A 112,244-nucleotide genomic window follows, 5' to 3' on the forward strand; every position below is an offset into this window, starting at 1 on the left:
CAGGCCGCGGTCGCGCAGCAGCTCGGTGAAGAACCGCACGTGCTCGATCCGCAGGTTCACCCGGTCCACATAGGACTCCGTGAGCCCGGTCAGCGACGCCAGCGTGGCTACGGCTTCGGCCCGGTCTTGCGTGGACAGCCGGGCGCCACGGGAGAGGGCCCACGGCAGGTCCTTCGCCGCGAAGTCCTCGGCGTCGGCGAGGACGTCGTCGAGCGGGCGCTCGCCGTGCAGGCCGTGGTAGTGCGCGATCGCCGCGTACGTCGGCACGTACAGCGAGTACGGCAGGTCGTTGCCCTCGGTGAACCGCAGCGTGCCGAGGTCGAGCACCGACGAGATCAGCAGCAGCCCGTTGAGGTAGAGCCCGTGCCGCTCCTGCAGGTGCGCGGCCAGCCCGGCGGCGCGCAGCGTGCCGTACGACTCGCCGGCGAGGAACTTCGGCGACAGCCAGCGCTGGTGCCGCGAAACCCACAGCCGGATGATCTCGCCGACCGACTCGATGTCGCCCTTGAAGCCGTGGAAGTCCTTGGTCTCGCCGCCTTCGGACGCGCGCGAGTAGCCGGTCGACACCGGGTCGATGAACACGAGGTCGCTGTGCGCCAGCAGTGTCTCGGGGTTGTCGGCCAGCCCGTACGGCGGCGGCACGAGGTCGTCGACGTCGCCCGAGAGCACCCGGCGCGGGCCCAGCAGGCCCATGTGCAGCCAGATGCTCGACGAGCCGGGGCCGCCGTTGAAGGCGAACGTCACCGGCCGCGAGCCCGGGTCGGCGTCGTCGAGGGTGTAGGAGGTGAGGAACACCTCCGCCTTGGCCTTGTGCCCCTCCGACTTGCCGTCCTTGACGATCTCCCTGCGGAGGACGATCCGGCCCGTCTTGGCCGTGTAGGAAAGCTTCTTCCGCTTCACGGTGATCGTGTGCCGAGTCGTGACGATGTCGTCGGTCGGCTCGGCCGGGATCTCCGTCGTCTCCGGAGCCTTCTTTTCGGGAGCCTCTTCGGGGGTCGTGTCCGCCATGGACCCAACCTAGTTGTGGCAGGGTGACTTGGTGCACACCGGGGACTGGCCGAAGACGGCGGAGGACGCGCTCGCCGTGCAGGAACGGCTGCGCGGCCTGGTCGACCTCACCGACGACCTCCCGGAGCGGCCGCCGACGGTGACCGGCCTCGACGTCGCCTACGACGGCGCCGACGGGATCGCCGCGGCCGTCGTCACCCTCGAGACCACCGGGCTCACCGTGGTCGAGCGGCGGACGCACCGCGCGCGGGCCGTCTTCCCCTACGAGCCGGGCCTGTTCGCCTTCCGCGAGCTGCCGCCGCTGCTGGCCGCGCTCGAGCGGCTGGACCACGAGCCGGACGTCCTGGTCTGCGACGGCCACGGCCTCGCCCACCCGCGGCGCTTCGGCCTCGCCTGCCACCTCGGCGTGCTGACCGGCCGGCCCGCGTTCGGCGTCGGCAAGACGCGGTTCGTCGGCACGCACGACGCTCCCGCGGCGTCCCGGGGCGCTTCGGTGCCGCTGGTCGACGCCGGGGAAGAGGTCGGCGCGGTGCTGCGGACCCAGGACGGCGTCAAGCCGGTCTACGTCTCGGCCGGGCACCGGATCGACCTGGCGCACGCCTGCCGGCTCACGCTGGCGCTGACCCCGCGCTACCGCCTCCCCGAGACGACGCGCCAGGCCGACCGGCTGTCCCGGGCGGCGCTGAAATGAGGTCGCTCGCGGAACTGGACGCCGCTGTCGCCGGGTGCCGCGCCTGCCCGCGGCTGGTGACCTGGCGCGAAGGCGTCGTGGGCACGAAGGCGGCGTTCCGCGGCGAGGAGTACTGGTCGCGGCCCGTGCCGGGCTTCGGGCCGCCGGACGCGTCGATCGCGGTCGTCGGGCTGGCGCCCTCGGCGCACGGCGCGAACCGCACCGGCCGGATGTTCACCGGCGACCCGTCGGGTGACTTCCTCTTCCGGGTGCTGCACGAGGTCGGGCTCGCGTCGCAGCCGACGTCGGAGCGGCTCGGCGACGGCCTCGAGCTCTACCGCACCCGGCTCGTCTCGCCCGTGCGCTGCGCCCCGCCGGACAACAAGCCGACGCCGGCCGAGCGCGACACCTGCCGTCCGTGGCTCGCGGAGGAGCTCACGCTGTTACGTCCGACACTGCGCGCGATCGTCGTGCTCGGCGCGTTCGGCTGGCAGGCGTTACTGCCCGTGCTCGCCGCGGCCGGCTGGCCGGTGCCCCGACCGCGTCCGGCGTTCGCGCACGGCGCCGTCGTCGAACTGGACGACCTGCGACTTTTCGGCTGTTACCACGTGTCGCCGCGGAATGTCCAGACTCGGCTCGTGACCCACGCCATGGTGGCCGACGTGTTCCGGGCCGCGACCTCGGTGACACGTCCGAACTGAATCGTTACGGAAACCGCAGCGACGCTGGTCACAGCGAGATGGGGTCCCCGAGCGAGGCGCTCCGGAAGGTGTCACCATGAGGACATGGCTGCTGCGAAGTCGAAGTCGGAACCGACTCGGATCCTCGTCCTCGGTGGTGGGTACGTCGGGCTCTACACGGCGTACGGCCTCCAGAAGATGCTCCGGGCCAACGAGGCCTCCGTGACCGTCGTTGACCCGCAGCCCCACATGACCTACGCGCCGTTCCTCCCGGAGGCCGCGGCCGGCGCGATCGAGCCCCGGCACGTGGTCGTGCCGCTGCGCCGCGTGCTCAAGCGCTGCCACGTGCTGACCGCGCGCGTCACCAAGATCGAGAACGACAAGAAGTCCGTCACGGTCGAGGCGGCCGACGGCCACATCGAGCAGCTGGGCTACGACATCCTGGTCGTCGCGCTCGGCGCCGTCGCCCGCATCCTGCCGATCCCGGGCCTGGTCGAGCAGGGCATCGCCTTCAAGACCATCGGCGAGGCGATCTACCTCCGCAACCACATCATGACCAAGCTCGACGAGGCCGCCAGCACGCTCGACCCCGAGCTGCGCAAGCGCCTGCTGACGTTCACCGTCGTCGGCGGCGGGTTCGCCGGCATCGAGGCGCTGGCCGAGCTCGAGGACATGACCCGGTTCGCGGTCGAGAACTACTACCCGAACATCCAGCCGGCCGACGTCCGCTGGGTGCTCGTCGAGGCCGCCGGGCGCATCCTGCCCGAGGTCCGCGAGACCCTCGGCGTGTATACGGTCGAGCAGCTGGAGAAGCGCGGCATCGAGGTCTACCTGTCTACGGCGGCGAAGTCGTTCGAAAACGGCCACGTCGTGCTCTCGGACGGCACCGAGTTCGACACCGACACGCTCATCTGGACCGCCGGCGTGAAGGCCAACCCGGTGCTGGCCAACTCGGACCTGCCGCTCGACAAGCGCGGCCGCCTCGAGGCGACGGCCGCCATGCAGGTCGTCGGTCACCCGGAGGTGTGGACCGCGGGCGACAACGCGGCGATCCCGGACCTCTCGCGCACCGAAGAGGACCCGACGGCGACGTGCCCGCCGAACGCGCAGCACGCGGTCCGCCAGGCGACGCTGCTGGCGAAGAACATCATCAAGGTGATCCGCGGCGGCAAGCCGAAGGACTACTACCACAAGAACCTCGGCGCGGTCGCGAGCCTGGGCCTGCACAAGGGCGTCGCCGACGCGCTGAACCTGAAGATCAAGGGCTTCCCGGCCTGGCTCTTCCACCGCGCGTACCACCTCAAGGCGATGCCGACGTGGAACCGCAAGATCCGGATCCTCTTCGACTGGATCCTCGGCGGGCTGTTCCGGCGTGAGGTGATCTCGCTCGGGCAGATCAACAACCCGAAGGACGAGTTCGCGCGCGTCTCGAAGTCCTGAGTCCGGCTCGGTGGCGCCGGTAATGTCCGTCCGGTGAAGCCACCGATCCAGTCCGACCCGCCGAAGCCGGGGCTCGATCCGCTGGAGCTCGCGCAGGACGTCCTGGCCCGGATCGAACGCGCCAACGAGTACGCCCGCAGCCGGAAGTCCCGCTTCCGGCGGCGGGCGGTGTCGATCCGGTTGGTGGCGCTGGCGCTCTCGGCGACGTCGACGATCATCCTCGGGCTGCAGAACCTCGACGGCTGGACCGGGACGGCGTTCGCGCTCGTCGCGGTCGTCACCGTGGTGAGCGCGCTCGAGCCGTTCTTCGCGTGGCGGTCGCTCTGGGTGCTGATGGAAGAGGTCCAGTCGCGCTTCTACCGGCTGCGCGACGACCTCGGGTTCTACGTCGCGTCGACGCCGCCGGAGGAGCTCGACGTCGAGGTGATCCGCGCGAAGTTCGACGACTACCAGCGCGTCTGGGACCTGGTCGGGCAGCGCTGGCTGGCGTACCGCCGCGCCGACGAGACGTCCGGCAAAAGCGGCGGTTAAGGGCTTTTTGGGGCTATTGCGGGGAAAAATCCGGCTGTGTGCCGGTGAGCGACATGGTCTGGACAACTGGGCCGATGAGCGGGTAAACCCTTTCTTCACAACGCGGAATAAGTCCGCTCCGGCTCCTCTCCCCACGGTCCCCCTTGGAGCTTTGCCATGCCCTTTTCCCGTACCAAAGCGGCACTCGTGGCGGCGCTGCCCGTCGTCGCCGCGCTCGCACTGACACCGTCCGCCGCCGCCGCGGCCACGCCCGCCTTCCCCGCCCACTACGCGGCGCCGTACCTGCAGATCAGCGACGGTGACGCCGGCCAGATGGCCGCGGACATGAACGCGACCGGCACGAAGTTCTTCACGCTGGCGTTCCTGACCCCGCAGTCCGGCTGCACGCCGGTCTGGGAGGCGAACGGCACCGGCGTCGGCTCGTTCAAGTCGCAGATCACCGCCCTGCAGTCGGCGGGCGGCAACGTCATCCCGTCGTTCGGCGGCGCGGAAGGCGGCGAGCTGGCCCAGACGTGCACGACCACGTCGAGCCTGACCGCGGCGTACGCCAACGTCGTCAACACCTACGGCACGCCGCGCCTCGACTTCGACATCGAGGGCGGCGTCCTGAACGACACGGCGTCCAACCAGCGCCGCAACTCGGCACTGGCGGCACTGCAGCAGCAGAACCCGGCGGTCCAGGTCGACTACACGCTGGCGGTCGACCCGACGGGCCTGCCGTCGAAGGAGCTCGACCTCCTGCGAGATGCGAAGAGCAAGGGCGTCAAGGTCAGCGTGGTCAACCTGATGGTGATGGACTTCTACGACGGCCAGCCGGTCCTGGGCGACGCCCTCTCGGCCGCGCGGGCATCGGCGTCCCAGCTGGCAAGCCTGTACGGGATTTCGACGTCGGCGGCGTACGCGATGATGGGCCTGACGCCGATCGCCGGCCGCAACGACGACGGAGCGCAGTTCAGCCAGTCGGACGCGCAGCAGCTGGAGACGTTCGCGGCGTCCAACGGAGTGGCAGAGCTGTCGTTCTGGGAGTTGCAGGACTACGACCGGGCAACGGGCTACGCGTACTCGCGCATCTTCAACGCGATCACGGGCGGCGGCACGACGACCCCGCCCCCGGCCGGCGGCGGAACGATCACAGGCTACGGCGGCAAGTGCGTCGACGTGGCGGGTGCTTCTTCCGCGAACGGCACTGTGGTGGATTTGTACACGTGCAACGGAACGGGCGCACAGCAGTGGACGGCGACGTCGGGCACGTTGCGGGCGTTGGGCAAGTGCCTGGACGTGAACGCGGCAGGCACGGCGAACGGGTCGCGCGTGCAGCTGTACGACTGCAATGGGACTGGTGCGCAGCAGTGGACGGCGTCGGGCAGCCAGCTGGTGAACCCGGCCTCGGGCAAGTGCCTGGACGCGACGGGCCCGAGTTCAGCGGACGGGACACCGCTGCAGATCTGGACGTGCACAGGAGCGGCGAACCAGTCGTGGACGCTCCACTGACGGCCATCACCTAGAGTGTGCGGTGCCCCCGTAGCCCAACCGGCAGAGGCAGTCGACTTAAAATCGACAAAGTGCGGGTTCGAACCCCGTCGGGGGCACCATTCACGCTTGGGGTGCCAAGAGTCGCAGGTGGAGCGCAGTCTTACTTGGCCGTAATCGTTTGCTGGCAGATCAGGGTACGAAGTTCGGCCGGCGTGAGCCACTGGCTTCCGCGGTGAATCATGCGGTGGCAGTTGGCGCAGAGCACCGCCAGATCCTTGAGCCGGGTTTCGGTCTGGCCGGTGACGTGGAGCGGGACCACGTGATGGATCTCTGCGTACCGCGCGCCTCGTTGTCCGTATGTCCGCTCGAAGTCGAACGTGCAGACCTCGCACTCGAGGTGGCCGTGTGCGGCGACGACAGTGTCGATCTTCTTTGCGCGCAGCTTCGGGTTCCGCTCCCGGCGCAAATGGAGAAGCGTGAGGACGCGTCCCTCGGCGATCGCTTCTTCTTCGTCGATGTCGACAGCGGTCGGCAACGAGGTCAGTGTTCCCGACACGATGCCGGCGCGGATTGCCTCCGCCTGTTCGTGCATCTCGTCGGGGCGGCTCAGGAATGCGTCCAAGACGAGTTTGTCCAGCTTGCCGCCCCTGGTCGGCTTGCCGGTGTAGGCGGGGTGCTGGGTGGCGATGTCCGAGGTCTTGCGCTGCACGCTGTTGGGGTTGCGGAAAGTCGGTCCCCTGGTTTCCGGCGGGTGCAGCGGAAGCGCTTGCAGGAGCCGGGAAAGCTCGGTCGCGCGCGGGTCCTGGGCGCGGACGAGGTGCCAGTCGTTCTGCATGACCGAGTCGCAGGCAAGGACCAGCTCGGCTTCGAGCCAGGCGGGGCTGCGCGAGGCGCGAACCTCGAACTCCAAGCGCTGGAGCACCTTGACGACGGTTTCCAGCCCGCCCGAGAAATCGGCGGCCGCGAGGGGCTGCTTGCCGTCCAGGTACCCGTGTGCGACGCCGACGATTGCTTTCGAGTCGTATTCCCGGCCTTCATGGATCAGCAGGTATGCGCGCGCCGGCCCGAACCCGTGTTCGGCCAAGAAGGCCTCGGGTCCGAGCCGGTCGTGCTCAGCGAGGGCCGCAAGGATGGCTTCGCGGGTGACCTCGTGGATGCTCACGACGAAAAGTTAGCTGTCGGAAAGCAACCTCAGGGCGGCCAAATGGACCCCTGTTGATTGATCCAAATGGTCTACGTTAGGCGTGGATCGTCACCGGGAACTTCGACGGGCCGCGCAAGTTGATCCGGCCGTTCCACTCCAGCTCGCCCGCGAAACCCAGCTGCGGGAACCGCTGCGCCAGCCGACCCACCGCGACTTGACCCTCCAAACGAGCCAACGCCGCACCCAAGCAGTGATGCGGACCCGCGCCGAACGACACCTGGTGGCGGGCCTCCGGGCGGTCCAGGCGCAGCTGGGCCGCGTCCGGGCCGAAGAACCTCTCGTCGCGGTTTGCCGAACCCAGACACGCCAGTACGAACGTTCCCGCGGGGATCTCGCGGCCCGCCACCTCGTACGGGGATGTCGTCACACGACGCGTCTGCTGGACCGGTGAGTCGAACCGCAGGAACTCCTCCACCGCGTTCGACGCCAGGTCCGGCTGGGACCGCAGCAACTCCAGCTGCGCAGGATTCCGCAGCAACGCGTTCACGCCGTTCGCGATCAGGTTGACCGTTGTCTCGTGGCCGGCCACGTACAACAACACCACCTGGGCCACCAGCTCGTCGCCGTCCAGGACCTGGCCGTCGTGCTCTGCCTGGATCAACGCCGTCAGCAAATCCTCCGCCGGGTGGTCGCGTTTCCAGGCGATCACTTCGCGGGTGATCGCGCTCAGCTCCGCGTCCGCCGCCATGATCGCGCGGGCCGTTTCCTCGTCGGCCACGATCTCCAGTGAGCGGACCAGGGTTCCGCTCAGCTCGCGGATGCGGGAATGGTCCGTCGGGGGCATGCCGAGCATCTCGGAGATCACCGCGAACGGGAGCGGGAACGCCAGCTCCTCGACCAGGTCCGAGTCGCCCTTCTCGGCCATGCGGTCCAGTGCCGCGTCCACGAGCCCCACGATCTTCGGCTCCAGGGCCGCCACCGCGCGGCGGGTGAACACCTTCGTCACCAGCGAACGCAAGCGCGTGTGGTCGGGCGGGTCGCGGTCGAGCATCGAAAGGTTCAGCGCGCCCGGGTCGGCGTCCGGGGTGAGCGCGGTGGCCTGGTCGAGCAGCGGCCCGGGGGCCAGGTTGCCGACCTCCACCGAGAGCCCGGCGCGAAGCAGCGCCGAGACGTCTTCGTAGCGCGAGACGAACCAGAAGCCCAGCGGGTGCTCCTGCACCGGGTCCTCGTCGCGCAGCTTCTTGTACTGCGCGTACGGATCTTCGAAGAAGCCGGGCGCGAACGGGTTGAACAGCAGATCGTCGACGTCGGTCATGACTACCCCCACATGCACTGTGTCGGTGACATGCACAGTGTATGTCCTATGCTTTGCGCATGTCGACCGTGAAGAGCCGGCGGGAGCAGTACTCCGAGGCCACCCGGGCCGCCCTGCTGGCGGCGGCCACCCGCCGGTTCGCCGAGCACGGCTTCTCCGGGACGGCGCTCGAGGACATCGCCGGCGACATCCAGGCCACGCGCGGCGCGATCTACCACCACTTCGCCAGCAAGACGGCGTTGTTCGAGGCGGTCTTCGCGCACCTCGAGACCGAGGCGATGGAGCTGTCCGCGGCCGCGGCGGCGCGGGGAGCGGACCCCTGGTCGGCGGCCTTCGCGGCCCTCGACGTCTTCCTCGACCGCTGCTGCGACCCCGTCTACGGCAAGCTCGTCTGGCAGGAAGCGCCGCTGGCACTCGGCTGGCTGCGCTGGCAGGCGGCCGAGGAGCAGTACGCCTACGGGCTCGTCGAGCAGCTGATCAAAGCCCTGATCGACGACGGCGAAATCGACGACCAGCCGCTGGAGACCACGACGCGGCTGGTGTTCGGCATGCTCGGCACGGCCGGGATGGCGCTGGCCGAGGCGTCCGAAGTGGACAAGCCCCGGCTCAAGGCGGAGTACGTCGCGGTCATCGGGAAGATGGCGTCGGGGTTGCGTCCTGCAAACGGCGAAGTGAGCGTTGTTTAAATCGTGACCTTGCCGTTTTCAGGCGACCGATTTATACGATTTTTCAAGCCTTTCGAGTTAATGGGGACACCCCGCGTAGCGCTTGTTGGGTCCGTGTAAGCTCCGGTCTCGCTTGACTGGGTGATCGCTCACCCGAATCGGTAGCCGCTTGCGGGGTGTGCGGTTGCCCCCGTCGTGGTTCGGGCTCGGATAGGAGATTTATGCAGGTCAGGTCCACTCTCGTGCGTGGCGGGATCGCGGCTCTCGCCGCGGCCGCCGCGGTCATGATCGGCTCTCCGGCCGCTCTCGCCGACGACGGTGCCGCGCGCGGCCGCGTCGACGAGCACGCCGGCACGGTCGGCTACCGGCTCAACCTCGGCAAGGGCGGCGACTACATCGCCGAGCTGTTCGAGATGAAGCTCTCCAACGGCAGCACGCTGAAGCTCTACTGCGTGCAGATCACCGTCGGGCTGCGCACCGACGTCGACATGGTCGAGCGTCCCTGGAACAAGTACCCGGCCGAGGGTCCGTTCAAGACGAACAGCGCGAAGATCAACTGGGTGCTGCACAACGGCTACCCGGGCACCGGCCTCGACGCGCTGGGCAAGGCGCTGAAGAAGCAGGGTGTCGAGGTCCACGGTGGCGTCTCCGAGCGTGAGGCCATCGCCGCGACCCAGGCCGCCGTGTGGCACTTCAGCGACGGCGTGAACCTGGACGCCACCAAGCCGCTGGCCGAGGAGAACTCGGCCGACGCCAACGCCGACGTCGCCGCGCTCTACGCGTACTTCACCGGTGACCAGAACAAGGGCATCGGCGAGCAGCCGAAGCCGACGCTGAACATCGCCGCGGACAAGACCGAGGGCACGGCCGGTGGCAAGATCGGCCCGTACAGCGTCGCCACCAGCGGGGACATCACCTCGCTGACCAGCCAGCTGCCCGAGGGCGTCAAGATCACCGACGCCGACGGCAAGGAGCTGAAGGGCACCGACGTCAAGGACGGCAGCAAGCTGTTCGTCGACGTCCCCGCGGGCACCAAGCCGGGCAAGGGCGCCTTCACCCTCAAGGCCACCGGCGAGCTGGACACCGGCCGCCTGTTCGTCGCGGACAACTACGCGAAGAAGCCGGCGCAGTCGCTGATCGTCGCCGACTCGGAGAAGACCGAGGTGACCGCGAACGCGGCCGCCAGCTGGACCGAGGCCGGCGTCCCGACCACCGCGCCGAGCACCACCCCGGCCGGCTCGAACGGCGGGGGCGGCGACCTGGCCAACACCGGCGTCGACGCCGCGGTTCCGTTCACCGTCGGCGGCCTGCTGCTCGGCGGCGGCGCGCTGATGCTGCTGCTGAACCGTCGTCGCAGCCGCGCGTAAGCACCAGTCAGTACCCGGGAACGGGGCCGGTCCACAGTGGACCGGCCCCGTTTTCGTGTGCTCGGGGACCCGACCATCGGATTGCGATCATCGGGGCAAAAGCGGCGAACCGCACGCGCATTGGTCTAGACTTTTCGCCCGGACGGCGAAGGGACGACGTCATGCGCGGTACGACCGTTCCGCCCGGGACGCCCTGCCAGCCAACGCGGGCGGGGGAGCTGCCGATGCACCGGCTGGAGGTGCCGGCGCCGCCCGCGCCGCCGTTCGCCGTCGGCACGTTCGACGAGGTCGGGCCGCTCTCGCGGGCGGACTTCCCGCACCGGCACACCTTCCACGAGCTGGTCCACGTCACCGGCGGCACCGGCGCGCACGTCGTCGACCTGACGCGCCGGCCGCTGCGGCCGCCGCACCTCGGCGTCATCGCGCCGGGACAGGTGCACCAGTGGGCCGATGTGCGCGGCCTGACCGGCCACGTCGTCCTGTTCACCGACGAGTTCCTCCTCGACCACCCGGCCGACCGCGAACTGTTGCGACGGCTGAGCGAACAGCCGCTGCTGGAGCTGGACCCGGAGGCCGACGCCGGCGTCACGCGGCTGGTCGCGGACCTCGTGGAGGAGCACCGCCACGGCGACGAGTCGGTCCTGCGGGCGCTGCTCCACGTCCTGGTCGCGCGGGCCGGGCGCCTGCTGGGGACGCCGCCGCCCGCGCCCGCCGGAGCGGTGGCGGCCGAGTTCGCCCGGCTCGCCGGCCGTCCCGACCTCGGGCTGTGGTCGGTGTCCGCGCACGCCGACCGCATCGGCGTCACCCCGGGGCACCTCACCGAGGCCGTGAAGGCCGCGACCGGCCGCACCGCCGCGCAGCTGCTGCGCGAGGCGCGGACGCGGGAGGCCCAGCGGTTCCTGCTCCGGACGGACCTCACCGTGCGCCAGGTCGCGACCCGCGTCGGGTTCGCCGACCCGGCCTACTTCTGCCGGTTCTTCCGCCGCGAGACCGGGCTGAGCCCCGGCGACTTCCGCCGCGGCGGGGAGAAGCACCACGACTGACCGGGCCAGTCCATCGCCGCCCAACCGGTCCGCTGCCTACGTTCGAGGGGATTCCCGACGCCCCCACGAGGAGCAGGCATGGACGAGGACACCAAGCTCAGCCGCAAGACGGTGCTGCGCGCCGCGCTGGCCGCGGGCGTCGCCGCGCCGGTCGCCCTGATCGGCGGGCCGGCGCTCGCCCGCACGACCGTCGCCACCGGTGCCGCCCCGGAACTGACCCCGGCGTGCCACGACGGCGACGAGCCGACGATCGAGCAGACCGAAGGCCCCTACTTCAAGCCGAACTCGCCGGAGCGGACCGACCTGGTCACGCCCGGCACCCAGGGCACGCGCCTGACGGTGTCCGGCTACGTGTTCGGGCGGGCCTGCCTGCCGGTGGGCCGCGTGCTGCTGGACTTCTGGCAGGCGGACGTCAACGGCGCGTACGACAACACCGGCTACACCTTCCGCGGCCACCAGTACACCGACGCCCAGGGCGCGTTCCGGCTCTCGACGATCGTGCCCGGCCTCTACCCCGGCCGCACCCGGCACATCCACGTCAAGGTCCAGGCACCCGGCCGGCCGATCCTGACCACCCAGCTCTACTTCCCGAACGAGCCGCGCAACAACACCGACACGATCTTCGACGCGCGGCTGCTGATGACCGTGCGGGACAACGGCTCGGCGAAGGAAGCCGCGTTCGACTTCGTGCTGAACGTCCCGCAGAACCCGACGTCGACCCCGCCGACGTCCACGCCGCCGACGTCGACGCCGCCCGGGGGCACCACCTGGGCGGCGGGGACGAGCTACGCGGCGGGCACCCGGGTCACCTACGGCGGCCGGGGCTACGTCTGCCTGCAGGGACACACCGCCCAGCCGGGCTGGGAACCACCGGCCGTCCCCGCGCTGTGGCGGGCGGAGTGACCCACTGAGGAGGGAGGGAACGGGCGGGTCCCCGGGCGCCGGGACCCGCCCGGCTTCCGCACGATTGGCGTCGACCCCGGCCGCGCCGGCCTGGGAAATTGGCAGGCATGACGACTTCCGCAGCGTGGTTCCGGCGCTTCCATCCGGCCACGCCCGACGCGCCGCGGCTCGTGTGCTTCCCGCACGCGGGTGGGGCGGCGAGTTCCTTCCACCCGCTCTCGGCCGCACTGGCGCCCGCGGTCGACGTGCTGGCCGTGCAGTACCCGGGCCGGCAGGACCGGCACGGCGAACCCCTGGTGGACGACCTGTTCGTGCTCGCCGACCGGCTGGCGGACGCGCTCGCCGCCGAGGTCAACGGGCCGATGGCGCTCTTCGGGCACAGCATGGGCGCCAGCCTGGCGTTCGAGGTCGCGCGGCGGCTCGAATCCTGGCCGCTCGCGTTGTTCGTGTCCGGGCGGCGGGCTCCGTCGGCGGCCGTGCCGATCCGGGACCGCAGTGACGACGAGCTGCTCGCCGACGTCCTGCGGCTGGGCGGCACCGACGACCGCGTGCTGGCGCACCCCGAGCTGGTCCGCATGGTGCTGCCGATGCTGCGCAACGACTACAAGGCCGCGGAGAGCTACCACTACCGGCCGGGGCCCGACGTGAGCTGCCCGATCTTCGCGCTCCTCGGTGATCGTGACCCGAGGGTGACGGAGGTCGAGGCGCGCCAGTGGGCGGCGTACACATCCGGTGAGTTCGGGCTGTCGACGTTCCCTGGCGCGCACTTCTACCTGAACGACCAGGTCGAGGCGGTGAGCCGCCTGCTCGGCGAGCGGCTCACCCGGTGGCCGGGTGAGCCGCTCGCGTCAGGTCAGCAGTAGAGGTTGGCGCCGGGGTCGACGCCGAGGATGGACGTGATCTGGCGGTACTTGTCGACGCGGCTCTGCACCTGGGCGGGGTTGCCGCCGTTGCACTCGATCGAGCCATTGATGCTGCGGATGGTCTCGCCGAAGCCGCGGCCGTTGACGATCGCGTTGTGCGGCGTCATCGTGCCGGGGCCGCTCTGGGTGTTCCAGTACCAGAGGCCGGTCTTCCAGGCGACGGCCGCGTTCTGCTCGACCTGCCAGGGGTTGCCGAGCAGGTCGATGCCGAGGGCGTCACCGGCGGCCTTGTAGTTGAAGTTCCAGCTCAGCTGGATCGGGCCGCGGCCGTAGTACGCGGCTTGACCCGCCGGGCAGCCGTAGGGCTGGCCGTAGTCGCAGTAGTGCGGGTAGTTGGCCGTGTTCTGCTCGACGATGTAGACCAGCCCGCCGGTCTCGTGGTTGACGTTCGCGAGGAACGCCGCGGCTTCCTGCTTCTTGACCGTGTCGCTGCCGGTGTTGGCGAAGCCGGGGTAGGCCGACAGGGCCGCGGTCAGGCCGCTGTAGGTGTAGAAGCCGTTGCGGCCGGGGAAGATCTGGTTGAACTGCGCTTCGCTGACGACGAACGAGCCCGGGTTGCCCGGGGGGTTGCCGGGGTCGGTGCCGCCGCCGCAGGAGTAGGGCTCCCAGTACCAGGTGCTGATGATCGGGTCGTAGCCCGGGTTCGCGTTTTTGGCCCGGTAGTAGCCGCCGTTAGTGTACTTCACGATCGCACCGACGTCGTACCACTGGCCCGCGACCCAGTTCGGCGCGTTGCAGGTGGTTCCGCCGCCTCCGCCGTCGCAGCTGTAGGGCTCCCAGTACCAGGTGCTGATGATCGGGTCGTAGCCCGGGTTGGCGTTCTTGGCGCGGTAATAGCTGCCGTTGGTGTACTTGACGACCGCGCCCACGTCGTACCACTGGCCCGCGACCCAGTTGGGCCCGCTGCAGGCGGCGGCGGCCGCCTGCGGGACCTGACCGGTGGCGGCGGGCACGCCGAGCACGAGTGCGGCGGCGGCGGCGAATGCTGACAGGACCGCGACAAGACGTCTTCTCAAGACTGGCTCACTCCTTCGGCCACGACGGAGTCCGGACGCGGGGGCGCCCGGTGTCGGAGGGGGGTGTGCTCGACCGGCCGGAACGAGGGTGACACCGATCACTAGAACAGATTGGTCTAGTCCAGTCAAGGATTCGGGCGGGCGGGGCAAGGGGTCTGCGCGAACGACTCCCGAGTTGAACCGTGCGGGGGCGGGGTTCCGGCGCCCCGGGCGCGCGGAATTCGGCCGCCGCCGCCGAATGCGGTGCTCCGGGTGCCGGACCCGCGTGAACCTTCGGCGCCCGGTCGCCCGCGGAAATTCGGCCATCGCCGCCGAAAGCGGCCCCTTGGGCGCCGAACTCGCGTGAACCTTCGGCGGCCGGTCGCGCGGAATTCGGCCGCCGTCGTCGCCGAATGCGGTGCTCCGGGTGCCGGACCCGCGTGAACCTTCGGCGGGGGCGTGGAATTCGGCCGCCGTCGCCGCCGAATGCGGCACCTTGGGCGCCGAACTCGCGCGAACCATCGGTGCCGGCGCTACTCCGCCGCGGGCTCTCCGGCGGGTTTCCGCGCCAGCACCCGCCCGTGCGGCACCTGTGCAGCCGGGTCGCGCAGTACCTGGGTCAGTACCTCGAAGCCGGCGCCCGTCACCAGCTCGCCCACCCGCTCCACCGGCTGGCGGTAGGCGTCCAGCGAGAGCCCGTCGTGGCCCTGCCAGTCGGTCAGGTGCTGCCGCAGGTCGCCGACCTGGAACGCCAGCTGCAGGTGGCCGCCCGGGCGCAGCACCCGGAACAGCTCCGCGCACACCTCCGGCAGCCGGGCCGGCGGCGTGTGGATGATCGAGTACCAGGCCACCGCGCCCGCGAGGCCGCCGTCCGGCAGGTCCAGCCCCAGCAGCGACCCCTCGGAAAACCGCAGTTCGGGGTGGTCGCGGCGGGCCACGGCGAGCATCTCCGGCGACAGGTCGATGCCCGCCACCTCGAGCCCCGCCGAGGCCAGGTACGCCGTCACGCGGCCGGTTCCGCAGCCGAGGTCGGCGACCGGGCCGCCGCCGTCTTCGCGGACGAGGTCGGCGAACGCCGTCAGCAGCGCGCGGTCTTGGACGTCTTCGGCGATCGGGGACGTGAGCCGGGCGTAGCTCTCGGCGACGATCGAGTAGGCGTGGCGGGTCGTGGCCAGGAAGTCGGTCATGGCGCGGGACGGTACCGGCGGGCACCGACAGTTTCCGCGATCAGTCCTATGTGGACTCGGCTCGGCCGAGGTGGTCCAGCATCGAGCGGACGGCTTCGAACTCCCGGACCTCCTGGCGGCAGTCCGAGCACGCCGAAAGGTGCCGCTCCACCCGTGCCGTGTCGGCGGCGTCGAGCAGCCCCAGGCTGTACGCCCCGAGGTCGGTCCGGTCGTACCGGCCCATGGATCGCGTCTCCGTTTCCGCGTCCCGCAAGGGAACGCCCGCACTACCGGACGTCTCCAGAGTCCCGACGCGTACGCCGCACCGGCACGGTTCTCGCGTTTTCCACCCGATCGGCCGACAACTTGAGGCGGCGAACAGCCCATGTGAGTGACGGCGGGCCGTCACGGTACTCACCGGTCCGGACACGGAAAGCTTTTCTGCCCCCAATGTCGGCGATTCCGCGTCATGGCTCACGGGCGGGCTCGTCAGACCTGCGTCGGACCGGAGTTTTCCGGCCTCGACCAGGGCGAAGGCGATCCGGACCGAGGAGAGCGAGAGAACGATGACCGTACGAAGCCAGCGGGCGGACCACGTCGTCGAAGAAGTCGGGGTCTGGCTGACCGGGGAGTTCGTGGGGCGGCTCCCCGCCGCGGAGATCGACCGCGTCGTCAAGGTGACGCGGCTCGACCTCGAAAGCAGTATCGCGCCGGAGGAGCTCGGCGAAATGCTCCACCGGCTGGGCCGGGCCCGGCTGCAGCGCATCGCGCAGCTGGCCCCGGGCGCACGGGTGCGGATCCCGACGGCGAGGTGAGCCCGCGTCAGCGGGACGCGGCCGCCTTGATCGTCCGGAGCACCGGCGCCGTCTCCAGGGTGCGGATGGCGTCGAGCGCCCCCAACCGCCTGGTCAGGTAGTGGTGCAGCGCCGCCGCGTCCGGGCAGAGCGCGTGCGCGACCAGGTTGGCCGGCCCGGTCGTCGCCGCGACGAGCGCCAGCTCCGGGTGGGTGGCCAGCTCCCGGCCCACGTCGTCGAGGTGGGCGGGGGCGACCGACATCCACAGCAGCGCGTGCGTCGTCGCGCCGAGCGGGGCCGGGTCGACCTCGAGGTCGAAGAACACCGTGCCGCCGGCCTGGAGGTCGGCCAGCCGGCGCGCGACGGTCGCCGCGGACCAGCCGGTGGCCGTCGCCAGCTCGGCCAGGCTCGCCCGGCCGTCGCGTTGCAACGCGGCCATCAGCGCGGCGTCGTCCCCGGTCAGCGGCTTGCCTTCGCCGGAGAAGACCGGCGTCAGCGCGGCGACCTGCGAAGCGTCGAGGGCGTTCGCGCGCCCGAGCCACGCCGTCGGGCCGCCGAAGTAGCGGTGCAGCAGCTGGTGCGCGGACACCGCCGTGACGCTCACCGTGCGCGGGATGTCCCGCAGCAGCAGGGAATGGTCGCTCGCGGCCGGCGTGTAGACGTTCACGCAGATCTCCGTGCCGCCGGACATGAGCTTGATCCACGCGGTGTCGGCGCGCCGCGCCAGTGCGAGCGCGAGGTCCTGCGCGGTGTACGGCGTCGCGGTCAGCCGGACCATCCACTCGGCCTGTCCGGCGCGCTGCGGGTCCGGGATGCCGACGACGCGAAGCGACGCTTCGGCGCGTAGCCGGCGATAGCGGCGCGCGACCGTCTGCGTCGAGACGCCGAGAACGTCTCCGATCTTCGTGAACGGCGCCCGGCCGTCGAGGTGCAGCGCGTGGATCAACGCGCGATCGACGTCGTCGAGTGCGGTCATATCCCTCACCAAAGCGCATCGCGTGGAAGAAATCCACCAAGAAACCGCTGTGAGTGGAATCGGAGAGGAGTCCCGGGTCAAGGTCGGTGCCGAGACCGAAAGGGGGCACCTCTTGCCGACCACGACCCGCCACCGGCACCGCTGGGCCGCACTCGCCGTGCTGCTCACCGCCGAAGCGATGAACCTGCTCGACGCCACGATCGTCCAGGTCGCGGGCCCGGTGATCCACGACGGCCTGCCCGGACCGGCCGCCGGCATCCCGTGGTTCAGCGCGGCCTACACCCTGCCGTTCGCGGCCTTCCTGATCACCGGCGGTCGGCTCGGGGACGTCTTCGGCCGGGCGAGGGCGTTCAAGATCGGTGTCACGGTCTTCGTGCTCGCGTCGCTGGCCTGCGCGGCCGCGCCGGACGCGGGCCTGCTGATCGGCGCCCGCGCGGTGCAGGGCGCGGCCGCGGCGCTGATCATCCCGCAGACGATCGGGCTCATCCGCGCGCTCTTCGACGGCGACGAACTCGCGAAGGCGCTCGGCAGCATCGGCCCGGTGATGGGCCTGTCCGCGGTGACCGGGCCGCTGCTCGGCGGGCTGCTGACGCAGGCGCTGTCGTGGCGGGCGGTGTTCCTGGTGAACGTCCCGTTCGGCCTCGCGGTCCTGCTCGCCGCGCGGTTCCTGCGTGAAGACAAGGCGGCCACGCGCCCGAAGCTCGACGTCATCGGCACCGTGCTCGTCGTCGCCGGGGCCGGCCTGCTCGTCTACCCGCTGATCAGCCCGGGCGGGACGGCGTGGCCGCTGCTCGCGGCCGGTGCCGCGCTGCTCGTCGTGTTCGGGTGCCAGCAGCGCCGAACGGCCGCGCCGCTGGTCGAGCCGAGCCTGTTCGCCCACCGCGGGTTCCCGGCCGCGCTCGCCGGGTCGCTGCTGTACTTCGCGGTGATGACCGGGTTGATGCTCCTCGTCCCGCTGCGGCTGCAGCTCGGCGAGGGCGTCGACGTCCGCACCACGAGCCTGACGCTGCTGCCGCTATCGGCCGGGCTCGCGGTGTCGTCGTGGGTCGCCGGTTCCTGGCTGGTGCCGAAGTTCGGCTCCCGCGTGATGTTCGCCGGACTGGGCCTGCTGCTGGCCGGGATCCTCGCGGTCGCCGGCGGGGTGACCCCGGCGCTGGCGTTGTGCGGACTCGGGATGGGGACGTTCACGGTGCCGTTCTTCGCCGCCGCCCTGCACCGCGTCCGCCCGCACGAGACGGGCTCGGCCGCCGGGCTGCTCAACGCGGTGCAGCAGCTCGGCGGCACCCTCGGCGTCGCTCTGCTCGGCGGTCTCTACCTGCGCAGCGGGACGGCGACCCCGGCCTTCGGCGTCGCCGCCGGGCTGACCGTGGCCGCCGCCATCGCCGTGCTGCCGCTCAGTAGTCGTCGCGGCCGGTGAACTGCTGTTCCAGCAGCTCGGCCGCGCCCGCCACCAGCTCGAGGGGGTCGATGAACTCGTTGATGTCCAGGTGGATCAGCGGCAGCGAGTGGCGCAGCACGAGGTGGTCGCCCATCACCGCGAGCCCGCCCACGACCGTCGAGTTGCCGACCTCGGTCAGCACGTCGAGGAGGTCGACCTCGTCGTGGCGGGCGAACGGCGTCGCGATCTGGACCCAGTCCTCCTGCTGGTCGAGGATCTCGTGGGCGATCACCATGATCTGGGCGCGCTGCTCGGTGTCGGGGTCGTCGCCGAAGATCAGCCGGATGCGGATCTCGTCCGGGTCGTCGCGCACGACCCGGTACTCCTGCCTGATGTAAGCGACCAGATCGCCCCAGTTCGCCATCAGGAGGCCCCGATCCGGTCGAGGTCGGCCAGGACGTCGGCCGGCAGTTCGAGCGAAGCCGCGGCGAGGTTTTCGCGCAGGTGCCCGAGCGACGACGTCCCGGGGATGAGCAGCATCGACGACGACCGGTGCAGCAGCCACGCGAGCGCGACCTGCATCGGCGTCGCGTCGAGCTTGGTGGCGCAGTCGTCCAGGATGCCCGATTGCAACGGGCTGAAGCCGCCGAGCGGGAAGTACGGCACGAAGGCGATTCCCTCGGCGGCGCACTTGTCGACGAGGTCGTCGTTCTCGCGGTGCGCCAGGTTGTACTGGTTCTGCACGCAGACGACGGGCGCGATCGCCTTGGCCTCGTCGAGCTGCTCGGTGGTGACGTGGCTGACGCCGAGGTGCTTGATCAGGCCCTGCTGCCGCAGCTCGGCGAGCACGCCGAAGGGCTCGGCGAGCGACATCGGCACCGGGTAGTCGCCGGCGGCGTTGCTCAGGCGGAGGTTCACCACGTCGATCGCGTCGACGCCGAGGTTCCGGAGGTTGTCGTGCACGGCCTGGGTGAGCTCGTCGGCGGACAACGCGGGCGGCCACGCCTTGTCGGGCGTCCGCCGGGCGCCGACCTTCGTCACGATCGTCAGCGACTCCGGGTACGGGTGGAGGGCCTCCTTGATCACCGCGTTCACGGTGTGCGGCCCGTAGTAGTCGCTGGTGTCGATGTGGGTGACGCCGCTTTCGACGGCTTCGCGCAGCACTGCGACCGCGGTGTCGTGGTCGCGCGGCGGTCCCCAGACACCGGGGCCGGCCAGCTGCATGGCCCCGTACCCCATCCGGGTCACGGGGACTTCCCCGCCGAGGCTGAAAGTGCCGCCCAGGTTTGCCATTCCGCTCCTCAGGTAGGTGGCGTTCCGCCGAGGAGTCTAGGGACGATCAGCCGCACGTGCCCTTGCTACGCAGCACGCGCGTCACCGATTCCTGCACGCGGGTCTTGGGCAGCTCACCGGACTTCACGGCCTGCTCCAACCGGTTCAGCACCTCGTCCACGCGGCCGCCGGACGACCACAGCGCTTCGTCCGCCCCGGCCTGCAACGCCTTCAGCACGGCGTCCGGCAGCGAGTACTGGGCCGTGATGGCCTTCATCGCGCCGAGGTCGTCGGTGAGGACCAGGCCGGTGAACCCGAACTCGGTCCGCAGCAGCTGGTAGGCGGCCGGGGAGATCGACGCCGGGACGCCGCCGGTCAGGTCGGGCACGTCGAGGTGGCCGACCATCACCGAGACCGGCCCGTAGTCCGCGAGGTTCCGGTACGGCACGAGGTCCAGCGTCCGCAGCTGCGCGAGCGGCGGGGTGACGACCGTGCCCTTGTGCGAGTCGCCCGAGCCGTGGCCGTGGCCGGGGAAGTGCTTCAGCACCGGCTGGACACCGCCGTCGCGCAGGCCCGCCGCGAACGCCGCCGCGTACGTCTTCACGCGGTTCGGGTCGGGGCTGAAGGACCGGTCGCCGATGACGTCGTCGTCCGGGGCGTCGGTGACGTCGGTGTCCGGCGCGAAGTCGACCGTCACCCCGCGGGCGCGCAGCTGGCGGCCGCGGTCGGCGGCCAGCGCGCGGACCTGGGCGGGGGACTTCGTCGCGGCCATCTCGCGGGCCGACGGGATCTCGCCGTCGAGGTCGTCGATGCGCTGGACGCGGCCGCCCTCTTCGTCGACCGACACGGCCACCGGCAGCTTGGCCGCGCCCTGGACGGCGTCCAGGGAACGATCTTTCAACAACGCTGTTGCGTTACCGCCGATGAAGATCCCGCCGACCTGGTTGGCGCGCACCATGGACACCGTGGACCCCGGGTTGTCGCCGGGCACCCCCACGATGACCAGCTGCGCGACCTGGCTGCGCACGTCGAGGCCGTTGACCAGCGACGCGCAGTCGCCGGGCCGGGTCAGGCTGGACGTCGGTGCCGGGGAAGAAGGTGCGGCCGTCCGGGAAGGTGAAGACGGGGGAGGAACCGGTGACCGGGGGATCGCCAGCCCGGCCACGGTGTCCGATTGGCAGCCCGTGACCAGGGAACTCACGACAGCGATGCAGAGCGCCACCCCCAAGGCGGCCGGACGTCGGTGGTTCATCGGTCCCTTCACTCGTCGGCGTGCCCCACGACGGTAGTCGACGACCCGGCTTCACGATGTGAAGAAGGGCTGCACCGCGGTTAGAGAATTCGTGAAGGCGACCTCAGCAGACTGGCACGACAAGGACACGGACAGTGGGGAGGGGCCTCGATGGACCAGGTGCGAGTGGCAGCGTGGGCTTCGGACCCGATCGCGCTCACCGGGCTGATCAACCACCTGAAGTCCCGGCCGGAGCTGCTGGTCGTGCCCCGCGCCCGGCGGGGCGAGGCGGCGGTGCTGGTGTTCGCCGTCGGGCAGGTCGACCGCGAGGCGATCGCCGCGCTGCGGGCCGCCGCCGCCGAGTCGCCCGCCGCGATCGTGCTGGTCGCCGGGCACGTCGACCCCGGGCACCTCGGCCTGCTCGCCGACTGCCACGTCTCGGCCGTGCTGCCGCGGACCGCGCTCGACCGGCTCACCGACAGCGTGCTGGCCGCCGCACGGGGGCGCACGGCGCCGCTGCGCGACCAGGTCGACGCACTGGCGCACGAGGGCTCGTCGGCGGCGCTGACGCCGCGCGAGGTGGATGTGCTTCGCCTGATGGCCGAAGGCTGGGACACTGCGGAGATCGCGGGCAAGCTCTGCTACTCGGAGCGGACCGTGAAGAACGTCATCTACGCCATGACCAACCGGCTCAACCTGCGCAACCGGCCGCACGCGGTCGCCTACGCCGTGCGGGCCGGTGTGATCTGAGGAAGCCCGTTGCGCACGATCGTCCGCCGGACCGCCGTCGCGGTCGCCGCGTTGATCCCGCTCGCCGCCTGCAGTCCCGCTGACTCCGGCGGCCCGACGAAGCTCACCATCGCCACCTTCGGCGAGTTCGGCTACGCGCCCCTGATCGCCGAGTACCAGAAGCTGCACCCGGAGATCACGGTGCAGAACCGCGTCACCGACTTCGACACCCACCACAAGGGCCTCGCGACGCAGCTCGCGACCGGCCACGGTGCCGCCGACGTCGTCGCGATCGAAGAGCAGTACATCCCGCAGTACCGGAAGGCGAAGGACAAGTTCGTCGACCTCGCCTCCTTCGGTGCGGGAGACCTCGAAAAGCAGTGGGCGCCCTGGAAGTGGGCGCAGGGCACAGACGGCGCGTTCGTCCTCGGGCTCGGCACCGATATGGGCAGCCTCGCCCTCTGCTACCGGCGCGACCTCTTCCAGGCCGCGGGCCTGCCGACCGACCGTGACGAGGTCGCGAAGCTGATGCCCGACTGGGACGCCTACGCCGCCACCGCCGAGCGGTTCACGGAGAAGACGCCGGACGTGAAGTTCGCGGACTCGGCCGGGACCGTCTACACGGCGATGCTCAACCAGTCGCCGGAGAACTACTTCTCGGCCAAGGACGACTCGTTCATCGGCGACCGCAACCCCAGCGTCCGCGCCGCGTTCTACCTCTCCGGCGGCATCGCCGCGAAGGGGGAGACGGCGGCCGCGACGACGTTCACGCAGGCCTGGAACGTCGCGATCAAGCAGGGTTCCTTCGCGACCGTGGCCTGCCCGGCCTGGATGCTCAGCCAGATCAAGGAAGCCGGCGGCGACGCGGGCAAGGGCAAGTGGGACGTCACGACCGTGCCCGGCAAGAGCGGCAACCAGGGCGGCTCGTTCCTGACCGTGCCGAAGCAGAGCGCGCACCCGAAGGAGGCCTACGAGCTCGCGCGCTGGCTGACCGCGCCGGAACAGCAGAAGAAGCTCTTCCTCTCCGACGGGATCCTGCCCAGCGAGCCGTCGGTCTACACGGACCCGCAGGTCGTCGCGCACACCGACCCGTACTTCGGGGACGCGCCGACGGGCCGGATCTTCGCCGCGTCCGCGGATCAGCTGCGCCCCAACTACCGCGGCCTGCGCGACGCCGACGTCCGGCCGGAGTTCGGCCGCGCCCTCGGGCGGATCGAGGACAAGACCGACGGCGTCGACCAAGCCTGGGCGGAAGCCGTCCAGCAGGCGCAAGCCGCCCTGAAGTAGCGCGCGTGCAGCACCGGCTCGCCCGTTTCGACCGCAAGGCCACGCCGCTGCTGTTCGTCGCGCCCTTCTTCGGCCTCTTCGTCGTCTTCGGGGCCTTCCCGCTGCTCTACACGGCGTGGGTGTCGCTGCACGACTGGAACCTGCTGGAGGGCGACCAGGGCTACCTCGGCCTGGCGAACTACGGCGAGCTGCTCGCGGACCCGAACTTCTGGAACGCGCTCGCCAACACCGTCGGCATCTTCGTGCTGGCCGCCGTCCCGGAGTTCCTGCTGGCGCTGGGCATCGCGGCGCTGCTCGACCGCCCGCTGCGCGGCGCGACCTGGTGGCGCACCGGGATCCTGCTGCCGAACGTCGTGTCCGTCGTCGCGATCGGGCTGGTGTTCGGGCAGCTGTTCGGCAAGGACTACGGCGTCGTCAACGAAGTGCTGGGCTGGTTCGGCGTCGCGCCGGTCAACTGGCAGGCGACGAGCTGGACGTCGCACCTCGCGGTCGCGTCGATGGTGCTCTGGCGCTGGACCGGCTACAACGCGCTGATCTACCTGGCCGCGATGCAGGCCGTCCCCGGCGAACTCTACGAAGCCGCCGCGCTGGACGGCGCCTCGCGCTGGCGGACGTTCTGGTCGGTCACCGTGCCGGGCATCCGGCCCGCGCTGGCGTTCACCGCGATCGCCGGCACGGTCAACGGCCTGCAGCTGTTCGCCGAGCCGCAGCTGTTCGACGCCGGCGGGTCGGGCGGGACCGGCGGCAACGACCGCCAGTTCCAGACGCTGGTGATGTACCTGTACGAGAAGGGCTTCACGCACTTCGACGCCGGTTACGCGGCCGCGCTGACCTGGGTGATGTTCGTGATCTGCGCGCTGTTCGCGCTGGTGAACTACCGGCTGGTGCGCCGGTTCGTGAGGTCGTCGTGAGGCGCCCCGGCGGCTGGGTCTACGTCGTGCTGACCGGGGTGCTCGGCGCGTCGATCTTCCCGCTGTACTGGTCGTTCGTCGTGTCCACAAGGGACAATTCGGCGATCGGGGAGACGTCACCGCTGCTGCTGCCGGGCGGGCACCTCGTCGAGAACGTGCGGCGCGTCTTCGACACCGTCGACTTCTGGCTGGCGCTGGGCAACTCGCTGATCGTCGCGGGCACCGTCATGGTGTCCAACGTCGTGCTCGCGAGCCTGGCCGGGTTCGCCTTCGCGCGGCTGCGGTTCCGCGGCCGCAACACGCTGTTCCTGCTGGTCGTCGGCTCGGCGATGGTGCCGGCGCAGCTCGGCGTCATCCCGCTCTACCTGGTGGTGGGCGAGCTCGGCTGGTACGGGCGGCTCGAGGCGGTGATCGTGCCGGGGCTGCTCAGCGCGTTCAGCGTGTTCTGGATGCGCCAGGCGTGCGAGAACGCGATCAGCGCCGAGCTCGTCGACGCGGCGACCGTCGACGGCTGCTCGACCCTGCGCACCTACTGGCACGTGGCGGTGCCCGCGCTGCGCCCGGCGGCCGCGGTGCTGGCGATGCTGACGTTCATGGCCGCGTGGAACGACTACTTCTGGCCGCTGGTGGTACTCGACCCCGGCGAGACGCCGACCGTGCAGGTCGCGCTGTCGCAGCTGGCCAGCGGCTACTACACCGACTACGCGCTCATGCTCACCGGCGCGACCGTGGGCGTCCTGCCCGTGATCGCGCTGTTCCTGCTGCTGGGCCGCCACATCGTCCGGGGGATCCTGAAAGGGGCGCCAGTATGACCTTCCCGGTGGGTTTCCTGTGGGGCGCGGCCACCGCGTCCTACCAAGTCGAGGGTGGGATCGCCGAAGGCGGCCGCGGACCGTCCATCTGGGACACGTTCGCGGCTCGCCCCGGCGCTGTCCTGGGCGGAGCGTCCGGCGAGGTCGCCTGCGACCACTACCACCGCTTTCCCGAGGACATCGGGCTGCTCGCGGATCTGGGGCTGGGCGCGTACCGGTTCTCGGTGGCGTGGCCGCGGGTGATGCCGGACGGCCGGACGCCGTCGCCCGCCGGGCTCGCGTTCTACGACCGGCTGGTGGACGAGCTGCTGCGCCGCGACGTCGTGCCGGTGCTGACGCTGTACCACTGGGATCTGCCGCAGGCCCTGGAGGACGAGGGCGGCTGGCCGTCGCGGGACACGGCCTACCGGTTCGCGGACTACGCGTCCGTGGTCCACGACGCCCTGGGTGACCGCGTCAACCAGTGGACGACGATCAACGAGCCGTTCTGCGCGGCGTTCCTCGGGTACGGCAGCGGCGTGCACGCGCCCGGCGTCCAGGACCACGACACGGCGCTGGTCGCGGCACACCACCTGCTGCTGGGGCACGGGCTGGCGACGCGGGCGCTGACTTCGGCGGCGCGTCCGGGCCAGGAGTTCTCGCTGGCGTTGAACTTCGCGCCCGCTTTGCCCGACGGCTCGTCGCCGGCGCATCTCGAGGCGGCGCGGAAGTTCGACGGGATCCACAACCGGTTCTTCCTGGACCCGGTGCTGGGACGCGGTTACCCGGAGGACGTCGTCGCCGATGTGGAGCACCACGGCGGCCGGTTCGCGGCTTCTGTGCTGGATGGTGACACGGACACCATCGCGGCGGCGATCGACTGGCTGGGCGTGAACTACTACGCGCCCGCGCGGGTGACGCCCCTCGAGGACCTTTCGGTGCACGGCAACTGCCCGCTGCCGGGGTTGCGGGGCCTGGACGTGCTGCCGGCCGTCGGCCCGCTGACGGCGTTCGGGTGGGAGCAGGCGCCCGCGGTGTTCACGGACCTGCTGGGCTGGATCTCCGCGCGGTCCGGCGGGTTGCCGATGGTGGTGGCCGAGAACGGCGCGTCCTTTGTGGACAAGGTGACATCCGGCCGGGTGCACGACGCGGCCCGGGTGAACTACTTCCTCGAGCACGTCCGCGCGGTGCACGACGCGATCCGCCGGGGTGCCGACGTGCGCGGCTACTTCGCCTGGTCGCTGCTCGACAACTTCGAGTGGGCGATGGGGTATTCGCAACGCTTCGGCCTGGTGCACGTCGACTTCGACACGCAGGTCCGGACGGTCAAGGACTCCGGCCGGTTCCTGGGCCGGGTCGCGAAGGCCAACGCGCTGACGGACTAGCCGTGTCGTCCATCCGAGTACGCGTGTCGTCCGCCGGGATACGCGTGTCGTCCGTTCGCGTGCGTGGCTTGCGTGCCGGGATGGACGACACGCGTACCTGAGCGGACGACATGCGTACCTGGATGGACGACACGGCGTCAGGGGCGGTGGCGGAAGGCGTCGGCGACGCCCGAGCGTGACGGCGTCTCCAGCTTGCCCAACAGCCGGGTGACGTGGGCCTGGACCGTCCGCCGCGGCAGCGACAGTTCCGCCGCGATGTCCGGGTTCGACCGGCCCTGGGCCACCAGGCCGGCGATCCGGACCTCGATCGGGGTCAGCGACTCCCAGCCGTGGCCCGGCCGGACCTGGGAGAACAACGCGCCGCGCCGGACGCCCAGCCGCCGCAGCCGCGTCTCCGCCCGGCGCAGGTCCCAGCGGGCCCCCAGCGCCGTGTAGAGCTCCGCCGCCTCCTCGAACGCCGCGTGCGCCGCGTCGAGGCGGCCCGCGCGGGCCAGCAGCTCGGCCGCGTCTTCGAGCACCGATGCCAGCTCCGGGCGGCGGCCGACCGCGCGGAAGTGCTCCGCCGTCGCGAGCACCGCCGCCGGGTCCTCCTCGATCAGGCCCCGGCACCACGACACCGCCGCGTGCGCCCGCGCCGGACGTCGCTCCTTCGCCGCCTCCTCCTCGCAGACCTCCAGCGCCCGGCGGGCGCGGACGACGTCGTCCTGCTCCATCGCCAGCCGCACGAACGTCGGGAGCCACTGGTGGCGCAGCATCATCTGCGCGTACGTCGGGTTCAGGATCGGCTCGAGAACGGCCATCGCGCGGGCCCGGTCGCCGCGCTGCTCGGCCGCGAGGGCGTCCGCGACCAGCAGGAAGTCGAAGCTCTCGCGCTCGGCGCCGGTCGCCGGGGCGTACTCCTCGGCCGCGTCGAGGTGGGCCGCCGCCTGCGCGCGGTCGTCGCGGCGGCCCGCGATCAGCGCCGCGACGCCGTGCAGCAGCAGGGCCGCCGGGCCGGGCTCGCGCAGGCCGTAGAACGTGATCGCCGGGCCGTCCTCGGTGACCGTGTCCAGCTCGACCAGCGCCTCGTCCCAGCGGCCTTCCCAGTACCGGTGCACCGCGACCGACACCTGCAGTCCCACCGGCATCGCGTGCCGGGCCGCGATGTCGCCCGCCGCCCGCAACGCCGCGTCCGCCTCGGCGAGCCGATCGAGGTTCTGGAGGGTGAAGACGCGGTTGTCGAGCAGGTCGAGGTGCAGGTCGGCCAGCTCGTGCTCGTCGCCGACGGCCTCGATCGCCGCGTCGATGTGCGTGAGCGCGGAGTCGTGCTCGCGACGCACGGAATCCACCAGCCACAACGACTGCAGCGCGTGCGCCGTCAGGTACCGGTCGCCGCCGGCGAACGACTTGGTCTCGTACGCCGCCTTCTCCGCGGTGTCCAAATCGGACAGATCGCCGCGGCGGAAGTTCGCCAGCAGCTGCCGGTGCTTGACCCGCCAGAGCTCCGGCACGGCCGGGTCCTCGGCCGACGACGCGAGGATCGCGACCGCTCCTTCGGTGTCGCCCCGGCGGTGGTGCAGCGCCGCGAGGACGTGCCGCATCTCCTCCGCGGCTTCCGGATCGGTGGTCACGTCGAGGGCTTGCTGCGCCAGCGATTCCGGGTTGCGTTCCAGCCGGAACAGCACCTTGACCAGCGCCACGAGCAGCACTTCGCGCCGGTCGCCGGCACCCGCGGCCAGCGCCCGTTCCAGCAGTTCGACCGCGATCAGCGGCGCCCGGTTGGACACGGCCGCGTGGTGCGCGGCGAGCCAGTCAAGCACCCATTCGTCCACAGTGGCCGGTGCCGCCACCAGCTGCTCGGCGACGCGTTTGACCGGGGCACCGATCCCGGCGAGCGCTTCCGCGGCCTGCCGGTGCAGCGCCGCCCGCGTCCCGGCCAGCAGCCGGTCGTAAAGGGCTTGGCGCAGCAGGGGATGCCGGAACGCGAGCTGCGTCCCGGTGTCGATGAGGACGTTCGCGGCGACGGCTTCTTCCAGTGGTTCCAGCAGGTCCGACGGCCGCGTGCCGAGCACCGCGGCGATGTCCCCGACGGCGAACTCCATGCCCAGCAGCGCGCCCCAGCGCAGCACCTCCTGCGTGCGCGCGGGGAGGAAGTCGAGGCGCCGGTCGACCGCGGCGACCAGCGAGCGCGGCGCTTCGAACTCCGCCGGGTCGTCGACGTCGGCCTCGCCGCCGGACACCTCGACCGCACCGGCGCGCAGCAAGACGTCGACCATTTCCTTGACGTACAACGGGTTCCCGGCGCCACGAGCGGCCAGCTCGCGCAGCCCGGGCCCCGGGGCGGCGCCGATCTGGTCCTCGATCAGCCGTCCGACGTCTTCACCGGTCAACGGCGCGAGGTCGAGCACCACGCCGTCGCGCGCCTGGACGCCGCGGCGCAGCTGGGCGAGCTCGGCGCGGTCCGGCGCCGGGCGGGTCGCGGCCACCAGCAGCAGCGGCAGCTGACGGGTCGCCGCGCAGAGGCGGTGCCAGACCAGCACGGACGCCTCGTCCGCCCACTGCAGGTCGTCGACCACCAGCACCTGCGGCGAACGCGCGCACAGCTCGTCGACCAGGGCCAGGAGCCGGTCGACGGCGCCGAGCACCGGGTCGGCCGGGCCGAGGCCGCGCCGCACCGGACCCTCACCGGCGAGTTCCTTGGCCACCTTCGCGCGTTGCGGGTCGGCCGAATGCGCGTCGATCTTCAGGCACTCCAGCATCACCTGCAGCGGGAAGCGCGTGCTGAGCTCGTCGGCGGCGGCCCAGAGCCGCTGGAACCCGGGGCCGTCCGGCAGGGTGCTGGTGAGCAGCTCGGACTTGCCGATGCCGGCTTCGCCTTCGATCCACACGGCCCGCCCGCGCCCGGCTCGGACGTCGGCGACGAGCTCGGCGAGCCGGGTCGTCTCCGCCTCCCGCCCGAAGAGCCGGTGCCCGGTGACCTCGACCGGCGCCGCGGGCGCGTCGAGGCCCGGGTCCTGGGCGAGGATCTGCTGGTGGAGGCGCTGCAGCGCCGGTCCAGGCTCGACGCCGAGCTCGCCGACGAGGGTGGCGCGGGCGTCGCGGAAGACGTCGAGGGCGTCGGCGTGCCGGCCGCTGCGGTAGAGGGCGAGCATGAGTGACTCGCGCAGCGACTCCCGCAGGGGGTGCTCGCCGGCCAGCACCGCCAGCTCCGGCGCGAGGTCGAGGTGCCCGCCGAGGACCAGCAAGGCCTGGGCCCGCCGGTCGAGGGTGTTCAGCCGCAGCTCGGCGAGGTATTCGCGGTGCCGCTCGGCGAACCCGCCGGGCACGCCGGAGAGCGCTTCCCCCTGCCAGAGCGCGAGGGCGGCGTCGAGCTCGGTGACGGCCGCCCGGGGATCGCCCTGGTCGAGGTGCTGCTGCGCGCGTTCGCGGTGGCGTTCGAAGACGGCGGCGTCGAGCGCGTCGTCGTCGAGCAGCAGCGAGTACCCGGCGGGATCCGACACGAGGACACTGGCGGCCGACCAGCGCGACCGGTCGGGTTCGAGCGCCCGCCGCAGCCCGGAAACGTAGGTGTGGACGCTGCCTTCGACGCTGGCGGGCGCGGAGTCGCCCCAGACGCCGGCGATCAGCTCGGCCCGCGGGACCGCCCGCCCGGCGTTGACCGCGAGCACGGCGAAGATCGCGCGCTGACGGGCGGGGCCCAGGCCGATTTCGGCCTCCCCGCGCCAGGCCCGCAGGGGGCCGAGCAAGCCCACTCGCAGACCGGTGTCCGCTTCCCCTCGCATGTCCCTGCCGTTCTTCAGGGGACGAACCCGCCGGGGGCGGGCCCCCAGGACCCCGGCGGAGATTTTCGTGCCGACTACTTCGGCGAGCTTACTGACGTGGCAAGCCCGGTCCGGGTTGCCCGATCCTGCGCGGGTTACGACTTCGGTAGGGCAGCACCGGAATACGGGACGTTCCGGCCCCGGATGTCACTCGCCGGCGACCGCCCGGGACCGGGCCGAGCCCGCGCGCCGGATCCCGAACGGCTGCATCCGGCTCTCCGCGCGGCGCACGTCCCAGACCGCGCCCATCCCCGTGTACGCCGTCAGTGCCACCCGGAACGCCGTCCGCGCGTCGTCGAGGCGGCCCGTCTCCGCCAGCAGGATCGCCGCGTCCTCGGTCGCCTTCGCCCGCTTCAGCAACCGGCCCGCCATCCGGTAGTGCGTGACCGCCGTCAGCACCGGTTCCGGATCCCCGGTGACCAGCCCGCGGCAGTGCGCGGCCGCCGCCGCGTGCGCGGGCGGGACGTCGCCCTCGGGGGTCAGCAGGCGCACTGCCTGGTGGGCGAGGTCGGACTCGCCGAGCGACAGGCTGAGCCGGACCAGGTCGGGCAGCCACTGGTGGCGGGCCGCGGGCGGGTAGTGCTCCTCCAGCAGCGGCAGCAACGCGGCCAGCGCCGCCTCGGGCCGGCCGTCCTGCTCGGCCAGGAGGGCGCGGGCCCCGAGCAGGAAGTCGCCGCCGTCGGGCTCGAGCCCCGGGGGCCACTGCTGCCGGCCCGCGGCGTCGAGGTGCGTCCCGGCCACGACCGGCTGGCCGCGGTGCCCGGCGATCAGCGCGCCGACGCCGTGCACCAGCAACGCCGAACCCGGGCTGCGCAGGACGTACGACGCCGTTTCCGCGCCGTCGCGGATCACCGCGTCCAGCTCGGCCAGCGCCTGGGACCACCGGCCCAGCCAGTAGTAGTGCACCGCGCCGGCCAGGTGCATCTCGCCCGGCACCGCGCGCGTCGCGGCGATCCGCCGGGCGGCTTCCAGCGGCTCGGCGGCGTTCTCGAGGCTGTCGAGGGTCGGCACGGACAGCGCCGCGTCGTCCAGCGGGTGCAGCCCGGCCGGCGCCAGTGCCGTCTCGTCGCCGAGCCGCTCCAGCGTGGCCAGCAGGGACTCGTGGCGCCCGCGCCACATCTCCGGGACGTCGGCGTCGTCGAGCGTCCGCTTCAGCTCGGCCGTCGCCTCGGCGAAGTCGCCGCGGCGGTAGTAGACGTACGCGAGGATCCAGCGCATCTCGGCGGCGCGCCTGCTGTCGGACGTCCGCGCGACGACCGAGCGGGCCTCCGCCTCGGGCTCGCGGCCGAGCCAGAACAGCAGCCGGGCGAGCGTCGCGGTCAGCGTCTCCCGCGCGTCCGGCGGCAGCGTGCCCTGCGTGACGGCGTGGCGCAGCAGGTCGACGGCGACGCGCGGGGTTTCGGTGGCGACCGCGCCGATGTTGTCCAGCAGCCACGTCGTCACCCACGGGTCGACCTGCGCGGGTGCGGCCGCGAGCTGCTGGGCGACGCGGTCGGCGGGGGCGCGCGCGGCGGCGAACGCCTCGGCCAGCTGCCGGTGCAGCGCCACCCGCATCGCCGCGGGCGTCTTTTCGTAGAGCACGCGGCGCAGCAGCGAGTGCCGGAACGCCAGCCGGTCACCCGATTCGACGAGCACGCCGCCGGTGATCGCCTCGTCGACCGCGCCGACCAGCGCCGTCGGCGGCCGCTCGGTCGCGACGGCGATGTCCGACAGCGAGAAGTCGCTGCCCAGCAGGGCGGCCCAGCGCAACGTGTCGCGGGTGCCGCTGGACAGGAAGCTCAGGTACAGCGTGATCCGCGACGCCAGCGGCGCCGGGATGGTCTGGAACGAGTTGCCGTCCAGGTGCGCGTGGACGCCGTCGAGCACGATCATCGACTGCGCCAGCAGCGTCTCGACGATTTCCCTGACGTAGCGCGGGTTTCCGGACCCGTAGGACACCAGCGCCCGCAGCCCCGGGCCGGGTGGCGCGCCCACCAGCTCGTGGGCCAGCTCGTGCGTCTCAGCTTCGGTCAGCGGCGGCAGCGTGACGACGGATGTGACATCGTTGTCGAGTTCGGCACGCAGCTCGTCGAGCGCGGCCGGTCGTGGCACCGGCCGGCTCGCGCCCACCAGCAGCAACGGCAGCTCCCGCGTCTCCCGGCTCAGGTACCGCCAGACGCGCAACGTGGTGTCGTCGGCCCAGTGCAGGTCGTCGACCACGAGCACCAGCGGCGCCTCCGCGCACAGCTCGCGGACCAGCCCCAGCAGGGCGTCCACCGGGTCTTCGCCCGACCGCTCGGCGAGCCGGGCGGCCAGGTTCGCGCGGCGCTCGTCGGTGGCCCGCGGGTGCACGCCCAGCGCGTCGAGCAGCGGCCGCAGGGCGAACCGCTGGTCCAGCGCGTCCGCCGCGGCGAAGGCGGGCCGGAAGTCCTGGGCCATGGCGAGCAGCTCGGCCAGCAGCGCCGTCCGGCCGCTGCCCGGTTCGCCTTCCAGCCAGAGCGAATGCCCGGTGCCCGAGCCGAGTTCGCCGACGGCTTCGCACAGCCGGGCCAGCTCGGCTTCCCGGCCGACGAAGACGTCGGCGCGGTCCGGCATCGACGTGACGGGCGAGCGCGGCACCCGCACGGTCGGCGGCGGTTTCGGCGCCGGCTTGTCCCGCAGCTCGTCGTGCAGCCGCCGCAGCGCGGGGCCCGGCTCGGTGCCCGACGACTCGACGAGCCTGTCCCGGACGTCGGCGTAGACCGCGATCGCCTCGGTCCGTCGGTCGGAGCGGGCCAGCGCGCGCATCAGGAGGCCGCGCAGCGTCTCGCGGAAGGGGTGTTCGCGGGTGAGCGCGGTCAGCTCGGCGATGAGCTCGGCGTGCCCGCCCGACTCCAGCACGATCTCGGCCCGGCGCTCGATCGTCGCCAGCCGCACCTCGGCCAGCCGCGCGCGCTGGGCGGCGGCGAACGGCCCGGGCAGGCCCGAGAGCGGGACGCCGTGCCAGAGGTCGAGTGCTTCGTCGAGGACTTCGCGCGCACCGCGCGGGTCACCGGCCGACTGCTTGCGCTGGGCCAGTTCCCGCAGCGTTTCGAACCGGTGGACGTCGATCGCGCCCGCGTCGAGGCGGAGTGAGTAGCCGGACCCGATCGACGCGAGCAGCTGCGGGCCCTCGCCCTTGGCGCGGCCGGGTTCGAGCGCGCGCCGCAGGCCGGAGACGTAGGTGTAGATGGAGCCCTGCGCGCTTTGCGGCGGCGCTTCGCCCCAGACGGCGTCGATCAGCTCCTCGCGCGAAACCGTGCGGTTCGGGTTCATCGCCAGCGCGGCGAGAACCGTCCGACGGTGTGCGGAACCGAGGTCGAGCTCCGTTTCGCCGTGCCACGCTTTGACCGGGCCCAGCAGCTGGAGTCTCGGTGCGGAGCCGTCCGCAGCCGACATCGGTCTCCCTTCGTGCGCTGACGAACCGTCACACGCCGGATGCCTGACGTGAGCATACGCGGCCACCGTGAACCGGCAGGCAAGGATGGCGGACATTCGGGCAACGGCGGACGGCCGGGGTTCCGCCGGGCCGTGGCGTGCGCGACGCTCGGTTCGCCGAGACCTCGAGGGAGCCCGAAAATGGCCACAGCCGAGCCGACGGAGGACATGAAGCGGGCCGCTGTCCGCTTCGCGTACGCCATCGAGGCGGCCGGCGCCCACCTGCGCGACGTCACCAGCGAGATGGCGCTGGCGCAGGCGTCGTGGCGCGGTGAGGCGTCGGTGCGGTTCGGCCAGGCGATGAGCGACTGGGAGCAGGAGTTCGACGTGATCCACTCGCGGCTGGTCCGGCTGTTCGAGCTGACCGGCGGCGGCGTCCCGCGGCAGCGGCGGTCATGACGCGCCGCGAGCTCGACTTCGGCTTCGCCGATCTGGTGCTGGACCGGATGGGGGAGATCACCGGCGAGCTGGGCGACCTGCTCGCCGAGCTGGAGTCCACTGTGGAGCCGGAGCTGTCCGGCTGGACCGCCGAGGCGCGGGAGGACTACCTGCGCGCGAAGCGCGACTGGGGCCGGGCGGCCGAGCGGATGCCGGCGTGCCTGGAGCGCGCGCGGGAGGCCGTCGGGGAGCTGGCCCGCGGCGGCCGGTGACGTCTTCACGCGCGTGAAGACGGAATAGGGAAGGCGTGAAGACCGGCCGGTCACACTGCTGCCATGAAGCCCGTCGAAGTGACCGTCCTCGCCTCGGACCCGATCACGCACGCCGGCGCGGTGACCCTGCTGGAGTCCCATCCTGACGTCCGGATCACCGACCTCGTGCCCGACGTGCTGCTGGTGATGGAGGAGCACGTCACGGAGGCGGTGCTGGGCGAGGTCCGCGCGGCGAAGGCGTCGCACGTCGTGCTGGTGGTCGAGCACTTCCGCGAGAGCGACCTGATGTCGGTGCTGGAGAGCGGCGTCGTGGCGATCCTGCCCCGCCGCGAGACGGGTGGCGCCGAGCTGGTGACGGCGGTGCTCGCCGCGGGCGACGGCACGGCGAACCTGCCGCCGCGGCTGCAGGGGGCGCTGCTTTCGCAGGTCCAGCGGATGCGCAAGGACGTCCTGGAGCCGAACGGGCTGACGCTGTCGGGGCTCGCCGCCCGCGAGTGCGACGTGCTGAGGCTGGTCGCCGAGGGCTTCGGGACCGAGGAGATCGCCGCGAAGCTGTGTTACTCGGAGCGGACGGTGAAGAACGTCCTCTACGGCCTGATGACGCGCTGCGGCCTCAACAACCGCGCCCACGCCGTCGCCTACGCCCTGCGCGCGGGCGCGATCTGAGCCGGTTCTTCCGGCGTTTCGTGGGCTAGGGTCGCGATCATGGTGTCGACGGCAGCAGAGATCGCGGCTTCGGTGCGAGCCGGGAACCTCGATCCGGTGCAGGTGACGAAGGAAGCGCTCGACCGGATCGCCGCGGCGGACGGCGTCGTCGGCGCGTTCCGCCGGGTGCGGGCGGAGGAGGCTCTCGCGGAGGCCGCTTCGGTTGCCGCGCGGCCCGATCTCGCGTCGTTGCCGCTGGCCGGGGTGCCCGTCGCGGTCAAGGACGTCACGGAGATCGAGGGCGAGTACGCGTCGCACGGTTCGCTGGCCGGGCCGTCGTCGCCCGCCGCGGAGGACGGCGTGATCGCGGCCCGGCTGCGGGCGGCCGGCGCGGTGCTCGTCGGGCTGACGCGGGTGCCGGAGCTGTGCGTCTGGCCGATGAGCGACACCCCGGACGGCATCGCCCGCAACCCCTGGGACCCGACGTACGCCTCGGGCGGCTCGTCCGGCGGCAGCGCGGCGGCGGTGGCGGCCGGGCTGGTCCCGCTGGCCCACGGCACGGACGGCATGGGCTCGGTCCGGCTGCCGGCGGCGATGTGCGGGCTGGTCGGGCTGAAGCCGGGCGCGGGCGTGCTGTCGGAGGGCGGCTGGTTCGGCATGTCGGTGCACGGCCCGCTGGCCACGACGGTCGCCGACGCGGCCCTGCTGGTGTCGGTGCTGGCGTCGGAGCCTTCGCTGGCTGAGGTGCCGACGCCGCCGGTTTCCCGGATCGGGACGTCGACGACGGTGCCGCTGCTGCGCACGCCGGTGCCCCGCGAGCTGGTCGCGGCGGTCTCACAGGCGGCGGAATTGCTGAGGTCGGCGGGGCATGCGGTGTCGCCGTCGGCACCGCGGTACCCGGCGACGATGGTCCTGGGCATGACGGCCCGCTGGTGCGCGGGCCCGGCCGAGCAGGCCACCGGGTTCGACTTCAGCCGTTTCCAGCGCCGGACACGCACGCACGTCCGGGTGGGCCGCGCGCTGTCCCGGGCGGGCCTGATCCGCTCGCGAACGCGTGACCGGTGGGTCTCGCGGGCCGCGGAGTACTTCGAGTCCCACGACGTGTTGATGACGCCGACGCTGTCGCACTGGCCGGTGAAGGCGGGGCGGTGGCACGAGCGGAGGTGGCTGGCGAACGTGCTGCCGTCGACGCGCCTGGCCGGGTTCACGGGCCAGTGGAACCTGGCGGGCTACCCGGCGATCACGGTCCCGGTGGGCCGGTCGGCGAGATCGGGACTGCCGACGTCGGTCCAGCTGGTGGCGAAGCCGGGCGGGGAGTCACTGCTGCTGGGCCTGGCGGCCCAGCTGGAGGCGGCGAACCCCTGGCCCAGGACGGCCCGCGGCTGACGTTGTCCACAACGACCGCACCCTGGGGACAACTCGGCTCCCGGACCCCGCGGACCGCCGGAACCGTCGGCGCCCGCCGGTAGCGTGGAAAACGGGGGCTGCTCAGCCCCGGAACGCGCTGAAGGCCGCCCCGAAGCACTCGAGGCGGCCTTCAGCGCAAAAGACTCAGGAACCCGGCTTGCTCGCCGTCGGCGACAGCGGCTTCACGCCGTTTCCGTTCCCGTTCGCCGGCTTGGTCGCCGGGCCGTTCTGCCTCGGGGCGTTGGCCGGCTTCGCCGCCTGAGCGGGCTTCGGCGCCGCGGCCTTCACCGCCGGCTTGGCCGAAGCCGGGATCGACGGCTGGACCACCGGCACCACCGGAGCCGACGGCGTGGTCGCGGACTCCGGAGAATCGCCGCCCACCAGCTTGGACGCCTGGGGGATCACCGCTTCCTCCGGCAGCGTCGCCAGCTGCGTCTCGCTGCGGTTGAGGATGTCCTCCGCCGCCGCCAGGCTCTTGCGGGCCTGCTCGCGGATCTCCGCCAGCCGCTCGACCTTGCGGTTCGCCGCCGTCGTGCGCTGGGCCGCCTGCGTGGTCGCCTCGTCGAGCCGGCGACGGGCCTCCGCCGTGGCCTCGTCGAGCCGCCGCTTCGCCTCGGCCGTCGCCTCCGCGAGCCGGCGCTCGGCCTGGTTCTTGCTCGCCGTGCGCTGGTCGGCGACGTGCTTCTCCAGCGCCGCCTTCTGGGCCGCCTGGGACGACTCGAACTCGCGCTCGAGCTTCCGCCGCTTCCGCTCCGCCTCGTTGTCCAGCAGCTCGCGCCGCTGGGCCGCCTCGACGGTCAGCCGCTGCACCTCCGCGCGCGTCTCGGAAAGCGCGTTCTCGTGCTCCGAGTGCAGCAGGTCGGCCTGCTTGTCCAGCTCCGTGACGAGCCGCGAGTACCGCTCACGCAGCTTCGTCGACGCCTCGGTCGAGCCCGCCCACGTCTTCTCCGCGGCGGCCTCGGCGCGCTTGATGATCTCGTCCGCGCGGGCCTGCGCGAGCGTGACCGTCCGCTGCATCCGCTCGTCGAGGTCCTCGAGCCGCTCCGGCGGCTTCTTCAGCTCCTCGATGCGCGCCTCCAGCGCCGCCATCTGCGATCGGGCCGACTCGGCCTCGCGGGTCGCGGCGGCGGCCTGCGAAGCCGCGGCGTCGCGCTCGCTCAGCACGCGGCGCAGCTGGGCCTCGACGTGGTCGAGGTACTGGCGCACTTCGTTGCGGTCGAAGCCGTGCCAGGCCTGCGTGTATTCACGACGAAGGGGGAGAAGGCCGTTGAGGGCGGTTGCGGCGGGGTCGCGCTCAGGAACCATGCGCCCGACCGTACCCGGGCACCGTCCGCTTACGCCCTTCGGCTTAACAAATCACCAACACGTGTCGCGCTCCCGGCGGTGCGTCGCCGGAATGGCCGCACCCCGGAAACGCTGCGTCACCAGTGGAATCCGCGGGACAGCCGGGCGAGAGCCATCGCCGCACGCGAGAGGTGTTTCTCGCCACGCCCGATCTTGAGCTCGCCCGAACCGCCCGCCGCGGTCGAATCCGGGAAGATCCGGAAACCCTGGTACGCGACGGCGTCGGTGAGGCCCGGCGTGAGCGTGTACGCCAGCCCGATCGCCTGCCCGGCGGGCGTGCCGATGTGCTTCGGACGCTCGAGGAGCGCCGTCATCACCATGTCCGCGGCCTGCTCCGGCGACTTCGTCGGGAACGCGTCGTAGATCTTCGTCGGGCGGATCATCGGCGTGCGCACGAGCGGCATGTGGATGGTGGTGAACGTGATCCCGTCGCCGTGCGTCTCGGTCGCCGCGATGCGCGAGAAGTAGTCCAGCGCCGCCTTCGACGCCGCGTACGCCGAGAAGCGCGGCGCGATGCCCTGGACGCCGATCGACGACACGTTGACGATGTGCCCGAACTTCCGCTCCGACATGTGCGGCAGCACCGCGAGGATCAGCCGGACCGCGCCGAAGTAGTTGATGGCCATCGCGCGCTCGTAGTCGTGCATCCGGTCGTACGAAAGCTTGATCGACCGGCGGATCGACCGGCCGGCGTTGTTGACCAGCATGTCGATCCGGCCGTGTTCGGCCAGCATCGCGTCGACGGCCTTGTGCACCGAGTCCTCGTCGGTGAGGTCGGCCGGGTACACCGACGCCGTGCCACCGGCGGCGACGATCTCGTCGCGGACCTCTTCCAGCTCGTGCTGGCGGCGTGCGACGAGCAGCGGGACGCCTCCTGCGGCGGCGACCTTGAGGGCCGTCGCCCGGCCGATGCCCGACGACGCGCCGGTGATGATCACGCGACGGCCGTCCAGCTCGCCGCGCGGCCCGTGCTTGCGCGCGCGGAACGGGTCGAGGTGCTCGCGCCAGTAGCGCCACAGCGTCGGCGCGTACTCCTCCAGCCGGGGGACCTCGACGTTGCCGGCCAGCGCCTTGCGCGTCTCGGCCGAGGAGAACACCGACGGGAACGCCATGGTCTCCAGCAGCACCGGCGGGATGCCGAAGCGCTCCATCACGGCGTCGCGCGCGATGGTGACGCCGGGGATGTGCTCGGTCAGCTTGACCAGCCCGACGATCCGCTTCGAGAGCCCCTCGCCGAGCTGCACGGTGATCGTCGGCGCGCCCGCGGCCTTCGCGAAGGCGTTGTAGACCGAGACGACCGGCTGCGGCTCGGGGTTGACGAGGTGGAAGGCGTGGCCGTCGAGCCCGGGCTTGACGACCAGCTCCAGCAGCGCCTTGGCGACGTAGTCGACCGGCACGATGTTGGTGTCTCCGAGGTCCGGGCCGACGAGCGGCAGGACGTCCGGCAGCCCGGCGAGCCGGTTGATCGCGGGGAAGAGGTAGTACGGGCCGTCGATCTTGTCCATCTCGCCGGTCTCGGAGTGCCCGACGACGACCGCGGGCCGGTACACCCGCCAGGGCACCTCGTCCTGCTCGCGGACGATCTTCTCGGCCTCGAACTTGGTCCGGTGGTACGGCGTGACCAGCCGCTGGCCCGCGTCGAACATCTCCTCGGTGAAGACGCCTTCGTGGTCGCCCGCGACGGCCACCGAGGACACGTGGTGCAGGCATCCGGCGCGCAGGTCCGCGGCGAGGGCGACGACGGCGCGCGTGCCGTCCACGTTGGCCTTGATGCTTTCGTCGTCGTCGGCGGTGAGGTCGTAGAGCGCGGCCAGGTGCACGACGTGGTCGACGCTGCCGCGCAGCTCGTCACGGTCCGCTTCGGACACACCGAGCAGCGGCTCGCCGAGGTCGCCGGTGACCAGCGTGACGCGGTCGGAGTGCGGCCACTGGTCGACGAGCGCGGCCAGCTTCGCCTTGCTCGACGCGCGGACCAGCAGCGCGACGCGGTCGTCGTCGGGGCGGGAGAGCAGGAGCCGGGTGAACTGGCGCCCGATCAGTCCGGTCGCCCCGGTCACCAAGAACGTCGCCATCGTCTTCACACCTCTCGCCCGCATCCCTGACCCTGGGCATTCTGCTGCATGCGGCCGTCAGTGACCACCTTGCCGGAACGTGAAGTTACTCACGAGTAACTTATTCGGGGTCCGCGATGACGACGCGGTTCTCCTCGTAGCCGTCCGAGCCGCCGACCCAGCGGCCCCCGCAGGTCACCAGCACGACGCGGTGCGGGCCGGACTGGCCGAACAGGTCGTCGGCGCGGGCGGGCAGGTCGTTCTTGTGCACCGTGACCAGCTGGGAGACCCGGTAGCGCCAGGTCTTGCCCACACTGTCCACAATGGTCACTTCCCCGCCGATCCGCGCGCTCCACAGCTCGGCGAAGGGACCGGTGGCGCCCCGCCAGTTCACGTGCCCGGCGAAGACGCTCGCCCCACCGGCGGCCTCGAGCCCGGCGCCCCACCAGGTGGCCTGGCCGAGGTCGTTCGGGACGGGCAGTTCACCCCCGGGGCCGAGGTCCTTGCGCACCAATGCGGCGGTACCGCCGGCCGGGAGTCGGACGGTGCCGGGCTGCTGAGGCGGCGGTGCCGGGGGAGGGACGGCCGCGGTCGGCGTCGGCGTCGGCGTTTGCGCGGCCGGAGCGGCGGACGGGGTGGTCGTCGGTGAGGGGGAGGTCGGAGCGGCCGCGGGCGCGGCGGCACCGGCGGCGGGGAGTGCCGTCCCGGCCACGACGGCCACCGGCGGCGAGGTGACGACGGTGGAGCCGAACTGCACCGCGAGAACCGTCGCGGCGCCGAGGGCGAAGCCGGCGATCAAGCGGCCGCGCTTGGGTTTTGGGCGGGCCCATTGGTCGGTGGGGTCGGTTGCGGCCCAGGCTGGGTTGGCCCAGCCGGGTGCCGGTCCGGCCGGGTTGCCCGCGGGGTCGCTTGCCGCCCAGGCGGGTTCGGCCCAGCCGGCCGCCGCTCCGCTCGGGTGGCCGCTTGCCGCCCAGTCCGAGCCTGCTCCTGCCCGGCCGGGCCCCGCTCCGCCCGTGCGGTCGCCCGGCGAGCCGGCGTCGGCCCACCCGCCACCCACCTGCCCGCCGGCCGGCTCATCTCCGCGGTGCCAGTCGTCGATGAACCAGCTTTCTTCCTGCCAGTCCCTGTTCGCCATTCCGGTTACCTGCGCGAAGCCCGCCGCGCGGCGAAGCCGACCAGGCCCGTGCCCAGCAGCACCAGCAGTCCCAGCCCGGCCAAGCCCGGCGCCGAATAGCTCGTCTCGACCACGCCCCTGGCCTGCGCGACCGGTGCGTCGCCGGCCGGGATCGCTCGGGGCACCTCGTTCGGCTTGTTCGCCACCGTCAACGCCAGCGTCTCGCCCGGCTGCACCGTGCCGCACGCCGATGGCGGGTTCGCCGGGTCGTACGCGTTCGTGTAGCCCGGGGGCGGGCCGGCCTCCACCACGCAGATCTCCTGCGGTGTGCGGAGGTTCTCGACCGTCACGCCGCCGGTCGTGCCGTCCGTGGTGACCACCGCGGGCTTGCCGTCGGCGCCCGTGAGCGGCTTTCCGTCCTGGCCGACCGCCGCCGACTTCTTGTCCGCACCCGTGACGCGCAGGACCGCGCCGCCGACGCCCTTGCCCGTGTTCGCGTCCGTCTTCGTCACCTTCACCTGGCCCGGCTTGGCGACCGCGACGACGCCCTGGGCCGTCAGCTCCTTCTCGCCGCCGGTAGAGACGACGCGCTGCTTCGTCGTGTCGACCGGCAGCCGGACGTAGGGCCGGTCGGCCGGCGCGGACAGCGAAGCCACCAGCTTCGGCTGGTCGCCGGTCGGGGTCACCCGCACCTTCACGGTTCCGTCGGCGTCCGTCTTCAGCGTGACGTCCTTCGCGGCGGCCTGCGGGCTCGCGTTCCCCGTGTCGGCCGCGCTCGTGCCGTCGCCGAGGGTCGCGTCGGTCGCCGTCAGCTTCACCTCGACGTCCGGAATGCCCTTGCCCTCGGCGTTCTTCAGGGAGGCGGTCCACTCGGCGGCTTCGCCGAGGTGCTGGTCGCCCTTCGGCGTGGTCACGGAAGCGGTCCACGGGCCGCGGTTCGCCTCGGCTTCGGCCTTCAGCCGCTCGACGGCGTCGGCCGCGGCCGGGTGATCGGCACGCATGACCTTCAGGTGCCCGGGCGCGTCGTAGGCGATCTTGTCCGCGGGCAGGTTCTTGTCGAGGTCGGCCGGGGTGCGGGGCGCCGCGGTCCACGAGTGCAGCAGGTGCGCGAGCGCGGTCGCTTCGTCCGGGTCCTTCGTGTCGCCGTAGCGCAGCAGCAGGTACGAAATGTTCGCCGCCTCGTCGGCCGGCAGCTTCGTGCCCCACTTCGTGAGCAGCTCGTCGCCGGGCTTGTACACCTCGTCGGTGTCCGGCGCCTTGAGCTTGAAGCTCACGCAGAACACCTGCTGCCCGCCGACGACGTACGACCCCAGCCAGACGGCGGCGGCGGGGTCGTCCTGCTGCCCGCCGATCCGGTAGCCGATGCCTTCTCGGCTCGCGGCGGCCGCGGTGGGCGCCCCGGCCACGGAGAGCAGGCCGAGCAGGATCACGGCGACCAGGCCGGTGAGCGCGCGAAGGCTCGCGCGCGGGCGTGTTGACCACCTCATGGTGTGTAGGCTCCTTCGTCGGACACGCGGCGACGACAACGGCGTCGCCGCAGGTCACACGATTGATCAACTCCCCGACGCGCGTACGGTGAAGATCCGGGCACGCCTGGTGAGCGTCGCTCGAACCGGGTTCGGCTGTCTACCGCCCTTCGGGTGGCGGTGCCCGAACGGTCGTGATCTCGATCGCATACCGTGTCTGCCGTGGCCACGGGCTTGCCGTCGAGTAAAGTCGCCTTTACTCGACGGGAACCGCACGTACCCGGCGGTCGTTGAACCCCATGCAGCGTCGATCCACGAAGCAGCAGATCCAGGAGGATCAGGTGCGTTCCAGTAGCAACCCGGCGTTCCGCAACCTGCCCCGCGGCGGAACCCAGACTCACGGGCAGTACGGGCCCCCGGTGGGCTTCAACCAGACCCAGGGCGGCGTGCCCGGGTACGGCCCCGGCCAGGTCACCTCCGGCGACGACGACCGGCCGATGACCGTCGACGACGTCGTCGTCAAGACCGGCATGAGCCTCGGCGTCGCGCTGCTCGTCGGGATCGTGACCGCCATCTGGGCCCAGAACCAGCTGGCCGAGACCGGCCGGCTCTCCGGCGCCCTGATCGGTGCGATGATCGGCGGGCTGATCGTCGGGCTCGTCATCTCGCTGGTGATCATCTTCAAGCAGAAGCCGAGCGGCCCGCTGACGCTGGTCTACTCGGCCGCCGAAGGGCTCTTCCTCGGCGCGCTGAGCGGCGTGTTCGAAGCGGTCTACCCGGGCATCGCGCTGCAGGCGATCATCGGCACCGTCGGTGTCTTCATCGGCATGCTGGTCGTCTACAAGACCGGCGCGGTCAAGGTGACGCCGAAGCTGACCAAGTGGATCGTCGGGGCCGTCGTCGGCGTCGCGATCCTGATGCTGTTCAACCTGATCAGCTCGTTCGCCTTCGGGTTCAACCCGCTGCGCGACGGCAGCCCGCTCGCGATCGCCTTCAGCATCCTCTGCATCGGCATCGCGGCGTTCAGCTTCCTGCTCGACTTCGACCAGGCCGACCGGATGATCCGCGAGGGCATGCCGTCGAAGTGGGCCTGGTACACCGCGTTCGGCCTGATGACGACGCTCGTCTGGCTGTACCTGGAGATCCTGCGGCTGCTGTCCTACCTCCGCGATTGACCCTGGCTCACCGTTCCGATAGGCGACGCAGTGAAGGCGCTCCGTAACCAACGGGGCGCCTTTTCTGTGGGTAATTCGTGCATATAGGGACCCCGATTGTGGCTGTGCTCACCCTGCGTGTTTGATGTCCGGGTCGGTTCTTCATTTCACATGTGTGAGGTTCACAGTGAGCGTTCCCCCTCCGGCCCCCGGGGGCCAGCAGCCGGTGGGTCAGCCCGATCCCTACGGGCCGCCTCCCGGCGGTCAGCCGCAGCAGTTCGGCCAGCAGGGCCAGTACGGCCAGCCCGGCACTCCGCCGCAGGGCCAGCCCGGCCAGTACGGCCCGCCGCCGGGCCAGTACCCGCCGCCCGGCTTCCCGCCCGGTCCGCCGGCCGTGCCGAAGAAGTCGAAGACCGGCACCATCGTCAAGTTCGCCGTCATCGGCGTTGTCGTGGTCGTCGCGATCGTCGTGGGGATCGTGTCGTTCAACAGCTCGCCGGCCAGCTCCAACGCCGGCGACTGCCTGTCGATCACCGAGTTCACCCGGGGCGGGGACGACCCGGCGAAGGCCGACTGCAACGACCCGAAGGCCAACGTCAAGATCGGCGTCAAGCTCGAAAGCGCCAGTGACGAGTGCCCGGGCGGCGCCGACGCAGGCTACGACACCTACTCGGTCAGCGGCCGCAGCTCGTACAAGCTGTGCCTGATGATCAACGCGAAGCAGGGCGACTGCCTGACGAACTTCTCGTCGCAGACCAAGGGCTACCAGAAGGTTCCCTGCACCGACCCGACGAAGGACGCCGAGCTCGTGAAGGTCGTCGCGGGCCAGGCGAGCGACAGCGTGTGCGAGGGCACGGACGCCACGCGCGTGGCGATCTACCCGCAGCCGGCGACGACGATGTGCGTCAAGACCAACTAGCACCACGCTGTCCGTCGAAGGCCTCCTCGCACGATCCGCGAGGAGGCCTTCGCCGCGTCTCCGGCGGGATCTGGGGCGTCACGAGCGCGTTCTCGTTGTGGGGCGCCAAGATCCTGCAGGTGTTCGGGCTGCACCCGGAGTCTTGGGAGTTCTGGCGGCAGAAGTCGAACGCGACGTCGCTTGCCGGCCCGATCTGGAAGGACAAGAACAGCCTCACCGACATCGGGATCATGATCGGCGCGGCGGTGGCCGCCGCGGCCGCGGGCGCGTGGAAGATCCACAGCTCGATCCCGTGGCGCACCGCGGTCGCCGCGGTCCTCGGGGGGATCATGATGGGCGTCGGCGCGCGCATGGCGGGCGGCTGCAACATCGGCGCGTACCTCGGCGGCATCTCGACCGGCAGCCTGCACGGCTGGCTGTGGGGCGTGTTCGCGCTCGGCGGCACGTGGGTCGGGCTGAAGCTGCGGCCGCTGTTCGGGCTGGCCAACCCGGTGCCCACCGACAGCATCTGCTGACGTTTTTGTCGGGGTCCCCCGGTACTCTCGCGGACGAATCCACGAACCTGGGGGACCTCTTCCTTATGACTACGCAAAGAACCGGCTCGGCGCCGAACGGTGACGCGCTCGACGCCGGTGTCCTGAAGGTGGCCTCCGTGGTCGTCCTGGGCGCCATCATGGCGATCCTCGACACCACGGTCGTCAACGTCGCGCTGCAGAAGCTGACGATCGAGTTCTCGACGTCGTTCGACGTCATCCAGTGGGTCGCCACGGGCTACCTGCTGGCGCTCGCCACCGTGATCCCGGTCACCGGCTGGGCGTCCGACCGCTTCGGCACCAAGCGGCTCTACATGATCGCGATCGTGCTGTTCCTGGCGGGCTCGATGCTCGCGGGGGCGGCCTGGAACATCGAAACACTGATCATCTTCCGCGTCCTGCAGGGCTTCGGCGGCGGCATGCTGATGCCGTGCGGCATGACGATCCTGACCCGCGCGGCCGGCCCGCAGCGGATCGGGCGCGTGATGGCGGTGCTGGGCGTGCCGATGCTGCTCGGCCCGATCGGCGGCCCGATCCTCGGCGGCTGGCTGGTCGACGCGGTGAGCTGGCGCTGGATCTTCTTCATCAACGTGCCGATCGGCGTCGTCACGCTGCTGCTGTCGTGGCGGCTGCTGCCGAAGGACGAGCCGGAAACGGCTTCCCGCTTCGACTTCGCGGGCATGCTGATGGTGTCGCCGGGGCTGGCGGCACTGATCTTCGGCGTCTCGAAGATCCCGTCCGCTGGCGGGTTCGGCGCCGTCGAGGTGTGGCTGCCGGTGCTGGCCGGGGTGGTCCTGCTGGTCGCGTTCGTGGTGCGGGCGCTGCGCGTGCCGAACCCGCTGGTGGACCTGCGGCTGTTCAAGAACCGGTCGTTCACGGTGGCGATGGTGACGATGTCGCTGTTCTTCGTCGCGTTCCTCGGCGGGATGATGCTGCTGCCGACGTACTTCCTGCTGGTGCGCGGCGAAACGACGCTGCACGCCGGGCTGCTGCTGGCCCCGCAGGGCTTCGGCGCGATGATCATGATGCCGATCACCGGCCGCCTGGCCGACAAGGTGGGCGCGCGCAAGATCGTGCTGCCGGGCATGGTGCTGCTCGTCGGCTCGATGGCGATGCTGACCCAGGTCACCGCGACCACGCCGTACTGGGTGCTGCTGTCGGCGCTGTTCGTGATGGGCCTCGGCATGGGCTGCACGATGATGCCGATCACGACGTCGGCGCTGCAGACGCTGCAGCCGAAGGACATGGCCCGAGCATCGACGGCGACGAACATCGTCCAGCAGACGGCGGGCGCGATCGGGTCGGCGGTGATGGCGACGATCCTGGCGGCCCTGCTGGCGGGCAAGTTCGGCGTCCCGACGGCCCAGGGCCAGCTGGCGGCGACGGCGGCGATCCTGAACCCCTCGACGCACACCGCGGCAACGGGCTTGGCGGCGGACGCGTTCTCGACGACGTTCGTCTGGTCGCTGGTCCTGGTGGTGCTGTGCGTGATCCCGGCGCTGTTCCTCCCGAAGTCCCGCCCGGCAGCCCCGGCGGTCTCGGAAGACGGCGACGAGATCACCCCGCCGGTGATGGTCCACTGAACGAGCTCACCCCGGGACGCTTCGACGTCCCGGGGTGAGCCGGATCAGCGGTTCTGCCGCTCAGTCGGTTTCGGTGCGTCATCGTCGTCGGAGTCATCGCCTCCTCGGGTCCGCCGCAGGACGACGCCCGCGACGATGATCAGGATGATCATCATCGCGATGAGGGCGGCGATCGCGTAGACGAAAGCGGCGGAGACTCCGGTGACCACACAGGCGAGGACCACGATCAGGGCCAGCGCGATGACACCGGTCGGGCCGTGGGCCACGACGGCCTCGAAGAGCGCGGGCCATCTCCGGTCGGGGGGTTTATCCTTCACGTTGTTCGATCCTTTCGTGGTTGAACGCTGGGTGCGCCGCCGTTCTGCTTTCGCCGGCCGGCGGCGGCGCACTCGAGATCTCGGTGGTGTGGGATCGGTTCGTGGGGCTACCTCCTCGTGCTGGTGGCTGCTAGCGGTGGCGGGGCCCTCGGATGGCGCGACCCAGATCTTCGAGCACCCGCAGGATGTCCGGGATTTCGTCGACGCCGCTGTTCAGGCCGAGGAGGATCGTGACCTGGAGCTGACGAGCCAGGTCCGTCAACGGGTGGTCTTCGTTCAGGTTGGTTCTGGCGTCGGCGAGGGCTCGCTCGGCCTCCGCTCGGCCCAGCTCGAGAGCACCCCGCTCGGCGTGGAGGCACGCCAGCATCAGACGGACGCCGATCGCCGGGGCGCCCGTCCGGCGGCTCGAGAACTTGTTCAGGTGCGAGAACGCCTCGCGGATGGCTCGCTCGGATTCGTCCCAGTCGCCGATCGTGGCGAAGATCGTGGCCAGCGTCTGCAATGCCGTGACGAGGCGGTCGGACTCCACCATGCGTGAAGGGATCCGATCCGACGCCAGGTCGAACAGGAGGATCTCCCGTGCCCGGATCAGATCGCCGCGGTCTGACGTCATCTTGAAGCGATCCAAGAGCGCCGAACCCAGCCAGACCCGCAAGTCGTGGCGATCCATCTCGCCGACGGGCTCGTCGGTGAGCGTGTCGAGCAGCGTTATGGCCTCGTCGAGGTCGCTGGTCTCGCCCCGCACGCGGAAGCGAGCCCGGAGTGCGCGCGCCAGGTTTCCCGCTGCCCGGTGTGCCATCGTGGTGTGCCCGGCGACGCGGTCCAAGACGGCCCGGTAGGCGGTGACCAGGAAGTCGGCCTCCTGGCCGGTCATCGAGCTGTCGACGTGGCTCTGGGCGGTCAGCTGCTCCATGTAGCGGGCGTAGGCCGAGCCTTCGATGGCGCGGATTCCGGGCTCGTCCCGGTCTCGCGCGGCGTGTAGGTACGACTCGGCCAGCTCCCGCAACGAATTCTCGCCGAGCTCCGGCTCGAGCGCGGTGATCAGCTCGACCGCACGCATCCGGGGAAGAGGAGCCGTCTTGTGGTCGTTCGCCAGGCGGCGGAGGCTGGTCATCAAGGAACTCCGGGCGGCGGAGCCGAGGTGGGCCGCGCTGTTGGTGACCGGTCGTTTCGCCTTCTCGGCGATATCGAAGACCGCGTCCACCTTGCCGGCGAGCTCCTGCTCGGGATCGGCGAGGCCGGCCTCCGAACTGCCGGCGGAGAACCGGCCATGCGCGGTCGAACGGGTGATGCCGAGGGAGCCCCCGATCTCTTCCCAGGAGGTGCCGTGGGCCCGCTCGACGGTCACAGTCAACTGGAGCAGCTCTTCGGCGAGCGTGACGAGCTGCTGGGCTTCGGCCACCGACGGAACCGTCCAGGACGGCGCTTCCCGGCGCAGCCGCTTGTCCGCTGCGGACGCCAGTTCGGAAAGGCCGCGCTCCGCTCCCGAGGAGAGCAGCGCGTGCAGGATCGAGTCGGAGCCCATACTTGTATGGTCCGCCCGAACATGACGTTCGTCAACTCGGACGCCGATGTTCGGTGTAACCAAACGTCGTGGCGTCGGTTCGTAGCCCGAGTTTAACCCCGTTCGGCCGCCGGAAGTGGGTTCGGCGCCGAGCCGAAACACGAGGGCCGCCACCCGGACTCCGGGTGGCGGCCCTCGTCGTCTCGAGCGATCAGGAGAGGCGTTCGATGATCAGCGCCATGCCCTGGCCGCCGCCCACGCACATCGTCTCCAGGCCGAACTGCTTGTCGTGGTGCTGCAGGGAGTTGATCAGCGTCGACGTGATGCGCGCGCCGGTCATGCCGAACGGGTGGCCGACCGCGATCGCGCCGCCGTTGACGTTCAGGCGGTCGAGGTCGATGCCCAGGTCGCGGTACGACGGGATGACCTGCGCCGCGAAGGCCTCGTTGATCTCGACCAGGTCGATGTCGCCGATCGACAGGCCCGCGCGGGACAGCGCCTGCTTGGACGCCTCCACCGGCCCGTAGCCCATGATCTCCGGCGAAAGCCCCGTCACGCCGGTCGACACGATCCGCGCCAGCGGCGTCAGGCCCAGCTCGCGGGCCTTCGTGTCGGACATGATGACCAGCGCCGCCGCGCCGTCGTTGAGCGCGCAGCAGTTGCCCGCCGTCACGCGGCCGTCCGGGCGGAACACCGGCTTGAGCCCCGAGACGCCTTCCACGGTGACGCCGGCGCGCGGGCCGTCGTCCTTCGAGACGACCGTGCCGTCCGCCAGCGTGACCGGGGTGATGTCCTTGGCCCAGAAGCCGTCCGCGATGGCTTTCTCGGCCAGGTTCTGCGAGCGGACGCCGAACTCGTCCATGTCCTCGCGCGTGACGCCCTTCAGCCGCGCCAGGTTCTCCGCGGTCTGGCCCATCGCGATGTAGACGTCGGGGATGGTGCCGTCGGTACGCGGGTCGGTCCAGCTGTCGGTGCCGGACTCGGCGGTCGCCGCGGTGCGCTTCTCGGCGTCGGCGAAGAGCGGGTTGTGCGTGTCCGGCCACGAGTCCGAGCTGCCCTTGGCGAACCGCGAGACGGTCTCGACGCCGGCCGAGATGAAGACGTCGCCCTCGCCTGCCTTGATCGCGTGGAACGCCATCCGGGTGGTCTGCAGGCTGGACGAGCAGTAGCGGGTGATGGTGCACCCGGGCAGGTGGTCGTACCCGAGCTCGACGGCGACCGCGCGGCCCATGTTGAACCCGGACTCGCCACCCGGCAGGCCGCAGCCCAGCATCAGGTCGTCGATGTCGGTGGGGTCGAGCTGCGGCACCTTGGCCAGTGCCGCCTGGATCATCTGCACGGTCAGGTCGTCGGGCCGCATGCTGACCAGCGACCCCTTCCCGGCGCGGCCGATCGGCGAGCGAGCGGTGGAGACGATGACGGCTTCAGGCATGACGTGACACATCCTCGTATCGCGAGCTAAGCGTGCTAAGCGGTTGCTCACCATAGTGCCGTGTACCGGCCCGAGGAGAAAGCCGAACCTGGTGTGACGTCTGCGAGCCGGATCGCGTAACGCCCACTCGTGCCGGCGCGACCGGCTGATGACGGGGGAAGCGACCGGAGGGATGTCCGCGATGAGGGTTTCGCCGCCCGGCAGCGGCGCCGGTCGCAGGGTGCCCCACGCCGGTGAGCTCTTCACCGACCGCGAGAGCGAGTCCAAGGCGTTCAAGACGTCCTTGGCGGAGTTCCGCCGGCACATCGAGCGTGACGACGAGGCCGGGGTCGCCCGCCGCAACGTCCTGGCTTACTACGGCTTGGGCGGCATAGGCAAGACGACCCTCTCCGAGCGGCTCGACGCCTGGGTGAGCCACGGTCTCCCGCTGGTCAACGGCTGGGGCCCACCGCCGCCGACGAAGGTCGACGCCACCGCCCGGATCGACCTGCACGGCTCGGCCGGGCAGCTCGACCTGACCGGTGCCCTCATCGCCCTCCGCGCCGGCGTGGGGAAGTTCCGGAAGCGCTGGCCCGTGTTCGACCTCGCCTTCACCGCCTACTGGTCGGCCGCGCACCCCGGTGAAGCCCTGCCCCGGTTCCCCGGGCGGGAGGACGTCGGTGCCGTCGTCGGCGAGACCGTCAGAGACGTCCTGAGCGACGTCGGCTCCCTGGCCGACCTGGCCGTGGGCGCCGGCGCGGGGCTCGCCGTGCGAGGCGTCCGGAAGCTGGTCGGCGTGCTCCGGCGACGGCGTGACCTGAGGCTCGCCGTCGACGCCTTCTCCGGTTTCGAGGACTTCCTCCTGCGGTGCGCGGACGAGCCCAGCGCCACGGACCCCCGGCCCGACCTCCTGTGCGAGATCGCCGCGACCCTTTCGTGGGAGATCGCCACCCTCGATCCCGTCCGGGTCCTCGTGGTGTTCGTCGACACGACCGAGCGGCTCAAGCTCGATCCCCGGCGGGTGGCCGAACGGCACCTGAACAGCCTGATCCACGGCATGCCGAACGTCCTGTTCGTCCTCACCGGCCGGGACGTGCTCGACTGGCACGACGAGACCAGGATCGAGCTGCCGCAGCGCGGGCCGTGGACCTGGCCCGGTCTCGTGCCGGGGGCCGCCGGCGAGCCGCGGCAGCACCTCGTCGGCAACCTGTCCCCTTCGGACACCCGGGCGCTGATCCGGCTGAGCCGTGACCAGCTCGCCCTGCCGATGAGCGACGAGGTCGTCGAAGAGCTGGTCACGGCGTCGCGGGGGCTGCCGCAGTACGTCGAGGTGGCCCGCCAGGTGGCCGTCTCCGTCAAGGACTCCGGGGAGGGCAGGCAGGTGCGGGCGTCGGACGTCACCGGCTCTCTCGGGTCCCTGGTTCTGCGCGTGCTCGACGACATCCCGGCCGACGAGCAGCGCGCCATCAGGGCGGCCTGCTTGTTCCGGGTCTTCGACACGGGCCTCGTGGCCGCGGCGGCGGGCGTCGACCACGGCTGCGCCGAGCGCGCCGTCCTCCGCCCGATGATCGACCGGCACGAGGGCGACCGGTTCCCGTACCGGATGCACGACGCGGTCCGCGAAGCCATCCGCCGCACCGACTTCCAGGTCTCGGGCGGCTGGTCCGACCGTGACTGGCGGCTCGCCGCCGCGCGTGCCGTGGCGGCGGCGCGTGAGCTCCACGACGAGGCCAAGCGTGGCGACGACGACCGGCTGATGTGGGCGCTCGGGATCGCCATCGGCGTCGTCTGCGACCAGGAAACCGACATCGAGCGGCCGGCCGGACGCTCGAACTACGAGGACTGGCTGTCGCGGGACATCGTGTTCAGCCCGTCGATCCAGGGGCTGCGGTCCCGGGTGCCCGGCGCCAGCCGGACGGAGTACGGACGGCACGTCCTCGACTTCATCGCCGGCAAGTCCATCGAGGTGCCGCTGGACGAGCGCCTGCTGCTCCTCCGGTCCGTCTTCGACTCGGATCACCCGCTCAGGCTGCCCGCCGGGCGGCACCTCGGCTACACCCTGAAGGTGCTGCGCCGCTGGGACGAGGCGCTCGCCGTGTTCGACGAGGTGGTCCGGCTCGCCCCCACCAGGGTGAACCGGCGCCAGCGCCCCCTGACCCTCAGCTTGGCGAGGCGCTTCGAGGACGCCCGGGAAGCCGGAGACGACGTCCCGGACCTGACCCGCCTCGCCGAGTACGCGCACGGCCGTCCCGAGCGGTACTTCGACGAGATCGGCGAGAAGATCGAGAAGCTGGAGACCGCCGGCCGCCGCCGGGAGGCCCTGGAAGACCGCGGCGACCACCTCGCGCGGCGGGTCTTCTTCCACCGTGACGTGGACGGCGGGGAGATCGCGGACCTCTTGGCCGAGGGTGAGCAGGTCGGGCACGTCCTGGCGATTCGCAACGCCCTGCTCGCGACGGTCCTGCACCACGAGTCGGACCCGACGACGATTTCGGTGGCGCTCGAACGGCTGGAGAACCTGGAGCGGGCTTCGGCGGCGGGCGGGACCATCGAGTTCCGCTACGCGATCGCGGAGTTCTGCGCCGCCGCGATCGCGGGCGACCGGGGCCGCCTCGAAGAGCTGCGGGCGAAGGTGGGCAAGATCGGTTTCCGGACGCGCTCCTGGATACCCGTGGAGTGCTTCTTCGCCTTGGTCGGCCTGCCGCTGCCCGAGACGCCGACGCAGTGGCTCGTGCGGCCCGAGAAGGTCAGCCGGCGGTGGACCGCTCACCTGGATGCCTACCTCGCCCGTCACGGGACGACGCGAGAAGGTCTCCGGCCGCACTGACCGTTCCGGGGGATCTCCGGAGCCGGGACTGGCAGGATCAGCCCGATGGGGACCGAGGCGCGGGTGCTGCGGACGAGGACGATCCTGCTGTGGGGAGCCGGCCTCCTGGTGATCGCCGCTGTCGCGGCCACCCTGCTGCTCACCCTGCTCGGGGGTGGCCGGCCGGAGGACTCCGCTCGGCTGGATGCCCTCAAGACCGCCGCCAACATCGTCGTCGGGACCGGGGGTGCCGCCGCTCTGCTGCTGGCCGCTCGGCGGCAACGGTCGGCCGAGCTGGACCTTGCCCAGAAGGACCACGATGCCACCGAGCGGCGGATCACCGAGATCTACGGCAAGGCCGCCGACCAGCTCGGCAGTGACAAGGCGCCGGTGCGGCTCGCCGGGCTCTACTCCCTCGAACGGCTGGCCGGTGGGTACGCCGAGCACCGGCAGACCATCGTCAACGTCCTCTGCGCCTACCTGCGGATGCCGTACAAGCACCTCCCGAAGAACGCCGAGGAGCTGCAGGTCCGCAAGGCCGCGCAGCGGATCCTGATGCTGCACCTGCGGCCCGGGTCCGGGGAACGGCCGAACGGTGACTTCTGGCCGGACGTCGACCTCGACTTCTCCGGGGCGACGCTCGTCGGCCTGACCCTCACGCACTGTTCGATCCGGTCGATCGTGTGCTTCGAAACGAAGTTCCTCGAACTGACTTCCTTCCGCGGCTCCGAATTCCGCACGAAAGCGGACTTCAATCAAGCGAACTTCGTTGACCGCGTCGATTTCCGCGGTACCGATTTCGGTGGTCGGCAAGACGGCTTCAACGGCGCCGTTTTCGCAGGTCCGGCCGATTTCGGCACGAAGTCCGAAGCCGGGCTCGCGGGCGCCGAAGCGCAACAGGGCTTTCGTCGGACCTGGCCGCCGGGCTGGGAAGAACGCCCGATCGCCGACCGGTCGGGTTGGTCACAGTTGACACGAAAGGACGATCCGGGGCAACCGGGCGCCCGATAAGATCGTCCGACCAAGGAAAGGTCGCCATTCCTGACCCGGGAGGTGAACCGGCGATGATTATCAGACGGGCCGCCCACTGGGCGTCTCCGACCCTTCGGACGGGGTGCCGCGACGTGATCGGCGCCGGGTGGAACCTCCGGGACGGGATGACGGCTCGGCGAGTGGCGGCCCTCGGGCCGGTACCGGTGTAGACGAGCAGCTTGGTGGCTGCCGGCGGTCTCCACCGCACGGTCCGACCTCGCCCTCGCGACCCGGCATCACCGACGCGCACCCGGAGACCGCCCGGGGCCTGCCCCGACGCGGTGCGTGGACACCGCCACCGGTCGGCCGTTTAGGCTGGTGGTCGTGGAGTACGCAGAGCACATCGCAGACCTCGTGGGCAACACCCCCCTGGTCAAGCTGAACTCGTTGACCAAGGGGCTCAAGCCGCTCGTGCTGGCCAAGGTCGAGTACCTGAACCCGGGTGGCTCGGTCAAGGACCGGATCGCGCTGCGCATGATCGAGGCGGCCGAACGCTCCGGCGCGCTGCGCCCCGGCGGCACGATCGTGGAACCGACGTCCGGCAACACCGGCGTCGGGCTGGCCATGGTCGCGCAGCGCAAGGGCTACCAGTGCGTCTTCGTCTGCCCGGACAAGGTCAGCGAAGACAAGCGCAACGTCCTCAAGGCCTACGGCGCCCGCGTCGTGGTGTGCCCGACCGCGGTGGCCCCCGAGCACCCGGACTCCTACTACAACGTCTCCGACCGCCTGGTCCGCGAGATCGACGGCGCCTGGAAGCCCAACCAGTACGCCAACGCGCAGAACCCGGAGAGCCACTACCTCTCCACCGGCCCCGAGCTGTGGAAGCAGACCGACGGGAAGATCACGCACTTCGTCGCGGGCGTCGGCACCGGCGGCACCATCTCCGGCACCGGCCGGTACCTCAAGGAGGTCAGCGACGGCCGCGTGCAGGTGGTCGGCGCCGACCCGGAGGGCTCGGTCTACTCCGGCGGCAGCGGCCGCCCCTACCTGGTCGAGGGCGTCGGCGAGGACTTCTGGCCGGAGACCTACGACCGGAACATCGCCGACGAGATCATCCCGGTCTCCGACGCCGACTCGTTCCAGGTCACCCGGCGGCTCGCGCTGGAGGAGGGCCTGCTGGTCGGCGGCTCCTGCGGCATGGCCGTCGCCGCCGCGCTGAAGCTCGCCGAGCGGCTCACCGAGGACGACGTCGTGGTCGTGCTGCTGCCCGACGGCGGCCGCGGCTACCTGACGAAGGTTTTCAACGACACCTGGATGTCCTCCTACGGCTTCCTGCCGCCCGACTCCTCGGGCGCGACGGTCGCCGACGTGCTCACGAAGAAGAGCGGCTCGCTGCCGTCGCTGGTGCACTCGCACCCGAACGAGACGGTCGCCGAGGCCATCGCGATCCTGGCCGAGTTCGACGTCAGCCAGATGCCCGTGGTCAGCGCGGAGCCGCCGGTGATGGCGGCCGAGGTCGTCGGCGCGGTCAACGAGCGTGACCTGCTCGAAGCGCTGTTCACCGGCAAGGCCCAGCTGGCCGACCGGCTCGACCGGCACATGTCCCCGCCGTTGCCGACGATCGGCGGCGGTGAGCAGGTGGGCGCCGCGATGACGGCGCTCGAGGGTGCCGACGGCGCGCTCGTGCTGGTCGACGGCAAGCCGGCCGGGGTCGTCACCCGGCACGACCTCCTCGGTTTCCTGGCCGGTCGCTGAACAGCGGCTGAGAAGAATCTTAATCGGCGGACCCGGCCGGGGCGTTACGAGCGCCCTGCCGGGTGATCCGATAGCGTAGGGCGCAAATAGAACACTTTCGCGTTCTCGTCAAGGGGGTTCAAGACCCACATGAGTGCACCGCAGCCACCGAACCAGCCGTGGGGTGGCGGCCAGCCACCTCAGGGCCCGCCGAGTGGCCCCCAGCCGCAGCAGGACAACCCGTTCGGCAGCCCGGAACCGACCCAGGTCGTGCAGCCCGCCCAGCCACAGGGCGGTTCCCCGTTCGGGGAGACGCCCGAACCGACCCAGGTCGTCCAGCCGTCTTACCCGGGTGACGGCGGGGCGGGCGCGACCCAGGCGATGCCGCCGGTCGACGCGAACGCGACGCAGATGGTGAACCCGGCCGGCGGCGGCGACGCCCCGGTCGCGGACTCCACACAGCTGGTTCCGCCGGGCTCCCAGCCGCCGGCGATCCCGTACACCCCGCCGCCGAGCGCGGCCGACAACCCGGCCGCGGCGTTCGGCCAGCAGCCGGGCGGCTACGGCCAGCAGGGCGGCTTCGGCCAGCCGGGGCAGCCGGGTCAGCCCGGCGGGTTCGGGCAGCAGCCGGGCTTCGGCCAGCCGGGGCAGCCCGGCCAGCCGCCGCAGGGCTTCGGCGGTCCCGGGTTCGGTGGCCCCCAGCAGCCCGGCTTCGGTGGTCAGCCGCCGCAGTTCGGCGCGCCGGCGGGTGGCGGCAACGGCCTGTTCGGCTACATCGCCGGCGGCGTCGTCGCGCTGCTGGGCCTGATCGCGCTGATCATCTCGTTCAGCTACATGGGCGACGCGAGCGACTACTCGAAGATCTTCGACCTCGCGCCGGACCAGGCGGCGATCGACAAGGTGCTCGACGCGGCCGGCATCATCGGCCCGGGCCTCGTCTGGTTCTACGTGATCATGATCCTCGTGGGCGCGCTGATCTCCCTCGCCGGCGGCGTCGGGCTGGCGCTCGTGGGCAAGCTCGGCGGGATCAAGAAGTTCGTCCCGATCGCGATCGCCGCGGGTGGTGCGCTCCTCACGGTCTTCGCGCTGCTGCTCAAGATCGGGATGACGCCGAACGCCGAGACGCTCGCGCAGTCGACCGCGTCCGAGAAGGACACGTTCGGCCTCGGGCTCCCGCCGCTGATCATCGGCGTGCTCATCCTCATCGTGGGTGTCCTCGGGCTCATCCCGGCGACGCAGCAGTTCGTCGGCCTCGGTGCCGGCGGTGCCGCGCCGGGCGGGCCGCAGGGCTTCGGCGGACCGCCGCAGGGTGGCTTCGGCGGCCCGCAGCAGCCGGGTGGCTTCGGTCAGCCGGGCCAGCCCGGTCAGCCGGGCGGGTTCGGGCAGCAGCAGGGTGGCTACGGCCAGCCGCCGCAGGGCTTCGGTCAGCCTCCGGGCTACGGCCAGCCGGGCGGGCCCAACCCGTCCAGCGGCGGGTTCCCGCAGCCGTCGAGTGGCGGTTTCCCGCAGCCGGGTCAGCAGCAGCCGGGCGGTTACGGCCAGCCGGGCCAGCCGCCGCAGGGCTACCCGCAGCAGCCGGGGCAGCCGCCGCAGGGCTGGGGCCAGCCCCCGGGCCAGCAGGGTCCGCCCAGTGGCGGGTTCGGCCAGCCTGGTCAGCCGCCGCAACAGCAGCAGTGGTGAACTAGTACACCGCAGCGTGCCCCGGAGCCCATTCGGCTCCGGGGCACGCTGCATTTACAGCCGAATACGCAATTGTCCGAAAAGGACAATTGCGTGGTATCGAAGACCGTGTGGATCGCGTGACAGCATTTCTGCCGCTACCGCATGAAAATGATCTTGGGTTCCGCCGTCCGGCCGAATTCCGTTCTCTTTCGGAGTCACTTCCCCCTTTGCCGACTAGGGTGAACGCCGTAGTCCCGCTCTGCTGATGGGGGAGTTGTGACCGGTCCACGCGGATACCCGGTGGCGCATTCGCATTCGTATTCATCGACTCGTCCGTCCGGAGTAACGGCGATACTCGCCGGCCTGCTCGGACTCGCCGCCGCCGTCGCCGCGGGATATGTGCCGGTGAAGATCTTCCTCGACATGCCCGCCGAATTCAGCCTCGGCGCCCTGCCGGGCTGGGTGCTCGTGGACCTGGCCGCCTACCTCGGTGCCGGGCTCGTGCTCCTGCTGGGCGCGCTGGCGACGTTCTTCCGGGCGACGGCGGGGGCGATCCTGCTCGGCCTCGGTGCGTTGCTGGCCGTCGGGGCGCTGCTGACGGAACCGCTGTCGGTGGGCGTCCCGCTGGGCCGGTTCGCGGACGCGATGTTCACCCACGGCGGCTTCGCGATGGTCGACCGGGTCGGCCTGGCCGGTCTCGCGGTGCTGGTCCTGATCCTGGCGTTCCTGCCGCCGACCTTCCGCTACCTGCGCTACCGCGCGCCGATGATGCCGATGTGGGCGGGCCAGGAGGCCTACTCGTCGCGGAGCTGGTGACCCGCGCCGGTCACCCGCGGTGACCGACCCTATCCTCGCTGCCGTGACCCGAACCGAAGGCCGGACGGCGCTCGCCGCCGCGGCGCTCGCCCTGCTCGGCGGGCTGCTCTACCTGGCGGGGCTCGTCCTGGACGTCGTCGCGCTCGTCCGGTTCCCCGGTGACGCCGGCCGGGTGGTCGTCCACGCGGCCGTGAACGTCGTGCTCGCCTCGACGCTGCTGCCCGGCGGCGTCCTGCTGCTGCGCCGTCAGCCGGCCGGCCGGATCGGCTGCATCGCCGGGAGTTCGGCGGCGCTGCTCGCGACGCTGACGTCCGCGGTCCTCGCCGCGGCCGGGCTGACGTTCGCGGACATCGGCGGGCCCGGCGACCTGGCGATGGGCGGGCTGACCGCCCTGGCACTGGTGGCGCCGCCGGCACTGGTCACGCTGCTGCTCGCGGTGTCCGCGCCGGCCGCCCGGTGGTGCGGTTTTGAGACCCATCCCACCTGACGGGAATGTCGGGGCCTCGCCGTACGCTTAGCCCATGGTGGACGACTACTCCGTACTGGGATTCGAGACTCGCGCGATCCACGCCGGTCAGAAGCCAGACCCCCGCACCGGCGCCGTGATCGTGCCGATCTACCAGACCTCCACCTACGCGCAGGACGGCGTGGGCGGGACCCGCGAGGGCGACTACGAGTACTCGCGCACCGCGAACCCGACCCGCTCGGCGCTGGAGGAGGCGCTGGCCTCGCTGGAAGGCGGCCGGCACGCGCTGGCCTACGCCTCCGGCATGGCGGCCTCCGACGTGGTGCTGCGCAGTACCCTGCGCCCCGGTGACCACCTGGTGCTCGGCAACGACGCGTACGGCGGCACGTTCCGCCTGATCGACAAGGTGCTCAGCCTGTGGGGCGTCGAGCACACCGTCGCCGACCTGGCGAACCTCGACGAGGTGCGCGCCGCCATCCGGCCCGAGACCAAGCTGATCTGGTGCGAGTCGCCGACCAACCCGATGCTCGGCATCGCCGACATCGCCGCGCTGGCCGGCGTCGCGCACGACGCCGGTGCCCGCCTGGTGGTCGACAACACCTTCGCGACGCCGTACCTGCAGAACCCGCTCTCGCTGGGCGCGGACATCGTGCTGCACTCGACGACGAAGTACCTCGGCGGCCACTCCGACGTCGTCGGCGGCGCCGTGATCACGAACGAGGACGAGCTGCGTGAGCAGCTGTTCTACCTGCGCAACGCCGCGGGCGCGGTGCCCGGCCCGTTCGACGCGTGGCTGACGCTGCGCGGCATCAAGACGCTGGCCCTGCGCATGGAGCGGCACAGCGACAACGCCGAGCTGGTCGTGCAGGCGCTGGTCAAGCACCCGAAGGTCGCGAAGGTCTACTACCCGGGCCTGCCGGAGCACCCGGGCCACGAGACGGCGGCGAAGCAGATGCGCCGCTTCGGCGGGATGGTGTCGTTCAGCCACGCGGACGGCGAGCAGGCGGCGCTGGAGGTGGCGTCCCGCACGAAGCTGTTCATCCTGGCCGAGTCGCTGGGCGGCATCGAGTCGCTGATCGAGCACCCGGGCAAGATGACCCACGCGAGCACGGCAGGCTCGACGCTGCAGGTCCCGGCCGACCTGCTGCGCCTGTCGGTCGGCATCGAAGACGGCCGTGACCTGGTCGCGGACCTGCTGACCGCGCTGGGCTGACCCTGGACACAGCAAAACGGCGCCGGAGCTGCTCCGGCGCCGTTTTCGCGTTGCTCAGGGGTTGTAGTTGCCGTGCACGACGCCACCCGACTTCGGGGTGCCCGTCGCGGGCAGGGTCGCGCCGTCGACGCAGCCGCCGACCAGCTCGACGTGGCTGTCGTGGCGGATGTACTGGGCCGGGGAGCCGCACGAGGCGTTGTCCACCGTGAAGTACGCGGCTCCGGTCAGCGCCGCGGCCGAGGCCAGCCCGATGACCAGCGGGACCAGCCCGGCGGACCGGGTGGCGCGACTCCGTCGAGCGGCGTCCGCGTCGTTCCCCCGTGCCATGGTTGCTCCCTGTTTACCGCGTATTGACACGCCAAGGGTACCCGGCTCCCGGTCCGGTCAACCTGTGGAGTTCCTGAGTGGCATAACCTCCGGCCATGGAACTCGTGACCATCGAGCGGATCCAGGCCGCCCGGGAACTCCTACGCGGAGTCACCCGGGTGACGCCGATGGAGCACGCGCGTGACCTGCGCAAGCTCCACGGCGGTCCGGTGCACCTGAAGTGCGAAAACCTGCAGCGCACGGGCTCGTTCAAGATCCGCGGCGCCTACACCCGCATCCACGGCCTCAGCGCGGCCGAACGTGAACGCGGGGTCGTCGCGGCCAGCGCCGGCAACCACGCGCAGGGCGTCGCGCTCGCGTCGTCGCTGCTCGGTGCCAAGTCCACCGTCTTCATGCCGCTGCGGGCGCCGCTGCCGAAGCTGGCCGCCACCCGCGGGTACGGCGCCGACGTCCACCTGCACGGCGCGCTGTTGGAGGAGACCCTCGCCGCGGCGATCGAGTTCGGCGAGCGGACCGGGGCGGTGTTCATCCACCCGTTCGACCACCCGGACGTCATCGCCGGTCAGGGCACCGTCGGCCTCGAGATCCTCGAGCAGGTGCCCGGGGTGAAGACGATCCTGGTCGCCACCGGCGGCGGCGGGCTGGTCGGCGGGGTCGCGTCGGCGGTGAAGGCGGTGCGCCCGGACGTCCGCGTCGTCGGCGTGCAGGCCGAGGACGCGGCGGCGTACCCGCCGTCGCTGGCCAAGGGTTCGCCGGTGCGGCTGGGCTCGACCTCGACGATGGCCGACGGGATCGCGGTCGGCGAGCCGGGCCCGGTCAGCTTCGCGCACGTCGCGTCGCTGGTGGACGACGTCGTGACGGTCTCGGAGCAGTCCCTCTCCCGCGCGGTGCTGCTCTGCCTGGAACGCCGCAAGCTGGTCGTCGAACCGGCCGGTGCGGCGCCGGTCGCGGCGCTGTTGCAGCACCCCGGCGTCTTCGAGCCCCCGGTGGTCGCGATCCTCTCGGGCGGCAACGTCGACCCGGTGCTGCTCCTGCAGATCATCCAGCACGGCATGACGGCGGGCGGCCGCTACCTGCGCCTGCACCTGCGGGTCCCGGACCGCCCGGGTTCGCTGGTGGGCGTGCTGTCCTGCGTGAGCGAGCTGGGCGCGAACGTGCTCGACGTCGAGCACTCCCGGATCTCCGGCAGCCTCGACCTCGGTGAGGCCGACGTCGTCCTGGCGCTCGAAACCCGCGGCCCCGAGCACTGCAAGGACCTTGAGGTCGCGTTGACGAACGCGGGCTACACGGTCGTCTGAGGCTGCTCTCCGGTGATCGCCGCCAGGGCCAGGTCCTTCGCCGGCTCGGGGACGTCCGCCGGCGCGGTGAAGCGGCGGGCCCGGATGTGGGCGACCAGGTCCGGGTCCGGCGGCACCCCGTGCTCTCGCAGGTAGTACGCCACCGCGCCGGGCCAGGCCCACGCGCCGTCGGTGCGGAAGTTCATCGGCACCGCGTCCGCCCGGTCCGGCGCGAACGCGTCCGGGCCGTTGCTGCGCGAAGCGAGGATGACGGGCGCCGCGTCGAGGTACGCCAGCACCCGCTCGGCCTCGGCCGGGATCAGCGGCTGACGGCGGACGAGCGGCTTGCCGGACGCGTCGACGCCGTCGTAGATCCGCGGCGTGCGGACCTCGCCGTCGGCGGCCGGCGGGGTCAGCCCGGCACGCTCACGCAGCCAGCCCGGGATGTGCTCGTCGGCCCGCGGGAAGAACCGCAGCTCGTCCTGGAACCCGATCGGCGGCGGCTGCTGCCGGAACGGCGGCTCGAGGTCCGGCCGCACGAAGTCGACGTCGGGTGGCTGCCCGGGCTCGAACACCAGGATCGCGCCCAGCCAGGTGCCGAGGCCGGGCTGGTACATGCCCGACCGCAGCGCGCCGAGCAGCCGCACCGTCTCCGGGTGCGGCTGCGCCGGCCGGGGAAGCCCGTCCGGGCCGGTCACCAGCAGGTCGGTCTCGACGTGCCGGCCGGCGGCGCGGTACTCGACGCGCAGCTGCCGCCAGCCCGGCGGGACGGCTGCCGTGAGCGCCGCGCCGATCTGCCGGACGAGCTCGTGGCGCTGCTCCGGCCGCAACGGCCCCGGTGGCTGCGTCATGGTCAGGCCCCTTCGGCGCCTTGGCGCAGCCAGTCGGGCGTGCGCCGCTCGGAACGCGGATAGCGCCGCAGCTCTTCGGCGTACGCCTCGGCCGGCGGCCGCGTCTGGAAGCCCGGGTCTTCGGTCGTGTTGAACTGCGCTTTGACCGACTCCGGGAACTTCATTTCGTACTTCAGGCTCACCCACGTGCCCCGGTCTTCGGACGCCGAAGCCGCGCGGTGGCGCCGAAGCAGCTCGAGCACGTGCTCCGGCGGCGTCCACGGGTAGACCGTCCCGGTGACCGAGTGGACGACCGCGCCGGACTCCTCGTAGTCGCCGACCGCGCGGAACTGCAGCTGGACGTAGTCCCAGCCCGCGGGAAGGGCGAACTTCAGCTCGTCCGCGACGCTCTTCAGCAGGGCGTTCGGCTCGTCCGGGGTCCGCGTCCCGCCGGTTTCCCCCTTGATCCCTTCCCGGTACCAGGCCGGGATCCACTCGTCGTCGCGGGGGAACGTCTCGAAGTCGTGGTCGAAGACCGCGGGGTCGACCGGCGGGTCCCACCGCGGGTCCGAGTCGAAGTTGTAGGTCACGCGGTAGTCCCCGGACGGCTCGATGACCAGCCGCATCGACAGCCAGGTACCGCGGCCGCGCATGTACTTCTTCTGCCGCAGCTCGGACAGCAGCGGGCTGATGGCGGGCGGCGGTTCCATCCGCGCCGCGTCGCCGTCGGGCATGACGACCGCGAGCGAGATCTCCTCGACCGTCGAAGCGACGCGGGCCGTCATGTCGATCCGCCGCCAGCCTTCGGGAGCGGCGTCCATCAGCCAGCCGCCGATCCAGCGGACGATCTGGTCCTCGTCCGCCTCCCGGAGATCAGGTCCGGGTGGGGGGTACCACGGGGGCTGGGAGCGGGACATTGCGGAAACTCCTGTAGTTGTAGGTGCGGGTGCCGTCGGGGTGGATTCTCTCGGACATCACGTGCAGGCGATCGGGGCTCTCGGTGTTCGGCGTCGACGGCTCGTCGGCGTAGACGCGCGTCGTGCCGTGGTCACCGCCGTTGCGTTCGAACGTCCGGCGGTCCGTCTCCATCTGCGCCCAGTTGTGTTCGTCGCCCACGAGGTGGTTCTGGTTGTAGTCCTGCGGAACCATGCCCATCCGGCCCTGCAGGCCGCCCGACCGGTGGTCGGCGGTGTGCCCGCCGCGGTTGACGGTGCTGCCCGGGTGGTCTTCCAGCCCGACGTGGCCGGTGCGTTCCTGCGGGCCGAGGCCGACCCGCTTGGTGGCCGGGCTGGAGTAGTCCGGCTCCCAGGAAACGGCGGCGTTGCCGTGCGCGTCGACGTGGTAGTGCATGTTGTCGGCGCCGATCTCGTACTTGGCGCCGCGCACCGGCATGCCGTCGGGCCGCCCGGCGTGCTGGTCGTGCATCGTGTTCTTGTCACCCGTCTCCGGGTTGATCATGCCGCGTTCGTTGTCGTGCCACGTCTTGATGTGCGAGAACTCCGGCGGGTTCTCCCCGTTGGTGTAGAAGGTGCCGTGCCACTGGTCGGTGCCGTCGGGCGCCCTCGAGTAGATCTCGTACCGGCTGTTCGGCTTGAGGTCCTCCGGGGGAGTGGCACCGAACGGGCCGTCGCCGCTGTGGCTCGGGTCGTAGCCGGTGATCCGGCGTTCGGTCGGCACCGGGTCGGTCGGCGGGTCGAAGCGGTCGATGTCCAGCTCGGGACGTCCGTCCGCGTCCGTGTGGAACTCGAACTGCCCCTCGCCGGTGTTGACCCGGTAGTCGACGTCGCCGAGCAGGTGGGAGGCGTCCGGGTTGCCGGTCTGGAGCCTCGGGTCCACATCGCTGCCGACGCGCGTGTTCGGGACGTCGGCGTCGACGTGCGTGATCCGCGGCGGCTGGTCGCCGTTCGTGTAGACGCGGGTGAAGCGGCCGTCCGGGTCGGTGACCTCGTAGCGCGTGTTCGGTTCGAGGTGCCGCGGGTTCGCCGGGTCGTAGAACCGTTCGTGCCGCCCGACTGTCACGTCTTCGTGCCGCTTGAACTCCGGTTCCTGCCAGCCGTCCTCGACGTCGTGCATGTCCGGGTGTTCCTTGCCCCGGGCGAGCGCACTGTCGGCGTCGACGTCGTGCGCGTCGCCGTGGTGGCTGTCCGGCGCGAAGCCGTCGTCGCCGGCGCGGTGGGTCGAGCCGTCCGGGTGGTGGGTGTTCCACTCGCCGTCCGGCGGGATCCGCGGACGCATCCGGCCATCCGGGCCGATTTCGTAGTCGGAGGAGAAGACGCGGCCGTGCGAGTCGGTCCACGCCGGCTTCGTCGGAGCCATGACCTCGGTGTCGAGCTCCCGCGAAAGCCGGTGCGCAAAGTCGTTGGAGCCGGCGTCACAGCCGATCAGCCGGACCGGGCGGCCGTCGTAGTCTCCGTTGCGGCGCAGGATGTCCGCGAACTCTTCGGGCGTGTAGAGGCGGTCGCCGATCCGGGCGTGGCCATCGGGCGTGACGTGCACGTCGACGGTGTAGCGGCCGTCCGGGTCGGGCTGCACGCGGTGCGGCAGATCGCCCATGTCGGGATCGCCGGCGTGGTACGAGCTGCCCGAGGGGGTGCTTTCCGAGTGCCGGGCGTTGACCTCGTCCGGGGTCAGCGGGTCGTCGTGGTGCGGGGGGCCGCCGTCCGGGTCGGCGGGGTTGTGGTCGTGGGGTGCGTTTTCGTGCGGTGCGTTTTCGTGAGGGGCGTGGCCGGGGGTGCCGCCGTCCGCGCCTGGTGGGCGGGTGCCGGGCGTGTGGCCGCCGGGGCGGGTGTCGGGGGCGTGCGTGCCGGGGCCGTAGCCGCGGGCCGCCGGGGCGGGTGCGTCCGGCGTGCGCGCGCGTCCCGAGGGCAGGTCGCCGCCGGCGCGGGGCCAGCCGGGTGCGTCGACGTGCGGGGTGTGCGCGCCCGGGCTGCCCGGGGTGCCGGTCCAGCCGCCACCACCGCCGCCGCCGCCGGTGCGCGGGGAGCCACCGCCGAGACCGCCACCGCCTGGGGCACCGCCGGGCGGCATCCCGCCACCACCCATCGGAGCGCCACCCTGCGGTGGAACGCCGGGTGCGTCCCCGCCTCGCGGCGACGGGACGGTGCCCGGGTCACCGGTCCGCGGAGCGGTCGGGGCGGTGCCGCTGGCGGAGGTGGTGCCGTCGGCTCGCGGAGGTGCGGCGCTGCTCGGGGTCTCGGTGCCTGCGTGCGAACCGGGTGCATCGGATCGCGCGGCGGGCGAGGAGCCGGAGTGCGTGGGAACGGGACCGTTGTCGCCACCGCGAGTGGGCGAGGGGCTGCTGTCCCCGCCACGGGCCGGGGACGGACTGCTGTCACTGGCGTGCGAGGGCGTGTTGTCGCCTGCGCGGGTGGGCGACGGACTGCTGTCCCCGGCGTGTGAGGGCGTGCTGTCGCCGCCGCGAGTCGGTGAGGGGCTGCTGTCGCTCGCGTGGGAGGGCGTGCTGTCGCCGCCGCGAGTCGGTGAAGGACTGCTATCGCTCGCGTGAGAGGGAGTGCTGTCGCTGCCACGGGTCGGTGAGGGACTGCTGTCCCCGGCGCGGGAGGGGGTGCTGTCGCTGCCACGAGTCGGTGAAGGGCTGCTGTCCCCGGCGCGGGAAGGCGTGTTGTCGCCCGCGTGCGAGGGAGTGCTGTCGCTGCCGCGCGTGGGAGAAGGGCTGCTGTCGCCCGCGCGGGAAGGCGTGCTGTCGCTGCCGCGGGTCGGCGACGGGCTCGAGTCCCCGGTGTGGGAAGGCGAGCCGTCCGAACGCACCGCCGATGGGCTGCCATCCGGCGAACCGTCACCACTGTGCGCCGAGGGTGAACCGTCTCCGTCGGGTGAACGGGAACCGTCTCCACTCGAACTCCGGCGGGAGGCCGAGTCCGGCGACGAGTCGGTGTTCATCGGGTCGGAACTCGGCGAATCCCCGTCCGTGTGAGCAGGATCGCCGGAATCCGTCGACGAACCCTCGCCGTCGCCACCGTGGGCGCGGGTGTGGACTCCGCCCTCCCCCTTGGGGATCTTGTGGACGAAGCCGCCTTCCTTGACCTTCAGCCCGTCGAGCCCGCTGACCTTGCCGAGCACCTTGCCGAAGACCTTCGCGATCTTCTCGAAGATGTCCACCAGCTTCGACAGCAGCGGCGACACCTTGCGGATCGTGTCGGTGAGCTTCTTCAGCAGCTCACCGATCTTCTTGCCCCACTTGGCGATCGCGGCCGACGCCTGCGCGACGACGACCGGGGTGCCGAAGCCCAGTGAGAAGACTTCCTCCATCACCCACGCGATCAGCTTGCCGACCAGGTCCGCGATCAGCTGCCGCACCGTCTCGCGCACGAACGAGACGACCTGGCCCATGATCATCGTGACCGTGCTGATCGCGCCGGCCACCGTTGCCGCGCCGGAGAGGGCGTCGCTGTGCTCCGCGGCGAACTTGCGGTACGCGTCCGCGCCGTCGCCGGTCCAGCCGGTGGTTCCGTTCTTGACCGCGTTGTCGAAGTCGGTCTTGCGCTCGCCCAAGGCCTTCGAGACGTTGCCCCAAGTGTCCGCATAGGACTGGATCACCGGTGGGTTGCCCGCGAGCGAATCGAGCATGTCCTTCAGCGGCTGGATGTGCTCCATCAGGAACGACGCCACCGACGACATCAGGTAGCCGAACGGGTCGATCGCCGCGCCCGCGATCTCGCCGGCCAGGCTGAGCGCGCCCAGTCCGCCGGAAACCCAGTCGCCGTCCTTGATCCCGTTGAACGCGTCCATCGACGACTCGGCGAGGCCGATGCCGCCGGCCCAGCCGTAGTCGCCGTTGCCCGCGGTGAACGCGCCCGGCCCGTCCGGGTCCGCCTTGGCGTCGACGACGAGCGGGTTGCCTTCGGGCATCACGCACCGCCCGTGGACTTGTTCAGGTCGTCGGCCACGCCGGCCTCGTACTTGTGGTACGCCGCCGCGGCTTCGCGGACCTTGCCGGAGACCGCGGTCATCGCCTGCACGGCGTCCTTCAGCGCGTCGATCCCGTACTGCTCCACCGGGTCCAGCATCATCCGGAACGGCTGGCAGAGGATGCCGTACGCGTCGGTCGGCATGCTGACCTGGTTCGCCGCGTCGACGGCCTGCTGCAGCCCGTCACCGATGGCGTCGAGCTGGTGGGCGTGCGCCGTCAGGTCGGTGCTGAGTTCCACATCCGTCATCGGTTTCCCCCTCAGGAAAGAATCGGACCGCCGAAGTCGTCGTCATCGTCGTTGTCGGCCGGACGCCGGCGCCGCGGCGGCTGCGGCGGAGCAGGCGGCGCGGGCGGCGGAGGTGGGATGCGCGGCGGCTGCTCTTCGTTGTCCTCCGGCAGGAACCGGCGGACGCGGTCGGGCTCCGGGAACGCCGGCTCGGGCTCCGGCGGCGGTTGCGGGAAGGTGCTCTGCGCCTCGCGGACGATCTCCACCGCGGCCTGGTCGCCGGTGCCGGTGGTCTCGGTCATGGCCTGCTGCAGCAGCTCCGGGATCCGGGCCTGCGCGCGCTGCACCAGCTGCATCACCTGTGCCGACACCTCGGCCATCCGCTTGCCGGCCGCCGTCTCCGCGATGACGAGGTTCTTCAGCAGCCCGCGCGAATCGACGGTCACCGTGACGGTGCCGTCCTTCGACCGCTCGGTGACCGACTGGCCCTGCATGCGATCGGCCAGCGCCTGGTACCGGGCGGCGTTCTCTTCGAGCCGCTTGGTCCAGTTGTCGATCATCGCGTCGCTGGCGTCGATGCTGTCCGGCATCCCGGCCCCTTCTCTCTGCTTCTCCACACTGACGGTCCCGGATCGCCATCGGTTCCCGGAACGCGTCAAAGGCCACCATAGGGGACCTGACGGTTCCCGATGGTGGCCTTCGCCGAGTTGTGTCAGAGGTTGCCGCGACGCTCCTGTTCGCGCTCGATGGCTTCGAACAGCGCCTTGAAGTTGCCCTTGCCGAAGCCCAGCGAGCCGTGCCGCTCGATCAGCTCGTAGAAGACGGTCGGACGGTCGCCGATCGGCTTCGTGAAGATCTGCAGCAGGTAGCCGTCCTCGTCGCGGTCGACCAGGATGCTGTGCTCCTTGAGCGTCTCGATCGACACGCGGACGTTGCCGATCCGGGCGCGCAGCTCGGGGTCGTCGTAGTAGGAGTCCGGGGTGTCGAGGAACTCGACGCCGGCGGCGCGCATCGCGGTGACCGTGGCGATGATGTCGTTGGTGGCCAGCGCGATGTGCTGGCAGCCGGCGCCGCCGTAGAACTCGAGGTACTCGTCGATCTGCGACTTCTTCTTCGCGACGGCGGGCTCGTTCAGCGGGAACTTCACCCGGTGGTTGCCGTTCGAGACGACCTTGCTCATCAGCGCCGAGTACTCGGTCGCGATGTCGTCGCCGACGAACTCCGCCATGTTCACGAAGCCCATGACGCGGTGGTACCAGTCGACCCAGTAGTCCATCTTGCCGAGCTCGACGTTGCCGACGCAGTGGTCGACGGCCTGGAACAGCCGCTTCGGCGCGCCTTCGGGCCGCTTGATCGTGCTCTCGCGCGGCTCGTAGCCGGGCAGGTAGACACCGGTGTAGCGCGACCGGTCGACCAGCGAGTGGCGGGTTTCGCCGTAGGTCGCGATCGCGGCGACGCGCACGGTGCCGTGCTCGTCGGAGACGTCGTGCGGCTCTTCGAGGATGGTCGCGCCCTGCGCGCGGGCGTGCTCGACGCACTTGTCGACGTCGGTGGTCTCCAGCGCCAGGTCGATGACGCCGTCGCCGTGCTTGCGGTGGTGGTCGAGCAGCGCCGAGTCCGGCCGCACGCCGCCGGTGATGACGAACCGGGCCGAGCCGGACTTGAGGACGTAGGACTTGCGCTCGAAGTCGCCGGTCTCGGGGCCCGAGTAAGCGACGAGCTGCATTCCGAACGCGATCTGGTAGTACCAGGCGGTCTGGGTGGCGTTGCCGGCGATGAACACCACCGCGTCCATGGCCTTGACCGGGAACGGGTCGGTCGAGGCGTCGTGGTCGACGAGCCCGACGAGCTGACGCAGCTGGTCATAGCTGACGTCGTCGAGCGCGCCCTGAGGTTCGGCAGTCTGGGTCATACCTCGAAGGATCAGCCTGTGCGGCAAGATGTGCAATGGTCTCAGTTTTCTCTGGACATTATGCTTGGTAGTTGACGGACATCTGCTGTCATCGTGGACAACTTGTGCAGGGAGCGGGCCATGTCGGAAAACCTGGACGCGCTGGACGCGCGGCTGCTGCTGTTGCTCACCGACTCCCCGCGCCTGGGCGTGCTGGAGAGCGCGCGCCGGCTCGGGGTCGCGCGCGGGACGGTCCAGGCGCGGCTGGACCGGCTCACCGAACGCGGCATCCTCGGCGGCTTCCCGCCGGAGCTCGACCTGGCGGCGATGGGCTACGGCCTGACGGCGTTCGCGGTGCTGGAGATCGCCCAGGGCCGCCGCGCGGAGGTGGCGAAGGCGCTTTCGGCGATCGACGAGGTGTGCGAGGTCCACGCGACGACCGGCCAGGGCGACCTGTTCGTGCGCATGGTGGCGCGGGGGAACGACGACCTGCAACGGGTGATCGACGAGGTGGTGGGGGTCCCGGACGTGCAGCGGACGTCGACGTCGATCGCTTTGTCGACGCCGGTGCCGCCGCGGGTCCGCCCCCTGCTGGAGCGGACCGCGCGGGAGGAGTGACTCAGGCTTGGTCGACGACCTGGGCCAGGTACCGCCGGGCCGACCGCTGCACCACCTCGAAGCCGTCGGTGCGCACGATCGCGTCCCACCAGGCTCCGTAGATGGCCTCGAACCGGTACCCGGCCAGCAGCTCGGCCGCGCGGCGCACGATGTGCGGGCGCTCGGGGACCAGGTTCGGGTAGCTGTACATGAAGCCGACGTGCGTGCGGTCCGGGATCACCTGCACGATGTCGCCGGAGAGCAGGGCGCCTTGGCCGTCTTCGCCGTCCGGCCAGTGCAGGACCGTGCCGCCGGTGAAGTGCACGCCCAGGTTGATCAGGCGCAGGTCGTCGGCGACGTCCAGGGTCGTGCCGGACCACAGCTTCACCGCCGGGTCGGGCCGGCCGATCCACTGCTGGTCGCCCTCGTGCAGGTAGATCGGCACGTCGAACGCGTGCGCCCACTCGACCATCGTCGTGTAGTAGTGCGGGTGGCTGATCGCGATGCCGGTGATCCCGCCCAGGTCCCGGACCTGCTGGACGAGCGCGTCGTCGAGGTACGCGGCGCAGTCCCAGAGGAAGTTGCCGGAGCGCGCCCGCACCAGCAGTGCGCGTTCGCCGATCGCGAAGCCGGGGTTCGAGCCGACGCCGATGATGCCGCGGCCCTGCTCTTCGACGCGCGGCGTGTATGTGCCGCTCGCGCGCAGGGTCGCGAGGTTCGTCCACTGCTGCCCGGCCGCCGGGACGTACTGGCGTTCGTCCTCGCAGACCGGGCAGTCGTCACGGGCCACGGCGTACTGCATGCCGCAGGCCTGGCAGATGGGTTCGGTGCTCACGACGGTGTCCTCCCAGTGTGTGGATCCTGGGAGGACACGCTAGCCGCGACCTACTTGGCCTCGGTGTACGGAACCGCCTTGACCAGGGTGACCTTCTGGAGCTTGCCGTTGGGCAGCTCGTACTCGCGCGACTCGCCCTCCTTCGCGCCGAGCAGGGCCTTGCCCAGCGGCGACTCCGGGGAGTACACGTCGAGGTCGCCCTCGGCACCCTCTTCGCGGGTCGCGAGCAGGAACTTCTCGTCCTCGTCGTCGCCCTCGTACCGGACAGTGAGGACCTTGCCGGGGCCGGCGGTGCCGTCGTTCGCGGGCGCTTCGCCGACCTTGGCCGAGCGCAGCAGCTCCTGCAGGTGCCGGATGCGCGCCTCGGCCTGGCCCTGTTCTTCACGGGCGGCGTGGTAGCCGCCGTTCTCCTTGAGGTCGCCCTCTTCGCGGCTGTCGTTGATGCGCGCGGCGATGACCGGACGATTCTCGATCATTTCGTCGAGCTCGTGCTTGAGCCGGTCGTAGGCATCCTGGGTCAGCCAGGTCACCTTGGTGTCGCTCACGGTCACCATCTCCTCGTCGGGCCTGCCAGGCTTGCGTGTTCAAGCCGGCCCACGTGGGCGTAGGTGCCCGCGTGGCTGAGATAAAGGAAAAACACGGCCCGTCGCGGGCCGTGCTGAGGGGTCAGACTATCACGGCGCGACTGGTCAACGCCCGTTATTTCCGCGCGCCGTGGGCGTTGGGCGCGCGGTTCACCCCGTTGGCCGCTATGGGGTTGACAGGTAGTCTGGTATGTCGTACGAGCAGCCGTACACGTCGGCCGTCACCGGTTCCCCGATGCTCTTGATCGTCGTGGTCATCCTGCTGTACTTCGCGCCGGCGGGGATCAGGAGCTCTTTGCGGCCGCTCTCGGCGCCGGTCTTGTCGCGGACGCGGACGATGCAGACGCCCGCCCGGTTGTTGTCGTCCCGCGTCACGTTGATGGTGATCTGCATCGCGTTGCCCGGTTCGCCGCTGAACGCGACGCGCTCGGCGTCGATCGGCGCGGCACCGAGGTTGACGTACGCGACCCACGCGATCACGCCGCTGACCAGCAGGGCGATGGCGAGGAACAGCCAGCGCCGCCAGCGGCGGGGGGCCTTCGCGCGCGCGGTGCCGTAGCGGCCTTCGGGCAGCACGGGCGCTGCCGTTTCCGCCGGTCCGCCTGCCAACGCGGGGCCTCCTGCTCGTTCTTGTCGTACCCACGGGGACAATGGTGGGGCGGGTACGGCTTCGAGTATCCGCCCGCTGGGTGGGCGGCCCGCAGGTGGGTCGCGGAATACAGGTAGAGAAGGAGTCGTTCGCAGCATGGTGGACCAGCTGACGAAGACCGCCAAGCCGCGCCTGCGGATGATGGCCGTGCACGCGCATCCGGACGATGAGTCGAGCAAGGGCGCCGCCTCCATGGCGCGCTACGCCGCCGAAGGTCACGAGGTGCTCGTGGTCACGTGCACCGGTGGCGAGGCGGGGAGCATCCTCAACCCGGCCATGGACCGGCCCGAGGTGCTGGCGAACATGACCGAGGTGCGCCGCGAGGAGATGGCCCGCGCGGCCAAGATCCTCGGGGTGAGCCAGCGCTGGCTCGGCTTCGTCGACTCCGGCCTGCCGGAAGGCGACCCGATGCCGCCGGTGCCCGAGGGCTCGTTCGCGGTCGTGCCGCTCGAGGAGTCGACCGAGGCGCTGGTGCGCGTGATCCGGGAGTTCCGCCCGCACGTCATCACGACGTACGACGAGAACGGCGGCTACCCGCACCCCGACCACATCCGCACGCACGAGGTGTCGATGGCGGCGTGGGACGCGGCGCCGGACCCCGACCGCTTCCCCGACGCGGGCGAGCCGTGGCAGCCGCTGAAGCTGTACTACATGCACGGCTTCTCGAAGGCGCGGATGGTCGCGTTCGACGCCGCGCTGAAGGAGGCCGGGATCGAGTCGCCGTACACCGAGTGGCTGGCGAAGTGGGACCCCGACCGCGCCGATGTGATGGAGCGGGTGACGACCCGCGTCGAGTGCGGTGAATACTTCGAGGTGCGGGACGAGGCGCTGAAGGCGCACGCGACGCAGATCGACCCGAACAGCCGCTGGTTCTTCGTCCCGTTGGAGATCCAGCGCGAGACTTGGCCGACCGAGGAGTACGAGCTGGTCAAGTCGCAGGTCGACAGCACGTTGCCGGAGGACGACCTGTTCGCCGGCATCGGCATCGAGGAGAAGGTGAACACATGAGTCTGACGCTGCCGGCCGGCGTGGCGCTTCCGGTGACCGCGTCGGCCCTGGTCCTGACGCAGCAACCGGGTGACGGCGACAACGGCGGGCAGGGCGAGGACTTCGGCAAGTCCTCGCCGGTCGGCTTCCTGGTGCTGATCCTGTTCCTCATCGCGGTGGCGTTCCTGGTCCGCTCGATGACGAAGCACCTGAAGCGCGTCCCGGCCAGCTTCGACGACCCGCCGGTCGAGGAGAAGGCCGAGGCCGAGGCTCCGGAGCAGGGTGAAGCCGAGGTGGCCGAGAAGCCCGCGAAGGACTCCTCGACCACCAAAGCCGACAGTTAGCTAGAGCCGGGGGTCCACCGGATCCGACTCCAGGGCGAGCACCGCGAACACGCATTCGTGCACCCGCCACAGCGGCTCGCCCCGCGCGACGCGCTCCAGGGCCTCCAGCCCCAGCGCGTACTCGCGCAGCGCCAGCATCCGCTTGCGGCTCAGCCCGCGCTTGCGCAGCCGGTCGAGGTTCGCGGGCAGCGTGTAGTCCGGCCCGTAGATGATCCGCAGGTACTCGCGCCCGCGGACCTTCACCCCCGGCTGGACCAGCCCACGCGCGCCCCGGGTCAGGTTCGCCGACGGCTTGACGACCATGCCTTCGCCGCCCGCCGCCGTCAGCTCCTCCCACCACGCGACGCCCCGGGCCACCGACGCGGCGTCCAGCAGGTCCACCGGCAGCGTCCGGGTGCGCTGGAAGCGCGGGCCGGTGAGGCCGTCGAGCACCGAGAGGTGCCACGAGTGCGGCCGGTCGTGGTAGGCCGCCCCTTCCGACGCCAGCAGCTGGAACGGCGCCAGCCGGACCCCGTCCAGCCCCGACGTCGGCCAGCAGTACCGCCGGTAGGCGTCCCGGTAAGCCTCCACTGTGGACGCACGCGTTGCCGTGCGCCGCAGCAGGTCCGAGACGTCGATGCCGCGCGCGGACGCCGTCGTCAGCGCCGAGACCGCCGCCGGCAGGACCGCCTGGGCCGCCGCGCCGACCGCCGCGTACTGGCCGGCGATCAGCCCGCCCGCCTTCGCGCTCCACGGCAGCAGCTCCGCGTCGAGCAGCAGCCAGTCCGACTTCAGCTCGTCGAACAGCCCGCCGGCCGCCGAGCGCACGTCGTCCAGGAGCAAAGCGTTCTGCTCCGCCGAGAAGAACGGCCGCCCGGTGCGCGTGTACACCGCGCCGCCGCCCTCGACGCCGAACCGCCGGGTACCCGAGTCGTTCCGGCACACGAGCACCACGGCCCGCGAGCCCATGTGCTTCTCCTCGCACAGCACCGACTCGACGCCCGCCGCGCGGTACTCGGCGAACGCCTCCTCCGGGTGCTCCAGGTAGTCCTCCCGCGAAGACGTCGAACACGGCGCCATCGTCGGCGGCAGGTAGGCGAGCCAGCGCGGGTCGACCGCGAACCGGCTCATCACCTCCAGTGCCGCCGCCGACTGCTCCGCCGAGACGCCGACGCGGCCGTGGTGCGCGGTCTGCAGGATCCGCTTCCCGGTGACGTCGGTCAGCTCCAGCACCGCCGGCTCGCGCCCGCCCAACGGCCGTGACGCGTCGAGCGGCCGGGCCGGCTCGTACCAGACCTGGTGCGCCTTCACCGAGACGACCTCGCGCTCGGGGTAGCGCAGCGCGGTCAGCTTCCCGCCGAACACGCACCCGGTGTCGAGGCACATCGTGTTGTTGACCCACTCCGGCTCCAGCGTCGGCGTGTGCCCGTAGAGGACCATCGCCGATCCGCGGTAGTCGCGCGCCCACGGCAGCCGCACGGGCAGGCCGTACTCGTCGGTCTCGCCAGTCGTGTCGCCGTAGAGCGCCATGCTCCGCACCCGCCCGGACGCGCGCCCGTGGTAGCGCTCGGGCAGCCCGGCGTGCGCGACGACGAGGTCGCCGCCGTCGAGGACGTAGTGCGCGATCAGCCCGTCGCAGAACTCGTGCGCGCGACGGCGGAACTCCTCGCTTTCCGCGGCGAGCTGCTCGAGCGACTCCGCGAGCCCGTGGGCGGCGTTGACCTTGCGGCCGTGCAGCGCGCGCACCAGCTTCTGCTCGTGGTTGCCGCAGACGACCAGCGCGGTGCCGCTCTCGGCCATGCCCATCACGCGCCGCAGCACGCCCGGGGTGTCCGGGCCGCGGTCGACGAGGTCGCCGACGAACACCGCCGTCCGCCCGTCCGGGTGCGCGCCGTCGACGTACCCCAGCTCGGCCAGCAGCTCCTCGAGCTCGGCCGCGCAGCCGTGGACGTCGCCGATCACGTCGAACGGCCCGGTCAGCTCGCGCTGGTCGTTGCGCAGCGGCTCGAGGACGATCTCCGCTTCGGCGACCTCGGCCTCGGACCGCAGCACGTGCACCCGCCGGAACCCCTCGCGCTCCAGCGACTTCAGCGACCGCTGGAGCTCGCCGCGCTGGCGCCGGACGACGTGGTCGCCGAAGTCCCTCTCGGGGCGCGAAGCGTTGCGTGCCACGCAGACGCCGAGCGGCAGGTCGAGCACGATCGCCGTCGGCAGCACGTCGTGCTCCTTCGCGAGCTTCACCAGGCTCGCCCGCGAAGCGCGCTGGACGTTCGTCGCGTCGATGACGGTCATCCGCCCGGCCGCGAGCCGCTTCGCCGTGACGTAGTGCAGTGCGTCGAACGCTTCGGCCGACGCCGACTGGTCGTTTTCGTCGTCGGCCACGAGTCCGCGGAAGAAGTCGCTGGAGAGCACTTGCGTGGGCGCGAAGTGCGTGCGTGCGAACGTCGACTTCCCGGAGCCGGAAGCGCCGACGAGCACGACGAGCGACATGTCGGGAACGGTCAGCTTCACGCGGCCACCTCCTTTTGGGTGGTGAAGACCGCCAGTTGGGTCGGCGGTCCCGATTCCTGGTCCTCCGGTCCGATCGGCAAGTACCGGACGTCGTAGCCGCGCCGGGTCGCGACGCCGTCCGCCCAGGCGCGGAACTCGGCTCGGGTCCATTCGAACCGGTGGTCGGCGTGCCGGAAATGCCCCATCGGCAGGAATTCGAACAGCCGGTTGTACTCGGCGTTGGGCGTCGTGACGAGCACCGTGCGCGGCGCCGCGACCCCGAACACCGCGTGTTCCAGTGCCGGGAGCCGCTCCTCGTCGACGTGTTCGACGACCTCCATGAGCACGGCGGCGTCGTACCCGGCCAGCGCCGGGTCGGCGTAGGTGAGCGCGGACTGGCGCAGCGTCACCCGGGTGAAACCGCCCAGCCGCTTTTCGGCGATGGCGAGCGCGCTCGCGGAGACGTCGACGCCGACGATGTCGACGAAGGAACGCTCCTTCTCGAGCACGCGCAGCAGCGCACCGGAGCCGCAGCCGAGGTCGAGCACGCGCCGCGCGCCCGCGGCCCGCAGCGCGGCGAGCACGCTGCCGTGGCGCTGGGACGCGAGGCTCTCCGGCTTGTCCGGCAGCTCGGTGACGACCGCCTCGGCCTCCGCCGGGACGTCGTCCGCCTCGGCCAGCCGCGAGAGCGCGTAGTTGACGACCGGGCGGCGCCGCTCGAGGTAGCGGTTCGCGATGAGCTCCCGCTCGGGATGCGCGGAGAGCCAGCCTTCGCCGGCGCGCAGCAGCTTGTCTGCCTCGTCCTGGCCGACCCAGTAGTGCTTGCCGCCGTCGAGCGCGGGCAGCAGGACGTAGAGGTGGCGCAGCGCGTCGACGACCCGGTGGGTGCCGGCGAGCGTCAAGTCGACATAGTGGCTCTCGCCCCACTCCGGGAACTGCGGGTCGAGCGGGATCGGCTCGGTGGCAACGCGCCAGCCGAGCGGCTCGAACAACTTGTGCACCACTTCGGCACCGCCGCGCGCGGACAGCGACGGCACGCGGATCTCGAGCTCGAAAAGCTCGTCGACGAGTTCCGGACGCGTCGCGCACCGGCCCGCGAGCGCCGTCGTGAACGCGGCCCGCAGCGCGACCGCGAGGTACGAGCCGCCGGCGTAGGGCCGGTCGTTGACGTACTGCGTCAGCGAAGTCCCGCCGCCGCGGACGAGCTCGATCGGGTCGATTTCGGCGAACAACGCGACGGTGCAGCGATTTTCCGCCGCCTCCGGGTAGAAGACGTGCGCGGTACCGGCGGACAGCGCGACCGACTGCGCTTTCTCCGGGTGCTTGTGCAGGAGAAAACCCAAGTCGGTGGCGGGGTTCCGGGTCGTCGTGATCGTCAGCAGCACCTGCCCAGTGTGGCCGAGAACCGTGGCGAGTGCGGCCGAATTTTGGCAAAAACGGACAGTTGACGATCCTTCGGACCTCGGGCACGATGGCGACAGGGCTGGGGAGCAGGCCGGGGGGCCATTGTGACGTTTCTTGAAGAAGTCGCTGCGCTGCTTGAGGAACTGGGGCTGGGGAACTACGAATCGGGCGGCACCGGCGGGGACGTCTTCCTGCTCGCGATGCCCGCCACCCCGGACGCGGTCCTGGTGCTGAGCCGCCTTCCCGGCGCGGAGTCCGACGCACGGCTTCCCTACGACGAACCCGTGGTCCAGATCCGCGTGCGCGGTACTCCGAAGAACCCCGTCACGGCCGAGGCGAAGGCCCAGGCCGTCTACGACGCCGTGCACGGACTGGGAAACCGGCGGCTGCCCGGCAACACCTGGCTCGTCTCCAGCGTCGGCACGCAGGCCGGTCCGGTCTACGTCGGACGCGACGCCGGCGATCGCGACGAATGGTCCGTCGCGCTGCGGATGGAGCTGCACCGCCCCGTCGGCAACCGCGCCTGAACCGGCTTTTCCGCACCGCACAAGCAGTTTCGAGGAGGGGAGCGTCGATGCCCACGGTCAAGATCAACGCCCGCGACATCATCATCCAGGTCGCCGAGACGAACGGCACCACCTGGACGCCGGTCGGGGGCCTCAACTCCGCCGTGCCCAACGCCGGCGAGAACGAAGAGGTCGTCGACACCACGACGTTCGACTCGGCGGGGAACTACGAGCAGGAGGTCATCCAGCGCGGCGCGACGCTCGCACTGGAAGGGTTCCTGCTGAAGGATCCCGCGAACGGCGCGCAGGACCCGGGCCAGGCGCGGGTCGAAGCGCTGGCCACGCAGGTCGGGTTCGCCAGCGTCGGCAAGATCCGCTTCCGGCACCCGGTGGACACGCAGTGGAAGGTCTGGAACGCGACCTTCAGCCTCGGCGAGCACGGCGGTGGCAACAACGACAAGTACGCCTGGGTCGCCACGATCACCCGGTCCGGTCCGTCGACCACCGCCGCCGTCAGCGCGAGCGTCGCGGAGGACGGCGAATGACCGAACCGAACGGCGTCTCCGACGACCAGCTCACCGTCGACTACGACTTCGACGAGGCCTGGCGCGAGCGCAAGGCGGCCCGCGTGGCACCGCGCATCCGCATCCTCGGCAAGGTCTACACGCTGCCGCATTCCTTGCCCGCCAAGCTGATCCTGTTCGCGGTGTCGGCGAAGAAGAACGGCCGGGCGGCCACGGACGAGGTCAGCGCCGAGGAGGCGTTCGACATGCTTTCGGCGTTGCTCGGCGAGCAGAACCTGGTCGACATCCTCAACCGCGGCCTGGAGATCGACGACCTGCCCGACGTGCTCGGCACCTGCCAGCAGCTCTACCAGAACCGGCAGCAGGCCCCGGGAAACGGGCAGGCCCCCGCGGCGAGCGTGGCGGGGGCGACGGCGAACACACCATCCGCCTGATCCTGCGCCACTGGCGGCTGCTCTACGCGGACTGGCGGCGCGAGTACGGCCGTGACCTGATGGCCGACCTCGACGACGGCCTGTCCTGGTGGGAGTTCGCCGCGCTCGTTTCCGGGCTGTCCCCGGAAAGTGTGTGGCGCCAGGTGACCAAGGACGAGCCGGTCGAGGTCGACGGGGAGACGGCCCGCTCGGTGATCGGCAACCTGTAGGGAGGGGGTGTGCGATGGCTTTGACCGTCGGCGACTTCATCGCGAACTTCGGGATCAACGACCAGATGTTCAAGGACACGCTGGCCGAGATGCAGACCGAGTTCGACAAGGCCAAGGACAAGATCGTCGAGAAGGCCGGCGAGGCCGGCAAGAAGGTGGCCGAAGCGCTCGGCAAGTCGCAGGGCCCGGTCGTCGGCGCCGCGGCGGGCCTCGGCGTCCAGGCGGCGACGGCGCTCGGCGGCGGCCTGCTGAGCCTGGTCGGCGGGCCGGTGATGGGACTGCTGTCCACCGGTCTGCAAGCCGGGCTGCAGACCGCGATCGCGTTCCTGAGCGAGAAGCTCCAGCCCGCGTTCGACGCGGTCGGCGCGTTCATCAACGGCACGCTCGTCCCGGCGTTCCAGGCGCTGGGCAGCTGGATCGCGGCCAACCAGACCCCGATCATGATCGTCGGCGGCGCCATCCTGACGTTCTTCCTGCCCGCGCTGGTCCAGCTGGGGATCGCCGCCGCGGTGGCCGCGGCCGCGACGATCGCGTCCTTCGCGACGATGGCCGCGCAGGCGGTGGCGTCGGCGGCGGTGTTCCTCGCGCAGAGCGCGGTGGCGATCGTCCAATGGGGACTGATGGGCTGGAGTGCGCTGGCCAGTGCCGCGCAGGTCGTCGCCGCCTGGGTGATGATGGGCGTCGAATCGCTGGTGAACGCGGCGAAGATGGCTGCCGCGTGGCTGCTGGCGATGGGCCCGATCCCGATCATCATCGCCGCGGTGGTCGCGCTCGTCGCGTTGATCATCGCCAACTGGGACACGATCGTCGCGTGGACGAAGGCCGCGTTCCAGGCCATCTGGGACTTCCTCAAGATGGTGTGGAACGCGATCGTCTCGGCGATCCAGGTCGCGATCAACGGCGTCATCGCCGCGATCGGCTGGCTGGGCCAGCTGCCCGGCATGGTGATCGGCTGGTTCGGCTCGATCGTCAGCGGCGCCGTCGGGAAGCTCGGCGAGCTGCTGTCGTGGCTCGGCGGCCTGCCCGGCATGATCCTGCGCGCGCTGGGCAACCTCGGCAACCTGCTGCTCGACGTCGGCAGCTCGATCCTCGAGGGCCTGTGGAACGGCATCAAGAACGCCGCGAACTGGATCAAGGACAAGATCATCGGGCTGATCAAGGACATCATCCCCGGCCCGATCAAGTCGATCCTCGGCATCAACTCCCCGTCGAAGGTGGCCGCCGAGCTCGGCCGCTGGGTGCCGCTCGGGCTCGCCCAGGGCATCGAGCAGACGAGCACCGCCGTGTCACGGGCGTCGACCGAGCTGGCCGGCCTGGTGACGAACCGGCTGGGTGACCTCGCGAATGTCCAGCCGAGGGCGCTGGCCTTCGCCGGCGCGGGGTTCGGCACGGACGCGCCTCAGCCCGACCGGGCCGTGGTGCACATCGAGAACTTCTACGCCACACCCAGCCAGACCCCGCGCGACATCGCGGGCGACCTGGACTGGATGTCCCGAGGGGGTGGCTGAGTGAGCGCGGGGGACCTGATCACCGCCGACGGCCAGCTGGAGTGGCGGGACACGCTGCTCGGCTCGGGCAGCCCGTTCCGGATGACCAAGCTCGACGGCTGGCTCGACCTGCCGGAGATGCGCGCCGACAACCCCGACCGGCCCGGCCGCCACGGCGGGTTCCAGGGCAACCAGCTGGCCGGCCAGCGCACGGTCACGCTGTCGTACCTGGTCAAGGGCGTGCCGGCGGCGGACTTCGGCGCGGTCGTCACGACCCTGCGGAAGATCACCGCGCCGTCGGAACGGCCGTTGGAGGAGCCGCTCATCGTGCGGCTCGACGGCGAGAGCTGGCTGGCGAACGCCCGGTGCGTCCGGCGGACGATCAACGTCGAGAAGTACTACGCGCTCGGCTACACGACCGGCGCGATCCAGTGGCAGGCCACGGATCCGCGGCTGTACTCGGTCGCGGAGCAGCGCGACGTCACCGCCCTGCCCTCGCCGCCGGCCGACGGCCTGGCGTTCCCGCTCACCTTCCCGCTGGTGTTCGGCACCGGCAAGCAGGGCGGCCGGCTGCGCGCGGTCAACGCGGGCGGCGCGGCCAGCTGGCCCGTGTGGGAGATCCGCGGCCCGGTCACCGGCCCGGTGATCGCCAACCGGGACACCGGTGAACGGCTGGTGTTCGACGACACCTTCACCGTCGGGGACGAGCAGGTGCTGACCATCGACACCGACGCGCGGACGGTGCTGCTCAACGGCGTCAACCGGAGCGACAAGCTGCTCGCCCGCGGCTGGTTCCCGATCCCCGCGAACGGCGCGGTCCAGGTCGACTTCACCGCCGCGTCCTACGACCCGAAGGCGTCGCTGACCGGGCGCTGGCGGCACGCCATCATCTGACTTGAGGGGGAAACCATGGCCGAGCGCAACTCGTGGGCCGTGTCCGACTCGCCGAACGGCGTCATCACCACCGAAGACGCGCGGCTGGCGCTGAGCGCGGCCGTGCAGTCCGGTCCGAGCCCGGTGCTCTCCCGCAACGGCATCCGCCCCGCCAACGGCGATCCCGGCCGGGTGGCCGCGGCGTCGCCGACGCCGGACGGGACGGTGACCGTGCAGCCGTTCCAGATGTTCATGCGCGCGAGCCGCGGGGCCGGCAGCTACGTGCAGACGCTGGACGCCGTGAAGACGCTCGACCTGCTCAAGGACAACCCGGCGCACTCGGCCAACGCGCGGATCGACCTGATCGTCGCGCAGCAGACGGACAAGTTCTACGGCGACACCGCGAACGGGTTCGTGGTCAAGCAGATCGTCGGCGACCCGACGACGTCGCAGGAGCCGACCCCGACGGGCGACTACATGCTGCTGGCGAGCGTGCGGGTCCCGGCCGGCGCCAAGTCGATCGCCCCGGAGCAGATCCAGGACCGCCGGCCCGGCTGGGTGGTCGGGCTCGGCGGGATCATGCCGAGCAAGGGCGTCGACGACCGCAACGGCACCCACGGCTACAACGGCCTCACCACCTACCGGCAGGACCGCCGCTGGCTGGAGATCAACGACGGCGAGAAGTGGCGGGTGCCGAGCATCCCGGTGTGCACCTCGCTCGCCGACGTCCGCGCGATGATCACCGACCCGCTGCCCGGCCAGCTGGCCTTCAGCACGCAGGACAACCTGGTCTACCGCTGGAACGGCGCGGACTGGATCGGCTCGGTCGCGGCGGGCGGCGGCGCGGTCGGCACGACGCCGACGGCCACCCGGCACGAGGCGCGCTACGAGGTCCGCGGCAACGTGCAGACCTTCCCGGCCCAGACCAACACCCGCAGCAGGTTCCCGACCATGGTCTACGGGTCGCCGGACGTCACGACCTCGGCGGCCAACGACGTGTTCACGCTCAACCGGGCCGGGATCTGGACCATCACCGCCAGCTTCCGGACGACCGCGCCGCAGGGCACCGGCGAGTACCACACCTACATGGCGATCACCGACGGCGCCAACGTCGAGATCCGGTACGCGAACACGATGTCGCGCTGGCTGCTCACCTCGCCGGGCACGATGAGCTGCGCCACGACGAACTTCTTCAACGCCGGGGCCACGGTCAGCGTCATCTTCTGGACCGACAACGCGGGCCGCGTCCACGACGCGGGCTGGGCGAACGTCAACCACGTCTCGCTGACCTGGCTGCGGGCCTGAGATGGCCCAGGACCCGGTCCACACGTACCTGATCTCGGACCTGGTGACGAACCGGACGCTCGCCGAGGTCCCGCTCACCGGCGTCAAGTACTCGAAGAAGCTCGGCGCTTCGGGTTCGCTGTCCGCGACGCTGAGCCTGGGCGACCCGCGGATCCGCGCGATCGACCCGTACGACCTGAGCACGCCCGGGCGCCGGGTCGTCTACGTGCTGCGCGACAGCCGCCCGGTGTGGGGCGGGCCGGTGTGGACGCGGAAGTTCGACTCGACGTCCCAGCAGATCTCCCTGGGGTGCGGGGACTTCTGGTCCTACTTCGAGCACCGCAAGGTGCTGCCGGTGCTGCCGGCGGCCGCGTTCACCGACCCGCACTTCGTGGCGAAGCAGAAGGTCGAGTGGAAGAACACCGACCAGAACACGATCGCCCGCAACCTGGTCGAGCTGGCGCAGTCCCACCCCGGCGGGAACATCGGCGTCACGTTCCCCGACCGGGACCTCTCCGGCATCAGGCTCGACCGGACGTACTTCGGTTACCAGAACGTCAGCGTCGGCGACGCGCTGCGCAAGCTCTCCCAGCTCTACGACGGTCCGGACGTGATGTTCGACGTCGGGCCGCCCGACCGCGACGGGCGCCCGACGCGGCTGCTGCGGCTCGGCACGCCGAGGCTCGGGCAGCAGGGCTCCGCGCACGTCTGGGAGTACGGCGGCAACCTGCTCGGGTACGGCTGGCCGTCGGACGGCACCCGGATGGCCACCCGGACGTTCGCCTCCGGCGACGGGATCGAGACCGGCATGCTCGTCGCGGTCGCCGAGGACCGCGACCGGTACCCCGACGGCTGGCCGATGCTGGAGACCGAGTACGGCTACAGCTCCGTCACCGACCCGGGGCAGCTGGCCTCGCACGCGCTTTCGGACCAGGCGGTGAGCCGGCTGCCCGTCGTGCTGCCGACCCTGACCGTCCACGGCGGACTCCCGCCGACCGTCGCCGAGATCGGGATGGGCGACGACGCGCGGGTGATCATCAAGGACGACTTCCACGCCGGCGGGCTCGACACGCTGATGCGGATCGTCGCGCTCGACGTCACCGTCGGCGACGATGGGCGCGAGGGCGTGGTCCTGACCATGAACCCCCTGTTGGAGGACGCGGCCTGATGGCACAGATCAACCAGCCGTCGAACATCGTCGACCAGGTGGTCGCCCTGCGCCGCGAGGTCGACGAGCTCCGCAAGCGGGTCGGCATCGGCAACGCGACCATCTCCGGCGGCACGTTCACCGTGCAGGACAACGGCGTGATCCGGATGGTCGACCCGGACGGGCACCTCATCCTCTACTTCGGGCCGGGCGGCGACGGCAAGCAGATCATCCGCATCCGCCGTGACGGCGGCTCGGACGTGATGTACACGTACACGACCGACAGCGGGCGCCAGTTCTGGGCGCTGACCGACGGCGGCAGCGGGATCGTCGCCTCCGACGACGCCGTGTCCGGGACCGGCCTGGCGCGGCCGTGGATCCCGGTGTCGTTCGAGAAGGTCCGGTTCGCCGACTGGCCGAAGATCACCAACGCGTCGTTCGAAACGGTGTGGGAGGCCAACTTCCAGAAGACCCACCCGTTCATCCAGCTGTTCACCGTCGAAGGGTGCGAAGGCGCGACCAACGGCGAGGGCCAGATCGTGATCACCGACGCCGCCGGGCAGGCCAGGGTCGCGGAGACGTGGTCGATGGGCCCCGGCCTCGGCCGCAACCGGCGGGGCCCGTACGCCCTGCCCGGCCAGCCCTACGCCGGTGAGGTGCGGGTCGCGGTGAACTACCGCCGGACGTCGGGCACCGGCAACGTCGTCGGCGTCGCGATGGACGCCACCCAGCGCCAGACGTGAACCCGCACTTACGCTGGGAGCCATGAACCGTCTCGCCAGTGCGACCAGCCCCTACCTGCTCCAGCATGCGGACAACCCGGTGGACTGGTGGCAGTGGGGCGCCGGCGCGCTCGCCGAGGCGAAGCGGCGGAACGTGCCCATCCTGCTTTCGGTGGGCTACGCGGCGTGCCACTGGTGTCACGTCATGGCGCACGAGTCGTTCGAAGACGCCGACACCGCGGCGCTGATGAACGAGCACTTCGTCAACATCAAGGTCGACCGCGAGGAGCGGCCGGACATCGACGCCGTGTACATGGCCGCCACGCAGGCGATGACCGGGCAGGGCGGCTGGCCGATGACGTGCTTCCTGACCCCGGACGGCGAGCCGTTCCACTGCGGCACCTACTACCCGCCGTCACCGCGGCCGGGCATGCCGTCGTTCCGGCAGCTGCTCGCCGCCGTCGCCGAGGCGTGGCGGGAGCGGCCGGACGAGCTGCTGGAGGGCGCCAAGCAGATCGTCGCGCACATTGCCGAGCAGACGGGCCCGCTGCAGGAGTCCGTTGTGGACGAAGCCGTGCTCGCGGCCGCCGTCGAAAAGCTTCAGCAGGAAGCGGACCCCGTCAACGGCGGGTTCGGCCGCGCGCCGAAGTTCCCGCCGTCGATGGTGCTGGAGTTCCTGCTGCGGCACCACGAGCGGACGGGCTCGGCCGACGCACTGTCCCTTGTGGACAAGACGGCCGAGGCGATGGCCCGCGGCGGTCTGTACGACCAGCTCGCCGGCGGCTTCGCGCGGTACTCCGTGGACGCTTCGTGGGTCGTTCCCCATTTCGAGAAGATGCTGTACGACAACGCGTTGCTTCTGCGGTTCTACGCACACCTCTGGCGGCGGACCGGTTCGGCGACGGCGTTGCGCGTCGCTTCCGGGACCGCGGACTTCCTTTTCGAGTACCTGCGGACGGCCGAGGGTGGCTTCGCGTCTTCGCTGGACGCGGACACCGACGGCGTCGAAGGCCTGACGTACGTATGGACGCCGTCGCAGCTGCGTGAGGTGGTCGGCGACGACTCCGCGGCGTCGTTGTTCGGCGTCACCGAGGAGGGGACGTTCGAGGAGGGTGCCTCGACGTTGCGCCTGTTCGGGGACCTGCCGGAAGCGCTCCGCGTCCAGCTCTTGGAGGCCCGTGCGAAGCGGCCGCAGCCGGGCCGGGACGACAAGGTGATCGCGTCCTGGAACGGCCTGGCGATCACGGCGCTGGCCGAGGCAGGGGTCGCGCTAGATCGTCCACAGTGGATCCAGTGGGCCGTGGACGCGGCCGAGTTGCTGCTCCGCGTGCACGTCGTCGACGGCCGGTTGCGGCGCAGCTCGCGTGACGGCGTCGTCGGGGAGTCCGCCGGGGTGCTGGAGGACTACGCCTGCGTCGCCGACGGGTTCCTGGCCCTGCACCAGGCGACCGGCGCCGCGAAGTGGCTCACCGAGGCGACCGGGCTGCTCGACCTGGCGCTGGCGCACTTCGCGTCCCCGGACGTCCCTGGTGCGTACTTCGACACCGCCGACGACGCCGAGACGCTGGTCCAGCGTCCGGCCGACCCGGGCGACAACGCGAGCCCGGCGGGAGCGTCCGCGCTGGCCGGGGCGCTGCTGACGGCGTCCGCGCTGGCCGGGCACGACTCCGCGACGCGCTATCGCGAGGCGGCCGAACAGGCGCTGCGGCGGGTCGGGGTGCTGGCGGCGCGGGTGCCGCGGTTCGCCGGGCACTGGCTGTCGGTCGCGGAGGCGCTGCAGGCCGGCCCGGTGCAGGTCGCGGTGGTCGGCGCGGATCCGGCGTTGCGGCTGGCCGCGGCGCGCGGGGTCCACGGCGGCGGCATCGTGCTCGCCGGGGAGCCGGACGCGCCGGGCGTCCCGCTGCTGGCGGACCGGCCGCTGGTGGACGGGTCGGCCGCGGCGTACGTCTGCCGCGGGTACGTCTGCGACCGCCCGGTCACCTCCGCCGAGGAGCTGACGGCTCAGCTCTGAGTGAACGGCCTGCTCTTCCGCCTGTATCCGGCGTAGCTTGAGTAGCGTTGTAATCATGTAATCGCGGAGGTGGCGGACATGGGACGTGGCTGGAAGGGCAGCAGCGGCTGGCAGCAGACGGAGGTGCCGTCGGCGAGCGACGCGGCGGCGTGGTTCGGCGGGCGCCTGCCCGACGGCTGGTTCACCGGAGCACCGGACATCTCGGTCGACCGCGAAGAGATCATCGTGGTGGGCGAGCTCCCGGCGCTGACGGAGGAGTACGCGGACGACGCGGCCCGCGCGGCGGCCGAAGAGGGCCGGATAAGCCGCCACCGCGAGGAGACGCGCGACGAGCGCATCGAGATCGCCCGCCAGGCCGAGCACCGCTACCAGCGCAAGGTCGCATGGGGAGCGCGCCTGGGCGGCACGACGGCGCTGTTCACCACGCATTCGGCCCCGGTGATGACCCGACTCCGCCAGCCGGAGCGCCTGGTGCTGGACACCCTGGTGGACGCGGGCGTGGCCCGGTCCCGTTCGGACGCGCTGGCGTGGGCGGTCCGGCTGGTGGGCGAGCACGCGGACAGCTGGCTCGGCGAGCTGCGGGAAGCGATGACCAAGGTCGACGACCTGCGTTCGAAGGGCCCCGACCTGGCCTGAGCGGTCTGCCGCGGCCGGTCGTGAGTGGGAAACAGCGTTAGAACACGGTTTCCCACTCACGACCGGTGCCGTGGGGTGCCGCCCCCTCGGTGGCACCCCACGGGCCCCTCAGTCGGCGACCAGCACCGGCCCGCCCTGGTAGAAGCTCGCCCCGGCGCGCCGGAAGCCGCCGGCCTCACGCTGTCGTCGCACGAGCCAGCGACCCGGGGCGATGCCGGTCGCCCCGTGCTCCGGGTGCACCAGGTACACCGGGGCCGCGTTGTCGACCACCGCCACCGCGAGCCCCTCGGGGTCCGCCACCCACCTCGTCAGGTCGCACGAGCCGACCAGCGTGTGCGGGTTGGTCCCGTCGCCGCCTTGGACGAGTTCGACGCCCTCGGCCGGCAACGCGTGCCAGCCGCCGCGCGCCTCCGCCAGCCCGGTCATCGCCCACGGCACCACGATCAGGTCGCCCTGGGCCTGGAGCCCGTCGATCACCGGGACGTCGACCTGCCGGTCGAGGTGGGCGAGGACGTCGAGCCCGGTCTTGTCGAGCAGTTCTGCCAAATACATGGGATCACCTCGAGGAGTTCAGGTCCGGCGCCGCAGCTGCGCGTACTGGGCTCCGCTGAGCCCGTACGTCCAGCCGGCGGCGTCGAGAGGATGGTCGATTTCGGCGGGCACGCGCAGCCCGTAGTGCCGGCGCGTGCCATCGCGTTCGACGGAGCCGTTGACCACCAGCAGCAGGCGCGTCGCCGGGCCGTCGTAGAGCCGGAGCTCGTACCCGGGGTTGCCGGGGTCGTCGGCGCGGTCGAGGAGCTCGAGCCCCGCTTCCGCCACGAACTCCGGCCAGCCGAGGTGTTCCAGCGCGCAGCGGCGCACCTCGACGTTGCGTTCGGCCATGATCCGGTCGGCCGTCGGCGCGTCGATCACCCAGGACGGCACCCGCGTCCCGCGCCACGCGTGCACGGTCCAGCCGTCGGGGAACGCGATGGCCGGGCCGGTCGCGTGGTGCAGCCGGACCTGGCCGTAGTCCCCGTCGACGCGTTCGGTGCGCACGACGAGCGGCCGTTCGGCGATGACGCAGACGCCTTCCCGCGGCCACCACCAGCCGCACGACCGCGCCAGCGTGGCCCACAGATCGAGCTGGGCGACGTCGGCCGCGTCGAACCGCACGTCGTCGACCTGCCGGTGGAGGTCGTACAGCGCGATCCAATGCGCTTCCTGCTGGCCGTCCCAGTGCAGCCCGGCCCGCGTCGTGAGCGCACCGCGGACGGCACCGGCGACGGAGTCCCGGATCGACCGCCGCAGCGCGGGTCCCAGGCCGTTGTTCAGCAGCGTCCGCAGGGAAAACCGCAGCGGGTCCGGTGGGGGCCGGTCCATCCGCACGCGGGGGTCGTGCCAGGGGCCGATCCGCTGGTCGAGCCGCTCGCGCAGGGACGTCACCAGCGTCGCCAGGCGGGCTTCGACCGGCAGCTCACCGTCCAGGGAAAGCGCTTGCCCGGGTGCCACCACCTCGACGGCGGCGGCCGGGGAAGCCACCCACGAGAACGTCGGCGGCGACGCGCCGGCCAGCTCGTAAAGGCGGGTGATGGCCGCTTCCGCGGCCGGACGGTCAGCCGGCTCGGTGCTCAGCGCGTGGCTCAGCCAGGAGTTCCGGATTTCGAGGGCCCGTGACCAGAGTTCGGGGCCGGGGAAGCGACGGCCTGGCCGTCGCGAGGCGCTCAAAGCGCGAGGGCGCGCACGCCCTTTCGAATCGACATGGACCGATCATGACAGCAATTTCGCCCGTCGCGCAAGCCTGGACCCGCGGGGGCGTTCGCGCTTAGAGTTCGTCGTGCCCACGGTCCGTGCCGTGGTTCCGCCGTCGCACCGGGTCTTCCCTCGAAGGATGGCGTCCATGGACGGCAGGTTCACCCGTCGGCAGCTGATCAAGGGCACACTGGCGGTTTCGCTCGTGCCCGGTATCCCGGCGCCGGCTCCCCACCGGTACCGCGTCGACGTCCCCACGCTCCCGTGGCCGGCGGCGAACGACATCGTCGCGAACACCACGGTTCCCACGTTCCCGGACCGGAGTTTCCCGATCACCGGGTACGGCGCGAAGAACGACGGCAAGACCGACAACACCGCGGCGATCAAGAAAGCGATCGACGCCTGCGCCGCGGCCGGCGGCGGCCACGTGGTCGTGCCGGCCGGCAGTTTCCTCACCGGTGCGGTCTACCTCAAGAGCAACGTCGACCTGCACCTGGAAAAGGGTGCCGTGCTCAAGTTCGGCGGTGACGCGTCGAAGTTCCCGAACGTCCTGACGCGCTACGAAGGAATCGAGTGCGTCAACCATTCGCCGATGATCTACGCCTACCGCGAAAAGAACATCGGCCTCACCGGCAGCGGCACGCTCGACGCGGCGGCGACGTCGTCGTGGAACAAGGGCAGCGACCGCGCTTACCTGGAAACGTTGGTGGCCAAGGGAACCGCGCCGGAGAAACGCGTGGTCCCGGGTTCCGGGCACACGATGCGGTCGGCGTTCGTCGAGCCGTACGACTGCGAAAACGTGCTGATCCAAGGCGTCACCCTGAAGAACTCGATGTTCTGGCAGCTGCACCCGACGCTGTGCCGCAACGTCACGGTCGACGGCGTCAGCACCGATCCCAGCACCGCGCACTCCAACACCGACGGCTGCGACCCCGAGTCGTGCGACCACGTCGTCATCGCGAACTGCACCCTCGGCGCGCACGACGACAACATCGCGATCAAGTCCGGCCGCGACGCCGACGGGCGCCGCGTGAACGTCCCGTGCCAGAACCTCGTCGTCGTGAACTGCGTGATGAACGGCAACTGGGGCGCGATCACCTGCGGCAGCGAGCAGACCGGCGGGATCCGCAACGTCTACGCGTACCAGCTCACCGTGAAGGGTGAGACGAAGTTCGCGCTGTACGTGAAGTCGAACACGCTGCGTGGCGGGTTCACGGAGAACGTCAACCTCGACAGTGTCTCCGGCACCTTCGCGCGGAACTTCGTGTACGTGACGTCCACGTACAACAGCCAGACCGGCGGTTACGTCCCGTCGTTCGGGCCGTTCACGATCGGCAACTGCTCGAGCACGAAGATCGCGGGCAAGACCTTCGACGTGAGCGGTCTTTCGAACGCCCACGTGCACGGGTTCAGCGTGGCGAACTCCACGTTTGACGGCGTGTCCGACACGTCGAACACGCTGAAGTACGTGGACAACGCCAAGTTCACGAATGTGAGGGTCAACGGCAAGCCGATCTGACGTGGCAGGATCGGCGCGGCTGCGGCAGGCTTACTACCAACGAGTAGGAAGCCTGCCGTCAGTCCTTTCCGGAGGTAGCCGTGGACATCCCCGAAGTGCCGTCGAAGGTGGATCCGGACGCGCTGACCACCGTCCTCGACGGGCGCTGGGCCGAGCTGCGCCGCGGCGTCCGCGCGCAGATGAGCGAGGCGGAGTTCCGGGACCCGGTGGACCTCGGCATCGAGGACCACCGCGCCCAGGTGCTCGACCAGCTGCGCGCCCTGGCCGAGAGCGACCGCCCCGGCCTGGGCTTCGACCCGGCGTACGGCGGCGGTGGTGACGTCGGCGGCTCGGTGACGTCGTTCGAGCTGCTCGGCTACGGCGACCTGTCGCTGATGGTGAAGGCTGGCGTCCAATGGGGACTGTTCGGCGGCGCCGTCCAGCTGCTCGGCACCGAGCGCCACCACGCGGCGCACCTGCGCGCGATCATGGACCTCGGCCTGCTCGGCTGCTTCGCGATGACCGAGCACGGCCACGGCTCCGACGTCCAGCACCTGCGCACGACGGCGACCTTCGCGGACGGCGAGTTCGTCGTGCACACCCCGGACGCCATGGCGCAGAAGGAATACATCGGCAACGCGGCGCGCGACGGCCGGATGGCGGTCGTGTTCGCCCAGCTCGTCACCGGCGGCGAATCCCGGGGGGTGCACGCTTTCCTGGTGCCGATCCGCGACGAGTCCGGGGCGTCGATGCCCGGAGTGTCCATTGAAGACTGCGGTCCGAAGGCAGGCCTGAACGGTGTCGACAATGGACGGTTGAGCTTCGACAACGTCCGGATCCCGCGCGAGGCCCTGCTGAACCGCTTCGGCGACGTCGCCGAGGACGGGACGTATTCGAGCCCGATCGAAAGCGACAGCCGCCGGTTCTTCACGATGCTGGGCACGCTGATCCGCGGCCGGGTGAGCGTCGGCGGCAGCGCGGGCGCCGCCACGAAACGCGGGCTGGCCCTGGCGATCCGCTACGGCGAGCAGCGCCGCCAGTTCATGACGCCCGACGGCGACGAGGTCGTCATCCTCGACTACCTGGGGCACCAGCGGAAGCTGCTGCCGGCGCTGGCGAAGACGTACGCGCTGTCGTTCGCCCAGGAAGAGCTGGTGGCGAAGCTGCACGACATCGACTCGTCGGCGCCGGAGGAGGAGCAGCGCGAGCTGGAGTCGCGCGCGGCCGGGCTGAAGGCGCTCAACACGTGGCACGCGACGGCGACGATCCAGGCGGCGCGCGAGGCGTGCGGCGGATCGGGCTACCTGGCGGAGAACATCCTGCCGGGCCTGAAGGCCGACACCGACGTCTTCACGACGTTCGAGGGCGACAACACGGTGCTGCTGCAGCTGGTCGCGAAGGGCCTGCTGACCAGCTACAAGCACGACTTCGAGGACCTTTCGCCCCTCGCGACGGCCCGGTTCTTCGCCGATCAGGTGGTCAGCGCGATCCTGGAGCGGACGTCCGCGCGGAAGGCGCTCGAGTCGCTCACCGAGGGGTCCGACGCGGACGTCTTCTTCCGTCGCGAGTGGCAGCTGAGGCTGTTCGAGGACCGCGAAGAGCACGTCGTCGAGGGGGTGGCGAAGCGCCTGCGCAAGGCGGGTTCGGACCCGTTCGGGGTGTTCAACGCGGCTCAGGACCACGTGCTGCGCGCGGGCCGCGTCCACGTCGAGCGGCTGGTGCTGGAGGCGTTCGCGGCGGCGATCGAACGGTGTGAGGACCCGGACGCCCGCACGCTGCTCGACCGCGTCTGCGACCTGTACGCGCTGTCGGCGATCGAAGAAGACCTGGCGTGGTTCCTGGGCCACGGCCGCCTGACGGCGTCGCGCGGAAAGGCCGTCACCGCGGCGGTGAACGGCCTGTGCGCCCAGCTGCGCCCCCACGCGCGGGCGCTGGTGGACGCGTTCGCGATCCCGGAGCAGTTCCTCGCGGCGCCGATGCTGCGCTCCTGATCCGCTGACCGGGGGTGGCCGGCGTCGGGGGCCGGCCACCCACCGGGGGCCTACTTGCGGTGCTTGCCTTCGTCGTCGGTGACCTCGAACTGCTCCTTGCGGACCTTGCCCGAGACGGTCTGCTCGTCGGTGACCGTCTCGGTCCGCAGGCGCACCCGCTCGACCGGCACTGCTTCCTTGCGCACCACAGGCTTCTCGGCGTGGAGGATGACGTCCTGCTCGGCCTCGCCGATCTCGGCGCCGGCCTGGCCGTCCTTGATCGGCTCGCGCTCGATGCGCACCTCTTCGTGCCGCACCGGGACGGTGACCTGCTGTTCTTCGGTGACGACGTACTTGCGCAGCCGCACGTGCCCGGTCTCGACCTGCTCGGTGCCGACGTTCAGCCGCTCCTCGGAGCGCGTCATGCCGGAGTCCTTTTCGGACTTCCCGCGCTGCCCGGCGTCCATTTCGGACTTCCCGCGCTGCCCGGCGTCCATTTCGGACTTGCCGCGGCCGGTGCCGCCCATGGCCGGGTCCCGGCCCTGCGTCCGGTCACCCATCCGCCCGTCCGGCGAGGTCCGCGGCATCGGCAGGCCGTAGTGCTGGTACAGCTGGGCGCTTTCCTCGGGGGAGAGGTGCCCGTCGGCGTCGATGCGGGGCGCGTCGGAGACGGCGCTCTTGTCGACCCGGACGTGCACGCCATCCTTGTCGGTGTGCGCACCCGAGAGCGGGACGAAGCTCTCCTTGGTGCCGAACAGGCCGGTCTTGACGGTGATCCACTCCGGCTGGTGCGTGGCGTCGGCGAGGTAGACGTTGCCGACCTTCCCGAGCTTGTTTCCGGCCGGGTCGACCACGGCACTGTCGATGAGCTCCTGGGGCTGCATGGTCTTGGCCATCGCGGTGCTGCTCCTTTCGCGCGTCGGTGTCTGTAGGAGCCACGGTGAGGCGCGCTGTTGATCACGGCAACCGTCGTGGTGCTCCCGTGGGTGACCCCGGAAAGTGCTGGTTTGAAGCGCCACGCAGTGGCGAGGCCCGGCGCGTTCCCGCAGGTCGCGTGGGGTGTCTTCGCCGTGCCCGGCAGCGTGGGGGATGGCGCGAAGGTGTGGATGTGACCGGCGCCACCGGGCGAGCTGTCACAACCCCGCGGCCCGCGTCGTCAAGGGGGGTGACAGCGGACGATGAAGGGAACGGGTCATGGAAGCGCGGTTCAACATGTTCGAGAACGAGGTCACGAGCAAGTTCTTCAAGCGCCTGATCGCGGCGTCGCGCCCGATCGAGGAGTCGTCGCTCCCCAAGGCGACGCAGGAGCTGGTGAAGATCCGCGCGAGCCAGATCAACGGCTGCGGAATGTGCCTGGACATGCACACGAAGGACGCGGCGGCGGCGGGCGAGACGGCGGTCCGCCTGGCGATGGTGGCAGCGTGGCGCGAGGCGGTGGTGTTCACCGAGCCGGAGCGCGCGGCCCTGGCATTGGCGGAGGAGGGAACCCGCCTGGCGGACACCCACACCGGAGTGACGGACGAGACGTGGGACCAGATCCGCAAGCACTACGACGACGAGCAGATCGGCGCGCTGGTCTGCCTGGTGGCGGAGATCAACACGTGGAACCGCCTGAACGTGATCGCCCGCAACCCGGCGGGCGAGTACCAGCCGGGCATGTTCGGCTGAGAAGTTTCACGGAGGTGTTTCGCTGGGGACTTCCAGGGGGAGGTCCCCAGCGGCGGCCTAGGCGTACATGGCCAGCCAGATCGCGATGTAGTGGGAAATCGCCGCGAGCACGGTGCACGCGTGGAAGTACTCGTGGTACCCGAAGGTATCCGGCCAGTGGTTGGGCCACTTGAACCCGTAGAACGCCGCCCCCAGCGTGTAGAACAGCCCACCCACGCAGAGCAGCACCACCGCCGCCACTCCGGCGTGCGTGAAAAGCTCGGGGAACACGAACACCGCGACGTAGCCGAGCGCGATGTAGATCGGCACTCCGAGCCACCGCGGTGCGTGCGGCCACAGCATCTTCAACGCCACGCCGAGAACCGCGCCGCCCCAGACGATCGTCAGGACCACGTAGCCGGTCGGCTTGGACATCGCCAGCAGGGTGAACGGGGTGTACGTGCCCGCGATGAACAAGAAGATCATCGAGTGGTCCGCGCGCTTCATCCACTTGTACGCTCGCGGGCTCCACAGGCGGCGGTGGTACAGCGCGCTCACGCCGAACAGCCCCAGGACCGTCAGGCCGTACACCGACGTCGCCAGTGCCGCGGTCGAAGACACTGTGGACGCCGCCAGGCTGATCAGTACCGCCGCTGCCGCGACGGCGCCGAAGAACGTCCAGAAGTGGATGTGCCCGCGCAGCCGGGGGCGGAGGTCCACTACGGGCTCGGGTGGTTCCGTCGTCAGGCTCACCCGACCAGGTTACGGGACCGTAGGTTCCCGGGCAGCGGTCAAGTCACGCGCCTCACACCGGGTGCGTAGGCTTCCTCGACGTGAGTGTGCGCTCCTTCTTGTCCGACGTCCTGTACAGCGCCTACGGCCGGCGCCTCATCCAGCAGGCCGCCGGCCGGCATCCGCGGCACATCGCCATCATGCTCGACGGCAACCGCCGCTGGGCCCGTGAAGCCGGCTTTTCGGACGTCGCGGACGGGCACCGGGCCGGGGCGAAGAAGATCGCCGACTTCCTGAGCTGGTGCCACGAGGCCGACGTCGAGGTCGTCACCATGTGGCTGCTCTCGACCGACAACCTCAACCGCGACCCGGACGAGCTCACGCCGCTGCTGAAGATCATCACCGACGTCACCGACGAGCTCGCCGCGCCCGGCAAGAGCTGGCAGCTGCGGATCGTCGGCGCCCTCGATCTGCTACCCACCGAGGTCGCGAAGCGACTCAGCGAAGCCGCCGCGCGCACCGAGGGGCGGACCGGGATGGAGGTCAACGTCGCGGTCGGTTACGGCGGGCGGCAGGAAATCGCCGATGCAGTCCGCAAGTTGCTGCTCCAGCACGCGGACGAGGGCACGACCATTCACGAGCTCGCGAAGATCCTGGACGTCGACCACATCTCCGAGCACCTCTACACCTCGGGGCAGCCGGATCCGGACCTCATCATCCGGACTTCCGGTGAACAACGCCTTTCCGGATTCCTGCTCTGGCAGTCCGCGCATTCGGAATTCTGGTTCACCGAAGCGTATTGGCCGGCATTCCGCCGCGTCGACTTCCTGCGCGCCATGCGCGACTACGCCTGGCGGCACCGGCGATTCGGATCGTAGAAACGCCGAAGGGCCCCGGAGCGAACTCCGGGGCCCTTCGCAAGCCACACTCAGTGGTGGTGGTGCTCCAGCGAGTGCAGGATCAGCGCCGGGGTGGTGGCGATGCCCGCGTAGGCACCGGCGACCAGGGAGGCCGCGCCGTAGCCCAGGGCGCCGCCGCCCTCGATGAACGTGGCGTAGGCGTCACCGAACGTCGGGTCCGGGGTGCCGCCGTGGTCGCCCGTGGCGGCGAACGCGGTGCTGCCGATCATCATGAGGCCCGCAGCGGTGGCGGCCACGAAACCAGCCTTCTTCAGCACTTCGCACACTCCTAGGTAGAACTGTTGGGATCCGGGGCACCGGAGGACCGGTGGTGTGTCCCGCAGTCAAAAAATTACTCGCTTATCGGGCTTCTCGTACGACCTGTACGCCCATTGTGTGAGCCTGGCGCAGGCGCTTTCACTCGGTACGGTTCTCTCTTCGTGGCGCAAAATGCGGCGTTGCTCCGAACGTGGTAAAAGCTCATCCCTTGATCTTGTGAATACGTCGGGTCAGCAATTTTCCCAAGATCATTCCGACGTGTGTGCATCGAACGGGGCCCAGGTCACCCACGGTGACCATCACCAGCTGTCGATGTCGGACGACCGACAGTGAGGTGACGATCTGGCGAATCACCGTGTTGGCTCCCTGCGCGATCTCGGATTCGTGGGTACCTTCCGAGGTGAGGGCACGCGTTCCGTGCGGGTCCTCGCGGGAGGCCCTGGTCGTGACGGTGATCGAGGGGGCGGCGCAGCCGCCCACGAGACGCACGAGGGGGCCGGCACCCGGCCCTCGTGGCCGCGCCACCTGACCCACCGGTCAGAGGGAGTGGTCCAGCCAGGGAGGTGCCCGGCCCAGCGAGTGCGGGCGTGAGGTGCACACGCCCTCGAGGGAGATGCCGTCGTGACTGCGCAGCGTTTGCCCCGTAAGGCCTCTGGCCGTTCTTCGACCGGTGCCGTTCCTGGCCCGGAGAAAGCCTCGACCTCGCCCGAATCCCAGCAGCACATGTACGTGCTCGACACGTCGGTCCTCCTTTCGGACCCGTGGGCGGTGACCCGCTTCGCCGAGCATGCAGTCGTGCTTCCGCTGGTCGTCATCAGTGAACTGGAGGCGAAGCGCCACCACCCGGAGCTCGGCTGGTTCGCCCGGGAGTCCCTGCGCATGCTCGACGACCTGCGCCGGCAGTACGGCAGGCTCGACGCGCCGCTCCCCATCGGGGACCACGGCGGCACGCTGCAGGTGGAGCTGAACCACTCGGACCCGACGGTGCTCCCGGTCGGGTTCCGCACCGACTCCAACGACCACCGGATCCTCGCCTGCGCGCTCAACCTGGCGGCGGAGTTCCCGGCGGTCACCCTGGTGACCAAGGACATCCCGCTGCGGGTCAAGGCGGGTGCGGTCGGGTTGGAAGCCGACGAGTACCGCGCGCAGGAGGTCACGCCGTCGGGCTGGACCGGCATGGCGGACGTCGACGTCGAGCAGGACGTGCTCGACACGTTGTTCGGCGGCGCCACAGTCGATCCGGTCGAGTACGGCATGGACGACGTCTCCGAGCTGCCCTGCCACACCGGGTTGCGGCTGCTCGCGGGCACGTCCAGCGCGCTGGGACGGGTCACGGCGGACAAGCGCATCCGGCTGGTGCGGGGCGATCGTGAGGCCTTCGGGCTGCACGGCCGCAGCGCCGAGCAGCGCGTCGCGCTCGACCTGCTGCTCGACTCGGACGTCGGCATCGTCTCCCTCGGCGGCCGCGCCGGCACCGGCAAGTCGGCGCTCGCGCTGTGCGCCGGGCTCGAAGCCGTGATGGAACGCCGTCAGCACCGCAAGGTCGTGGTGTTCCGGCCGGTCTACGCGGTCGGCGGCCAGGACCTCGGCTACCTGCCCGGGTCCGAGAGCGAGAAGATGCAGCCCTGGGCGCAGGCGGTGTTCGACACCCTCGGCGCGCTGGTCAGCCAGGAAGTGCTGGACGAGGTGTTCGACCGCGGCATGCTCGAGGTGCTGCCGCTGACCCACATCCGCGGCCGCTCGCTGCACGACGCTTTCGTGATCGTCGACGAAGCGCAGTCACTGGAACGGAATGTCCTGCTCACGGTGCTTTCGCGGCTCGGCACGGCGTCGCGGGTGGTGCTCACGCACGACGTCGCGCAGCGCGACAACCTGCGCGTCGGCCGGCACGACGGCGTCTCGGCGGTGATCGAGAAGCTGAAGGGCCACCCGCTGTTCGCGCACGTCACGCTGACGCGCTCGGAGCGCTCGCCGATCGCGGCTCTGGTCACCGAGATGCTGGAGGACCACGGCTAGGAGCTTGAAGTCCGTGAAGGCCACCTCGGTCCGAGGTGGCCTTCACGGCGTTTACCAGCCGGAAGGAAGCGGGCGGCCTTCGGCGAAGCCGGCCGCCGACTGGACGCCCAGCAGCGCGCGCTCGTGGAACTCTTCGAGAGTGCGCGCGCCCGCGTAGGTGCACGAAGAGCGGACGCCGGAGCCGATCGAGTCCAGCAGGTCCTCGACGCCGGGGCGGGCCGGGTCGAGCGACATCCGCGACGACGAGATGCCCTCCTCGAACAGCGCCTTGCGGGCGCGCTCGAAGACGTTGTCCGTGCGCGTTCGCGCGCCGACCGCGCGCTTCGACGCCATGCCGAACGACTCCTTGTACGGTCGGCCCTGCTCGTCGAACCGCAGGTCACCGGGGGATTCGTAGGTGCCGGCGAACCACGAGCCGACCATCGCGGCGGACGCGCCCGCGGCCAGCGCCAGCGCGACGTCGCGGGGGTGGCGGACGCCGCCGTCGGCCCAGACGTGCTTGCCCAGCTCGCGCGCCGCGGCCGCGCAGTCGGCGACCGCCGAGAACTGCGGGCGGCCCACGCCGGTCATCATCCGCGTGGTGCACATCGCGCCCGGCCCGACCCCGACCTTGACGACGTCGGCGCCGGCCTGGATCAGGTCGCGCGTGCCCTCGGCCGTGACGACGTTCCCGGCGACCACCGGGACCTGCGGCGACACCGACCGGACGGCCTTCAGCGCGGCGATCATCTTCTCCTGGTGCCCGTGCGCGGTGTCGACGACCAGCACGTCGACGCCCGAGCCGAGCACGGCTTCGGCCTTCGCCGCGACGTCGCCGTTGACGCCGACCGCGGCGGCGACGCGCAGCTTGCCCCCACCGTCGACCGCCGGGGTGTAGATGTCGGCGCGCAGCGCCCCGACGGCGGTGAGCACGCCCGCGAGCCGGCCCTCCGCGTCCAGGCCCAGTGCGAGCTGGGCGCCGTGGCTGTGGAGCCGCTCGAAGACCTCACGCGCCGGCGTGGTCAGCGGCACCGCGACGGCCGCCGGCTCCGCGACGTCGGCGAGACGCGCGAAGCGGTCGACACCCGCGCAGGCCGCTTCGTCGACGATGCCGACCGGGCGACCTTCGCCGTCGACGACCACGACGGCGCCGTGAGCGCGCTTGTGGACCAGGTTGAGGGCGTCGGCCACCGCGTCGCCGCCGGTCAGCACCAGCGGCGTGTCCCACACCGTGTGGCGGCTCTTCACCCAGCCGACGATCTCGGCGACGGCGTGGGTGTCGACGTCTTGCGGGAGCACCACCAGCCCGCCGCGGCGGGCGACGGTCTCGGCCATCCGGCGGCCGGCGACCGCGGTCATGTTGGCGACGACGATCGGGATGGTCGCGCCGGTGCCGTCCGCGGTGGAGAGGTCGACGTCGAAGCGGGACTCCACGTCCGAACGGTTCGGCAGCAGGAACACGTCGTCGTAGGTCAGGTCGTGGGCGGGCCGGTGGCCGTCGAGGAAACGCACGAGTCCCCAGGCTACGTGGCCCGGGCGCGAACGGCGAACGTGGGAGGATCGGAGCATGAGCCGCCGTGACCGGGACACCGAGGGACGGGCCCGCAACGCGCGGCCGCGCGACGGCCTCGGCCGGCCGCTGCCGTACGGCGCCAACGGCGTCGAGCGCCAGCCGGAAGGCATCGCGCGGACCCCGGCGCAAACGCTTGCGGAGGCCCAGCAGCTGCTCGACGACGGCAAGCCGTTCCACGCGCACGAGGTCTTCGAGGACGCGTGGAAGACGACCGACGGGCCGGATCGGGAACTGTGGCGCGGGATGGCCCAGCTCGCGGTCGGCCTGACGCACGCGGCCCGCGGCAACACGGCGGGGGCGGCATCGCTGCTGGAGCGCGGCGCGGCGAACATCGAGCCGTACCGGGGCGAGCCGCCGTACGGGATCGACGTCGCCGGGCTGCAGGAGTGGGCACTCACGCTGGCCGAAGAGGCGAAGAAGCGGGTGCGGGTGTCGCCGACGTCGCCGCGGTTGACGTGCTGACCGCGGCCGGGGCCGCGGGTATCGCCGCGGTGGCGTCGCTGATCGGCGTGACGCTCGGCGCGCTGCTCGAACCGCTGAAGCTCAACGCGGCGCGACGCGCGAAGCTGCGGCAGGACCGCGCCGACCGCTGCGCCGGACTGATCGAGGCCGCGACGCGGGCGCGCAAGCACATCATCGACATCAACGTGGTCCACCGCCGCCGGACGCTCGGCAAGGAACGTGAGACGGACGCGCAGCGGGAGGTCGAGTTCGAAGACGGCTACTACACGGCCCGCACCGAAATACGCGCGTTCTACGGGCTGCTCGTGATGAGCGGGCCGGACGAGCTCGTCGCGCAGGCGAACCTGCTCCGCAAGAAGGAGATGGAACTCCACCACACCCGGTGGGAACTCGACGCCGACGAGAAGTTCGACCGGGAGTTCCTGCCGGCGCCGGTCCGGCAAGCCAGTGCCGCGTTCGACCGGGCGATCGAGGAGTTCGCCCTCGTCGCCCGGAAGCACACGTCCTGATACCGCAACCAGCACGGACGGCCCGGGCCGGGATCCACCGGCCGGGCCGTCCGGACAGGGCTGCCTAGTGATCGTTGAGGTAATAGTGGTCGCTCGCGTGCTGGAAGTCCGGACCCAGGTAGACCGTGACGCCGATGCTCACGTGTTCCGGGAGGTCGTGCGTGCCGCCATCAGAAGCCCTGGCCGTGGCGCAAGATCCCAATCCACCGGAGGCGACGAGCGTGTAACGCTCGTAGTAGGCGCCCGAACCCTGTTGGACGGAGACACGCGCCCGGGCAGCAAGTCCGTCGGCGAACGAGTCGCAGACGGACACGACGTCGCCGTTCTCTTCGACGTAGACAGTGCCACCCTTGTTGCCGTCCGTGGTGGTCCACGTGTGGTCCCAGCTGCCGCCGGGCGGGTCCACGGTCGCCGACGCCGACGTCGCGGTCAGGAGTGTGCCGCCGGCGACGAAAGCGGTCGTCGCGACCAAGGCCGCGATTTTGTTGCGCATTGTATGACTCCCATTTCTCGCACTCGCACACGGAAATCCGGGCGAGTTGTAGACCAACCCCAGTTGCCGAGAGCGCCGGAATCGTCACCCCAGTCGGGTGAGACGCTCTCGCCAGGCCGAAAGTGCCAGCCGTGACTGGACGGCGTCAACCGGCCCCGGACGTTTTACCCGTGCCCGAAGGGTCCCTGGAAACGGAACCTCCGCGCGGCGTGCCGCTACCTGCGAAATCAGCGTCACCGGTGTCGGCTACGGCGTCGAATAGTGCGTTTTCTTCTTGAAATGCACTTCGCGGGAGTGGCGATGGCCCACCGCCGAGCCCCTAGGCCTCGTCCCAGCCGGTCGACGCGGTCTTCTCCGCGCCCAGCGTCGTGCCCTCGCCGTGGCCGGTGTGCACCTTCGTCGCCTCCGGGAGCGTGAACAGCTTCTCGCGGATGGACTTCACGATCGTCGGGTAGTCCGAATAGGACCGCCCCGTGGCACCAGGGCCGCCGTGGAAGAGCGTGTCGCCGGTGAACAGCACGCCCAGCTCTTCGGCGTACAGGCACACCGCGCCCGGCGCGTGTCCCGGCGTGTGGATCACCCGCAGCTCCGTGCCCGCGATCGTGATCGTCTGGCCGTCCGTCAGCTCGCCGTCCGGCGCGCGGTTCGGGTGCGTCTGGTCCCACAGGACCCGGTCGTCCGGGTGCAGCAGGATCGGCGCGCCCGTGGCCGCGGCCAGCTCGGGGGCCGCGTTGACGTGGTCGTTGTGCGCGTGGGTGCAGACGATCGCCGCCAGCTTCCGCTCGCCGATGACGTTCTCGATCGCCTTCGCGTCGTGGGCCGCGTCGATCACGATCACCGTCGTGTCGTCGCCCACGATCCAGACGTTGTTGTCGACGCCCCAGCTGCCGCCGTCGAGCTGGAAGGTGCCGGACGTCACGAGGTTCTGCACGATCGCCGTCATGCGCCCGACCCTAACGCGGTAGGCCGGGTGTTCGACAGGCGGCGGTCGAGGAGGAGCGCGCCGAGGGCGAGCGCGGTGAAGAAGAGACCGATGACGACGCAGTTGACCGCCACGCGGCCGTAGCCGAGCGCGCCGGCGTCGACGAACGGGTACGGGTAGAAGCCGGTGATCGCCCCGCGCGGCAGCGTGAACGCGAGCCAGGCCAGGGGGTAGAGCAGCGACCACCAGACCGTGCGCCAGGTCAGGGTGCCGCGCGGGCCGGCGACGAGCCAGCCGAGCACGAACAGGATCGGCGTGACCTTGTGCAGCACGGTGTCGGCGAACAACGGAAGCCCGTGCAGCTCGTACAGGCCGGCGAGGGCGACCTGGTAGACGATGCCGGTCACGATGATGCCGACCAGCGCGTCGAGCCAAAGGACGGCGAAGAGCTTGTTGCGGGCCGCACCCAGGGCGACGAGCGCCGAGGTGGCGGCGACCAGCAGGTTCGAGTCGATGGTGAAGAAGCAGAGCAGGTTCGCGAGCCGGCCGCCGGGATCCGTCGCGGTGGCGATCACCTGGGTGACGAGACCGGTGAGCGCGACCAGCGTGGTGACCGCGAACCAGGCGCGGGTGAGCTTTTCGCTGCGCATGTCCGGAGGATAGTTCCACTGTGGACCACCCGATCGAGTCGAGCCGGTCACCCGGTGCGCGTCCTATTGTCGGCGGAGATGGACGTCGAACGCACGCCGGGGCGGCGCGGGCGGACCGCGCTCGGCCCCGTGGCGGACACCGGACCGGCCGCGGAGTTCGCGCGCCGGTTGTGGGAGCTGAAGCGCACGGCGGGCGACCCGTCGTACGACCGGATGCGCGACGAGTTCGGTGCGCTGGCGTCGAAGTCCGCGTTGTCGGCGGCGGCCAGGGGTAGGCACCTGCCGAGCTGGGAAACGACGTGGGAGTTCGTGCGCGTCCTGGCGGTCGGGGTGCTGGGCCAGGAAGAGACGTCGGCGCGGCTGGAGTGGCGCGGGTACTGGGAGAAGGCACGGGAGCCGGAACCCGAGGCGCGGGAGGCCGGGCGGCGCCGCTGGGGGCGGGCGCTCGTGCAGGAAAGCGATGCTTCTCTCGCGACCGAACCTCCCTCCCCACGTCGCAAGTGGGCGGCTTACGGGCTCGCCGGAGCCGTCGCTGTCGTGCTCGTGGTCGCGGTCGGCCTCCTCTTCGGTGGTGCCTTCTCGGCGGAACCCGCCGCCACCGGCCCCGGCGATGTGTCCGAGTTCGTCGCCGACGTCACCGTTCCCGATGGCACCCCCGTCCCCGCCGGGAGCCGGTTCGTCAAAACCTGGGAGCTGCGGAACGCCGGATCGGTCGGATGGATCGGCCGGTACCTCGTCCGCTCGGGCTCCTTCGGCAGCCCGGACCCGTGCCGCACGCCCGAGCGCGTGCCGGTGCCCTACACCGCTCCCGGGGAGCACGTGCGGATCTCCGTCGAGGTTCAGGCGCCGCCGTCGGCCGGGCACTGTCAGGTCTACTGGAAGATGGCCGACTCCGAGGGCCACCTGCTGCTCCCCGATGCCCGCGCGGTCTTCTTCTCAGTGCGGATCACCCCCTGAATTTGGCTTTCCGTGGCCCTGGCCATTGCGCTGACCTGCGAAGACGATCTTCCTTTGGCTTTCGTCGCGAGGTAGCCGATGAAGGCCTTCCCCTGGGCAGCCGGCTGTCCCTAACGTCGTCGGTGTCCGGATCTCCTGGGCGAATCCATTTCATCTTTTCTTGCAGGGGAAGGAAATCCATGCGTCCGTATCTGAGGGTCGCGGCCGTCACGGGGGCCGCGCTCGTCGCGGGACTGCTGCCCGCCGGCCCGGCGTCGGCCTCGGCTCCGGCGACGGGGGTCGTCGCGAGTGATCCGATCATCACGTGCGAGTCCGGGTACCACGGCTGGATGCGCCGGGCCGGCAAGGACGCCATCTGCCTGTGGCCGGGCGAGCGCACCTGGGACATCCGCGTCTTCGAGTGCGCGGGCGACCTGACGCTCTACTTCAAGAACGGCAAGCACGCCTACTGCGGCGGCTCGATGAAGTTCGGCATCGACATCGCCGAAACGTCCACTGTGGTCAAGACGAAGGTGGGGAACCGATGATCCGCGAGCTGGTCGTCCCGGTGGTGGCCCTGACCGCGACGCTGCTGGTGGCGCCGTCGGCGTCCGCCGCGACGAAGGTGTGCGTCGGCGGCCAGCTGATGGGCGGGGCGACGAAGGTCGTCGAGGTCAGCGCCGGGCAGAAGATCGACATCACGGTGCACAACAGCGACTACCGCGGGATGCTCGTCCAGATCATCGAAGACGTCTTCGACCGGGGCCTGTGGAGCGGCGCGATCGCCCCGGGCAAGGAGCACACGGTCTCGCACGGCGTGCTCGGCGACCCGCCCGTCTACCACAAGATCCGGTTCGAGGTGACGTCCAACCTGTCCAACAACTACACGTACGCGATCAAGTCGGACCGCTGCTACTGAGTCCGGTGGCGCCCCGGTGTGGTGCACCGGGGCGCTCGGTCGTCAGGCCGCGGTGAGGGCGTCCCGGAGGGTGGTGAACGCCTCGTACTCGGCCTTCTGCTCGACGGGCAGCTGGTAGCTGGCGGCGAGGAGCTTCGGCACGGAGGGGATGATGCTGAGCTTGAAGCTCTGCCCGTCCGTCGTCTTGATGACGAACCGGCCCTGCAGGTCGCGCTTCTTGACCGAAGCGCGGTTCGCGTCCGTGATCGTCAGCGGGGTGCCCGCCGTGATCGTCCCGCTCTTTTCTTCGAGCGGGACGATCACGAGGTCGGTCGAGCCCGGCCGGAAACCGATCGCGAAATTGCTGACGGTGGTGGTGCGGAAAACGATGAAGTTCTTCTGCTTGATTTCCGCGCCGTACACCTTGGTGTAACCGGGCCCGTCGGCGACAGCCCCGTCGAAAGCCGCGTGGATCGCCGCTTTCATCTCTTCCTTGCTTGCCACTTGTGCTCCTCCATGACCGCTCGGGGACTGAGCGGGTCTTCAGGGAGCAGCATCGTAGCGGTGACCGGATCTTCGTCCTGTCGGTAAAATTCCTGACATTTCACGCGTCGAATAAACCGAACTTCGGCGATTCTGGTGAAATGCTCAGCGCAGCGCTTTCACCAGTGCGGGGACGAAGACCGACGCGTCGACCGTGCCCCAGCCGCTGGCGACGTCGAAGCCCTTCGCCGCGGTGAATCCGGTGACGCCGTCCTGGCTGTTGTCGCCTTCGGTGACGTCGACGATGCCCGCCTTCGTGCCGGCCGGGCCGAGCTTCGTGTACAGCGCCGGGTTGATCTGGCCGAGCCTGCCCTGCTTGGCCTGCACCGCGAGCGCGAGCACGCCGGCGAACAGCGGCGCCGACTGCGACGTGCCGTAGACGCCTTCCATGCTGATGTCCGGGAACGAGCGCATCTTGCTGCCGGTGATCTTCTTGACGCCGTCCTGCCAGTTCGGCCGCGCGTACGTCTTCGACAGCCCGGCGCCCTCGGAGAAACCGTTGTCGGCGACGTTCACGACGTCGTCGGCCTTGGTGCGGACACCGTTCGCGTCGAGGTGCAGCTGCGTGCCGCCGAGCGTCGTGACGCGCGGGTCGGACGCCGGCCAGCTCGCGACGCGGTACGGGTAGTTGCCCGGGCCGTAGAGGTAGCCGCCGGTCGGGCCGTCGTCGCCGGAGGAGGCGACCATCGTGACGCCGGCCTTGCTCGCGCGCTCCAGCGCCGGGTCGAGCGTCTTGATCGAGTCGAACGACGGGAAGTTCTCTTCCGTGGTCCCGAAGCTCATCGAGATGACGTCGGCCAGCTTGTGCTCGGTCATGTAGTCGACCGCGTGCATCATCTCGGGCAGGCCGGTGAAGCCCTGCGTCTCGGCGACCGGCGTCGCCGCGACGATGATCTTCGCGTTCGGCGCCATGGCGTGCATCATCGTGACGTCGAGGTCGGTCTCGCCGCCCCAGTCCTGGCAGGTGGCGGTGTCGACGCCGGGGTCGGTGCACGCGGGCACCGCGCCGGACGGCTCGATGACCTCGACGTTCGCCGGCGGCAGGCCGTGGTTCTTCGAGTACGTGTCGAGCACCTGCTTGACCTGGTCGTCGCCGAAGGACACCAGCGTCGCGACGGTGCTGCCCGCGCCGGTGATGCCGGCGTTCCACAGCTTCGTCGCGTTGTACGCGGTGCTTTCCTTCGGCAGCGACGCCATCGCCGCTTCCAGCTTGGCGACGCGCTTCTGCACGGTGTCGGCGCCGACGAAGGACTGCGCGGCCGCCGTGAAGTGGTGCTTCGACGGCTGGTGCCCGGCGTTCGGCGTGCTCGGCACGGGCGAGGCGCCGGCGGGCGCCGCGAACGCGGTCACGAGCAGGGTGGTGCTCGCGAGCAAGCCGGACACAGCGCGCAATCTCATGCTTTTCTCCCTGGCCGAAGGAAACTCCGTCAGCCACTCTGCTCAGCAGAGGGAGAAGGCAACATCGACTTTCGTCTTTCCTTTTAGGAGGAAAGCACCGCGGAGACGCCCGATGTCGTGATCGATACTTTCGTAGTCAGCTCCCTTCCGAACGGTCGCCGTGCAACAGGCCGCGGACCGTGTCGATCGTGTCCGCGTCGCCCGCTTCCTTGTCCGGGCGGTAGCGGACGACCCGCGCGAACCGCAGCGCCAGGCCACCGGGATAGCGCGTCGAAACCTGGGCGCTGTCCAGCTCGATCTCCACCACGACCTCCGGCCGGACGTACACCGTCCAGTCGTCGCGGTGGGTCTCGATCTCCTGGAACGTCCTCGTCTGCCAGGCGAGGATCTCGTCGGTCATGCCCTTGAACGTCTTGCCCACCATGATCGGCGGGCCGCCGTCCGGGTCGCGCGCGCCCAGGTGCAGGTTCGACAACGAGCCCGTGCGCCGCCCGTGGCCCCACTCGGCCGCGAGCACCACGAGGTCGATCGTGTGCACCGGCTTGACCTTCAGCCACGCCCGCCCGCGCCGCCCGGCCGCGTACGGCGACGCCAGGTCCTTGACCATCACCCCTTCGTGCCCGGCTTCCATCGCCGCCTCCAGCACCTCGGCGGCGCGCGAAACGCCCACCTCGCCGGGGATCACGTGCGCCCCGGTGACCTTGCGCAGCGCCGCGTTGCGCTCGGACAGCGGCGCGTCCAGCAGGTCGACGCCGTCGAGGTGCAGGCAGTCGAAGAAGTACGGCCGCAGCAGCAGCGCCTTCACCTGCTCGTCCCGCGTGCTGCCGAACCGGCTCATCGTGTCCTGGAACGGCCGGGGCCGTCCCGCGTCGGTCAGCGCCAGGGTTTCGCCGTCCAGGACCACCGACTCGCACGGCAGCGCCCGCACGAGCTCGACCAGCTCACGCACGCTGCCGGTGATCTCGCGCAACGTCCGCGTCCAGACGTGCACCTCGTCGCCCTGGCGGTGCACCTGGATCCGCGCACCGTCCATCTTGTACTCGACGATCGCCTCGGCGTGCTCGGCGACGGCCTCGTCCAGCGACTCCGCCGGCGACGCCAGCATCGGCTTGATCGGTGTCCCCAGCGTCAACCGGAACTCCGCCAGCGCCGCCTGCCCGCCGGTCAGCGCCGCGACGCCGGTGACGCCGAGCTTCCCGGACAGCATGAAGGCCCTCCGCACGTCGACGGCTGGCACCTCGGCCGCCGCCGCGATCGCGTCGACCATCACGCCTTCCAGCGCGCCCTGCCGCAGCTCGCCGGTGACCAGCCGGAACAGGAACTGCTGCTCCTCCTCGGTGAGCCGGGCGAACAGCGCCCGCAGCACGTCCTGCCGCCGCGTCGAGGAGCCCGTGCCCGCGGCTACGCCGGCGGCCTCTGTCAAGGCCGCGTCCACCTCCAGCACCGTGATCACCGGCGACGCGGCGGGCGACGCGCCGAGCCCGGCCAGGGTGCGCCAGCCCGCACCCAGCCGGTCCTGCGCCGTCTGCCCGGTCAGGTACGCGATCACCGTGGCCAGCTCGGTGAACTCGGCCGCGCGCAGCAGAACGGCCAGGATGGCGATCTTCGCCTTCCTGGACCGCGTCGCCGCCAGTTCGGCGGACGCCCGGACTATCTCGCTGAGCAACACCCGGACATCATGACCCGGACCACCGACAATTTCAGAACGTCTAGATGTCCGGCCTGGTGCAGAGGGGGTCGAGCAGCCCGTCCTTGGTCACGCACGGGGTGTACCCGGCGTCCTGCAGCTCGGCCCGCGCGGTCGGGCTCGCGAGGTAGTCCAGGAACCGCTTCAGCACGCTCTCGCCGTCCGGTACGCCCTTCGTGTAGAGGTACTCGACGGTCCAGAACCGGTATCCGGCGCCGACGGTCGTGACGTCGGGATAGTGCCCGTCGAGCTGCACGACCGTCACCTGCTGGTCGCGAGCGGCTGCTGTTTTGGCCGCCGGGACGTCGGCGTACCCGATCGCGCCCGGCACCGCGGCGACCTCGGTGAGCACCTCGGCGGTCGTGCCGCGCTCGCAGCGCGTGGTCGCCGCGGCCGGGTCGCGCTCGGGCTTGCGGCACGAGTCCGAAGTCAGCCGGTCCTCCGCGCCGCCGAGCACCTTCTGCTCGAACGTCTTGCGCGTACCCGACTCCTGCCCGCGCCCGACGATCCCGATCGGCACCGACGGCCCCGGCCGCAGCTGGTCCCAGTTCCGCACGCGACCGCTGAAGATGTCCTTGACCTGCTGGATCGTCAGCTTGTCGACCCCGGCGGCCCGGTTGACGACCAGCGTGTACACGACCACCGCGACGGCCTTCGCCTCGAGATCCGGGCCCGCTTCGCCGGACCGGCCGTCCGAGAGCACCGCCAGCTCGTCCTTGCCCGCCGTGCCGACCGGGGCGAGCGCGCGGACGCCGGTGACACTGCCGGTCGCGCGGGTCGTGATCGCCGCGCCGTCGCACTGGCCGTGGTACTCGGCGGCGATGCTGTCGATGATCGGCACGAACGCGCTCGACCCCTCGACTGAGAGCTTCCCAGTGGCGCACTGCGCGGAGTCGCCCGGCCGCGACCACGAGACGAGCAGCGTCGCGAGCAGGGCGCCGGTCAGCAGCACGCCGACCGCCGTCGTGATGACCGGCCAGCCGAACCGGCGCTGCTTGCGGTCGTCCTTGATCCGGCCGGCGGCGAGCCGCGCGTGGTGGTCGATCTCCTTGCTGATCTCGCCTTCGTACCCGTCGGACTCCCGCAGGACGACGACCAGCTTGAACTTTTCCTTGCGCTTCAAGGAAAGTCGCGCGAACCGCACGCCGTGCCACTCGGGCGCCTCGGGCGGTGCCTCAGCCGCGGCGAGCCCGGCGAACCGTTTCGGCAGCAGCGCGCGGACGCGGGACAGCTTCACGCCTTCGACCGGCTTCTGCGGCGTCTCGCGGGTGAAGAACTCGAGGCCGTCGCGGACGTGCTGGCGCAGGCCGTCGTCGGTGGCGTCGGACACGCGCGCGTCCCAGACGGTCCGGTTGCCGAAGGTGAACGACAGCGGGATCTCGAAGTCGCCCGGCGCGATGTCGAAGCTGCCGGTGTTGTGCACCCGGATGACGACGATGCTCATCCGGTCGAGCAGCCGCGCGACCTGCTCCAGCTGCGGGGCCGCCTGCGCGGAGCCGTTTTCGCCGTCGTGCAGGTCGATCGGCGACAGCCCGATCTTGGAGTTGTAGAGCACCCGGAACGTCAGCCGGCGCCGCCGGATGAAGTAGCGGTCGATGAACGGCGCGGCGATCGCGACCAGCGCGGCAAGGCCCAGGACGAGGCTGCCGGAGTCCGAGCTCAGGATTTCGGCGAGTGACTGCATCGTCGCGCCGACGCCCACCGTGCTGCTCCTCTACCCCTGACTCCCCAGGTGAAGCAGCCTAAGGAGCGCTCACCCGGCGTGGGGTTGCGACGACCGAGTGTTCACCGGTCGTTCATCGGCGACCCAGCTGGCCAGCAGGCCGAGCGCACGTTCGGTCTCCGACCCCGGTTCGGCGTGGTAGACGACCATGCCCTGGTCGGGGTCCTGCGGCAGGCGCAGCGTCTCGTAGCGCAGCCGCAGCTCGCCGACGACGGGGTTCATCAGCACCTTCCACCCCTGCGCCTTCTCCAGCACGGCGTGCTCGGCCCACAGCTTCCGGAACTGCTCGCTGGCCAAGGAGAGCTCCCCGATCAGCTGCGCGAACCGCGGGTCTCCGGGGTGCCGGCCGCTTTCCGCGCGCAGGTTCGCGACGAGCTCGCGGCACACGGCGTCGTACTCCGGGTGCAGCTGCTTCGCGCGCTCGTCGGTGAAGATGAGCTTCGGCATGTTGCGCTCGTCCAGGTCGGCGAAGGCGAACGCGACCGCGCCGCCGAGCGCGTTCCAGGCCAGCACGTCCATGTACCGCCCGAAGACGAACGCGGGCGCCTGGATCGCGTCGAGCAGCTGCTGCAGCTCGGGCCGGACCAGCTGCGGTGCGCGCTCGTCCCGGCGCTTCGGCGCGGCGAGGTTGCGCAGGTAGGACTCCTCGCCGGAGTTCAGCCGCAGCGCGCGGGCCAGCGCGTCGAGGATCGCGTCCGAGACGTTCTTCGCGCGGCCCTGCTCCAGCCGCGTGTAGTAGTCGACGCTGATGCCGGACAGCTGCGCCAGCTCCTCGCGGCGCAGGCCCTTGACCCGCCGCTGCGTGATCCCCTGCGGCAGGCCCAGGTCCGCGGGGTCCAGTGCGGCGCGACGCGCCTTCAGGAAGGCGCCCAGTTCGGCTGCGTCACTCATGCCTCCAGTATCCCCGGCTCGCGGCTCCCCGCCTGGTACTGCCGGACCCAGGTTGGGCGTGACCTGGTCCGTCCGCTTCGCCGCTTCCAGAGTGGTGGCATGAAACGACGAACTTTGGGCGGCACGGGCATCTCGGTCAGCGAATACGCGTTCGGCGCGATGATGCTGGGCAAGTGGGGCAATCCGGACCACGAAGAAGGCGTCCGGATGCTGCACACGGCGCTCGACGCCGGCGTGAACTTCTGGGACACCGCGGACATGTACAGCGACGGCGAGAACGAGCAGATCGTCGGCAAGGCCTTGAAGGGCCGCCGCGACGAGGTCGTGCTGGCCACCAAGGGCTTCTTCCAAATGGGTGCCGACCCCAACCAGGGCGGGCTGTCGCGGCGCTGGCTGACGCGGGCGCTGGACGACAGCCTGCGGCGGCTCGACACCGACTACGTCGACCTCTACCAGGTCCACCGGCCGGACCCCACGACCGACATCGAGGAAACCCTGTCGGTGCTGACGGACTTCGTGCGCCAGGGCAAGGTCCGCGCGATCGGGTCGTCGGACTTCCCGGCCGAGCAGATCGTGGAAGCCCAGTGGGTGGCGGAAAAGCGTGGCCTGGCGCGGTTCCGCGCCGAGCAGCCGCCGTACTCGATCTTCAACCGGGCGATCGAGGCCGCAGTGCTGCCGACCGCGCAGAAGTACGGCATGGGCGTGCTCACGTGGAGCCCGCTGGCCAGCGGCTGGCTGTCCGGCAAGTACCTGAAACCGTCCGATGTGGACCTTTCCGACGGCCGCCGGACGCTGCAGATCCACAAGTTCGACCCGGCGCTGCCGGAGAACGCCGTCAAGTTCGAGGCCATCGCGCAGCTGAAGAAGATCGCCGACGACTTGGGCCGGCCGCTCACCCACCTGGCGACGGCCTTCGTCCGGGCGCACCCGGGCGTGACGTCGGCGATCATCGGCCCGCGCACGCCGGCACAGCTCGACGACCTGATTGCCGGCGCGGACCTGGTGCTGGACGACGAGGTGCTGGACCGCATCGACGAGATCGTCCCGCCGGGCACCGACCTCAACTCGGCCGAGAAGGACTACACCCCGCCGGCGCTGGCGGATTCGCGCCTGCGCCGGCGGTAGCGGGTCACTTGCCGCCGCGGGCCATGCGGAGGACGTCGAGCGCTTCGTCGAGCTGCTCTTCGGTGAGCTTGCCGTCCTTCACATACCCGCGCTCGAGGACGACCTCGCGGATCGTCTTCAGCTCCTTCAACGCCTGCTTCGCGACCGCCGCGGCTTCTTCGTAGCCGATGTACTTGTTCAGCGGCGTCACGATCGACGGCGAACCCTCGGCGTAGGTGCGGGTGCGCTCGGTGTTCACGGTGATGCCCGCGAAGACCTTGTCCGCCAGCAGCCGCGAGACGGCGGCGAGCAGGCGGGCCGACTCGAGGACGTTGCGGGCGATCACCGGCAGGTTGACGTTCAGCTGGAAGTTGCCCGCGGCGCCCGCGAACGCCACGGCCGCGTCGTTGCCGATCACCTGCGCGACCACCTGCAGCGTCGCCTCCGGGATCACCGGGTTCACCTTGCCCGGCATGATCGACGAGCCCGGCTGCAGGTCCGGGAGCGCCAGCTCGGCCAGCCCGGTGCGCGGGCCGGAACCCAGCCAGCGCAGGTCGTTGGCGATCTTGTTGAGCGACACGGCGAGCGTGCGCAGGTGCCCGGACGTCTCGACGACGCTGTCCTGCGTCGCCTGCGCCTCGAAGTGGTCGCGGGCCTCGGTCAGCGGCAGGCCGGTCACGGTGGCGAGCTCGGCCGCGACGCTCGAGCCGAAGCCGTCCGGCGCGTTGAGGCCCGAGCCGACGGCCGTGCCGCCGATCGGCAGCTCGCCGAGGCGCGGCAGGCCCGACTTCAGCCGTTCGATGCCGAACCGGATCTGCGACGCCCACGCGCCGGCCTCCTGGCCGAGCGTGATCGGGACGGCGTCCATCAGGTGCGTGCGGCCGGACTTCACGACGTCGGCCCACTCCGCGGCCCGGACCTCGATCGCGCCGGCGAGGTACTCGAGCGCCGGGATGACGTCCTTGATGACGGCCTCGGTCGCGGCGACGTGGATGGTCGTCGGGAAGGTGTCGTTGGACGACTGCGACGCGTTGACGTGGTCGTTCGGGTGGACGTCCCGGCCGAGGGTTTTGCTCGCCAGCGTGGCGATGACCTCGTTGGCGTTCATGTTCGACGAGGTGCCGGACCCGGTCTGGAAGACGTCGATCGGGAAGTGCGCGTCGTGGGCGCCCTCGGCGACCTCGTCGGCGGCCTTGGCGATGGCGTCGGCGACGTCGGCGTCGAGCACGCCGAGCTTCTGGTTCACGCGCGCGGCGGCGGCCTTGAGCAGGCCGAGCGCGCGGATCTGGGCGCGCTCCAGGCCCCGGCCGGAGATGGGGAAGTTCTCGACGGCCCGCTGGGTCTGCGCCCGGTAGAGCGCGTCGACCGGGACGCGGACTTCGCCCATCGTGTCGTGTTCGATCCGGTATTCCTGGTCAGCCATGACACCGATTCTGGACCTG

The 112,244-nt window shown here is 71.0% G+C and carries 104 protein-coding genes, 1 tRNA gene and 1 pseudogene (1 of these 106 cut by a window edge); 59 read left to right on the plus strand and 47 right to left on the minus strand.

The features are described from left to right. Positions 1-1,008, minus strand: partial view of a S10 family peptidase gene (locus tag ACZ7OU_RS12555; protein WP_470255121.1) — the 5' portion only. It extends 486 nt beyond the left edge of the window; the window shows 1,008 of its 1,494 coding nt (coding positions 1-1,008); it begins with the start codon at positions 1,006-1,008; its stop codon lies off the left edge, out of view. A 31-nt stretch (positions 1,009-1,039) separates the two neighbouring features. Here ACZ7OU_RS12555 and ACZ7OU_RS12560 point away from each other — a divergent pair, with 31 nt between their 5' ends. The 6 genes from ACZ7OU_RS12560 (at position 1,040) to ACZ7OU_RS12585 (ending at position 5,921) form a co-directional block, all read left to right on the plus strand. Further along, entirely contained in the window at positions 1,040-1,699 is a 660-nt protein-coding gene (locus ACZ7OU_RS12560) for an endonuclease V (RefSeq protein ID WP_470255122.1), read from the plus strand. Then, positions 1,696-2,379 carry a uracil-DNA glycosylase gene (locus ACZ7OU_RS12565; protein ID WP_470255123.1) on the plus strand — a complete coding sequence of 228 codons (684 nt, stop codon included), beginning with the start codon at positions 1,696-1,698 and terminating at the stop codon, positions 2,377-2,379. Before ACZ7OU_RS12560 ends, ACZ7OU_RS12565 begins: the two co-directional genes overlap by 4 nt. An 84-nt stretch (positions 2,380-2,463) precedes the next feature. Then, complete coding sequence (locus ACZ7OU_RS12570; protein WP_470255124.1) at positions 2,464-3,798, plus strand: NAD(P)/FAD-dependent oxidoreductase; 1,335 nt, start codon at positions 2,464-2,466, stop codon at positions 3,796-3,798. Positions 3,799-3,831: 33 nt separating this feature from the next. Further along, positions 3,832-4,329 carry an SLATT domain-containing protein gene (locus tag ACZ7OU_RS12575; protein WP_470255125.1) on the plus strand — a complete coding sequence of 166 codons (498 nt, stop codon included), beginning with the start codon at positions 3,832-3,834 and terminating at the stop codon, positions 4,327-4,329. 156 nt (positions 4,330-4,485) lie between these two features. Beyond that, positions 4,486-5,820: a ricin-type beta-trefoil lectin domain protein gene (locus ACZ7OU_RS12580; RefSeq protein WP_470255126.1), complete on the plus strand. Its 1,335-nt coding sequence runs from the start codon at positions 4,486-4,488 to the stop codon at positions 5,818-5,820. Positions 5,821-5,844: 24 nt separating this feature from the next. Continuing rightward, positions 5,845-5,921, plus strand: a tRNA-Leu gene (locus tag ACZ7OU_RS12585). Positions 5,922-5,962: 41 nt separating this feature from the next. On the opposite strand, the gene ACZ7OU_RS12590 is transcribed toward ACZ7OU_RS12585, so the two are convergent. Beyond that, the gene (locus tag ACZ7OU_RS12590; RefSeq protein ID WP_470255127.1) at positions 5,963-6,964 is read right to left on the minus strand and encodes an HNH endonuclease; all 1,002 of its coding nucleotides are present in this window, start codon (positions 6,962-6,964) and stop codon (positions 5,963-5,965) included. 76 nt (positions 6,965-7,040) lie between these two features. Beyond that, positions 7,041-8,261, minus strand: coding sequence for a cytochrome P450 (locus ACZ7OU_RS12595; protein WP_470255128.1), 1,221 nt, complete (start codon positions 8,259-8,261; stop codon positions 7,041-7,043). A gap of 59 nt (positions 8,262-8,320) precedes the next feature. Here ACZ7OU_RS12595 and ACZ7OU_RS12600 point away from each other — a divergent pair, with 59 nt between their 5' ends. From ACZ7OU_RS12600 to ACZ7OU_RS12620, 5 genes are all read left to right on the plus strand, one after another. Beyond that, a complete protein-coding gene (locus tag ACZ7OU_RS12600) occupies positions 8,321-8,947 on the plus strand; it encodes a TetR/AcrR family transcriptional regulator (RefSeq protein WP_470255129.1) in 627 nt (208 codons plus the stop codon). A 200-nt stretch (positions 8,948-9,147) separates the two neighbouring features. Then, on the plus strand, positions 9,148-10,293 hold the full coding sequence (locus tag ACZ7OU_RS12605) for a thioester domain-containing protein (RefSeq protein WP_470241822.1): 1,146 nt from the start codon (positions 9,148-9,150) through the stop codon (positions 10,291-10,293). Positions 10,294-10,517: 224 nt separating this feature from the next. Next, a complete protein-coding gene (locus ACZ7OU_RS12610) occupies positions 10,518-11,336 on the plus strand; it encodes a helix-turn-helix transcriptional regulator (RefSeq protein WP_470241821.1) in 819 nt (272 codons plus the stop codon). A 78-nt stretch (positions 11,337-11,414) separates the two neighbouring features. After that, a complete protein-coding gene (locus tag ACZ7OU_RS12615) occupies positions 11,415-12,239 on the plus strand; it encodes a dioxygenase family protein (RefSeq protein ID WP_470241820.1) in 825 nt (274 codons plus the stop codon). Positions 12,240-12,346: 107 nt separating this feature from the next. Beyond that, positions 12,347-13,102: a thioesterase II family protein gene (locus ACZ7OU_RS12620; RefSeq protein WP_470241819.1), complete on the plus strand. Its 756-nt coding sequence runs from the start codon at positions 12,347-12,349 to the stop codon at positions 13,100-13,102. On the opposite strand, the gene ACZ7OU_RS12625 is transcribed toward ACZ7OU_RS12620, so the two are convergent. The 3 genes from ACZ7OU_RS12625 to ACZ7OU_RS12635 form a co-directional block, all read right to left on the minus strand. Beyond that, a complete protein-coding gene (locus ACZ7OU_RS12625) occupies positions 13,093-14,124 on the minus strand; it encodes a chitinase (protein ID WP_470242421.1) in 1,032 nt (343 codons plus the stop codon). The two genes, ACZ7OU_RS12620 and ACZ7OU_RS12625, sit on opposite strands and share 10 nt — an antisense overlap. Before the next feature lie 566 nt (positions 14,125-14,690). Then, positions 14,691-15,344, minus strand: a complete 654-nt coding sequence (locus ACZ7OU_RS12630) for a class I SAM-dependent methyltransferase (protein WP_470255130.1) — start codon at positions 15,342-15,344, stop codon at positions 14,691-14,693. 46 nt (positions 15,345-15,390) lie between these two features. After that, positions 15,391-15,567: a zf-HC2 domain-containing protein gene (locus tag ACZ7OU_RS12635; RefSeq protein ID WP_470241817.1), complete on the minus strand. Its 177-nt coding sequence runs from the start codon at positions 15,565-15,567 to the stop codon at positions 15,391-15,393. A 322-nt stretch (positions 15,568-15,889) separates the two neighbouring features. On the opposite strand from ACZ7OU_RS12635, the gene ACZ7OU_RS12640 reads away from it, so the two are divergent. After that, on the plus strand, positions 15,890-16,138 hold the full coding sequence (locus ACZ7OU_RS12640) for a hypothetical protein (RefSeq protein ID WP_470241816.1): 249 nt from the start codon (positions 15,890-15,892) through the stop codon (positions 16,136-16,138). Positions 16,139-16,145: 7 nt separating this feature from the next. Here ACZ7OU_RS12640 and ACZ7OU_RS12645 read toward each other — a convergent pair whose 3' ends face one another. Further along, positions 16,146-17,093 (minus strand): Lrp/AsnC family transcriptional regulator, encoded by a 948-nt coding sequence (locus tag ACZ7OU_RS12645; protein ID WP_470241815.1) that lies wholly within the window; start codon positions 17,091-17,093, stop codon positions 16,146-16,148. Positions 17,094-17,205: 112 nt separating this feature from the next. On the opposite strand from ACZ7OU_RS12645, the gene ACZ7OU_RS12650 reads away from it, so the two are divergent. After that, complete coding sequence (locus ACZ7OU_RS12650; RefSeq protein WP_470255131.1) at positions 17,206-18,510, plus strand: MFS transporter; 1,305 nt, start codon at positions 17,206-17,208, stop codon at positions 18,508-18,510. On the opposite strand, the gene ACZ7OU_RS12655 is transcribed toward ACZ7OU_RS12650, so the two are convergent. Genes ACZ7OU_RS12655 through ACZ7OU_RS12665 form a run of 3 tightly spaced genes read right to left on the minus strand, consistent with a single transcriptional unit; the run spans position 18,488 to position 20,995 of the window. Next, positions 18,488-18,895, minus strand: coding sequence for a type III secretion system chaperone family protein (locus tag ACZ7OU_RS12655; RefSeq protein WP_470241813.1), 408 nt, complete (start codon positions 18,893-18,895; stop codon positions 18,488-18,490). The two genes, ACZ7OU_RS12650 and ACZ7OU_RS12655, sit on opposite strands and share 23 nt — an antisense overlap. Beyond that, on the minus strand, positions 18,895-19,764 hold the full coding sequence (locus tag ACZ7OU_RS12660) for an oxidoreductase (protein ID WP_470255132.1): 870 nt from the start codon (positions 19,762-19,764) through the stop codon (positions 18,895-18,897). Before ACZ7OU_RS12660 ends, ACZ7OU_RS12655 begins: the two co-directional genes overlap by 1 nt. Positions 19,765-19,810: 46 nt before the next feature. Next, entirely contained in the window at positions 19,811-20,995 is a 1,185-nt protein-coding gene (locus ACZ7OU_RS12665) for a glycoside hydrolase family 3 N-terminal domain-containing protein (RefSeq protein ID WP_470255133.1), read from the minus strand. 150 nt (positions 20,996-21,145) lie between these two features. Here ACZ7OU_RS12665 and ACZ7OU_RS12670 point away from each other — a divergent pair, with 150 nt between their 5' ends. The 5 genes from ACZ7OU_RS12670 to ACZ7OU_RS12690 are packed head-to-tail and all read left to right on the plus strand — an operon-like array spanning position 21,146 to position 26,077. Then, positions 21,146-21,724, plus strand: coding sequence for a helix-turn-helix transcriptional regulator (locus ACZ7OU_RS12670; protein ID WP_470241810.1), 579 nt, complete (start codon positions 21,146-21,148; stop codon positions 21,722-21,724). 9 nt (positions 21,725-21,733) lie between these two features. Then, complete coding sequence (locus ACZ7OU_RS12675) at positions 21,734-22,990, plus strand: ABC transporter substrate-binding protein (protein ID WP_470255134.1); 1,257 nt, start codon at positions 21,734-21,736, stop codon at positions 22,988-22,990. Between the two features lie 5 nt (positions 22,991-22,995). Next, positions 22,996-23,901 carry a carbohydrate ABC transporter permease gene (locus ACZ7OU_RS12680; protein ID WP_470255135.1) on the plus strand — a complete coding sequence of 302 codons (906 nt, stop codon included), beginning with the start codon at positions 22,996-22,998 and terminating at the stop codon, positions 23,899-23,901. Next, positions 23,898-24,713: a carbohydrate ABC transporter permease gene (locus tag ACZ7OU_RS12685; protein WP_470241807.1), complete on the plus strand. Its 816-nt coding sequence runs from the start codon at positions 23,898-23,900 to the stop codon at positions 24,711-24,713. Before ACZ7OU_RS12680 ends, ACZ7OU_RS12685 begins: the two co-directional genes overlap by 4 nt. After that, entirely contained in the window at positions 24,710-26,077 is a 1,368-nt protein-coding gene (locus tag ACZ7OU_RS12690) for a GH1 family beta-glucosidase (RefSeq protein ID WP_470255136.1), read from the plus strand. The genes ACZ7OU_RS12685 and ACZ7OU_RS12690 overlap by 4 nt, the downstream gene beginning before the upstream one ends. Before the next feature lie 137 nt (positions 26,078-26,214). Here the strand turns inward: ACZ7OU_RS12690 and ACZ7OU_RS12695 are convergent, their stop codons facing one another. Then, positions 26,215-29,838: a BTAD domain-containing putative transcriptional regulator gene (locus ACZ7OU_RS12695; protein WP_470255137.1), complete on the minus strand. Its 3,624-nt coding sequence runs from the start codon at positions 29,836-29,838 to the stop codon at positions 26,215-26,217. A gap of 186 nt (positions 29,839-30,024) precedes the next feature. Next, a complete protein-coding gene (locus ACZ7OU_RS12700) occupies positions 30,025-33,273 on the minus strand; it encodes a BTAD domain-containing putative transcriptional regulator (protein ID WP_470255138.1) in 3,249 nt (1,082 codons plus the stop codon). Positions 33,274-33,453: 180 nt separating this feature from the next. On the opposite strand from ACZ7OU_RS12700, the gene ACZ7OU_RS12705 reads away from it, so the two are divergent. From ACZ7OU_RS12705 to ACZ7OU_RS12720, 4 genes are all read left to right on the plus strand, one after another. Then, entirely contained in the window at positions 33,454-33,711 is a 258-nt protein-coding gene (locus ACZ7OU_RS12705; RefSeq protein WP_470241803.1) for a WXG100 family type VII secretion target, read from the plus strand. After that, complete coding sequence (locus ACZ7OU_RS12710; protein ID WP_470241802.1) at positions 33,708-33,962, plus strand: WXG100 family type VII secretion target; 255 nt, start codon at positions 33,708-33,710, stop codon at positions 33,960-33,962. Before ACZ7OU_RS12705 ends, ACZ7OU_RS12710 begins: the two co-directional genes overlap by 4 nt. A gap of 63 nt (positions 33,963-34,025) precedes the next feature. After that, complete coding sequence (locus ACZ7OU_RS12715) at positions 34,026-34,628, plus strand: helix-turn-helix transcriptional regulator (protein WP_470241801.1); 603 nt, start codon at positions 34,026-34,028, stop codon at positions 34,626-34,628. 39 nt (positions 34,629-34,667) lie between these two features. Continuing rightward, positions 34,668-35,993 (plus strand): amidase, encoded by a 1,326-nt coding sequence (locus ACZ7OU_RS12720; RefSeq protein ID WP_470255139.1) that lies wholly within the window; start codon positions 34,668-34,670, stop codon positions 35,991-35,993. Positions 35,994-36,158: 165 nt separating this feature from the next. Here ACZ7OU_RS12720 and ACZ7OU_RS12725 read toward each other — a convergent pair whose 3' ends face one another. From ACZ7OU_RS12725 to ACZ7OU_RS12740, 4 genes are all read right to left on the minus strand, one after another. Further along, the gene (locus ACZ7OU_RS12725; RefSeq protein ID WP_470255140.1) at positions 36,159-37,319 is read right to left on the minus strand and encodes a cell division protein DivIVA; all 1,161 of its coding nucleotides are present in this window, start codon (positions 37,317-37,319) and stop codon (positions 36,159-36,161) included. A 116-nt stretch (positions 37,320-37,435) separates the two neighbouring features. Next, positions 37,436-39,430 (minus strand): SDR family oxidoreductase, encoded by a 1,995-nt coding sequence (locus ACZ7OU_RS12730; RefSeq protein ID WP_470255141.1) that lies wholly within the window; start codon positions 39,428-39,430, stop codon positions 37,436-37,438. 100 nt (positions 39,431-39,530) lie between these two features. Next, positions 39,531-40,208, minus strand: a complete 678-nt coding sequence (locus ACZ7OU_RS12735; RefSeq protein ID WP_470255920.1) for a class F sortase — start codon at positions 40,206-40,208, stop codon at positions 39,531-39,533. A 341-nt stretch (positions 40,209-40,549) separates the two neighbouring features. Continuing rightward, positions 40,550-42,010: a collagen binding domain-containing protein gene (locus ACZ7OU_RS12740; protein WP_470255142.1), complete on the minus strand. Its 1,461-nt coding sequence runs from the start codon at positions 42,008-42,010 to the stop codon at positions 40,550-40,552. A 320-nt stretch (positions 42,011-42,330) separates the two neighbouring features. Between ACZ7OU_RS12740 and ACZ7OU_RS12745 the strand changes: the two genes are divergently transcribed. The 4 genes and pseudogenes from ACZ7OU_RS12745 (at position 42,331) to ACZ7OU_RS12760 (ending at position 46,178) form a co-directional block, all read left to right on the plus strand. Then, entirely contained in the window at positions 42,331-43,164 is an 834-nt protein-coding gene (locus tag ACZ7OU_RS12745) for a Bax inhibitor-1/YccA family protein (RefSeq protein ID WP_470255143.1), read from the plus strand. A gap of 205 nt (positions 43,165-43,369) precedes the next feature. Further along, entirely contained in the window at positions 43,370-44,062 is a 693-nt protein-coding gene (locus ACZ7OU_RS12750) for an LppU/SCO3897 family protein (RefSeq protein WP_470242419.1), read from the plus strand. 41 nt (positions 44,063-44,103) lie between these two features. Beyond that, positions 44,104-44,577: pseudogene (locus ACZ7OU_RS12755) on the plus strand (YeeE/YedE thiosulfate transporter family protein); the annotation flags it as partial. 65 nt (positions 44,578-44,642) lie between these two features. Further along, positions 44,643-46,178, plus strand: coding sequence for a DHA2 family efflux MFS transporter permease subunit (locus ACZ7OU_RS12760; RefSeq protein WP_470255144.1), 1,536 nt, complete (start codon positions 44,643-44,645; stop codon positions 46,176-46,178). A 44-nt stretch (positions 46,179-46,222) separates the two neighbouring features. Here ACZ7OU_RS12760 and ACZ7OU_RS12765 read toward each other — a convergent pair whose 3' ends face one another. The 3 genes from ACZ7OU_RS12765 to ACZ7OU_RS12775 form a co-directional block, all read right to left on the minus strand. Next, complete coding sequence (locus ACZ7OU_RS12765) at positions 46,223-46,495, minus strand: hypothetical protein (protein WP_470255145.1); 273 nt, start codon at positions 46,493-46,495, stop codon at positions 46,223-46,225. A 130-nt stretch (positions 46,496-46,625) separates the two neighbouring features. After that, complete coding sequence (locus ACZ7OU_RS12770) at positions 46,626-48,173, minus strand: hypothetical protein (RefSeq protein ID WP_470255146.1); 1,548 nt, start codon at positions 48,171-48,173, stop codon at positions 46,626-46,628. Between the two features lie 37 nt (positions 48,174-48,210). After that, entirely contained in the window at positions 48,211-49,431 is a 1,221-nt protein-coding gene (locus ACZ7OU_RS12775; protein WP_470241791.1) for an acetyl-CoA C-acetyltransferase, read from the minus strand. Between the two features lie 181 nt (positions 49,432-49,612). Between ACZ7OU_RS12775 and ACZ7OU_RS12780 the strand changes: the two genes are divergently transcribed. The 7 genes from ACZ7OU_RS12780 to ACZ7OU_RS12810 all read left to right on the plus strand — a co-directional run bounded on the left by ACZ7OU_RS12780 (position 49,613) and on the right by ACZ7OU_RS12810 (position 59,079). Then, on the plus strand, positions 49,613-52,237 hold the full coding sequence (locus tag ACZ7OU_RS12780) for a hypothetical protein (protein WP_470255147.1): 2,625 nt from the start codon (positions 49,613-49,615) through the stop codon (positions 52,235-52,237). A 45-nt stretch (positions 52,238-52,282) separates the two neighbouring features. Next, positions 52,283-53,227 (plus strand): pentapeptide repeat-containing protein, encoded by a 945-nt coding sequence (locus ACZ7OU_RS12785; protein WP_470255148.1) that lies wholly within the window; start codon positions 52,283-52,285, stop codon positions 53,225-53,227. A gap of 345 nt (positions 53,228-53,572) precedes the next feature. Continuing rightward, the gene (locus ACZ7OU_RS12790) at positions 53,573-54,943 is read left to right on the plus strand and encodes a cystathionine beta-synthase (RefSeq protein WP_470241778.1); all 1,371 of its coding nucleotides are present in this window, start codon (positions 53,573-53,575) and stop codon (positions 54,941-54,943) included. Between the two features lie 129 nt (positions 54,944-55,072). Next, positions 55,073-56,602: a hypothetical protein gene (locus ACZ7OU_RS12795; RefSeq protein WP_470241777.1), complete on the plus strand. Its 1,530-nt coding sequence runs from the start codon at positions 55,073-55,075 to the stop codon at positions 56,600-56,602. A gap of 387 nt (positions 56,603-56,989) precedes the next feature. Beyond that, positions 56,990-57,400 (plus strand): hypothetical protein, encoded by a 411-nt coding sequence (locus ACZ7OU_RS12800; RefSeq protein ID WP_470255149.1) that lies wholly within the window; start codon positions 56,990-56,992, stop codon positions 57,398-57,400. A 43-nt stretch (positions 57,401-57,443) separates the two neighbouring features. Beyond that, entirely contained in the window at positions 57,444-57,887 is a 444-nt protein-coding gene (locus ACZ7OU_RS12805) for a hypothetical protein (protein ID WP_470255150.1), read from the plus strand. Between the two features lie 34 nt (positions 57,888-57,921). Continuing rightward, on the plus strand, positions 57,922-59,079 hold the full coding sequence (locus ACZ7OU_RS12810) for a cystathionine gamma-synthase (RefSeq protein WP_284749075.1): 1,158 nt from the start codon (positions 57,922-57,924) through the stop codon (positions 59,077-59,079). A gap of 54 nt (positions 59,080-59,133) precedes the next feature. On the opposite strand, the gene ACZ7OU_RS12815 is transcribed toward ACZ7OU_RS12810, so the two are convergent. Further along, complete coding sequence (locus tag ACZ7OU_RS12815) at positions 59,134-59,406, minus strand: hypothetical protein (protein WP_470241773.1); 273 nt, start codon at positions 59,404-59,406, stop codon at positions 59,134-59,136. A 95-nt stretch (positions 59,407-59,501) separates the two neighbouring features. Here ACZ7OU_RS12815 and ilvA point away from each other — a divergent pair, with 95 nt between their 5' ends. Continuing rightward, positions 59,502-60,704, plus strand: a complete 1,203-nt coding sequence (gene ilvA / locus ACZ7OU_RS12820) for a threonine ammonia-lyase (RefSeq protein WP_470255151.1) — start codon at positions 59,502-59,504, stop codon at positions 60,702-60,704. On the opposite strand, the gene ACZ7OU_RS12825 is transcribed toward ilvA, so the two are convergent. The 6 genes from ACZ7OU_RS12825 to hppD form a co-directional block, all read right to left on the minus strand. Next, on the minus strand, positions 60,689-61,534 hold the full coding sequence (locus ACZ7OU_RS12825; RefSeq protein ID WP_470255152.1) for a ferredoxin: 846 nt from the start codon (positions 61,532-61,534) through the stop codon (positions 60,689-60,691). The genes ilvA and ACZ7OU_RS12825 overlap by 16 nt on opposite strands. Before the next feature lie 2 nt (positions 61,535-61,536). After that, on the minus strand, positions 61,537-62,430 hold the full coding sequence (locus ACZ7OU_RS12830) for a hypothetical protein (RefSeq protein ID WP_470255153.1): 894 nt from the start codon (positions 62,428-62,430) through the stop codon (positions 61,537-61,539). Next, positions 62,387-66,382 carry a WXG100 family type VII secretion target gene (locus ACZ7OU_RS12835; protein ID WP_470255154.1) on the minus strand — a complete coding sequence of 1,332 codons (3,996 nt, stop codon included), beginning with the start codon at positions 66,380-66,382 and terminating at the stop codon, positions 62,387-62,389. Before ACZ7OU_RS12835 ends, ACZ7OU_RS12830 begins: the two co-directional genes overlap by 44 nt. Beyond that, complete coding sequence (locus ACZ7OU_RS12840) at positions 66,382-66,690, minus strand: type VII secretion target (protein ID WP_470241768.1); 309 nt, start codon at positions 66,688-66,690, stop codon at positions 66,382-66,384. Before ACZ7OU_RS12840 ends, ACZ7OU_RS12835 begins: the two co-directional genes overlap by 1 nt. Positions 66,691-66,701: 11 nt before the next feature. Then, complete coding sequence (locus tag ACZ7OU_RS12845) at positions 66,702-67,259, minus strand: YbaB/EbfC family nucleoid-associated protein (RefSeq protein WP_470255155.1); 558 nt, start codon at positions 67,257-67,259, stop codon at positions 66,702-66,704. A gap of 122 nt (positions 67,260-67,381) precedes the next feature. After that, positions 67,382-68,581, minus strand: coding sequence for a 4-hydroxyphenylpyruvate dioxygenase (gene hppD / locus ACZ7OU_RS12850; RefSeq protein WP_470241766.1), 1,200 nt, complete (start codon positions 68,579-68,581; stop codon positions 67,382-67,384). Positions 68,582-68,701: 120 nt separating this feature from the next. Here hppD and ACZ7OU_RS12855 point away from each other — a divergent pair, with 120 nt between their 5' ends. Next, positions 68,702-69,178 (plus strand): Lrp/AsnC family transcriptional regulator, encoded by a 477-nt coding sequence (locus tag ACZ7OU_RS12855; RefSeq protein WP_470241765.1) that lies wholly within the window; start codon positions 68,702-68,704, stop codon positions 69,176-69,178. A gap of 1 nt (position 69,179) precedes the next feature. Here ACZ7OU_RS12855 and ACZ7OU_RS12860 read toward each other — a convergent pair whose 3' ends face one another. The 3 genes from ACZ7OU_RS12860 to ACZ7OU_RS12870 all read right to left on the minus strand — a co-directional run bounded on the left by ACZ7OU_RS12860 (position 69,180) and on the right by ACZ7OU_RS12870 (position 71,185). After that, positions 69,180-69,992 carry an MBL fold metallo-hydrolase gene (locus tag ACZ7OU_RS12860; protein WP_470255156.1) on the minus strand — a complete coding sequence of 271 codons (813 nt, stop codon included), beginning with the start codon at positions 69,990-69,992 and terminating at the stop codon, positions 69,180-69,182. A gap of 50 nt (positions 69,993-70,042) precedes the next feature. Further along, positions 70,043-70,546 (minus strand): transcription elongation factor GreA, encoded by a 504-nt coding sequence (gene greA, locus ACZ7OU_RS12865; protein ID WP_470241763.1) that lies wholly within the window; start codon positions 70,544-70,546, stop codon positions 70,043-70,045. A 195-nt stretch (positions 70,547-70,741) separates the two neighbouring features. After that, a complete protein-coding gene (locus tag ACZ7OU_RS12870) occupies positions 70,742-71,185 on the minus strand; it encodes a DUF4307 domain-containing protein (RefSeq protein ID WP_470255157.1) in 444 nt (147 codons plus the stop codon). Positions 71,186-71,321: 136 nt separating this feature from the next. Here ACZ7OU_RS12870 and mca point away from each other — a divergent pair, with 136 nt between their 5' ends. Continuing rightward, positions 71,322-72,233 (plus strand): mycothiol conjugate amidase Mca, encoded by a 912-nt coding sequence (mca, locus tag ACZ7OU_RS12875; RefSeq protein WP_470241761.1) that lies wholly within the window; start codon positions 71,322-71,324, stop codon positions 72,231-72,233. After that, complete coding sequence (locus ACZ7OU_RS12880; protein WP_470241760.1) at positions 72,230-72,556, plus strand: hypothetical protein; 327 nt, start codon at positions 72,230-72,232, stop codon at positions 72,554-72,556. Before mca ends, ACZ7OU_RS12880 begins: the two co-directional genes overlap by 4 nt. Here the strand turns inward: ACZ7OU_RS12880 and ACZ7OU_RS12885 are convergent, their stop codons facing one another. Together ACZ7OU_RS12885 and ACZ7OU_RS12890 are read right to left on the minus strand one after the other, a co-directional pair. Then, positions 72,557-75,046, minus strand: coding sequence for a polynucleotide kinase-phosphatase (locus tag ACZ7OU_RS12885; RefSeq protein ID WP_470255158.1), 2,490 nt, complete (start codon positions 75,044-75,046; stop codon positions 72,557-72,559). Further along, entirely contained in the window at positions 75,043-76,410 is a 1,368-nt protein-coding gene (locus tag ACZ7OU_RS12890) for a 3' terminal RNA ribose 2'-O-methyltransferase Hen1 (protein ID WP_470255159.1), read from the minus strand. The genes ACZ7OU_RS12885 and ACZ7OU_RS12890 overlap by 4 nt, the downstream gene beginning before the upstream one ends. Positions 76,411-76,533: 123 nt before the next feature. Here ACZ7OU_RS12890 and ACZ7OU_RS12895 point away from each other — a divergent pair, with 123 nt between their 5' ends. From ACZ7OU_RS12895 to ACZ7OU_RS12945, 11 genes are all read left to right on the plus strand, one after another. Beyond that, a complete protein-coding gene (locus tag ACZ7OU_RS12895) occupies positions 76,534-76,956 on the plus strand; it encodes a minor capsid protein (protein ID WP_470255160.1) in 423 nt (140 codons plus the stop codon). A gap of 47 nt (positions 76,957-77,003) precedes the next feature. Then, on the plus strand, positions 77,004-77,480 hold the full coding sequence (locus ACZ7OU_RS12900) for a phage tail tube protein (RefSeq protein ID WP_470241756.1): 477 nt from the start codon (positions 77,004-77,006) through the stop codon (positions 77,478-77,480). Continuing rightward, entirely contained in the window at positions 77,477-77,893 is a 417-nt protein-coding gene (locus tag ACZ7OU_RS12905) for a hypothetical protein (RefSeq protein WP_470255161.1), read from the plus strand. Before ACZ7OU_RS12900 ends, ACZ7OU_RS12905 begins: the two co-directional genes overlap by 4 nt. A 59-nt stretch (positions 77,894-77,952) precedes the next feature. Continuing rightward, the gene (locus tag ACZ7OU_RS12910; RefSeq protein ID WP_284750608.1) at positions 77,953-78,102 is read left to right on the plus strand and encodes a hypothetical protein; all 150 of its coding nucleotides are present in this window, start codon (positions 77,953-77,955) and stop codon (positions 78,100-78,102) included. Between the two features lie 14 nt (positions 78,103-78,116). Then, positions 78,117-79,610, plus strand: a complete 1,494-nt coding sequence (locus tag ACZ7OU_RS12915) for a phage tail protein (RefSeq protein ID WP_470255162.1) — start codon at positions 78,117-78,119, stop codon at positions 79,608-79,610. Further along, a complete protein-coding gene (locus ACZ7OU_RS12920; RefSeq protein ID WP_470255163.1) occupies positions 79,611-80,483 on the plus strand; it encodes a phage distal tail protein in 873 nt (290 codons plus the stop codon). A gap of 15 nt (positions 80,484-80,498) precedes the next feature. Further along, a complete protein-coding gene (locus tag ACZ7OU_RS12925; RefSeq protein WP_470241752.1) occupies positions 80,499-81,767 on the plus strand; it encodes a hypothetical protein in 1,269 nt (422 codons plus the stop codon). 1 nt (position 81,768) lies between these two features. After that, a complete protein-coding gene (locus ACZ7OU_RS12930) occupies positions 81,769-82,914 on the plus strand; it encodes a hypothetical protein (RefSeq protein WP_470241751.1) in 1,146 nt (381 codons plus the stop codon). Then, positions 82,914-83,636 (plus strand): hypothetical protein, encoded by a 723-nt coding sequence (locus ACZ7OU_RS12935; protein ID WP_470241750.1) that lies wholly within the window; start codon positions 82,914-82,916, stop codon positions 83,634-83,636. Before ACZ7OU_RS12930 ends, ACZ7OU_RS12935 begins: the two co-directional genes overlap by 1 nt. A gap of 22 nt (positions 83,637-83,658) precedes the next feature. Continuing rightward, on the plus strand, positions 83,659-85,626 hold the full coding sequence (locus ACZ7OU_RS12940) for a thioredoxin domain-containing protein (protein ID WP_470255164.1): 1,968 nt from the start codon (positions 83,659-83,661) through the stop codon (positions 85,624-85,626). Positions 85,627-85,704: 78 nt separating this feature from the next. Then, positions 85,705-86,262, plus strand: a complete 558-nt coding sequence (locus tag ACZ7OU_RS12945) for a hypothetical protein (protein WP_470241748.1) — start codon at positions 85,705-85,707, stop codon at positions 86,260-86,262. Positions 86,263-86,370: 108 nt separating this feature from the next. Here ACZ7OU_RS12945 and ACZ7OU_RS12950 read toward each other — a convergent pair whose 3' ends face one another. Both ACZ7OU_RS12950 and ACZ7OU_RS12955 read right to left on the minus strand, forming a co-directional pair. After that, positions 86,371-86,814 carry a hypothetical protein gene (locus tag ACZ7OU_RS12950; protein ID WP_470241747.1) on the minus strand — a complete coding sequence of 148 codons (444 nt, stop codon included), beginning with the start codon at positions 86,812-86,814 and terminating at the stop codon, positions 86,371-86,373. Positions 86,815-86,832: 18 nt separating this feature from the next. Continuing rightward, entirely contained in the window at positions 86,833-87,969 is a 1,137-nt protein-coding gene (locus tag ACZ7OU_RS12955) for a DUF6745 domain-containing protein (protein ID WP_470255165.1), read from the minus strand. Positions 87,970-88,141: 172 nt separating this feature from the next. Here ACZ7OU_RS12955 and ACZ7OU_RS12960 point away from each other — a divergent pair, with 172 nt between their 5' ends. Together ACZ7OU_RS12960 and ACZ7OU_RS12965 are read left to right on the plus strand one after the other, a co-directional pair. Beyond that, positions 88,142-89,512, plus strand: a complete 1,371-nt coding sequence (locus ACZ7OU_RS12960; protein WP_470255166.1) for a glycoside hydrolase family 28 protein — start codon at positions 88,142-88,144, stop codon at positions 89,510-89,512. 80 nt (positions 89,513-89,592) lie between these two features. Then, entirely contained in the window at positions 89,593-91,482 is a 1,890-nt protein-coding gene (locus ACZ7OU_RS12965; protein WP_470255167.1) for an acyl-CoA dehydrogenase family protein, read from the plus strand. A 50-nt stretch (positions 91,483-91,532) separates the two neighbouring features. On the opposite strand, the gene ACZ7OU_RS12970 is transcribed toward ACZ7OU_RS12965, so the two are convergent. After that, on the minus strand, positions 91,533-92,357 hold the full coding sequence (locus ACZ7OU_RS12970) for a PRC and DUF2382 domain-containing protein (protein WP_470255168.1): 825 nt from the start codon (positions 92,355-92,357) through the stop codon (positions 91,533-91,535). A 298-nt stretch (positions 92,358-92,655) separates the two neighbouring features. Here ACZ7OU_RS12970 and ACZ7OU_RS12975 point away from each other — a divergent pair, with 298 nt between their 5' ends. Next, positions 92,656-93,129: a carboxymuconolactone decarboxylase family protein gene (locus ACZ7OU_RS12975; protein WP_470255169.1), complete on the plus strand. Its 474-nt coding sequence runs from the start codon at positions 92,656-92,658 to the stop codon at positions 93,127-93,129. Between the two features lie 57 nt (positions 93,130-93,186). On the opposite strand, the gene trhA is transcribed toward ACZ7OU_RS12975, so the two are convergent. Further along, the gene (trhA, locus tag ACZ7OU_RS12980) at positions 93,187-93,828 is read right to left on the minus strand and encodes a PAQR family membrane homeostasis protein TrhA (protein ID WP_470255921.1); all 642 of its coding nucleotides are present in this window, start codon (positions 93,826-93,828) and stop codon (positions 93,187-93,189) included. Between the two features lie 113 nt (positions 93,829-93,941). Here trhA and ACZ7OU_RS12985 point away from each other — a divergent pair, with 113 nt between their 5' ends. Continuing rightward, a complete protein-coding gene (locus ACZ7OU_RS12985; RefSeq protein WP_470241730.1) occupies positions 93,942-94,718 on the plus strand; it encodes an isoprenyl transferase in 777 nt (258 codons plus the stop codon). Between the two features lie 50 nt (positions 94,719-94,768). Here ACZ7OU_RS12985 and ACZ7OU_RS12990 read toward each other — a convergent pair whose 3' ends face one another. Both ACZ7OU_RS12990 and ACZ7OU_RS12995 read right to left on the minus strand, forming a co-directional pair. Continuing rightward, positions 94,769-95,017 carry a hypothetical protein gene (locus ACZ7OU_RS12990; RefSeq protein ID WP_470241729.1) on the minus strand — a complete coding sequence of 83 codons (249 nt, stop codon included), beginning with the start codon at positions 95,015-95,017 and terminating at the stop codon, positions 94,769-94,771. 202 nt (positions 95,018-95,219) lie between these two features. Next, positions 95,220-95,507 (minus strand): hypothetical protein, encoded by a 288-nt coding sequence (locus ACZ7OU_RS12995; RefSeq protein WP_470255170.1) that lies wholly within the window; start codon positions 95,505-95,507, stop codon positions 95,220-95,222. A gap of 234 nt (positions 95,508-95,741) precedes the next feature. Here ACZ7OU_RS12995 and ACZ7OU_RS13000 point away from each other — a divergent pair, with 234 nt between their 5' ends. Continuing rightward, positions 95,742-97,034 (plus strand): PhoH family protein, encoded by a 1,293-nt coding sequence (locus tag ACZ7OU_RS13000; RefSeq protein ID WP_470241727.1) that lies wholly within the window; start codon positions 95,742-95,744, stop codon positions 97,032-97,034. A 51-nt stretch (positions 97,035-97,085) separates the two neighbouring features. On the opposite strand, the gene guaB1 is transcribed toward ACZ7OU_RS13000, so the two are convergent. Next, positions 97,086-98,525 (minus strand): GMP reductase, encoded by a 1,440-nt coding sequence (gene guaB1, locus ACZ7OU_RS13005; protein WP_470255171.1) that lies wholly within the window; start codon positions 98,523-98,525, stop codon positions 97,086-97,088. A 55-nt stretch (positions 98,526-98,580) separates the two neighbouring features. Between guaB1 and ACZ7OU_RS13010 the strand changes: the two genes are divergently transcribed. After that, positions 98,581-99,048: a DUF309 domain-containing protein gene (locus ACZ7OU_RS13010; protein ID WP_470255172.1), complete on the plus strand. Its 468-nt coding sequence runs from the start codon at positions 98,581-98,583 to the stop codon at positions 99,046-99,048. Continuing rightward, entirely contained in the window at positions 98,973-99,557 is a 585-nt protein-coding gene (locus ACZ7OU_RS13015) for a hypothetical protein (protein WP_470255173.1), read from the plus strand. The genes ACZ7OU_RS13010 and ACZ7OU_RS13015 overlap by 76 nt, the downstream gene beginning before the upstream one ends. Positions 99,558-99,621: 64 nt before the next feature. Here ACZ7OU_RS13015 and ACZ7OU_RS13020 read toward each other — a convergent pair whose 3' ends face one another. The 3 genes from ACZ7OU_RS13020 to ACZ7OU_RS13030 form a co-directional block, all read right to left on the minus strand. Then, positions 99,622-100,050 carry a hypothetical protein gene (locus ACZ7OU_RS13020; RefSeq protein WP_470241723.1) on the minus strand — a complete coding sequence of 143 codons (429 nt, stop codon included), beginning with the start codon at positions 100,048-100,050 and terminating at the stop codon, positions 99,622-99,624. Between the two features lie 319 nt (positions 100,051-100,369). Next, complete coding sequence (locus tag ACZ7OU_RS13025) at positions 100,370-100,993, minus strand: MBL fold metallo-hydrolase (protein ID WP_470255174.1); 624 nt, start codon at positions 100,991-100,993, stop codon at positions 100,370-100,372. Next, positions 100,990-101,622: a Pr6Pr family membrane protein gene (locus tag ACZ7OU_RS13030; protein WP_470255175.1), complete on the minus strand. Its 633-nt coding sequence runs from the start codon at positions 101,620-101,622 to the stop codon at positions 100,990-100,992. Before ACZ7OU_RS13030 ends, ACZ7OU_RS13025 begins: the two co-directional genes overlap by 4 nt. Before the next feature lie 78 nt (positions 101,623-101,700). Between ACZ7OU_RS13030 and ACZ7OU_RS13035 the strand changes: the two genes are divergently transcribed. The 3 genes from ACZ7OU_RS13035 (at position 101,701) to ACZ7OU_RS13045 (ending at position 103,477) form a co-directional block, all read left to right on the plus strand. Continuing rightward, complete coding sequence (locus tag ACZ7OU_RS13035) at positions 101,701-102,579, plus strand: NBR1-Ig-like domain-containing protein (RefSeq protein WP_470255176.1); 879 nt, start codon at positions 101,701-101,703, stop codon at positions 102,577-102,579. A 179-nt stretch (positions 102,580-102,758) separates the two neighbouring features. After that, positions 102,759-103,106, plus strand: a complete 348-nt coding sequence (locus ACZ7OU_RS13040) for a hypothetical protein (protein WP_470241719.1) — start codon at positions 102,759-102,761, stop codon at positions 103,104-103,106. Next, the gene (locus ACZ7OU_RS13045; RefSeq protein ID WP_470255177.1) at positions 103,103-103,477 is read left to right on the plus strand and encodes a hypothetical protein; all 375 of its coding nucleotides are present in this window, start codon (positions 103,103-103,105) and stop codon (positions 103,475-103,477) included. Before ACZ7OU_RS13040 ends, ACZ7OU_RS13045 begins: the two co-directional genes overlap by 4 nt. 42 nt (positions 103,478-103,519) lie before the next feature. On the opposite strand, the gene ACZ7OU_RS13050 is transcribed toward ACZ7OU_RS13045, so the two are convergent. The 5 genes from ACZ7OU_RS13050 to ACZ7OU_RS13070 form a co-directional block, all read right to left on the minus strand. Continuing rightward, positions 103,520-103,960: a hypothetical protein gene (locus tag ACZ7OU_RS13050; RefSeq protein WP_470241717.1), complete on the minus strand. Its 441-nt coding sequence runs from the start codon at positions 103,958-103,960 to the stop codon at positions 103,520-103,522. A gap of 144 nt (positions 103,961-104,104) precedes the next feature. Continuing rightward, positions 104,105-105,397: a S53 family peptidase gene (locus ACZ7OU_RS13055; protein ID WP_470255178.1), complete on the minus strand. Its 1,293-nt coding sequence runs from the start codon at positions 105,395-105,397 to the stop codon at positions 104,105-104,107. Between the two features lie 136 nt (positions 105,398-105,533). Continuing rightward, positions 105,534-107,066 carry an ATP-dependent DNA ligase gene (locus ACZ7OU_RS13060; protein WP_470255179.1) on the minus strand — a complete coding sequence of 511 codons (1,533 nt, stop codon included), beginning with the start codon at positions 107,064-107,066 and terminating at the stop codon, positions 105,534-105,536. A 40-nt stretch (positions 107,067-107,106) separates the two neighbouring features. Continuing rightward, a complete protein-coding gene (locus tag ACZ7OU_RS13065; RefSeq protein ID WP_470255180.1) occupies positions 107,107-108,786 on the minus strand; it encodes a PstS family phosphate ABC transporter substrate-binding protein in 1,680 nt (559 codons plus the stop codon). A gap of 51 nt (positions 108,787-108,837) precedes the next feature. Beyond that, positions 108,838-109,698 (minus strand): helix-turn-helix domain-containing protein, encoded by an 861-nt coding sequence (locus ACZ7OU_RS13070; protein ID WP_470255181.1) that lies wholly within the window; start codon positions 109,696-109,698, stop codon positions 108,838-108,840. 99 nt (positions 109,699-109,797) lie between these two features. Between ACZ7OU_RS13070 and ACZ7OU_RS13075 the strand changes: the two genes are divergently transcribed. Next, a complete protein-coding gene (locus ACZ7OU_RS13075; protein ID WP_470241712.1) occupies positions 109,798-110,823 on the plus strand; it encodes an aldo/keto reductase in 1,026 nt (341 codons plus the stop codon). 4 nt (positions 110,824-110,827) lie between these two features. On the opposite strand, the gene ACZ7OU_RS13080 is transcribed toward ACZ7OU_RS13075, so the two are convergent. After that, positions 110,828-112,225 carry a class II fumarate hydratase gene (locus tag ACZ7OU_RS13080; protein ID WP_470255182.1) on the minus strand — a complete coding sequence of 466 codons (1,398 nt, stop codon included), beginning with the start codon at positions 112,223-112,225 and terminating at the stop codon, positions 110,828-110,830. Positions 112,226-112,244: the final 19 nt, after the last annotated feature.

Source organism: Amycolatopsis sp. NPDC114505 (genome assembly GCF_055633615.1).

What these genes read in the sequence shown, in the direction of transcription:
- ACZ7OU_RS12565 (WP_470255123.1), top strand. Translation starts at nt 1,696, where the DNA reads ATGAGGTCGCTCGCGGAACTGGACGCCGCTGTCGCCGGGTGCCGCGCC.
- ACZ7OU_RS12570 (WP_470255124.1), top strand. Translation starts at nt 2,464, where the DNA reads ATGGCTGCTGCGAAGTCGAAGTCGGAACCGACTCGGATCCTCGTCCTC.
- ACZ7OU_RS12580 (WP_470255126.1), top strand. Translation starts at nt 4,486, where the DNA reads ATGCCCTTTTCCCGTACCAAAGCGGCACTCGTGGCGGCGCTGCCCGTC.
- ACZ7OU_RS12595 (WP_470255128.1), bottom strand. Translation starts at nt 8,261, where the DNA reads ATGACCGACGTCGACGATCTGCTGTTCAACCCGTTCGCGCCCGGCTTC.
- ACZ7OU_RS12600 (WP_470255129.1), top strand. Translation starts at nt 8,321, where the DNA reads ATGTCGACCGTGAAGAGCCGGCGGGAGCAGTACTCCGAGGCCACCCGG.
- ACZ7OU_RS12605 (WP_470241822.1), top strand. Translation starts at nt 9,148, where the DNA reads ATGCAGGTCAGGTCCACTCTCGTGCGTGGCGGGATCGCGGCTCTCGCC.
- ACZ7OU_RS12610 (WP_470241821.1), top strand. Translation starts at nt 10,518, where the DNA reads ATGCACCGGCTGGAGGTGCCGGCGCCGCCCGCGCCGCCGTTCGCCGTC.
- ACZ7OU_RS12615 (WP_470241820.1), top strand. Translation starts at nt 11,415, where the DNA reads ATGGACGAGGACACCAAGCTCAGCCGCAAGACGGTGCTGCGCGCCGCG.
- ACZ7OU_RS12620 (WP_470241819.1), top strand. Translation starts at nt 12,347, where the DNA reads ATGACGACTTCCGCAGCGTGGTTCCGGCGCTTCCATCCGGCCACGCCC.
- ACZ7OU_RS12630 (WP_470255130.1), bottom strand. Translation starts at nt 15,344, where the DNA reads ATGACCGACTTCCTGGCCACGACCCGCCACGCCTACTCGATCGTCGCC.
- ACZ7OU_RS12635 (WP_470241817.1), bottom strand. Translation starts at nt 15,567, where the DNA reads ATGGGCCGGTACGACCGGACCGACCTCGGGGCGTACAGCCTGGGGCTG.
- ACZ7OU_RS12640 (WP_470241816.1), top strand. Translation starts at nt 15,890, where the DNA reads ATGACCGTACGAAGCCAGCGGGCGGACCACGTCGTCGAAGAAGTCGGG.
- ACZ7OU_RS12645 (WP_470241815.1), bottom strand. Translation starts at nt 17,093, where the DNA reads ATGACCGCACTCGACGACGTCGATCGCGCGTTGATCCACGCGCTGCAC.
- ACZ7OU_RS12655 (WP_470241813.1), bottom strand. Translation starts at nt 18,895, where the DNA reads ATGGCGAACTGGGGCGATCTGGTCGCTTACATCAGGCAGGAGTACCGG.
- ACZ7OU_RS12660 (WP_470255132.1), bottom strand. Translation starts at nt 19,764, where the DNA reads ATGGCAAACCTGGGCGGCACTTTCAGCCTCGGCGGGGAAGTCCCCGTG.
- ACZ7OU_RS12665 (WP_470255133.1), bottom strand. Translation starts at nt 20,995, where the DNA reads ATGAACCACCGACGTCCGGCCGCCTTGGGGGTGGCGCTCTGCATCGCT.
- ACZ7OU_RS12670 (WP_470241810.1), top strand. Translation starts at nt 21,146, where the DNA reads ATGGACCAGGTGCGAGTGGCAGCGTGGGCTTCGGACCCGATCGCGCTC.
- ACZ7OU_RS12690 (WP_470255136.1), top strand. Translation starts at nt 24,710, where the DNA reads ATGACCTTCCCGGTGGGTTTCCTGTGGGGCGCGGCCACCGCGTCCTAC.
- ACZ7OU_RS12695 (WP_470255137.1), bottom strand. Translation starts at nt 29,838, where the DNA reads ATGCGAGGGGAAGCGGACACCGGTCTGCGAGTGGGCTTGCTCGGCCCC.
- ACZ7OU_RS12700 (WP_470255138.1), bottom strand. Translation starts at nt 33,273, where the DNA reads ATGTCGGCTGCGGACGGCTCCGCACCGAGACTCCAGCTGCTGGGCCCG.
- ACZ7OU_RS12705 (WP_470241803.1), top strand. Translation starts at nt 33,454, where the DNA reads ATGGCCACAGCCGAGCCGACGGAGGACATGAAGCGGGCCGCTGTCCGC.
- ACZ7OU_RS12710 (WP_470241802.1), top strand. Translation starts at nt 33,708, where the DNA reads ATGACGCGCCGCGAGCTCGACTTCGGCTTCGCCGATCTGGTGCTGGAC.
- ACZ7OU_RS12715 (WP_470241801.1), top strand. Translation starts at nt 34,026, where the DNA reads ATGAAGCCCGTCGAAGTGACCGTCCTCGCCTCGGACCCGATCACGCAC.
- ACZ7OU_RS12720 (WP_470255139.1), top strand. Translation starts at nt 34,668, where the DNA reads ATGGTGTCGACGGCAGCAGAGATCGCGGCTTCGGTGCGAGCCGGGAAC.
- ACZ7OU_RS12725 (WP_470255140.1), bottom strand. Translation starts at nt 37,319, where the DNA reads ATGGTTCCTGAGCGCGACCCCGCCGCAACCGCCCTCAACGGCCTTCTC.
- ACZ7OU_RS12730 (WP_470255141.1), bottom strand. Translation starts at nt 39,430, where the DNA reads ATGGCGACGTTCTTGGTGACCGGGGCGACCGGACTGATCGGGCGCCAG.
- ACZ7OU_RS12740 (WP_470255142.1), bottom strand. Translation starts at nt 42,010, where the DNA reads ATGAGGTGGTCAACACGCCCGCGCGCGAGCCTTCGCGCGCTCACCGGC.
- ACZ7OU_RS12760 (WP_470255144.1), top strand. Translation starts at nt 44,643, where the DNA reads ATGACTACGCAAAGAACCGGCTCGGCGCCGAACGGTGACGCGCTCGAC.
- ACZ7OU_RS12775 (WP_470241791.1), bottom strand. Translation starts at nt 49,431, where the DNA reads ATGCCTGAAGCCGTCATCGTCTCCACCGCTCGCTCGCCGATCGGCCGC.
- ACZ7OU_RS12780 (WP_470255147.1), top strand. Translation starts at nt 49,613, where the DNA reads ATGAGGGTTTCGCCGCCCGGCAGCGGCGCCGGTCGCAGGGTGCCCCAC.
- ACZ7OU_RS12785 (WP_470255148.1), top strand. Translation starts at nt 52,283, where the DNA reads ATGGGGACCGAGGCGCGGGTGCTGCGGACGAGGACGATCCTGCTGTGG.
- ACZ7OU_RS12795 (WP_470241777.1), top strand. Translation starts at nt 55,073, where the DNA reads ATGAGTGCACCGCAGCCACCGAACCAGCCGTGGGGTGGCGGCCAGCCA.
- ACZ7OU_RS12810 (WP_284749075.1), top strand. Translation starts at nt 57,922, where the DNA reads ATGGTGGACGACTACTCCGTACTGGGATTCGAGACTCGCGCGATCCAC.
- ACZ7OU_RS12815 (WP_470241773.1), bottom strand. Translation starts at nt 59,406, where the DNA reads ATGGCACGGGGGAACGACGCGGACGCCGCTCGACGGAGTCGCGCCACC.
- ilvA (WP_470255151.1), top strand. Translation starts at nt 59,502, where the DNA reads ATGGAACTCGTGACCATCGAGCGGATCCAGGCCGCCCGGGAACTCCTA.
- ACZ7OU_RS12825 (WP_470255152.1), bottom strand. Translation starts at nt 61,534, where the DNA reads ATGACGCAGCCACCGGGGCCGTTGCGGCCGGAGCAGCGCCACGAGCTC.
- ACZ7OU_RS12830 (WP_470255153.1), bottom strand. Translation starts at nt 62,430, where the DNA reads ATGTCCCGCTCCCAGCCCCCGTGGTACCCCCCACCCGGACCTGATCTC.
- ACZ7OU_RS12835 (WP_470255154.1), bottom strand. Translation starts at nt 66,382, where the DNA reads ATGCCCGAAGGCAACCCGCTCGTCGTCGACGCCAAGGCGGACCCGGAC.
- ACZ7OU_RS12840 (WP_470241768.1), bottom strand. Translation starts at nt 66,690, where the DNA reads ATGACGGATGTGGAACTCAGCACCGACCTGACGGCGCACGCCCACCAG.
- ACZ7OU_RS12845 (WP_470255155.1), bottom strand. Translation starts at nt 67,259, where the DNA reads ATGCCGGACAGCATCGACGCCAGCGACGCGATGATCGACAACTGGACC.
- hppD (WP_470241766.1), bottom strand. Translation starts at nt 68,581, where the DNA reads ATGACCCAGACTGCCGAACCTCAGGGCGCGCTCGACGACGTCAGCTAT.
- ACZ7OU_RS12855 (WP_470241765.1), top strand. Translation starts at nt 68,702, where the DNA reads ATGTCGGAAAACCTGGACGCGCTGGACGCGCGGCTGCTGCTGTTGCTC.
- greA (WP_470241763.1), bottom strand. Translation starts at nt 70,546, where the DNA reads ATGGTGACCGTGAGCGACACCAAGGTGACCTGGCTGACCCAGGATGCC.
- mca (WP_470241761.1), top strand. Translation starts at nt 71,322, where the DNA reads ATGGTGGACCAGCTGACGAAGACCGCCAAGCCGCGCCTGCGGATGATG.
- ACZ7OU_RS12880 (WP_470241760.1), top strand. Translation starts at nt 72,230, where the DNA reads ATGAGTCTGACGCTGCCGGCCGGCGTGGCGCTTCCGGTGACCGCGTCG.
- ACZ7OU_RS12900 (WP_470241756.1), top strand. Translation starts at nt 77,004, where the DNA reads ATGCCCACGGTCAAGATCAACGCCCGCGACATCATCATCCAGGTCGCC.
- ACZ7OU_RS12905 (WP_470255161.1), top strand. Translation starts at nt 77,477, where the DNA reads ATGACCGAACCGAACGGCGTCTCCGACGACCAGCTCACCGTCGACTAC.
- ACZ7OU_RS12910 (WP_284750608.1), top strand. Translation starts at nt 77,953, where the DNA reads ATGGCCGACCTCGACGACGGCCTGTCCTGGTGGGAGTTCGCCGCGCTC.
- ACZ7OU_RS12915 (WP_470255162.1), top strand. Translation starts at nt 78,117, where the DNA reads ATGGCTTTGACCGTCGGCGACTTCATCGCGAACTTCGGGATCAACGAC.
- ACZ7OU_RS12925 (WP_470241752.1), top strand. Translation starts at nt 80,499, where the DNA reads ATGGCCGAGCGCAACTCGTGGGCCGTGTCCGACTCGCCGAACGGCGTC.
- ACZ7OU_RS12930 (WP_470241751.1), top strand. Translation starts at nt 81,769, where the DNA reads ATGGCCCAGGACCCGGTCCACACGTACCTGATCTCGGACCTGGTGACG.
- ACZ7OU_RS12935 (WP_470241750.1), top strand. Translation starts at nt 82,914, where the DNA reads ATGGCACAGATCAACCAGCCGTCGAACATCGTCGACCAGGTGGTCGCC.
- ACZ7OU_RS12940 (WP_470255164.1), top strand. Translation starts at nt 83,659, where the DNA reads ATGAACCGTCTCGCCAGTGCGACCAGCCCCTACCTGCTCCAGCATGCG.
- ACZ7OU_RS12945 (WP_470241748.1), top strand. Translation starts at nt 85,705, where the DNA reads ATGGGACGTGGCTGGAAGGGCAGCAGCGGCTGGCAGCAGACGGAGGTG.
- ACZ7OU_RS12950 (WP_470241747.1), bottom strand. Translation starts at nt 86,814, where the DNA reads ATGTATTTGGCAGAACTGCTCGACAAGACCGGGCTCGACGTCCTCGCC.
- ACZ7OU_RS12960 (WP_470255166.1), top strand. Translation starts at nt 88,142, where the DNA reads ATGGACGGCAGGTTCACCCGTCGGCAGCTGATCAAGGGCACACTGGCG.
- ACZ7OU_RS12970 (WP_470255168.1), bottom strand. Translation starts at nt 92,357, where the DNA reads ATGGCCAAGACCATGCAGCCCCAGGAGCTCATCGACAGTGCCGTGGTC.
- ACZ7OU_RS12975 (WP_470255169.1), top strand. Translation starts at nt 92,656, where the DNA reads ATGGAAGCGCGGTTCAACATGTTCGAGAACGAGGTCACGAGCAAGTTC.
- ACZ7OU_RS13000 (WP_470241727.1), top strand. Translation starts at nt 95,742, where the DNA reads ATGTACGTGCTCGACACGTCGGTCCTCCTTTCGGACCCGTGGGCGGTG.
- ACZ7OU_RS13010 (WP_470255172.1), top strand. Translation starts at nt 98,581, where the DNA reads ATGAGCCGCCGTGACCGGGACACCGAGGGACGGGCCCGCAACGCGCGG.
- ACZ7OU_RS13020 (WP_470241723.1), bottom strand. Translation starts at nt 100,050, where the DNA reads ATGCGCAACAAAATCGCGGCCTTGGTCGCGACGACCGCTTTCGTCGCC.
- ACZ7OU_RS13025 (WP_470255174.1), bottom strand. Translation starts at nt 100,993, where the DNA reads ATGACGGCGATCGTGCAGAACCTCGTGACGTCCGGCACCTTCCAGCTC.
- ACZ7OU_RS13030 (WP_470255175.1), bottom strand. Translation starts at nt 101,622, where the DNA reads ATGCGCAGCGAAAAGCTCACCCGCGCCTGGTTCGCGGTCACCACGCTG.
- ACZ7OU_RS13035 (WP_470255176.1), top strand. Translation starts at nt 101,701, where the DNA reads ATGGACGTCGAACGCACGCCGGGGCGGCGCGGGCGGACCGCGCTCGGC.
- ACZ7OU_RS13040 (WP_470241719.1), top strand. Translation starts at nt 102,759, where the DNA reads ATGCGTCCGTATCTGAGGGTCGCGGCCGTCACGGGGGCCGCGCTCGTC.
- ACZ7OU_RS13045 (WP_470255177.1), top strand. Translation starts at nt 103,103, where the DNA reads ATGATCCGCGAGCTGGTCGTCCCGGTGGTGGCCCTGACCGCGACGCTG.
- ACZ7OU_RS13055 (WP_470255178.1), bottom strand. Translation starts at nt 105,397, where the DNA reads ATGAGATTGCGCGCTGTGTCCGGCTTGCTCGCGAGCACCACCCTGCTC.
- ACZ7OU_RS13070 (WP_470255181.1), bottom strand. Translation starts at nt 109,698, where the DNA reads ATGAGTGACGCAGCCGAACTGGGCGCCTTCCTGAAGGCGCGTCGCGCC.
- ACZ7OU_RS13075 (WP_470241712.1), top strand. Translation starts at nt 109,798, where the DNA reads ATGAAACGACGAACTTTGGGCGGCACGGGCATCTCGGTCAGCGAATAC.
- ACZ7OU_RS13080 (WP_470255182.1), bottom strand. Translation starts at nt 112,225, where the DNA reads ATGGCTGACCAGGAATACCGGATCGAACACGACACGATGGGCGAAGTC.